Annotated in this window: 97 protein-coding genes, 4 tRNA genes and 2 pseudogenes; 45 read left to right on the top strand and 58 right to left on the bottom strand. The window is 50.7% G+C overall.

Features of this window, described 5'->3' with window-relative positions; genetic code table 11:
• Window positions 1-152 (top strand): transposase (locus tag ACJHW7_RS19260; protein WP_175086780.1); only part of this gene is annotated, 152 nt, incomplete at its 5' end.
• 36 nt (window positions 153-188) lie between these two features.
• Here ACJHW7_RS19260 and ACJHW7_RS19255 read toward each other — a convergent pair.
• A pseudogene (locus ACJHW7_RS19255) lies at window positions 189-503 on the bottom strand (TetR/AcrR family transcriptional regulator); the annotation flags it as partial.
• Between the two features lie 272 nt (window positions 504-775).
• Here ACJHW7_RS19255 and ACJHW7_RS19250 point away from each other — a divergent pair.
• Window positions 776-1,570 carry a DUF2686 family protein gene (locus ACJHW7_RS19250; protein ID WP_024227197.1) on the top strand — a complete coding sequence of 265 codons (795 nt, stop codon included), beginning with the start codon at window positions 776-778 and terminating at the stop codon, window positions 1,568-1,570.
• 70 nt (window positions 1,571-1,640) lie between these two features.
• Here ACJHW7_RS19250 and rplI read toward each other — a convergent pair whose 3' ends face one another.
• From rplI to rpsF, 4 genes are read right to left on the bottom strand one after another with little or no spacing between them, the layout of a single operon-like run.
• On the bottom strand, window positions 1,641-2,090 hold the full coding sequence (rplI, locus tag ACJHW7_RS19245) for a 50S ribosomal protein L9 (RefSeq protein WP_001196062.1): 450 nt from the start codon (window positions 2,088-2,090) through the stop codon (window positions 1,641-1,643).
• A 41-nt stretch (window positions 2,091-2,131) separates the two neighbouring features.
• Entirely contained in the window at window positions 2,132-2,359 is a 228-nt protein-coding gene (gene rpsR / locus ACJHW7_RS19240; RefSeq protein ID WP_000135199.1) for a 30S ribosomal protein S18, read from the bottom strand.
• A 4-nt stretch (window positions 2,360-2,363) separates the two neighbouring features.
• Window positions 2,364-2,678, bottom strand: a complete 315-nt coding sequence (priB, locus tag ACJHW7_RS19235) for a primosomal replication protein N (protein WP_001296681.1) — start codon at window positions 2,676-2,678, stop codon at window positions 2,364-2,366.
• 6 nt (window positions 2,679-2,684) lie between these two features.
• Window positions 2,685-3,080: a 30S ribosomal protein S6 gene (gene rpsF, locus ACJHW7_RS19230; protein ID WP_001216676.1), complete on the bottom strand. Its 396-nt coding sequence runs from the start codon at window positions 3,078-3,080 to the stop codon at window positions 2,685-2,687.
• Between the two features lie 326 nt (window positions 3,081-3,406).
• Here rpsF and yjfY point away from each other — a divergent pair, with 326 nt between their 5' ends.
• Window positions 3,407-3,682, top strand: coding sequence for a DUF1471 family protein YjfY (gene yjfY, locus ACJHW7_RS19225; protein ID WP_000492914.1), 276 nt, complete (start codon window positions 3,407-3,409; stop codon window positions 3,680-3,682).
• A gap of 128 nt (window positions 3,683-3,810) precedes the next feature.
• Here the strand turns inward: yjfY and ulaF are convergent, their stop codons facing one another.
• The 6 genes from ulaF to ulaA are packed head-to-tail and all read right to left on the bottom strand — an operon-like array spanning window position 3,811 to window position 8,217.
• A complete protein-coding gene (ulaF, locus tag ACJHW7_RS19220; RefSeq protein WP_001170847.1) occupies window positions 3,811-4,497 on the bottom strand; it encodes an L-ribulose-5-phosphate 4-epimerase UlaF in 687 nt (228 codons plus the stop codon).
• Window positions 4,497-5,351 carry an L-ribulose-5-phosphate 3-epimerase UlaE gene (gene ulaE / locus ACJHW7_RS19215; protein ID WP_000949511.1) on the bottom strand — a complete coding sequence of 285 codons (855 nt, stop codon included), beginning with the start codon at window positions 5,349-5,351 and terminating at the stop codon, window positions 4,497-4,499. Before ulaE ends, ulaF begins: the two co-directional genes overlap by 1 nt.
• A gap of 9 nt (window positions 5,352-5,360) precedes the next feature.
• On the bottom strand, window positions 5,361-6,011 hold the full coding sequence (ulaD, locus tag ACJHW7_RS19210) for a 3-keto-L-gulonate-6-phosphate decarboxylase UlaD (protein WP_000056760.1): 651 nt from the start codon (window positions 6,009-6,011) through the stop codon (window positions 5,361-5,363).
• A gap of 13 nt (window positions 6,012-6,024) precedes the next feature.
• Complete coding sequence (gene ulaC, locus ACJHW7_RS19205; RefSeq protein WP_000776510.1) at window positions 6,025-6,489, bottom strand: PTS ascorbate transporter subunit IIA; 465 nt, start codon at window positions 6,487-6,489, stop codon at window positions 6,025-6,027.
• A gap of 9 nt (window positions 6,490-6,498) precedes the next feature.
• Entirely contained in the window at window positions 6,499-6,804 is a 306-nt protein-coding gene (ulaB, locus tag ACJHW7_RS19200; RefSeq protein WP_021557467.1) for a PTS ascorbate transporter subunit IIB, read from the bottom strand.
• A 15-nt stretch (window positions 6,805-6,819) separates the two neighbouring features.
• The gene (ulaA, locus tag ACJHW7_RS19195) at window positions 6,820-8,217 is read right to left on the bottom strand and encodes a PTS ascorbate transporter subunit IIC (protein ID WP_001350568.1); all 1,398 of its coding nucleotides are present in this window, start codon (window positions 8,215-8,217) and stop codon (window positions 6,820-6,822) included.
• A 354-nt stretch (window positions 8,218-8,571) separates the two neighbouring features.
• On the opposite strand from ulaA, the gene ulaG reads away from it, so the two are divergent.
• Together ulaG and ulaR are read left to right on the top strand one after the other, a co-directional pair.
• On the top strand, window positions 8,572-9,636 hold the full coding sequence (ulaG, locus tag ACJHW7_RS19190) for an L-ascorbate 6-phosphate lactonase (RefSeq protein ID WP_001295191.1): 1,065 nt from the start codon (window positions 8,572-8,574) through the stop codon (window positions 9,634-9,636).
• A 107-nt stretch (window positions 9,637-9,743) separates the two neighbouring features.
• On the top strand, window positions 9,744-10,499 hold the full coding sequence (ulaR, locus tag ACJHW7_RS19185; RefSeq protein ID WP_000133631.1) for an HTH-type transcriptional regulator UlaR: 756 nt from the start codon (window positions 9,744-9,746) through the stop codon (window positions 10,497-10,499).
• Here the strand turns inward: ulaR and yjfP are convergent.
• Window positions 10,496-11,245, bottom strand: coding sequence for an esterase (yjfP, locus tag ACJHW7_RS19180; RefSeq protein ID WP_000569702.1), 750 nt, complete (start codon window positions 11,243-11,245; stop codon window positions 10,496-10,498). The genes ulaR and yjfP overlap by 4 nt on opposite strands.
• 181 nt (window positions 11,246-11,426) lie before the next feature.
• Between yjfP and bsmA the strand changes: the two genes are divergently transcribed.
• Window positions 11,427-11,756 (top strand): biofilm peroxide resistance protein BsmA, encoded by a 330-nt coding sequence (gene bsmA, locus ACJHW7_RS19175; RefSeq protein WP_000254636.1) that lies wholly within the window; start codon window positions 11,427-11,429, stop codon window positions 11,754-11,756.
• Window positions 11,757-11,904: 148 nt separating this feature from the next.
• A complete protein-coding gene (gene yjfN / locus ACJHW7_RS19170) occupies window positions 11,905-12,180 on the top strand; it encodes a DUF1471 family protease activator YjfN (protein ID WP_000811566.1) in 276 nt (91 codons plus the stop codon).
• A gap of 116 nt (window positions 12,181-12,296) precedes the next feature.
• Here yjfN and ACJHW7_RS19165 read toward each other — a convergent pair whose 3' ends face one another.
• The 21 genes from ACJHW7_RS19165 to nnr all read right to left on the bottom strand — a co-directional run bounded on the left by ACJHW7_RS19165 (window position 12,297) and on the right by nnr (window position 34,133).
• Window positions 12,297-13,922, bottom strand: coding sequence for an isovaleryl-CoA dehydrogenase (locus ACJHW7_RS19165; RefSeq protein WP_001491463.1), 1,626 nt, complete (start codon window positions 13,920-13,922; stop codon window positions 12,297-12,299).
• A gap of 83 nt (window positions 13,923-14,005) precedes the next feature.
• Window positions 14,006-15,169 carry a glutathionylspermidine synthase family protein gene (locus ACJHW7_RS19160; protein WP_000943966.1) on the bottom strand — a complete coding sequence of 388 codons (1,164 nt, stop codon included), beginning with the start codon at window positions 15,167-15,169 and terminating at the stop codon, window positions 14,006-14,008.
• Window positions 15,170-15,171: 2 nt separating this feature from the next.
• Window positions 15,172-15,810, bottom strand: a complete 639-nt coding sequence (locus ACJHW7_RS19155) for a DUF1190 domain-containing protein (RefSeq protein WP_021557466.1) — start codon at window positions 15,808-15,810, stop codon at window positions 15,172-15,174.
• Between the two features lie 9 nt (window positions 15,811-15,819).
• Window positions 15,820-16,218, bottom strand: a complete 399-nt coding sequence (locus tag ACJHW7_RS19150; protein ID WP_021557465.1) for a DUF350 domain-containing protein — start codon at window positions 16,216-16,218, stop codon at window positions 15,820-15,822.
• Between the two features lie 17 nt (window positions 16,219-16,235).
• A complete protein-coding gene (locus ACJHW7_RS19145) occupies window positions 16,236-16,895 on the bottom strand; it encodes a YjfK family protein (RefSeq protein WP_000012551.1) in 660 nt (219 codons plus the stop codon).
• A 50-nt stretch (window positions 16,896-16,945) separates the two neighbouring features.
• On the bottom strand, window positions 16,946-17,644 hold the full coding sequence (locus ACJHW7_RS19140; RefSeq protein WP_000511955.1) for a PspA/IM30 family protein: 699 nt from the start codon (window positions 17,642-17,644) through the stop codon (window positions 16,946-16,948).
• A gap of 18 nt (window positions 17,645-17,662) precedes the next feature.
• Window positions 17,663-18,064, bottom strand: a complete 402-nt coding sequence (locus ACJHW7_RS19135; RefSeq protein WP_021557464.1) for a YjfI family protein — start codon at window positions 18,062-18,064, stop codon at window positions 17,663-17,665.
• 126 nt (window positions 18,065-18,190) lie between these two features.
• On the bottom strand, window positions 18,191-18,922 hold the full coding sequence (gene rlmB / locus ACJHW7_RS19130) for a 23S rRNA (guanosine(2251)-2'-O)-methyltransferase RlmB (protein ID WP_001293282.1): 732 nt from the start codon (window positions 18,920-18,922) through the stop codon (window positions 18,191-18,193).
• A 180-nt stretch (window positions 18,923-19,102) separates the two neighbouring features.
• The gene (rnr, locus tag ACJHW7_RS19125; RefSeq protein ID WP_000076316.1) at window positions 19,103-21,544 is read right to left on the bottom strand and encodes a ribonuclease R; all 2,442 of its coding nucleotides are present in this window, start codon (window positions 21,542-21,544) and stop codon (window positions 19,103-19,105) included.
• Between the two features lie 38 nt (window positions 21,545-21,582).
• Window positions 21,583-22,008, bottom strand: a complete 426-nt coding sequence (nsrR, locus tag ACJHW7_RS19120) for a nitric oxide-sensing transcriptional repressor NsrR (protein ID WP_001177639.1) — start codon at window positions 22,006-22,008, stop codon at window positions 21,583-21,585.
• A gap of 204 nt (window positions 22,009-22,212) precedes the next feature.
• Complete coding sequence (gene purA / locus ACJHW7_RS19115) at window positions 22,213-23,511, bottom strand: adenylosuccinate synthase (RefSeq protein ID WP_021557463.1); 1,299 nt, start codon at window positions 23,509-23,511, stop codon at window positions 22,213-22,215.
• A 103-nt stretch (window positions 23,512-23,614) separates the two neighbouring features.
• Window positions 23,615-23,812, bottom strand: a complete 198-nt coding sequence (locus ACJHW7_RS19110; RefSeq protein WP_001089295.1) for a DUF2065 domain-containing protein — start codon at window positions 23,810-23,812, stop codon at window positions 23,615-23,617.
• 81 nt (window positions 23,813-23,893) lie between these two features.
• Complete coding sequence (hflC, locus tag ACJHW7_RS19105) at window positions 23,894-24,898, bottom strand: protease modulator HflC (protein ID WP_001232412.1); 1,005 nt, start codon at window positions 24,896-24,898, stop codon at window positions 23,894-23,896.
• Between the two features lie 2 nt (window positions 24,899-24,900).
• Window positions 24,901-26,160, bottom strand: a complete 1,260-nt coding sequence (hflK, locus tag ACJHW7_RS19100) for an FtsH protease activity modulator HflK (protein ID WP_000312488.1) — start codon at window positions 26,158-26,160, stop codon at window positions 24,901-24,903.
• Between the two features lie 85 nt (window positions 26,161-26,245).
• Window positions 26,246-27,526 carry a ribosome rescue GTPase HflX gene (hflX, locus tag ACJHW7_RS19095; RefSeq protein WP_000460360.1) on the bottom strand — a complete coding sequence of 427 codons (1,281 nt, stop codon included), beginning with the start codon at window positions 27,524-27,526 and terminating at the stop codon, window positions 26,246-26,248.
• A 76-nt stretch (window positions 27,527-27,602) separates the two neighbouring features.
• Window positions 27,603-27,911 (bottom strand): RNA chaperone Hfq, encoded by a 309-nt coding sequence (hfq, locus tag ACJHW7_RS19090; protein WP_001051883.1) that lies wholly within the window; start codon window positions 27,909-27,911, stop codon window positions 27,603-27,605.
• 85 nt (window positions 27,912-27,996) lie between these two features.
• On the bottom strand, window positions 27,997-28,947 hold the full coding sequence (gene miaA, locus ACJHW7_RS19085; protein ID WP_001280339.1) for a tRNA (adenosine(37)-N6)-dimethylallyltransferase MiaA: 951 nt from the start codon (window positions 28,945-28,947) through the stop codon (window positions 27,997-27,999).
• Window positions 28,940-30,787: a DNA mismatch repair endonuclease MutL gene (mutL, locus tag ACJHW7_RS19080; protein WP_021557462.1), complete on the bottom strand. Its 1,848-nt coding sequence runs from the start codon at window positions 30,785-30,787 to the stop codon at window positions 28,940-28,942. The genes miaA and mutL overlap by 8 nt, the downstream gene beginning before the upstream one ends.
• 9 nt (window positions 30,788-30,796) lie before the next feature.
• Entirely contained in the window at window positions 30,797-32,134 is a 1,338-nt protein-coding gene (amiB, locus tag ACJHW7_RS19075; RefSeq protein ID WP_040234442.1) for an N-acetylmuramoyl-L-alanine amidase AmiB, read from the bottom strand.
• An 18-nt stretch (window positions 32,135-32,152) separates the two neighbouring features.
• Complete coding sequence (tsaE, locus tag ACJHW7_RS19070) at window positions 32,153-32,614, bottom strand: tRNA (adenosine(37)-N6)-threonylcarbamoyltransferase complex ATPase subunit type 1 TsaE (RefSeq protein ID WP_000981977.1); 462 nt, start codon at window positions 32,612-32,614, stop codon at window positions 32,153-32,155.
• A complete protein-coding gene (gene nnr, locus ACJHW7_RS19065) occupies window positions 32,586-34,133 on the bottom strand; it encodes a bifunctional ADP-dependent NAD(P)H-hydrate dehydratase/NAD(P)H-hydrate epimerase (protein WP_072657507.1) in 1,548 nt (515 codons plus the stop codon). Before nnr ends, tsaE begins: the two co-directional genes overlap by 29 nt.
• On the opposite strand from nnr, the gene queG reads away from it, so the two are divergent.
• Entirely contained in the window at window positions 34,132-35,271 is a 1,140-nt protein-coding gene (queG, locus tag ACJHW7_RS19060) for a tRNA epoxyqueuosine(34) reductase QueG (protein ID WP_001294212.1), read from the top strand. The genes nnr and queG overlap by 2 nt on opposite strands.
• On the opposite strand, the gene ACJHW7_RS19055 is transcribed toward queG, so the two are convergent.
• From ACJHW7_RS19055 to orn, 5 genes are all read right to left on the bottom strand, one after another.
• Window positions 35,254-35,307, bottom strand: a complete 54-nt coding sequence (locus ACJHW7_RS19055) for a hypothetical protein (RefSeq protein WP_010723271.1) — start codon at window positions 35,305-35,307, stop codon at window positions 35,254-35,256. The two genes, queG and ACJHW7_RS19055, sit on opposite strands and share 18 nt — an antisense overlap.
• Before the next feature lie 233 nt (window positions 35,308-35,540).
• Window positions 35,541-35,616: transfer RNA gene (locus ACJHW7_RS19050), tRNA-Gly, on the bottom strand.
• Between the two features lie 35 nt (window positions 35,617-35,651).
• A tRNA-Gly gene (locus ACJHW7_RS19045) sits at window positions 35,652-35,727 on the bottom strand.
• 36 nt (window positions 35,728-35,763) lie between these two features.
• Window positions 35,764-35,839: transfer RNA gene (locus ACJHW7_RS19040), tRNA-Gly, on the bottom strand.
• Window positions 35,840-36,049: 210 nt separating this feature from the next.
• Window positions 36,050-36,595, bottom strand: coding sequence for an oligoribonuclease (orn, locus tag ACJHW7_RS19035; RefSeq protein ID WP_001295188.1), 546 nt, complete (start codon window positions 36,593-36,595; stop codon window positions 36,050-36,052).
• Window positions 36,596-36,689: 94 nt separating this feature from the next.
• Here orn and rsgA point away from each other — a divergent pair, with 94 nt between their 5' ends.
• The 3 genes from rsgA to mscM all read left to right on the top strand — a co-directional run bounded on the left by rsgA (window position 36,690) and on the right by mscM (window position 42,152).
• The gene (gene rsgA, locus ACJHW7_RS19030) at window positions 36,690-37,742 is read left to right on the top strand and encodes a small ribosomal subunit biogenesis GTPase RsgA (protein ID WP_000041965.1); all 1,053 of its coding nucleotides are present in this window, start codon (window positions 36,690-36,692) and stop codon (window positions 37,740-37,742) included.
• A 96-nt stretch (window positions 37,743-37,838) separates the two neighbouring features.
• The gene (asd, locus tag ACJHW7_RS19025; protein WP_000934920.1) at window positions 37,839-38,807 is read left to right on the top strand and encodes an archaetidylserine decarboxylase; all 969 of its coding nucleotides are present in this window, start codon (window positions 37,839-37,841) and stop codon (window positions 38,805-38,807) included.
• Between the two features lie 21 nt (window positions 38,808-38,828).
• A complete protein-coding gene (mscM, locus tag ACJHW7_RS19020) occupies window positions 38,829-42,152 on the top strand; it encodes a miniconductance mechanosensitive channel MscM (RefSeq protein ID WP_021557460.1) in 3,324 nt (1,107 codons plus the stop codon).
• A 150-nt stretch (window positions 42,153-42,302) separates the two neighbouring features.
• On the opposite strand, the gene yjeM is transcribed toward mscM, so the two are convergent.
• Complete coding sequence (gene yjeM / locus ACJHW7_RS19015) at window positions 42,303-43,805, bottom strand: glutamate/gamma-aminobutyrate family transporter YjeM (RefSeq protein ID WP_001300174.1); 1,503 nt, start codon at window positions 43,803-43,805, stop codon at window positions 42,303-42,305.
• A gap of 218 nt (window positions 43,806-44,023) precedes the next feature.
• The gene (gene epmA / locus ACJHW7_RS19010; RefSeq protein ID WP_000004771.1) at window positions 44,024-45,001 is read right to left on the bottom strand and encodes an elongation factor P--(R)-beta-lysine ligase; all 978 of its coding nucleotides are present in this window, start codon (window positions 44,999-45,001) and stop codon (window positions 44,024-44,026) included.
• Window positions 45,002-45,325: 324 nt separating this feature from the next.
• On the opposite strand from epmA, the gene frdA reads away from it, so the two are divergent.
• From frdA to blc, 6 genes are all read left to right on the top strand, one after another.
• Window positions 45,326-47,134, top strand: a complete 1,809-nt coding sequence (gene frdA / locus ACJHW7_RS19005) for a fumarate reductase (quinol) flavoprotein subunit (RefSeq protein WP_001192973.1) — start codon at window positions 45,326-45,328, stop codon at window positions 47,132-47,134.
• Window positions 47,127-47,861, top strand: coding sequence for a fumarate reductase iron-sulfur protein (gene frdB / locus ACJHW7_RS19000; RefSeq protein WP_000829498.1), 735 nt, complete (start codon window positions 47,127-47,129; stop codon window positions 47,859-47,861). Before frdA ends, frdB begins: the two co-directional genes overlap by 8 nt.
• Window positions 47,862-47,871: 10 nt before the next feature.
• Window positions 47,872-48,267: a fumarate reductase subunit FrdC gene (gene frdC, locus ACJHW7_RS18995; protein ID WP_000208757.1), complete on the top strand. Its 396-nt coding sequence runs from the start codon at window positions 47,872-47,874 to the stop codon at window positions 48,265-48,267.
• A gap of 10 nt (window positions 48,268-48,277) precedes the next feature.
• Window positions 48,278-48,637: a fumarate reductase subunit FrdD gene (frdD, locus tag ACJHW7_RS18990; RefSeq protein ID WP_000609663.1), complete on the top strand. Its 360-nt coding sequence runs from the start codon at window positions 48,278-48,280 to the stop codon at window positions 48,635-48,637.
• Between the two features lie 62 nt (window positions 48,638-48,699).
• On the top strand, window positions 48,700-49,833 hold the full coding sequence (locus tag ACJHW7_RS18985) for a BlaEC family class C beta-lactamase (protein WP_021557459.1): 1,134 nt from the start codon (window positions 48,700-48,702) through the stop codon (window positions 49,831-49,833).
• Window positions 49,834-49,921: 88 nt separating this feature from the next.
• Complete coding sequence (gene blc / locus ACJHW7_RS18980) at window positions 49,922-50,455, top strand: lipocalin Blc (protein WP_001238378.1); 534 nt, start codon at window positions 49,922-49,924, stop codon at window positions 50,453-50,455.
• Here blc and sugE read toward each other — a convergent pair.
• The 4 genes from sugE to efp form a co-directional block, all read right to left on the bottom strand.
• On the bottom strand, window positions 50,452-50,769 hold the full coding sequence (gene sugE, locus ACJHW7_RS18975) for a quaternary ammonium compound efflux SMR transporter SugE (RefSeq protein WP_000118482.1): 318 nt from the start codon (window positions 50,767-50,769) through the stop codon (window positions 50,452-50,454). The genes blc and sugE overlap by 4 nt on opposite strands.
• Before the next feature lie 175 nt (window positions 50,770-50,944).
• On the bottom strand, window positions 50,945-51,091 hold the full coding sequence (ecnB, locus tag ACJHW7_RS18970) for a lipoprotein toxin entericidin B (RefSeq protein WP_000239596.1): 147 nt from the start codon (window positions 51,089-51,091) through the stop codon (window positions 50,945-50,947).
• 110 nt (window positions 51,092-51,201) lie between these two features.
• Complete coding sequence (gene ecnA, locus ACJHW7_RS18965; protein WP_000977757.1) at window positions 51,202-51,327, bottom strand: lipoprotein antitoxin entericidin A; 126 nt, start codon at window positions 51,325-51,327, stop codon at window positions 51,202-51,204.
• A gap of 51 nt (window positions 51,328-51,378) precedes the next feature.
• Window positions 51,379-51,945, bottom strand: a complete 567-nt coding sequence (gene efp, locus ACJHW7_RS18960; RefSeq protein ID WP_000257278.1) for an elongation factor P — start codon at window positions 51,943-51,945, stop codon at window positions 51,379-51,381.
• A gap of 41 nt (window positions 51,946-51,986) precedes the next feature.
• Between efp and epmB the strand changes: the two genes are divergently transcribed.
• Window positions 51,987-53,015: an EF-P beta-lysylation protein EpmB gene (epmB, locus tag ACJHW7_RS18955; protein ID WP_021557458.1), complete on the top strand. Its 1,029-nt coding sequence runs from the start codon at window positions 51,987-51,989 to the stop codon at window positions 53,013-53,015.
• Window positions 53,016-53,409: 394 nt separating this feature from the next.
• On the top strand, window positions 53,410-54,279 hold the full coding sequence (locus ACJHW7_RS18950; protein WP_001008053.1) for a YjeJ family protein: 870 nt from the start codon (window positions 53,410-53,412) through the stop codon (window positions 54,277-54,279).
• 192 nt (window positions 54,280-54,471) lie between these two features.
• Here the strand turns inward: ACJHW7_RS18950 and ACJHW7_RS18945 are convergent, their stop codons facing one another.
• The 3 genes from ACJHW7_RS18945 to ACJHW7_RS18935 form a co-directional block, all read right to left on the bottom strand.
• Entirely contained in the window at window positions 54,472-54,825 is a 354-nt protein-coding gene (locus ACJHW7_RS18945) for a DUF4156 domain-containing protein (RefSeq protein WP_000558209.1), read from the bottom strand.
• A gap of 137 nt (window positions 54,826-54,962) precedes the next feature.
• A complete protein-coding gene (gene groL, locus ACJHW7_RS18940; protein ID WP_000729117.1) occupies window positions 54,963-56,609 on the bottom strand; it encodes a chaperonin GroEL in 1,647 nt (548 codons plus the stop codon).
• A gap of 43 nt (window positions 56,610-56,652) precedes the next feature.
• Window positions 56,653-56,946: a co-chaperone GroES gene (locus ACJHW7_RS18935; RefSeq protein ID WP_001026276.1), complete on the bottom strand. Its 294-nt coding sequence runs from the start codon at window positions 56,944-56,946 to the stop codon at window positions 56,653-56,655.
• Between the two features lie 275 nt (window positions 56,947-57,221).
• Between ACJHW7_RS18935 and yjeH the strand changes: the two genes are divergently transcribed.
• Window positions 57,222-58,478: an L-methionine/branched-chain amino acid transporter gene (gene yjeH, locus ACJHW7_RS18930; protein WP_000015852.1), complete on the top strand. Its 1,257-nt coding sequence runs from the start codon at window positions 57,222-57,224 to the stop codon at window positions 58,476-58,478.
• Window positions 58,479-58,493: 15 nt separating this feature from the next.
• Here yjeH and ACJHW7_RS18925 read toward each other — a convergent pair whose 3' ends face one another.
• Window positions 58,494-58,970, bottom strand: a complete 477-nt coding sequence (locus ACJHW7_RS18925) for an FxsA family protein (protein ID WP_001267448.1) — start codon at window positions 58,968-58,970, stop codon at window positions 58,494-58,496.
• 336 nt (window positions 58,971-59,306) lie between these two features.
• Here ACJHW7_RS18925 and aspA point away from each other — a divergent pair, with 336 nt between their 5' ends.
• The 12 genes and pseudogenes from aspA to lysS all read left to right on the top strand — a co-directional run bounded on the left by aspA (window position 59,307) and on the right by lysS (window position 74,435).
• The gene (aspA, locus tag ACJHW7_RS18920) at window positions 59,307-60,743 is read left to right on the top strand and encodes an aspartate ammonia-lyase (protein ID WP_000069437.1); all 1,437 of its coding nucleotides are present in this window, start codon (window positions 59,307-59,309) and stop codon (window positions 60,741-60,743) included.
• A gap of 117 nt (window positions 60,744-60,860) precedes the next feature.
• A complete protein-coding gene (dcuA, locus tag ACJHW7_RS18915) occupies window positions 60,861-62,162 on the top strand; it encodes an anaerobic C4-dicarboxylate transporter DcuA (RefSeq protein ID WP_000961959.1) in 1,302 nt (433 codons plus the stop codon).
• 115 nt (window positions 62,163-62,277) lie between these two features.
• Window positions 62,278-62,616: a divalent cation tolerance protein CutA gene (gene cutA, locus ACJHW7_RS18910; RefSeq protein ID WP_000883400.1), complete on the top strand. Its 339-nt coding sequence runs from the start codon at window positions 62,278-62,280 to the stop codon at window positions 62,614-62,616.
• The gene (gene dsbD / locus ACJHW7_RS18905; protein ID WP_021557457.1) at window positions 62,592-64,289 is read left to right on the top strand and encodes a protein-disulfide reductase DsbD; all 1,698 of its coding nucleotides are present in this window, start codon (window positions 62,592-62,594) and stop codon (window positions 64,287-64,289) included. The genes cutA and dsbD overlap by 25 nt, the downstream gene beginning before the upstream one ends.
• 36 nt (window positions 64,290-64,325) lie before the next feature.
• Complete coding sequence (locus ACJHW7_RS18900; protein WP_001188520.1) at window positions 64,326-64,901, top strand: transcriptional regulator; 576 nt, start codon at window positions 64,326-64,328, stop codon at window positions 64,899-64,901.
• Window positions 64,902-65,007: 106 nt separating this feature from the next.
• Window positions 65,008-65,083 (top strand) — tRNA-Phe (locus ACJHW7_RS18895).
• A 197-nt stretch (window positions 65,084-65,280) separates the two neighbouring features.
• Window positions 65,281-65,440, top strand: a pseudogene (locus ACJHW7_RS18890) (integrase); the annotation flags it as partial.
• 259 nt (window positions 65,441-65,699) lie between these two features.
• On the top strand, window positions 65,700-67,238 hold the full coding sequence (gene cadC, locus ACJHW7_RS18885; protein ID WP_001187177.1) for a lysine decarboxylation/transport transcriptional activator CadC: 1,539 nt from the start codon (window positions 65,700-65,702) through the stop codon (window positions 67,236-67,238).
• A gap of 365 nt (window positions 67,239-67,603) precedes the next feature.
• A complete protein-coding gene (cadB, locus tag ACJHW7_RS18880) occupies window positions 67,604-68,938 on the top strand; it encodes a cadaverine/lysine antiporter (RefSeq protein ID WP_000092909.1) in 1,335 nt (444 codons plus the stop codon).
• A gap of 79 nt (window positions 68,939-69,017) precedes the next feature.
• Window positions 69,018-71,165: a lysine decarboxylase CadA gene (gene cadA / locus ACJHW7_RS18875; RefSeq protein WP_001295383.1), complete on the top strand. Its 2,148-nt coding sequence runs from the start codon at window positions 69,018-69,020 to the stop codon at window positions 71,163-71,165.
• Between the two features lie 58 nt (window positions 71,166-71,223).
• A complete protein-coding gene (gene dtpC / locus ACJHW7_RS18870; protein ID WP_021557456.1) occupies window positions 71,224-72,681 on the top strand; it encodes a dipeptide/tripeptide permease DtpC in 1,458 nt (485 codons plus the stop codon).
• Window positions 72,682-72,917: 236 nt separating this feature from the next.
• Complete coding sequence (gene lysS, locus ACJHW7_RS18865) at window positions 72,918-74,435, top strand: lysine--tRNA ligase (RefSeq protein WP_001295074.1); 1,518 nt, start codon at window positions 72,918-72,920, stop codon at window positions 74,433-74,435.
• 118 nt (window positions 74,436-74,553) lie between these two features.
• Here the strand turns inward: lysS and ghoT are convergent, their stop codons facing one another.
• From ghoT to yjdI, 4 genes are all read right to left on the bottom strand, one after another.
• Window positions 74,554-74,727: a type V toxin-antitoxin system toxin GhoT gene (ghoT, locus tag ACJHW7_RS18860; RefSeq protein ID WP_001672275.1), complete on the bottom strand. Its 174-nt coding sequence runs from the start codon at window positions 74,725-74,727 to the stop codon at window positions 74,554-74,556.
• Between the two features lie 27 nt (window positions 74,728-74,754).
• Entirely contained in the window at window positions 74,755-75,051 is a 297-nt protein-coding gene (gene ghoS / locus ACJHW7_RS18855; protein WP_000398619.1) for a type V toxin-antitoxin system endoribonuclease antitoxin GhoS, read from the bottom strand.
• Between the two features lie 226 nt (window positions 75,052-75,277).
• A complete protein-coding gene (locus ACJHW7_RS18850; protein ID WP_000405647.1) occupies window positions 75,278-75,550 on the bottom strand; it encodes a GNAT family N-acetyltransferase in 273 nt (90 codons plus the stop codon).
• A gap of 11 nt (window positions 75,551-75,561) precedes the next feature.
• Complete coding sequence (gene yjdI / locus ACJHW7_RS18845; RefSeq protein WP_021557455.1) at window positions 75,562-75,792, bottom strand: 4Fe-4S mono-cluster protein YjdI; 231 nt, start codon at window positions 75,790-75,792, stop codon at window positions 75,562-75,564.
• A 180-nt stretch (window positions 75,793-75,972) separates the two neighbouring features.
• Between yjdI and ACJHW7_RS18840 the strand changes: the two genes are divergently transcribed.
• The 5 genes from ACJHW7_RS18840 (at window position 75,973) to ACJHW7_RS18820 (ending at window position 82,707) form a co-directional block, all read left to right on the top strand.
• A complete protein-coding gene (locus tag ACJHW7_RS18840) occupies window positions 75,973-77,604 on the top strand; it encodes a sensor histidine kinase (RefSeq protein ID WP_001216477.1) in 1,632 nt (543 codons plus the stop codon).
• Window positions 77,601-78,320 carry a two-component system response regulator DcuR gene (gene dcuR, locus ACJHW7_RS18835; RefSeq protein WP_000611288.1) on the top strand — a complete coding sequence of 240 codons (720 nt, stop codon included), beginning with the start codon at window positions 77,601-77,603 and terminating at the stop codon, window positions 78,318-78,320. The genes ACJHW7_RS18840 and dcuR overlap by 4 nt, the downstream gene beginning before the upstream one ends.
• 570 nt (window positions 78,321-78,890) lie before the next feature.
• Window positions 78,891-80,231, top strand: coding sequence for an anaerobic C4-dicarboxylate transporter DcuB (gene dcuB, locus ACJHW7_RS18830; RefSeq protein WP_000899522.1), 1,341 nt, complete (start codon window positions 78,891-78,893; stop codon window positions 80,229-80,231).
• Between the two features lie 77 nt (window positions 80,232-80,308).
• The gene (fumB, locus tag ACJHW7_RS18825; protein ID WP_000066681.1) at window positions 80,309-81,955 is read left to right on the top strand and encodes a class I fumarate hydratase; all 1,647 of its coding nucleotides are present in this window, start codon (window positions 80,309-80,311) and stop codon (window positions 81,953-81,955) included.
• Window positions 81,956-82,077: 122 nt separating this feature from the next.
• On the top strand, window positions 82,078-82,707 hold the full coding sequence (locus ACJHW7_RS18820; protein ID WP_000198733.1) for a DUF2238 domain-containing protein: 630 nt from the start codon (window positions 82,078-82,080) through the stop codon (window positions 82,705-82,707).
• Window positions 82,708-82,845: 138 nt separating this feature from the next.
• Here the strand turns inward: ACJHW7_RS18820 and melB are convergent, their stop codons facing one another.
• Window positions 82,846-84,267 carry a melibiose:sodium transporter MelB gene (gene melB, locus ACJHW7_RS18815; protein WP_000028114.1) on the bottom strand — a complete coding sequence of 474 codons (1,422 nt, stop codon included), beginning with the start codon at window positions 84,265-84,267 and terminating at the stop codon, window positions 82,846-82,848.
• Between the two features lie 102 nt (window positions 84,268-84,369).
• Complete coding sequence (melA, locus tag ACJHW7_RS18810; protein ID WP_000988016.1) at window positions 84,370-85,725, bottom strand: alpha-galactosidase; 1,356 nt, start codon at window positions 85,723-85,725, stop codon at window positions 84,370-84,372.
• Window positions 85,726-86,007: 282 nt separating this feature from the next.
• On the opposite strand from melA, the gene melR reads away from it, so the two are divergent.
• The 7 genes from melR (at window position 86,008) to pmrB (ending at window position 95,455) form a co-directional block, all read left to right on the top strand.
• On the top strand, window positions 86,008-86,916 hold the full coding sequence (melR, locus tag ACJHW7_RS18805; protein WP_001090758.1) for a transcriptional regulator MelR: 909 nt from the start codon (window positions 86,008-86,010) through the stop codon (window positions 86,914-86,916).
• Between the two features lie 198 nt (window positions 86,917-87,114).
• Window positions 87,115-89,382, top strand: coding sequence for an arginine decarboxylase (adiA, locus tag ACJHW7_RS18800; RefSeq protein ID WP_001307519.1), 2,268 nt, complete (start codon window positions 87,115-87,117; stop codon window positions 89,380-89,382).
• Between the two features lie 324 nt (window positions 89,383-89,706).
• The gene (adiY, locus tag ACJHW7_RS18795) at window positions 89,707-90,468 is read left to right on the top strand and encodes a DNA-binding transcriptional activator AdiY (protein WP_001217059.1); all 762 of its coding nucleotides are present in this window, start codon (window positions 89,707-89,709) and stop codon (window positions 90,466-90,468) included.
• 136 nt (window positions 90,469-90,604) lie between these two features.
• Window positions 90,605-91,942, top strand: coding sequence for an arginine/agmatine antiporter (gene adiC, locus ACJHW7_RS18790; RefSeq protein ID WP_000093154.1), 1,338 nt, complete (start codon window positions 90,605-90,607; stop codon window positions 91,940-91,942).
• 103 nt (window positions 91,943-92,045) lie between these two features.
• Entirely contained in the window at window positions 92,046-93,689 is a 1,644-nt protein-coding gene (gene eptA / locus ACJHW7_RS18785) for a phosphoethanolamine transferase EptA (protein WP_021557454.1), read from the top strand.
• The gene (gene basR / locus ACJHW7_RS18780; RefSeq protein WP_000697915.1) at window positions 93,686-94,354 is read left to right on the top strand and encodes a two-component system response regulator BasR; all 669 of its coding nucleotides are present in this window, start codon (window positions 93,686-93,688) and stop codon (window positions 94,352-94,354) included. The genes eptA and basR overlap by 4 nt, the downstream gene beginning before the upstream one ends.
• A complete protein-coding gene (gene pmrB / locus ACJHW7_RS18775; RefSeq protein ID WP_021557453.1) occupies window positions 94,355-95,455 on the top strand; it encodes a two-component system sensor histidine kinase PmrB in 1,101 nt (366 codons plus the stop codon).
• On the opposite strand, the gene pmrR is transcribed toward pmrB, so the two are convergent.
• From pmrR to crfC, 4 genes are all read right to left on the bottom strand, one after another.
• Window positions 95,431-95,520, bottom strand: a complete 90-nt coding sequence (pmrR, locus tag ACJHW7_RS18770; RefSeq protein ID WP_000797657.1) for an LpxT activity modulator PmrR — start codon at window positions 95,518-95,520, stop codon at window positions 95,431-95,433. The two genes, pmrB and pmrR, sit on opposite strands and share 25 nt — an antisense overlap.
• Before the next feature lie 114 nt (window positions 95,521-95,634).
• The gene (gene proP / locus ACJHW7_RS18765; RefSeq protein WP_001298520.1) at window positions 95,635-97,137 is read right to left on the bottom strand and encodes a glycine betaine/L-proline transporter ProP; all 1,503 of its coding nucleotides are present in this window, start codon (window positions 97,135-97,137) and stop codon (window positions 95,635-95,637) included.
• 263 nt (window positions 97,138-97,400) lie between these two features.
• On the bottom strand, window positions 97,401-98,279 hold the full coding sequence (locus ACJHW7_RS18760) for a YjcZ-like family protein (RefSeq protein ID WP_000169173.1): 879 nt from the start codon (window positions 98,277-98,279) through the stop codon (window positions 97,401-97,403).
• The gene (crfC, locus tag ACJHW7_RS18755) at window positions 98,276-100,504 is read right to left on the bottom strand and encodes a clamp-binding protein CrfC (RefSeq protein ID WP_021557452.1); all 2,229 of its coding nucleotides are present in this window, start codon (window positions 100,502-100,504) and stop codon (window positions 98,276-98,278) included. Before crfC ends, ACJHW7_RS18760 begins: the two co-directional genes overlap by 4 nt.
• A gap of 401 nt (window positions 100,505-100,905) precedes the next feature.
• Here crfC and ACJHW7_RS18750 point away from each other — a divergent pair, with 401 nt between their 5' ends.
• The gene (locus ACJHW7_RS18750) at window positions 100,906-101,241 is read left to right on the top strand and encodes a zinc ribbon domain-containing protein YjdM (RefSeq protein WP_001300891.1); all 336 of its coding nucleotides are present in this window, start codon (window positions 100,906-100,908) and stop codon (window positions 101,239-101,241) included.
• The last annotated feature ends 146 nt before the right edge of the window (window positions 101,242-101,387 follow it).

Below are 101,387 nucleotides of genomic sequence, written 5' to 3'. Positions count from 1 at the left end.
GTAGGTTACTGCGACGAGATCGACCAGATATTGCAGTCAGGTATTACTACAAAGGCGTTTTGTGGAGTCCTGGCTATTTTGCCAGTAGCTGCGGAGGTGCGCCAATATCCGCCATCCGTCAATACATTGAACAACAGCAAACACCTGGTTAGGTGGAAAACCGCGCCGTATATCCCCGCCCTGAAGGACGGGGTTTTACGGCGCACCGGATAAACCAGGCCAAGCGTATGCTGGTTGATCAAATAATATCCCCCAAGCGCAGCAATATTAATATTCACCTGAAATGGGTCGATATCTGGCTTAAAAATATTGTGTTTCTTCCCTTCATCCAATAAGGATTCCATTAACTGCAAGTGCGCATGGGTAATTTCTAAGAGACGCTGTGATTTTGCATAATGCACACCTTTACTTTGATTTTCACTATGCACAATTTTTAAAAACCAGGGATTAGCAATATAATAATCCCATGTAAAATCAATAATTTTCTCAATGGCTTTTTGTGGCTGGCTAACCTGCTGATTAACGAATACACCGATACCGACAGCGTAGAATAATTACATACCGCACAACAAGAATGTACGGTGTAAGGCGTGGAAGTCATTTTCTCCCCGGGTGCATCGTTATATCCATAATGAGCGATTTTTGATATTAATATCTTTCACCATCCGCTATTTTCACCACTTCAGAAAACAAACTTATTTTTATTAATATCAATTCTTTTTCTTTGAACATTCAACTGCGATATTTGTAAAAATATTAAACAGGCAACAATAAAATGACATTACCAACAACTATTTATTCATTCCCCGCATATTTACCTCGTTTTTCGTCCACCGACAAACCAGCAAAACTAAAATTTCATCAATACGCACGCGCTACATTACTGTCAAATCGTGGAAGAGATCATAATTGCGATGGCAGACGTACTGTTGAGATCCACAAACTAGATCTCTCTGACTGGCAAGCATTCAATAAGTTAGCAAAGAAGTGTAATGCTTACGATGGAGTAACAATGAATGGTGATAATTCTTTTGGATGGAACCATGAAGCTACATTAGATAATATTCACGCCCAGAAATACAATAAAGCTTACGCGGGTGCGAGGTTAACCGCAGAACTGAAATATTTATTGCAAGATGTCGAATCCTTCGAACCCAACAGTAAATACACAATACACGAAGTGGTTTTGGGACCTGGTTATGGTACTCCAGACTATACCGGCCAAACGATAGGATACGTTGTAACCCTTCCTGCCCAAATGCCTAATTGCTGGTCATCTGAACTACCAACAATCGATCTTTATATCGACCAACTTCGCACTGTTACAGGCGTTTCTAATGCCCTCGGATTCATCATTGCTGCATTGCTAAACGCGTATTCTGATTTACCCCATGATTTGAAAATTGGTCTGCGTTCCTTATCAGGTTCAGCCGCAATCTACTCGGGTTTGGGTTTCGAGCGAGTGCCGCAGGAGCGAGACATCAGTTGCGCTCGTATGTATCTAACGCCAGCAAACCATCCTGACTTATGGACACAAGAGAATGGTGAATGGATCTACTTGCGAAACTAATACCTGACGAAAAATAGAAAGCAAAACGCCGACCAATGGTCGGCGTTTTTACGTCTCGTTGAATAACGAATTATTCAGCTACTACGTTTACGATCACTTTCGCGAATACTTCGCTGTGAACCTGGAAGCTCACTTCGTGTTCGCCAGTGGTACGCAGAACGCCGTTCGGCAGACGAACTTCGCTCTTAGCCACTTCAACGCCAGCTGCAGTTACAGCGTCAGCGATGTCGCGAGTACCGATGGAACCGAACAGTTTACCTTCGTCGCCAGCTTTAGACGCGATGGTAACAGTTTCCAGTGCATTGATTTTCTCAGCGCGAGCATTAGCTGCTGCCAGAACTTCAGCCAGTTTAGCTTCCAGTTCAGCGCGACGTGCTTCGAAGAATTCAATGTTTTTCTTGGTAGCTGGAACAGCTTTACCCTGCGGTACCAGGAAGTTACGAGCATAGCCCGCTTTAACGTTTACCTGATCACCCAGGCTACCCAGGTTTGCTACTTTATCAAGCAGAATAACTTGCATTACCTTATCCTCTCAAAGTCGTATTAATGGACCGTGACCGATTACTGATGGCGATCAGTGTACGGCAGCAGGGACAGGTAGCGAGCGCGTTTGATAGCGCGAGCCAGCTGACGCTGGTATTTTGCACGGGTACCGGTGATACGGCTTGGGACAATCTTACCGCTTTCGGTGATGTAGTTTTTCAGCGTAGCGATATCTTTATAGTCGATCTCTTGAACGCCTTCCGCGGTGAAACGGCAGAACTTGCGACGACGGAAATAACGTGCCATATGGCTAGTCTCCAGAATCTATCAATTCAATCTGCTCGGCATGCAAAACCATTTTGCTCAGTCCGTTCTTTGCCTTGTGGCATGAAATGAACCCCTGAACGGTTATGCGACTGCCGACCGTTATACTGTGAGTAATGGCCTGGTTTTCGTGTCCGCTAACAATAACGGGCATTTGACACCATGCCTGCCGGTGAAAGCCGGCTTCCTCCTGCACAGAACGATGCTCAAGCACGAACTGGCAGTGAGGAATTCCTGATGGACTGACCTTTCGAAGGGGAGTCCTGCACACGGTGCCGGACAACACCAGACGGTTGGTCATCAGAAATTACTCTTCAGAATCCCCAGCTTCAGCATCATCAGCGGTTTCGTTTGCGAAATCATCGCGACGCTCACGGCGCTCGTCTTTCGCTTTAACCATCGGAGATGCTTCGGTAACAGCGTGCTTGGTACGCATAACCATGCTGCGGATAACGGCATCGTTGAAGCGGAAGGTAGTTTCCAGCTCATCGATCACTTCCTGCGGAGCTTCAACGTTCATCAGAACGTAGTGAGCTTTGTGCAGTTTGTTGATCGGGTAAGCCAGCTGACGGCGGCCCCAGTCTTCCAGACGGTGGATCTTGCCTTCTGCACCAGTGATGGCAGCAGTGTAGCGCTCGATCATGCCCGGAACCTGTTCGCTCTGGTCAGGATGGACCATAAAAACGATTTCGTAATGACGCATCGAATTGCTCCTTACGGATTATTCAGCCTCCTGTCTGGGTCAGCCGAATCCCGGGGAGGCAAGGAACGTGTTAAAGGTCGGCTGAAAAATGACGCGTTATAGTACTGACATACCCCGCTAAACTCAAGGCCAGCCGACAAATAAATCTCATCTTTCACCAAAGTGGACTAACACGCTGATTTGAAGTTCATCACACTTCATCATGGTGTTTTTTTGAACAACTGCATCAGAAATGGTCACCATCAACTTCTTTATCATTGATTAAAATTAAATCAGAAGATCATCACAGAGGAGAGCACACAAAGTCAGCCGTCGAGGAGGTATCTATGTTCAGTCGTGTTTTAGCCCTTCTGGCTGTGCTTTTGCTAAGTGCAAATACATGGGCAGCCATTGAAATTAATAACCACCAGGCCAGAAATATGGACGATGTGCAAAGCTTAGGCGTGATTTATATCAATCATAATTTCGCCACTGAAAGCGAAGCACGTCAGGCATTAAATGAAGAAACAGATGCGCAAGGCGCAACGTACTACCACGTAATTCTGATGCGGGAACCGGGGAGTAACGGCAATATGCACGCCAGCGCGGATATTTATCGCTAGCACCAGGTATAACCAACGAAACATTGCCATAGTTTGCTTTGCCCCCTTCGCAGGGGGCTTTTTTTGAAAAACGGCTGCGGAATTAGACCAGTTATCTCCCGAGGAAGGAAATTTCCGCAGCGCGTGTTCTACTTCTGCCCGTAATAAGCGTTAGGACCGTGTTTACGCATGAAGTGTTTATTCATCAGGAAGCTGTCGATGTGATTCAGTTGTGGGTTAATGCCGCGCGCAATCCACGCCATTTTCGCCACTTCTTCCATCACCACCGCGTTATGCACCGCATCGTGGGCATCTTTCCCCCAGGCGAACGGTCCGTGCTGATACACCACAATTCCCGGCGTATGCAGCGGCTCGGCGTTGCCCAGCGTTTCGATAATCACTTTGCCGGTGTTCAGTTCATACTCGCCCTGCACCTCTTCTTCGCTTAACCCGCGCGTACACGGAATGTCGCCAAAGAAGTAGTCAGCGTGCGTGGTGCCTAACGCCGGGATCGCCAGCCCCGCCTGCGCCCATGCGGTGGCATGAGTGGAGTGGGTATGGACAATGCCGCCAAGCGACGGGTAACGACGGTAGAGTTCGAGATGCGTCGCAGTGTCGGAAGATGGGCGATACTCCCCTTCCACCACCTTGCCGCTCATATCAACCACCACCATATCGGCCGCTTTCATGGTTTCGTAGGCAACGCCGCTGGGCTTGATCACCACCAGCCCGCGTTCGCGGTCGATAGCGCTGACGTTGCCCCAGGTAAAGGTCACCAGCCCGTAGCGCGGCAGCTCCATGTTGGCTTCAAATACCTGCTGTTTTAGCTTTTGCATTATGCCGCCTCCACCATGCCCGCTTTCGCCATGCGCGCTTTCACCCAATCACGCGCTTTCGCCACTTCTGCCGCCGGGTCTTCCGCCGTTTCGCTCCACATCTCAATCAGGTACGGCCCGCAATAGCCACTCTGTTTGAGCGTTTCGAAACAACGTTCGAAATCCACTACACCTTCGCCAAACGGCACGTTTTTGAAGACGCCCGGTTTGGTGTCTTTCACATGCACCGCGACGATATGCCCGATTCCGGCCTGCAACTCCATCTGCACGTCGTTATCCCACGCCGACAGGTTGCCGATATCCGGGTAGAGCTGGAACCACGGATTGTTGAGATAGTGCGCGTAGCCCAGCGCCTTGCTGATGGAGTTCATCAACGGATAATCCATGATCTCCATCGCCAGCGTCACCTGCGCGCGGCTTGCCATCTCAACGCTCTCTTTCAGGCCGTCACGGAAACGACGACGCGTTTCGTTATTGGCTTCCTGATAGTAAACGTCATAGCCCGCCAGCTGGATCACGCGAATACCGACATCCTGGGCGAACTGGATAGCTTTACGCATAATCTCCAGCCCCTGCGCCCGCACCGCGTCATCTTCACTGCCCAGCGGGAAACGACGATGAGCAGAAAGGCACATGGACGGCACGCGCACGCCGGTTTCAACAATCGCATTGACCAGCGCCAGACGCTGCTCGCGGCTCCAGTCGAGGCGCGACAGGCGCTCGTCCGTTTCATCTACCGACATCTCGACAAAATCGAAGCCCAACGTTTTTGCCAGTTGCAGGCGTTCCAGCCAGCACTCCCCGGCGGGGAGCGCTTTTTCATAGATGCCAAGCGGGATTTGTTTGGACAACATATCCGCTCCTTAGCCCCACAGTTCAGCGATGGAACGTTTGAACTGACGTGCGGCTTCCACCGGAGAAGCGGCATCACGGATACTACGGCCCGCGATAAAGACGTGAATCGGAATACCCTTGAACAGCGGCAGATCTTCCAGCGCCAGGCCTCCGGTGACGGTGACTTTGAAGCCCATATCGGAAAGACGTTTGATCGCGGTGATGTCCGCTTCGCCCCACGCCACGCCTGCGGCCTGCGCGTCACGGCTGCGGTGATAAACCACCTGCTGAATGCCTGCATCGCGCCACTGTTGCGCCTGTTCCCAGGTCCAGTAACCGGTCAGTTCGATCTGCACGTCGCCGTTAAACTCTTTTGCCACGTCCAGCGCGCCTTTGGCGGTGTTGATATCCGCACAGCAAATTACCGTCACCCAGTCAGCGTTGGCTTCGAAGCACATACGCGAAAGGATTTTGCCCGCATCGGCAATTTTGGCGTCTGCCAGTACGATTTTGTGCGGGTAAAGCGCTTTCAGATCGCGAACCGCACGCACGCCTTCGCCCACGCACAGAATGGTACCCACTTCGATAATGTCGACTTCTTCGGCAATCAGGCGAGTGGTTTCGTAGGCGCTATCCATAGTCTGGTTGTCCAGCGCGACTTGCAACATCGGTAATGACATGTTCAATTCCTTCTTAAGCTGCCGCGTTGGTGCGGTCAATGAGATCCAGTACTTCCTGCTCGGTACGGCAGGCGCGTAAACGGTCAAAATTCTCTTCATCTTCAAACAGGTTGACGATCTGCATGATGCCCACTTCCTGGTGAGTATTGGCATCGACCGCCGCCATGGTGATGAGGATATCCACCGGATCGTTGTCGTCGTGATTAAATTCCAGCGGCTTTTTCAGCGTTACCAGAGAGAAACCTGTTTTCTTAACACCCTCTTCCGGCCGCCCGTGCGGCATCGCCAGCCCCGGAGCGATAACGAAATAAGGGCCAAACTGTTCCACGCCATCCAGAATCGCCTGGTAGTAACGCGGCTCGACAACATCCGCCGCCACCAGCAGGTCAACGCCGATTTTTACTGCGTCCTGCCATGTCTCTGCTTCAGCCTGCAGGCGGATAGATTTATTCTCCGCCAGCGAATCACGTAGTTTCATGGCGTATCCTTACTTCACGTCCTGCGGGAAATGCTCTTTGATCACTTCCAGCAGTTTCGGGCCAAAGTCGGCAGGAGAGAGCATGTTGCGCACGCCAACCACATATTTGTTGCCGGTAACGGTGATTTCGCCCGCGATGTGCGTAGAAGCGATGATGATATCCGCGCCGCTCAACTCGCTTTTGTACTCGCCAACCGCGCAGCTGTTTACCGTGTGGTCAATGTTTGATTGGGTTAAATACTGGTCCACTTTCATTTTCATGATCATGGAACTGCCTTGTCCGTTGCCACACACAGCCAGAATACGTACGGTCATAATCAAAACTCCTTATTAAGCAGACTGTTCTGCCAGTTGTTTTTCTGCATCTTCTTCTGCGCGCAGTGCGCGGCCAGCGAAGAACATATAAGCCAGTGCAATTACAATGATGACGGCCATAAAGGCGATACCGATGGAGAAGAAGCCTTGCATCATCGGCGGTGCCAGAATCGACCAGTCCGCCATGCCCATCCAGGCACTCATACCGGTGAGTTTCACCGCCCAGACGCAACCAAAGATTTCGATCATTCCCATCACCAGACAAATCTTCAGCGCTGCACGCCAGCCGCCGAAGTGGTTAGCGAACACGCCGATGGTGGCGTTGGAGAAGAACATCGGGATAAAGCCTGGAATAATCAGAATGGAAGAGCCGCAGGCGACCAGGATGCCAACTGCAATCAGCTGACCGATGGTGCCCCACATAAAGCCCCAGACCACGGCGTTCGGCGCGAAGCTATAGATAGCCGCACAGTCAATCGCCAGAACCGCACCTGGGATCAGGCGCTGGGAGATACCGTTAAATGCTTCAGAGAGTTCCGCCACAAACATGCGCACGCCCTGAGTGATGATGAAGATCGCCACCGCGAAGGAGAAACCGGTTTGCAGGATGTAGACCGTCCAGTGCACTTTGCCCGCCATCGCCTGCACGGTGTCGATACCGAAGGAGAGCAGAATGGCGCCAAAGAAGATGGTCATCACAATCGCCGTGGAGACGATGTTGTCGTGGAAAATGTTCAGCCAGCCCGGCAATTTGAGGTCTTCAACGCTCTCCTCTTTTTTGCCGAGGAACGGTGCGACTTTATAGGCAATCCATGATGCAAACTGCTGCTGGTGACCGATGGAGAAACCACAGCCATCCGTCACTTCCTGAGTCGGCTTGTACATCATGTTGGAAGTGATGCCCCAGTAGAGCGAAACCAGAATCGCGGTACAGATAATGGTGGTCCACATGGAGTAGCCGAAGATAAACAGCGTAACGGCAATCAACCCGGCCTGCTGGAACATGATGTGGCCGGTCAACATGATTGTGCGAATGCCGGTAATGCGACGCAGCAGCACGTAACAGATGTTCAGCGCCAGCGCTAACAATACGGCGTAACCCACCCAGCTATAGGCATCGCCCATGCGGTCGATGGTTGCCATCATCGAAGCGTAAGTATCTGAAATTGCGCCGTTAATGCCGTAGACTTCGGACATTTTCGCCACCACCGGTTTGAAGGTGCTGGTGAGGATGCCGGACCCTGCCTGCAACAACATGAAACCAATTATGGTTTTAATCGTGCCTTTAATAATAACGCTGACACTTTTGCGCAGTAGGATGTAGCCCAGACAGGTCACAATACCCAGCAACAACGGGGCATTGGTCATGACCTGGTTAAAAAACACGGTAAAGATGTTGTAGAGGATCTCCATAACGATCTCCTGAAGAAGAGGTAACCGGGTATTCCTCACACCCGGAATGTTGTGCACTCACTCTAATTTTCAAAAGTAATCACAACAAGATTATTTATGATTAAATGTGACGCGACACACAAATAATTCCATAACGAAAATATGGGATTCACACAAAGAAACAATTAATCATTTGAATTCATTAAGTTAATTGAATTACACATTCCATTAAATCTTTCCATACTCCAAATTCACAACAAATCACCCGGCAAAAAGTCAAAAAATGGTCATTGCCTTCCTGAAAAAATAGTGTCAGGATTAATCAAAACCAATCATATGTTGATTCGAATTGAACTATCATGAAGGTAAATGGCGATGAGTAAAGTGAAAAGTATCACCCGTGAATCCTGGATCCTGAGCACTTTCCCGGAGTGGGGTAGCTGGTTGAATGAAGAAATTGAACAAGAGCAGGTAGCTCCTGGTACATTTGCGATGTGGTGGCTTGGCTGCACCGGGATCTGGCTGAAATCGGAAGGTGGCACCAACGTTTGCGTTGATTTCTGGTGCGGCACAGGCAAACAAAGTCACGGTAACCCGTTAATGAAACAGGGTCACCAGATGCAGCGTATGGCTGGCGTGAAAAAACTGCAGCCGAACCTGCGCACCACCCCGTTTGTTCTTGATCCATTTGCTATTCGCCAGATCGACGCCGTCCTGGCGACTCACGATCACAACGATCATATCGACGTTAACGTCGCTGCTGCCGTGATGCAGAACTGTGCTGATGACGTACCGTTTATCGGACCGAAAACCTGTGTGGATTTATGGATCGGCTGGGGCGTGCCGAAAGAACGTTGCATCGTGGTTAAACCGGGCGACGTGGTGAAAGTCAAAGACATTGAAATTCATGCGCTTGATGCTTTCGACCGTACTGCACTGATCACCCTGCCTGCCGATCAAAAAGCGGCTGGCGTACTGCCAGATGGCATGGACGATCGCGCGGTGAACTACCTGTTCAAAACGCCTGGCGGCTCCCTGTATCACAGCGGCGACTCCCACTACTCTAACTATTATGCGAAGCACGGTAACGAACATCAGATCGACGTGGCGTTAGGATCGTACGGCGAAAACCCGCGCGGTATCACCGACAAAATGACCAGCGCCGATATGCTGCGTATGGGCGAAGCGCTGAATGCGAAAGTAGTGATCCCGTTCCACCACGATATCTGGTCAAACTTCCAGGCCGATCCGCAAGAGATCCGCGTGCTGTGGGAGATGAAAAAAGATCGCCTGAAATATGGCTTTAAGCCGTTTATCTGGCAGGTGGGCGGCAAATTTACCTGGCCGCTGGATAAAGACAACTTCGAGTACCACTATCCGCGCGGTTTCGATGATTGCTTCACTATTGAACCGGATCTGCCGTTCAAGTCATTCCTGTAATCTGTCGTTTATACCGGATAGCGTGGAGAAGTTCGCGCTATCCGGCGTAGTATTTCCTGGCTATTTCAAATATCATCTAAAAAAATCAAATTTTATCGGAATAGCTCATGACTGAAGCACAAAGACATCAAATCCTCCTGGAAATGCTCGCACAATTGGGCTTTGTGACCGTTGAGAAAGTCGTTGAGCGTCTGGGAATTTCGCCTGCCACTGCGCGACGCGATATCAATAAACTTGACGAAAGCGGCAAACTGAAAAAAGTGCGCAATGGCGCAGAAGCTATTACCCAACAGCGCCCGCGCTGGACGCCGATGAATCTGCATCAGGCGCAGAATCACGATGAAAAAGTACGTATTGCTAAAGCGGCCTCGCAGCTGGTTAATCCGGGCGAAAGCGTAGTCATCAACTGCGGCTCCACCGCGTTTCTGCTTGGGCGGGAAATGTGTGGCAAGCCAGTGCAAATCATCACTAATTATCTACCGCTGGCAAATTACCTGATCGATCAAGAACATGACAGCGTGATCATTATGGGCGGACAGTACAACAAAAGTCAGTCCATCACTTTAAGCCCGCAGGGCAGCGAAAACAGTCTCTATGCCGGGCACTGGATGTTTACCAGCGGAAAAGGGCTGACCGCAGAAGGGTTGTATAAAACCGATATGCTGACAGCAATGGCAGAGCAGAAGATGCTGAGCGTGGTAGGGAAACTGGTGGTACTGGTTGATAGCAGTAAGATTGGCGAACGCGCGGGAATGCTTTTTAGCCGTGCCGATCAAATCGATATGCTTATCACCGGCAAAAATGCTAACCCGGAAATCCTGCAACAACTGGAAGCGCAAGGGGTCAGCATTCTGCGTGTTTAAAGATGCTGGCGGAAAAATGTCACGGCAGCATCTAACGCCTCAGGCGTAATGCGGTGACGCACGCCTGGCTGCCATGAACAGGTTAGCAGTTTATCCCGTCCCGTCTCGCTTAAGGCCTGCTGCAAACGTAGTGATTCATCGGCAGGCACAACGTCATCGTCGAGGCCATGCCACAGCAGTAGAGGTCTGTCCCCAAGTTGTTCCAGGTGGTTTGTCGCTTCCCACTCTGCCAGCGGCGCGACAATGTTATTGAATTCATTCTGCTGTGCTGCCGTTTCAGGTATCAGCGGTGGAAACAGTGAACGGGCGAGCGATGTAAAATAGCCCGATCCCATCATGCTGGCGGTACATTTCACCGTGGGGTGGCGAGCGGTAATTCCCAGTGCCGTCATCGCGCCCATCGACGCGCCACCGACTGCCAGACGGTCATCAAGCAGCCAGTTTTCTTCGGCTATTGCCGCACGTAAAGTAGTGAATTCCTGCATACTTTGTAGCAAGATTTGCCAGAATTGATTTAACCGCCGCGCTGCGTCGCCACTAAAACGACTACCGTGATCGGGCGCATCCGGCATGATCACCCGCAAACCAGCCTGCGCCAGCGCAACGGCAAAATAGCTATACACCAGACTGGACGAAGTAAAGCCGTGATAAAAAATCACGCACGGTAACGGGGTATCTTTTTGTCCGACAGGATAAGCATGAAGAACGGGAATATCTGCCAGCTCGCGTGATTCTATTTCAATCATCTGTCTCTCCTTTTTGTCTGGTATGACATGAAGAAATCCTTAGCACAAGTTTCTGCTGGCGGTATTAGTTCATAATGTTGAGATGTGGGTTACGCTTTCGTCACGTTTTCATTCGAAAATCGCGTACCAGGTAACAATTCGGGAACATTCCCCCAAAGTTAAATTAATAAGGCACTACACTATGGTTAGCAGGAAACGTAATAGCGTTATTTACCGGTTTGCCAGTTTATTATTGGTGTTGATGTTAAGTGCCTGTAGCGCACTGCAAGGTACGCCACAGCCAGCACCGCCAGTAACGGACCATCCGCAAGAGATTCGCCGCGACCAGACGCAAGGGTTACAGCGAATAGGTAGCGTAAGCACAATGGTTCGGGGTTCTCCGGATGACGCATTAGCAGAAATCAGAGCAAAAGCTGTCGCTGCAAAAGCTGATTATTACGTTGTCGTCATGGTGGACGAAACCATCGTGACAGGACAGTGGTATTCACAAGCCATTTTGTACCGTAAATAAATCAGACAACTTACATAGTCAGCTTTACATTGCTTTGCGTCCCTATGCGTTTACCTGTGCACAATAAATTACCGGCTGGAAGCCTGGGCGTTTATTACCGCGATGGAATGCCCTGCAACATGTGGGGAAACGAAAAATGGAGCTGACGATGAAACAATTACTTGCCTCACCCTCGCTGCAATTAGTGACTTATCCTGCGAGCGCCACGGCACAGTCTGCAGAATTCGCCAGTGCTGACTGCGTGACGGGCCTGAATGAAATAGGTCAGATCTCAGTTAGCAATATTTCAGGGGATCCGCAGGACGTGGAACGTATCGTGGCGTTAAAGGCCGATGAACAAGGTGCGTCATGGTACCGCATTATTACCATGTACGAAGACCAGCAGCCTGATAACTGGCGCGTACAGGCGATACTGTATGCATGAGTGTCATCTACAGCAAATGAACAATGCCGGATGCGGCGCGAGCGCCTTGTCCGGCCTACAATTTTCACATATTTCATTGAGTTAATCGAAACCAGCGTCGCATCAGTCGTATACGCTTACACACACACTCCCCCCGTCGCCCGCAGCAATAAATCATTCTGGATCTGCTCTGACAACCGTACGCCGCCGCGCGTATCTAACATCACCTGACACCACGCCTGCGCCATTGGCGGAGAGGCATATTTCAACATTTGCGCACCGCAGCCCAGCAGGAATAGCTGATGAGTAATCTCTCGCCCCAGTTCTTCAGCTGGCTTACGCAGCTGCTGCTGTAAACGACGAACCGCGCGATCAAAATAGCGATCCTGCCCTTTCACTTCCACAAATGCTTCCGACAATAAGTCGTATACGCCCGCTTGCTTATTGAGAACGCGCAGCACATCCAGGCACATAATATTGCCGGAACCTTCCCAAATACTGTTTACCGGCATCTCCCGGTAAAGCCGCGGCAGCTCGCTCTCCTCGCAATAACCAATGCCGCCCAGCACCTCCATCGCTTCGGCCACAAACGGCATACCTCGTTTGCAGATCACAAATTTTGCCGCAGGCGTAAATAAACGCGCCCACAGGGCTTCTTTGGCATCGGCTCGCCGGTCCCACGCTCGCGCAAGACGAAACAGCAACGCCGTTTGCCCTTCAAGCTGAAGTGCCATGCGACTTAAGACATGACGCATAAGGGGCTGTTGGATCAATGGATTACCAAAAACATGGCGTTGATGCGCATGATAAATCGCCAGCGAGAACGCACGGCGCATCATGGCATGGCTACCCAGGGCGCAATCAAAACGCGTCATCCCCCCCATTTTCAGGATCAGACGAATTCCTTCCCCTTCCTGCCCCAATAACCAGCCAATGGCATCCTGAAACTCCACTTCACAACTGGCGTTAGAGCGATTACCCAGCTTATCTTTCAGCCGCTCGAGGCGAATCGCGTTGCGTTGCCCGTCAGGCAAAAAGCGCGGCACAAAAAAGCAGGACAAACCGCCCGCGGTCTGCGCCAGCACCAGATGCGCATCGCTTTGCGGAACCGAGAAAAACCATTTATGCCCCACCAGCCGATAAGAGCCATCCTCCAGACGCTCTGCGCGGGTGGTGTTGCTCATGACATCGGAACCGCCCTGCTTTTCCGTCATTCCCATGCCAATCAACAAACCGCGTTTTTGCCCACCTGGCAATAAGTGAGAATCGTAGCGATCGCTCAACAGCGGCGTGGTCCAGTCCTGAAACGGCGTGGGTAACATCTGTAACAACAATGGCGTGGCGGCAAAGGTCATCGTTATTGGACATAACGACCCCGCCTCAACCTGTGCGTGCAACATAAAACGCGCCGCGCGCGCCACAAATGCGCCGGAGCGAGCGTCTTCTTCCCAGGCAAGATTGTGCACCCGATTGGTACATAGCGCCTGCATCAGCAGGTGCCAGGCGGGGTGAAAACGCACATCGTCCAGACGGCGTCCTTGCGCATCGTAGCGCAATAATTCAGGCGGATTCACATTCGCCAGCCGCCCCAGTTCAAGGGATTCAGCCGTTCCTAACTGCTGACCAATACTGGCTAGAAAATCGCTATCCCAGCCAGCACCTTCACGCGTTACCGCTTCGCAAAGCGCGCCATCAGACAGGTATAAGTTGCTGTTATTTAATGGTATAGGTTGATTAAAAACGGTGTGAGTTTGCCAGTGCACTGTGTCTCCCTCCATCAATGGCAGTCACCATTAGTATGGTCACTGCCATGGATTCATGACAGAAAGAGATTGCTAAAACATTCTTATCCAGCAATGTAATGCGGAACGAAACGTGAGGTGTCTTTGGTGATCAGTGTGTTATCTTCACGAATCCCCATTCCGCACGCTTCATCATCGACAATCCAGCTACCGATGAGTGTGTAGCTATCGCCAAACCGCGGCAGAGGTTGAAACGCCTGGTAGATCATCGGTTCATCGGCGTAATCACCATCAGCGTGGTCAACGACGTTATTCTGGCCGTCGAAAATGGTGACATTTCCGCCTTCGCGCGAGTAGATCGGTTTACGCACATAGCTTTCGCCAGCGGCAATCTGCGGTTTTTCACCCTCAAACCAGGATGCAAGAAGGTTAGGATGACCAGGGAAGAAGCGCCAAAGCAGCGGCATTAGCCCTTTATTACTCAAGATACTTTTCCATAACGGCTCCACCCATTGCTCGCGACGCTTGCGCAGCAGCGGACCGTTATCGTCACGCATCATCCACTCCAGCGGATACAGCTTAAATGCACGCTGGATGACATTATCATCAAGATCGGTCAGTACGCCGCCGACGCCCAAACCGAGATCTTCAATGTAGATAAACCGCGACTCCTGCCCTGCCTGCTGGGCGCAGTCCTGCAAGTACAGCACGGTAGTCCTGTCTTCATCGGTGTCCTGACAGCAGCAGAAATAAAACGGCTCCCGACTGTAAAGCTCACTAAAGCGCGAAATCAGGCGTTCCTGAATGGCATTGTACTGATCGGCATCACGCGGAATAATGCCGCTGCGCCGGGCATCCTCTAGCCACAACCACTGGAAATAAGCCGACTCATACAACGAGGTCGGCGTATCGGCGTTGTACTCCAGCAGCTTCACCGGCGCATTGCCACACCAGGCAAAATCCATCCGGCCATACAGCGAAGGATCGCGTGCGCGCCAGCTTTCAGCGATCACATCCCAGTACAACGGAGGGATCGCCAGTTGCGTCAGGATCTCTTCGTCTTTAACCGCGCGATCCACCACCTCAAGGCACATCTGATGCAGTTCCGCAGTCGGTTTTTCGATCTGCTCTTCAATCTGGCGCAGAGTAAAACGGTAAGCCCGACTCTCGTCCCAATAGATTTCATTGTCGATGATATGAAAGTCGAAACCGTTGTCAGCGGCGATTTGGTCCAGATCCCGTCGCACAGGAACGTTGTGTCTCAGCATGATTAGCCTCCCCAATGCCCACGGGCGCTGGAAGAACGACCATAGCCGCCGCGAGAAACGGTTGACGCTTTTTTGGTGGTAAAGCCGCCTGAAGAGTAAGACTCTTTTTTGCCAGAACCGGAGCGCCAGGAGTAATCACCAGAAGTGTTGCGCCAGACGGGGCGGGAAGCAAATGAGGATCCGCCGCTGTTATAAACAAACTGCTCATCGCGATCTTTACGAATAACCCGGCTTAACAAAAATCCAGAAACGACCGGGATCCAACTCTGTTCAACGTTGTCGTAGTAGCAATTTTCGTACTTAGACTGACAATTCTGCTGAGTCATATTCTTCGGAACATCGGCATAAAATGCTGCTTTGGCGTTATTCCAGCCACGCGCGCAAATGTCTGCATTATTACCGTCATCAATACAATCCTGCACTGTCGCGTAAAACGTTCCGTCGCCGTCGTTATCGACATCGCCACTATCGCCACAACCTTTCAATACAAAAAAAGCGGCACCGCCCATTAGCGCCAACGTTAAGTATTTTTGTGCGTAGCGATTGCGACGCGGTTCAAAAGGATTATTCGGTCTACCAATGCGACTGATCGCTCCGTGACCAATTTTACTGTTATTTCTTGATTTGCGTTTTCTGGCCATGATCGTCCATTACCATGTCATACAAGCTGCGTTAAAAATACCGCCAGCCAGCGCGGCGGTTCCCATAAACATTCCTGCTGCGGTATTGTGATTAATAATTTTTTCGCTTAATGCGGGCATATAAAGTCTGACACCAGCAAAAACGAGTAACTGAATCACCAGTGCAATCCCGCCCCAGGCGAAATAGTCTGGAATACTCACCGCATTGATTGCCGCACTGGATAAGGGGATCACGTAACCCAACAATGTACCGCTGAACGCCAGTGACGCTGCGGTATTATTGTTTTTGATTAATTGCCATTCATTGTGCGGTGTAATTTTGGAGTAGATAAACAGAAAAATAATCACCATCACCACGCCAATAAAAAAATAGGCACTAAAGGCAAGAAGTGAATCCAGTATATGCATTGTAAACGTCCTTGTAATTAACCAATAATATGAAGTGATGTCAGCGGGATATCGACACCCAACGCGCGCGAAAATAACCACTCTGGCTCGCCGAGATCGTTAAAAGATTCCTCACCATTTAGCAGCAAATATTCGTAAGTATCTTCGGTCACTTGCCGCTGGTAGCCCATGGTAAAATTATGGACTTCCCATTTAGCATGATTTTGATTTTCTACTTTTTCCAGCATGTAGACGGGTTCGATATTTCCCGGTTCTTCGCTGTTAAAAAATCTCTGCCAGCGTTTTTCCTGCCAGTTTAAGGTCATTGCCCCCATCGTTTTGGCGTTGATCGCCTCGCGCCAGTGACTCTCTTTACTGATACCGTAGCTCTCTTCATAGACAAAGAGCTTGATATCATCAATGTCATCAATATCTTCGCCGCCGGTGGTATTGATTTGCAGAAACTCATCGCCTGAAGTGTAGTAGCGGAAAATCTGACTACCGCCGCCCAGATCGATGTGGCTGACAGCGGCTACCGTAAATTCCTCACCCGGCAGCGCAATCAGCAATTCATCTTCCAGCAAACGAAACGCTAACGTGTCGAGCGTAAAGCCACTATTGAGATGAAGTCCCAGCGGACCGCGAGCGATAGCAGGCTTATTATCCTTGCCAAACAGACGCTGGAAAAAACCAGACATATTTTATCCTTAAAATAGTTGCCAGCCTTGTAGTGAGGCTGGCAACAAAATTACTCGCCCTGTTGGCGTTGCAGTCTTGCTAATACATCCTGGGCGCTACTTTTATTGCTACCGCCAATTCCGGCTTCCGCCAGCTTTTCGTCAAGGTCGCGACCGTCTGCGACTTTCTCCAACTGTGCGGCAGCATCCAGGCGAGCCTGACGTTCTGCCTGACGCGTTTGCAGGCGTTTTAAGGATTCTGCCGCTGTCGAAACGCTGGAAGATGCGCCAACGGTAGAGGTTGTTACAGCCTGTTGTGCACGCTGCATGGCTTCAGTGGCTTTAACGACTTCCATTTGCTGCTCAAACTGAGCGATACGCTGCGCTGTCGCTGTAACTGCTTTTTCCACGCCATCACGGGAGACTTCCAGATTCGACAACACTTGCTCTTCAGCGGTAATGAGATTCTCAAGGCGCGCGATTTCTTCAGCAACTTCGTTAATCAACGACGGATTAACGTTCTTGCTTAACGCTTCCAGCGCACGGGCTTCCAGACTGGCTTTGCGCTCACGTAAATCTTTCAGCTTATCGTGACTTAATTTCACCCGCGCCAGCAGATCGACGCGAGATTTTCCGGCTTTATCGAGTTCAGCTTTAGCGTCACGAATATGCTGTTCCAGCATGCGCACGCCCTGGGTTTCTTCAATGGACTCTTCCGCCTGGGAGATAAACGATTTCCCCAGCGTGAATAAACTTTTTAAAATTCCCATAAATACCCGTCCTTGTAATTAGTGTGAATATTCTTCTGTAATTTCAGCCAGATCCAATGCGTTATCTACCAGCGAGGCTATCTCAAGCAGGATATCTTCAAGAGAAGATTTAAGCGATAACGCCCCGAAAACAATGTAATACTCTTCCTGTTGCACGCTGGAGATTCCTACCGATGACAACGGCATCATCTTCTGATTTCTTAATAAGAAGGTATTAAATTCATCTGGATTGCTGATACTACTTACCGGACAAATAAAGGTTTCGATAATCATTTGGCGGGAAGTAAAAAGAATATTGATTTGCAAATCGCCATAATCATTCATTTTAATAATTAATGCGTTATCGCTATTTGTTACATCAATATTTTGTTCAGGTACAGTTTGCAGCGCCGTCGCCAGCGCCAACGGATTCCATGTCATATATTATTCCATATAGATTTAGTTTAAATATTAACAAAATGAATATTTGCAGTACGTAATTATCTTACCAGCTATAGACAAAAAAAAACCATCCAAATCTGGATGGCTTTTCATAATTCAGAGGAACTAGCTGCGCTGACGCACCGCTTCAAATAAGCAAATTCCGGTTGCAACCGAAACGTTCAGGGAAGAAACACTTCCTGCCATTGGGATGCTGATCAACTCATCGCAATGTTCACGGGTCAGGCGACGCATACCTTCACCTTCCGCGCCCATCACCAGCGCCAGGCGTCCGGTCATTTTGCTCTGATAGAGTGTATGATCCGCCTCGCCTGCCGTACCGACGATCCAGATATTCTCTTCCTGCAACATACGCATGGTGCGCGCAAGGTTAGTCACCCGAATCAGTGGAACGCTTTCTGCCGCGCCGCAGGCTACTTTTTTCGCCGTGGCGTTGAGCTGTGCGGAGCGATCTTTCGGCACAATCACCGCGTGAACGCCAGCGGCGTCCGCGCTACGCAGGCACGCGCCGAGGTTGTGCGGATCGGTTACACCGTCGAGGATCAGCAGGAACGGTTGATCGAGCGAAGCGATCAGATCCGGCAGATCGTTTTCCTGATACTGACGTCCTGGCTTCACGCGGGCGATAATGCCCTGATGCACGGCACCGTCGCTTTTCTCGTCGAGATATTGGCGGTTTGCCAACTGGATAACCACGCCCTGAGACTCAAGGGCGTGAATCAGCGGTAACAGACGTTTATCTTCACGGCCTTTTAAAATAAAGACTTCCTGAAAACGTTCAGGGGCGCGCTCCAGCAGGGCCTGCACTGCGTGGATGCCGTAAATCATTTCGCTCATTAATGTACTCGTTGTTTACGTTTTGCCTGATGCACTACGTTTATCCGGCCTACATGATCTCTGCAATATATTGAATTTGCGTGATTATGTAGGCCGGATAAGGCGTTCACGCCGCATCCGGCATGAACAAAGCGCATTTTGTCAGCAATCTAACCCTCTTCTGTTTGAAGAGGATATTGATCACTCTGCCACTTTTTTCTTCGCCGCACGCTTCGCTTTGGTCGCTGCGGCTATTTTCTGCGTTTTCGCCGATGGCTTTTTCGCTTTTCTCGCGTCTTTCTTCGCTGCTTTCGGCTTCGTTTTTTTCTCACCGCGGAAGGCGCTGTCTGGCTCAAAGTTTACCTTTTTACCGACCTGACGACGCTTGCCGCCTTTTTTGCCTGCATCGCCTTTTTTCGCTTTCTCACGCGCCGTTTTACCGACGTTGCGCGGTGCGCGTTCGCTGGAGATCAGGCTAAAGTCGATTTTGCGCTCGTCCATATTAACCGCTTCGACGCGAACTTCCACGCGATCGCCCAGGCGATAAGTCTGGCCGCTGGATTCACCCATCAGGCGTTGCCCTACCTGGTCAAAGCGATAGTAGTCATTGTCCAGCGAAGAGACATGGACCAGCCCATCAATGAACAAGTCGTCCAGACGGACGAAGAAGCCAAAGCCAGTGACGCTGGAAATTACGCCTTTAAAGACGTTACCTACCTGGTCGAGCATGAAGTCACACTTCAGCCAGTCAGCCACATCGCGCGTTGCTTCGTCGGCACGACGTTCCGCCATCGAACAGTGCTGACCCAGTTGCAGCATCTCTTCCATCGAATAATGGTAGCCACCGGTTTCAGTGGTGTTGCCCTGATGCCCCTGCTCTTTCGCCAACAGATACTTAATGGCGCGGTGCAGCGTCAGGTCAGGATAACGACGAATCGGCGAAGTAAAGTGCGCATAGGACTGCAATGCCAGGCCAAAGTGACCACGGTTTTCCGGATCGTAAATCGCCTGTTTCATCGAGCGCAGCAGCATGGTTTGCAGCATTTCTGCATCAGGACGGTCGGCAACCGACTCCAGCAGCTCCGCGTAGTCGCGCGGTTCCGGCTTGTTACCGCCCGGCAGTTCCAGCCCCAGCTCTGCCAGCACTGAACGGAAAGAGGTAATCGCTTCGGTGCTCGGCTTGTCGTGAATACGGAACAGTGCCGGTTCTTTCGCTTTCTCAACGAAACGCGCCGCCGAGATATTCGCCAGAATCATGCACTCTTCAATTAACTTGTGTGCGTCGTTACGCTGAGTCTGTTCGATACGTTCAATACGGCGTTCAGCGTTGAAAATGAACTTCGCTTCTTCGCTCTCAAATGAGATCCCGCCGCGTTCTTCACGGGCTTTATCCAGCACTTTATAGAGGTTATGCAACTCTTCGAGATGCTTAACCAGCGGGGCGTACTGCTCGCGCAGATCCTGATCGCCCTGCAGAATATGCCAGACTTTGGTGTAGGTCAGACGCGCGTGAGAGCTCATCACCGCTTCGTAGAATTTGTAGCCAGTCAGGCGGCCTTTCGACGAAACCGTCATCTCGCACACCATACACAGGCGGTCTACCTGCGGATTGAGCGAGCACAGACCGTTAGAGAGCACTTCCGGCAGCATCGGGATAACCTGCGAAGGGAAGTACACCGACGTGCCACGGTTACGCGCTTCTCTGTCCAGCGGCGTTGGCGGACGCACATAGTAGCTGACGTCGGCAATCGCGACCCATAAACGCCAGCCACCACCGCGTTTTTTCTCGCAGTAAACCGCATCGTCAAAGTCACGGGCGTCTTCGCCATCAATGGTAACCAGCGGTAAATCGCGCAGATCGACACGGCCCGCTTTTGCTTCTTCCGGCACTTCTTCTTTCAGCCCGGCAACCTGTTGCTCAACAGCCTGCGGCCAGATGTACGGAATTTCATGGGTACGCAGAGCGATATCAACCGCCATGCCGGTGCCCATATTGTCGCCCAGCACTTCGACGATTTTACCCACCGCTTTGGTACGGCGAGTCGGGCGTTGGGTCAGTTCGACTACGACCACAAAGCCCATCCGCGCGCCCATAATCTGATCGGGCGGGATTAAAATATCGAAGCTCAGACGGCTATCGTCAGGAACCACAAAGCCGACGCCCGCTTCGGTAAAGTAGCGACCAACAATCTGGCTGGTTTTTGGCACCAGTACGCGGACAATACGCGCTTCACGACGACCTTTACGGTCAGCGCCCAGCGGCTGCGCCAGCACCTGATCGCCATGAATGCAGGTTTTCATCTGCTCGCTGGAGAGATACAAATCATCTTTACGCCCTTCAACCCGCAGAAAGCCGTAGCCATCACGGTGGCCAATAACGGTACCTTTCACCAGGTCGAGGCGTTCCGGCAGCGCATAGCACTGACGACGAGTGAAGACCAGTTGACCATCGCGCTCCATCGCGCGCAGGCGGCGACGCAGGCCTTCAAGCTGCTCTTCGCCTTCAATGTGCAGTTCTACCGCCAGCTCATCACGGCTGGCCGGTTTTTCACGTTTGGTTAAATGTTCGAGGATAAATTCCCGACTAGGGATGGGATTCGCGTATTTTTCAGCTTCGCGTTCCTGGAAAGGATCTTGTGACATCTCGGTTCCTCCGTTGTCATCTCTGATGAAGATTTTCGTCACTCCACCAGCAATAATTTATAAAGCGGTTGATTCTCTTCAACCAAATCGGCAAGCGTGTAGTTATCCAGTTCCGTAAGAAAACTTTGCACGGCCTTAGAAAGCGCCTGTTTCAACCGACAGGCAGGTGTAATGTGGCAAAACTCACTGCTGCAATTCACCAGCGATAAGGGCTCCAGCTCGCGCACCACATCACCAATACGTATCGCACTCGCCGGTTTACCCAAGCGAATGCCGCCATTTTTTCCACGAACAGCAGTCACGTAGCCGGCACGACTAAGTTGATTGATTATTTTGACCATATGATTACGGGAGACGCCGTAGACGTCAGTCACTTCAGAAATACTGGTCATCCGCCCTTCTGGCAATGACGCCATGTAGATCAGCGCACGTAATCCGTAATCAGTGAAACTCGTTAACTGCACATCAACCTCAAAAGGGAAATCGGGAAAAAATACATTTATATTGATGATAAACCAGCCACAAGCTGTGTCGCTAATTTATTTCAGTTCGGGGAAGGAAAAAAGCGAGGATTTAACACTGTGTCGGATAGCGTAATGGCTTAACCGACACAGCAATGTATCACACTGTTAGCCCAGCAGGCAAAATATCTGCCAGGCGTACCAAAATTACGCGTCGAACGGGTCGCGCAGAATCATGGTTTCAGTACGATCCGGACCGGTAGAGATGATATCGATCGGCACACCGGTCAGCTCTTCAATACGTTTGATGTAGTTCAGCGCCGCCTGCGGCAGACCGCTACGTTCTTTCACGCCGAAGGTGGATTCAGACCAGCCCGGCATGGTTTCGTAAATCGGCTCTACACCTTTCCAGTCGTCAGCTGCCAGCGGAGTGGTAGTCACTTCGCGACCATCCGGCATACGGTAAGCCACACAGAGTTTCACCTCTTTCAGGCCATCCAGAACGTCCAGTTTAGTCAGGCAGAAGCCAGACAGGGAGTTCAGCTGTACCGCACGACGAACGGCAACGGTGTCCAGCCAGCCGGTACGACGACGACGACCCGTAGTTGCGCCGAATTCGTTACCCTGCTTGCAGAGGAACTCGCCAGTTTCATCAAACAGTTCAGTCGGGAACGGACCTGCACCCACACGAGTGGAGTAAGCTTTGAGGATACCCAGAACGTAATCAACATAACGCGGGCCCAGGCCGGAACCGGTCGCCACGCCACCAGCAGTGGTGTTGGAAGAAGTTACGTACGGATAAGTACCGTGGTCGATATCCAGCAGCGTACCCTGCGCACCTTCAAACATGACGAAATCGCCACGCTGACGCGCCTGGTCGAGCAGGTCAGAAACGTCAACCACCATAGAAGTCAGGATGTCGGCAACAGCCATCGTATCATCCAGAACTTTCTGGTAATCAACCGCTTCAGCTTTGTAGTAGTTAACCAACTGGAAGTTGTGATATTCCATCACTTCTTTCAGTTTTTCAGCGAAGGTTTCTTTGTCGAAAAGGTCGCCAACACGCAGACCGCGACGTGCCACTTTATCTTCATAAGCAGGCCCGATACCACGACCGGTGGTGCCGATCGCTTTCGCGCCACGCGCTTTCTCACGCGCGTTATCAAGCGCAACGTGATAATCAAGGATCAGCGGACATGCTTCAGACAGCAGCAGACGCTCACGAACGGGGATGCCACGGTCTTCCAGTTCTTTCATCTCTTTCATCAGCGCGGCCGGAGACAGCACAACACCGTTACCGATGATGCTGGTTACATTCTCGCGGAGAATACCTGATGGAATAAGATGGAGAACGGTTTTTTCACCGTTGATTACGAGAGTATGGCCTGCGTTGTGACCGCCCTGGTAGCGTACAACATATTTAGCCCGTTCAGTCAGAAGATCGACGATCTTACCTTTACCTTCGTCACCCCATTGGGTGCCCAGTACGACGACGTTGTTACCCATTTTTCAAAATCACCGTTTGCTTAAAAATGGATTCTACCATCGCTTTTTCAGAGTTACAGCACTTTTTGCACTCAAAAATGACCTCGATCAGTCTGTTTTTTGTTCAGCCAATCGTTTTCCTCAACATGTAGTAGACCACAACGCCCGCAACCACAAGTCCACCGCCAAAACGACGTAAAATATTATCGGGCAAATTGGTCATCGCAGAGATCATCTTCTTCCATGCCTTCGGGTAAAGCATCGGCCCTAAACCTTCCAGTACCAAAACCAGGGCAAGCGCCAGCCAGATTGTCGAATTCATTCATTATCCTTATAGAAAAAGAAAACCACCGACATCCCAGAGGATGCGGTGGCTTTATTGACCTGTACCGCAGTCGTTATATTAACGCGTTGCGGAAGTCGGCGTCTTCATGTAGCGGAAGAAATCGCTATCCGGGCTCATGACCATCACGTCCTGATTGCCAGAGAAGCTGTTCTCATAAGCACGCAGGCTACGGATGAATGCGTAGAAGTCCGGATCTTTACTGAATGCATCAGCAAACAGTTTGGCTGCTTCGGCATCGCCTTCACCACGCATGATACGGCCCTGACGCTCAGCTTCTGCCAGTGTTCTGGTCACTTCATAGTCGGCAGTCGCGCGCAGTTTTTCCGCTTCTTCCTGACCTTGTGAACGGTGACGACGCGCTACCGCTTCACGCTCGGCGCGCATACGGTTGTAGATCGCTTCAGACACTTCGGTCGGCAGGTTGATCTGCTTGATACGCACATCGACAACTTCAATACCCAGCGCCGCCATACTGTTCGGGTTGATGACCGGAACTTTGCCCTTCGTCTCAGCCGTTACGCGCTCTGCCGCTTCGGCAATGGCGTTATCTGCCGCCGGGGTAGTAACTTCATCTTCTGTACCCGCAGAACCGGAGTTCAGCGCGTCACGTACTTCGAGGGTCAGACGACCACGGGAATCAGTGACGATATCTTTCACGTCCAGGCGACCAATTTCAGAACGCAGACGGTCAGAGAACTTACGTTTCAACAGCACTTCCGCTTGCGAAATGTCGCCACCACCCGTTGCCAGGTAGTAACGGCTGAAATCGCTGATGCGCCATTTGATGTAAGAGTCGACGATCAGGTCTTTCTTCTCTTTGGTCACAAAGCGGTCGGCCTGGTTGTCCATGGTCTGAATACGTGCGTCGAGCATTTTCACCGTTTCAATGAACGGTATCTTGAAATGCAGACCCGGCTCATAAACCAGAGGTTTGTTGTCATCGTCACGCAGTACCTTACCAAAACGCAGCGTAATACCGCGCTCACCTTCTTTGACGACAAAGACAGACATGTAAAGCACTACCAGCACGATGATGATAATCGCGATAACTGACTTACGCATCGTTATTCCCCCTGACGCTGGTAGTCGTTACGCTGCGCGTTGGCGCGGCGTTGGTCCATAATATCGCCCTGACTGGTGGACGACGTGTTGCTTGCTCCACTGGTTGTGGAGGAAGAGGCTGGCGGCAGACGCAGCAGATTGCTGGCACCGTTATCGCTCTTCGCCGCAGGGGCGTTACCACCTTTCAGCATCTGGTCTAACGGCAGAACCATCAGGTTGCCACCTTTATCGTTAACCAGCACTTTGCGGGTGTTACCCAACACTTTTTCCATCGTCTCGATATACAGACGCTCGCGAGTAATTTCCGGCGCGGCTTTATATTCCGGCAGAAGTTTAGCAAAGCGCGCCACTTCACCCTGAGCTTCCAGGATGGTCTGGGCCTTGTACGCACGCGCCTCTTCGAGGATACGTTGCGCCTGACCGTTCGCACGCGGCTGAACTTCGTTGGTATACGCTTCTGCTTCACGAATGTATTGCTGTTCGTTTTCACGCGCGGCAATCGCATCGTCAAACGCCGCTTTTACTTCTTCCGGCGGACGAGCAGCCTGGAAGTTGACGTCCAGCAGCGTGATACCCATGTCATACGGGCGGATAGTCTCTTCCAGTTCGCGCTGAGTATCGCTACGAATCACGGTACGACCTTCCGTCAGAATGCGGTCCATGGTGTATTTACCGATAACTCCACGCAGGGCGCTGTCGGTAGCCTGACGCAGGCTGTCATCCGGGCTGGTCACGCTATACAGATATTTTTCCGGATTGGTGACGCGGTACTGCACGTTCATCTCAACGCGCACTACGTTCTCGTCCGACGTCAGCATCACACCAGAAGCGGCCAGTTCACGCACGGCTTCCACGTTCACCGGTTTGACTTCGTCGATAAACGTCGGTTTCCAGTTCAGACCCGGCTCAACCAGATGGCTGAATTTACCAAAGCGTGTTACCACGCCACGTTCGGCTTCTTTAATGGTATAGAAACCACTGGCCGCCCAGATAATGACAATCGCTGCCGCTGCGATGGTAACGACACGACCGCCAAGCTGCGGGCGCGGGCCTTGCGATGAACTGCCACCGCCAGATCCGGTGCCTTTACCGCCGCCCAGACCACCGAGCTTTTTACTCAGTTTGCGGAAGATATCATCTAAATCAGGTGGCCCTTGATCGCGACCGCCTTTGTTTCCATTTCCCTCAGAGTTGCCGCCAGGTTTGCTGCTTCCCCACGGGTCGCGGTCTTGTCCGTTATTACCGGGCTGATTCCACGCCATGTTTGTGCTCCATATTTGTTATGCGGTGATCCCTGTTGTCTTTCGACGCCAGAGGATATGACTCCACGCTTCAGACGCTACGCCGTTAGATCAGGTAATCGATCAACGCCGGTTCTTGTTTACAGAGGCGACGCCAGTCAACGATCGGCATACGAACTTGCAGACTTACGCTGCCGTCCTCCTCCATCCACTCTTTTTCTATTGCCTGAAGCTGATAAAAACGACTTCTCAGACGCCCTTCCTGCGGTGGCAGACGCAATGTATGCTGCGCCACCTCGCCGGAAAGCCGCTCCGTCAAAGCCTGAAAAAGCTGTGGTATCCCCGCTCCGGTCTGTGCGGAAAGCCAGACACGGATCGGTTTGTTCTCTTCGTCCCGATCAATACGCGGTTCGAAATCTTCCAGCATATCGATCTTGTTCATCACCAGCAGGGTTGGGATCTCGTGAGCGTCGATCTCTTCAAGAACCGTATTCACCGCTTCGATGTTTTCTTGTACACGCACATCCGCCGCATCAATGACGTGCAGCAGTAATGTGGCTTGCCGCGTCTCTTGTAACGTGGCTTTAAATGCTGCCACCAGATCGTGCGGCAGGTGGCGAATAAACCCTACGGTATCTGCAAGTACGGTTTCACCGACATCTGCAACGTCAATACGCCGCAACGTCGGGTCGAGGGTGGCAAACAACTGGTCTGCCGCGTAGACCCGCGCTTCGGTGATGCGATTGAAAAGGGTAGATTTACCGGCGTTGGTATATCCCACCAGCGAAACAGTAGGAACGTCGGCTTTGATACGCGATTGCCGCCCCTGCTCACGCTGCTTTTCAACTCTTTCCAGGCGCGACTGTATCTGCACGATGCGATTACGCAACAAACGACGGTCGGTTTCGAGCTGGGTTTCACCCGGACCACGCAAACCTATCCCGCCTTTCTGTCTTTCAAGGTGGGTCCAGCCACGCACCAGGCGCGTAGCCAGATGGCGCAGCTGCGCCAGCTCAACCTGCAACTTACCCTCATGGGTACGCGCACGTTGGGCGAAAATATCTAAAATAAGGCCGGTGCGGTCGATAACACGACACTCGCACAAACGCTCCAGGTTACGCTCTTGCGCCGGGCTCAGGGCATGGTCAAAAAGAACGACCGAAGCACCCGTCGCTTTGACAGCTTCCGCAATTTCAACTGCTTTACCTTCACCTACAAAATACTTTGGGTGCGGCGCTTTACGGCTACCGGTAATCACCTGCAATGCTTCGACACCGGCGGAAGAGACCAGAGATTCAAACTCCTGGAGGTCTTCCATATCTTTGTCTTGCGTAAAATAGATGTGTACCAGTACCGCCTGCTCACCAGCATCATAACGGTCAAACAAGCGTATAACCCTCTAAATAGATCAGCGGGGAACGCAGGATCGCTGGCTCCCCGTGTAAAAAAAACAGCCCGAAACCTTATTCGGTTTCTTCGCTGTCCTGTTGCGCGGAAGTATTCTGCGCGCTGCTACCATGATGGTAGTTACTGCTGGTACCGCCACCGGCATTGTTACTGTGATGAGAAACCGGGCGAGACGGGACAACAGTAGAAATCGCGTGCTTGTAAACCATCTGGCTGACCGTGTTTTTCAACAGGATCACGAACTGATCAAAAGACTCGATTTGCCCTTGCAGCTTAATACCATTCACCAAATAAATAGAAACTGGAACACGTTCCCGACGCAGTGCGTTCAGGAACGGATCTTGTAAAGATTGCCCCTTAGCCATTCTCTCTTTTCCTTATATGCTTATTTGTACTTTGAACCTTTCGATTCTGAAAAAATTGCGCACGATACGTCTCAATTGTACACATTCAGCCTGCGATAGCACCAACAACCTGTAATACTTCGTCACGCGCCTGTTCTGGTTTTTCACTATCAAGCCAGTGAACCCCTTCCCAACCACGCAGCCAGGTTATCTGCCGCTTCGCCAACTGTCTCGTGGCGCAAACACCTCGATAAACCATTTCATCGTATGAGATTTCGCCTTCAAGGTAAGACCACATCTGGCGATAACCCACGCAACGAATGGAAGGCAAGTCCGTATGCAAATCTCCTCGGGCAAAAAGCGCCCGGACTTCTGCTTCAAAACCTGAAGCCAACATCTGATGAAAACGCTGCTCAATGCGTTGATGGAGCAGTTCACGGCTCGCCGGGGCGATGGCGAACTGATGCACCTGATACGGTAGAGCGTCTCCTGACGTTTGCGTCAGTTCCGTTAAAGTTTTACCCGAAATGAAAAAAACTTCCAGTGCCCGGGAAAGCCTTTGTGGATCATTTGGATGAATCCTTGCTGCCGCAACCGGATCGATCTCCTGAAGTTGACGATGCAATGACTCCCAACCTTGCTCTGCCGCCTGTTGCTCAATTCTGGCCCGTACTTCCGGGTCTGCCGACGGTAGCGGCGACAACCCTTCCAGCAATGCCTTGAAATACAACATCGTACCGCCCACTAACAGTGGGATCCGCCCCGCCGCGGTGATATCGGCCATTTCCGCCAGCGCATCGCGGCGAAAATCAGCAGCCGAGTAAGCCTGCGACGGATCGCGAATATCCAGCAATCGGTGCGGCGCGGCGAGTAACTCTTCAGCGTTCGGCTTCGCCGTCCCGATATCCATCCCTTTGTAAATAAGGGCAGAATCAACGCTTATCAACTCTACTGGTAAAATTTTACGCAGCTCAATGGCTAACGCCGTTTTACCGGAGGCCGTCGGCCCCATCAAAAAAATCGCCTTAGGCAGGCTCGCCTTACTGATATCACTCATCTTTCAGGGCTTTTATCGCCGGATGTAAATCAACAGATTGTAACAGACCACCCGGCGGCGTTTTCACAAGTTGCGGACATAACCGTTCCACGTCCGCCAGCAGGGTTATGGCCTGTGCCATTGACCACTGCGCATGTTCGCTCATCAGATTTCGTGCAATCCACTGCGCAATATTGCCAGGTTCGAATACGGACTGCTTCGCCAGGTAGCCTATCAGTTCAGGAATCAAGATTTGTAAATTTTGTTGGCGTAAGGGTAAAGGCACGGCCCTGATGGTCACATGCTGTGCATCTGACTGGAAATCAATACCCAATTCCGCCAGGGCAGACTGCGCTTTTTCTAATGCCGATTTTTCTTCGCCAGAAACTTTTAGCCGCAACGGAATCAGCAACGGCTGGGCGCAAACGGGCGCTTCACCCGGCGTCAGTTGTACCTGACGCAGCCAACGTTCTGCCACTGGCAAGGCTAAAAGTGAAATGTTGCCGTCGCGCTCCAGCAACGCACAGTCGGAATGGACGATAGTCAGTACCCGACCAAAACTCTGACTGTTCGCCGCAAGTGCAGGTTCATGCGGTTCTGGCGCTTTTGGTTTTTGCATCGGCGCGGGCGTTTGCAAAAGCTGGCGATACACTTCACCTTGCTGTTTCTGGTAACCTGGTTGCGCATTCGGCCAGGGGGCAGCCGGACGACTGCCTGATGCTGGCGCAGGAGTGTAGCGCGGAGCTACTGGCTCACGAACTGCCGGTTCAGCAAAGTGATTGCGCCCCGCCGCCACGCGGTTTTCCGGGATGGCACGCGGTGTGGGTTGTGGTTCATCGTCCAGCGGTAGCGGCGTTTCCAGCTGCTGTTGTAGCACGCTCAGCACGCCCTGATAGATAAAGTCATGCACCAGGCGCGACTGATGGAAACGCACTTCGTGTTTGGCGGGGTGTACGTTGACGTCCACCTGATGCGGGTCGATCTCCAGATACAACACAAACGCCGGTTGTTGATCGGCCCCCAGTTTGTCTTCGCAGGCCTGGCGGATCGCGTGATTGATCAGGCGATCGCGCATCATGCGACCATTCACGTAGCAATACTGAATTTCCGCCAGTGCGGGCGTGGTGTGATTTGGATCGGCCACCCAGCCGCGCAGCGTGAGATCGCCGTGTTGCCATTCAATCGCCAGCGCTTGTTCGAGAAAAGCGGTGCCACAAATCGCGCCTAAGCGCCGTTCTTTTTGCCCGCCTTCCGGCACTGCGCGGTACTGGCGTACGATTTTGCCGTTATGCGACAGGTTGATCGTGACGTCGAAACGCGCCAGTGCGATGCGGCGGATGATTTCATCGATATGGTTAAATTCGGTTTTCTCGGTGCGCAGGAATTTGCGCCGCGCCGGGGTGTTGTAGAACAGGTCCAGTACCTCCAGCGTCGTTCCCACCGGATGCGCCGCCGGTTTAACCGTCACGTCCATATCGCGCCCTTCGGCATAGGCCTGCCAGGCTTCCTGCTGTTCTGCGGTGCGTGAAGTGAGCGTCAGGCGGGAAACCGAACTGATACTCGCCAGCGCCTCACCGCGAAAGCCCAGGCTGATAATGGCTTCGAGATCGTCCAGAGAGGCGATTTTACTGGTGGCATGACGCGCCAGCGCCAGCGCCAGCTCGTCTTTTTTGATACCGCAGCCGTTATCACGAATGCGGATAAGTTTCGCCCCACCGCGTTCGATATCAATATCGATACGCGTCGCACCTGCATCGAGGCTGTTTTCCACCAGTTCTTTGACTACCGACGCAGGTCGCTCGACCACCTCACCTGCGGCAATCTGGTTCGCCAGTTGTGGCGGTAAGACCTGAATTGGCATCAATCGTCCTTAGTTTGGCAGCGTACGATCTGGCGTCGTCACCGTACTGGCAGTTTGTGCCGTTGCACCCTGCGGCGCAGATTGCATCGGATGCGCAAGGAAATAATTGCGCAGACCTTTATAAATGGCTTCTGCCAGCTGTTGTTGGTAATCGTCGCTCGCCAGCAAACGTTCTTCGCTGTTGTTGCTGATAAAACCGGTTTCGACCAGTACTGATGGGATATCCGGCGAACGCAGAACGCCAAGGCTGGCGTGTTCTGGTCGACGTTTATGAATTTCGCCAATGCGTTGCAACTGACTGATCATACTGGTCGCTACATCATACCCTACCCGCTGGGAATGACCGAACTGTAAATCCAGCACAGCCTGGCTTAAATAGGGGTCAGACTGACTGTTCGCCAGCACATCGCCCGCTCCGCCCAGTAGCTCCGACTGTTTCTCGTGCTGCTCCAGCCAGCTGGCCATTTCGCTGTTGGCGCGACGGTTAGAGAGCACCCATACGGAAGCGCCAGTCGCACTGCGGTTCGGTGCGGCATCAGCGTGAATCGACACGAGGAAATTGGCGTTTTGCTTACGTGCCACATCGCTGCGCCCCATCACCGAGATAAAGTAATCCCCGTCACGGGTTAAAACGCCCTTAAACATCGGATCGTCATTGAGCAAAGTACGCAATTTACGCGCGATGGCGATGGTGACATTTTTCTCCCGCGTACCGCCGGGGCCGATAGCGCCAGGGTCCTGACCGCCGTGTCCGGCATCAATAGCGATGATAATTTTATCGCCAGTGTTAGCCGTCGCGCGCGCTGCCGGACGCGTTACCGTATTACTGCTGATAACACCCGTAGTGCGGTTACTTTCCGTTTTAAACGGATTGCGCGCCGGTTCGCTGACGCGCGGTGCGACAACCGTAGGCGTTTCAACGCGTTTCGCAACCACAGGCGGCGGAGGAGGCGGTGGCGGCGCATCGGCGTTAATCGTAAAGACGACAGTGTAATTGCTGCCATTCTGCCGCTTCACCGCTTCGGTTTTACCATTTTCGGTAAGATCGACCACCAGCCGTAGCGTTTGTGCATCTTTAGGCGTTCCGGAGCGAATCGTCTTCACCAGATTATTACCGCTGAACAACAACGGCAGTCCCTGAATCACGCCCGTTTGTTTGATATCGAGCGCCACGGTGCGTTTGCTTTGATGGCTAAACGCATAATCAGGATCGCCAATAAAACTCAACGTTATCCGCGCCTGTTGATTACCGTTAGAAACCTGAATATCAGAGAGCGTCGCGGCACCCACCTGCGCGCACAGCAGCAGCAACGTCGCTACCAACCAATTTCTGATGCGATACATCATCCCGCCACCTTTCAAAGGTTAACCGGCTAAACGCGCCAGCAACAATTCACCCGCAGAGGAAACCGCACTCACGCGCGCCTCACGGCCTTGTGCCTGATAATCAATGTGTATTTCGACATCCGGGTCAGGAAGAACACCTGTACCTTGTTGTGGCCACTCCACCAGGCAGATGGCATCGTTGGCAAAATAGTCGCGGATCCCCATAAACTCCAGCTCCTCGGGATCGGCAAGGCGGTACAAATCAAAGTGATAAACCATTAAGTTGTCGAGCGTATAGGGTTCGACCAGCGTATAGGTCGGGCTTTTGACATTACCCTGATGACCCAAAGCCTGCAAAAAGCCCCGGCTAAAGGTGGTTTTACCTGCGCCTAAATCGCCATACAGATAGATGACGGTTGCACCATCGCAGGCTTTGGCTACCCGCTCGCCCAGGTCTAAGGTTGCCTGCTCATCAGGGAGCGGAATTACTCGATTCATCATGGTTTTTTTCAGTCACTTCCGGGTTAACAATACGCTGTAGCGTGGAAAAGAGATCGGTTGCCAGCATCCCGCGCGTTCCAAAACGCGCCGCCAGTACGTCAGCTGCCGCACCGTGCGCGACACAGCCTGCACAGGCTGCATCATACGGCGACAGTTTTTGCCCAAGCAATGCGCCAATAATACCAGAGAGCACATCGCCCATGCCGCCGCTTGCCATGCCTGCATTTCCGGCATCAATAATGCCTAAAGCGTCAGGATGGGCGGCGACCACGGTTCCGGCACCTTTCAGCACCGCTACGCCGCCATAACGTTGTACCAGACGTTTGGCGCAATGTAAGCGGTCACTTTCAATTTCAGCGACGGAACAGCCTAACAACCGTGCGGCCTCGCCAGGATGCGGCGTGATCACGCGATTGTGACGCTTATCGGGATTGATTGCCAGCAGGTTCAATGCATCGGCATCCCACAACATCGGTTTGCGAAAATTCTCAACTTTTTGCAGGGCTTTTTTCCCCCACTCTTGCTGGCCCAGACCGGGACCAATCACCACCACATCGGCCCATTCCAGGCTTTCGGTAAGAGAGTCCATAGTCAGTTCATGCACCATCAATTCTGGTCGTGCAGTCAGCAGCGACGCAATGTTCTCACTGCGGGTCAGTACTCGGACTAAACCAGCACCAGCACGCAGCGCCGCTTCCCCCGTCATACGAATAGCCCCCGCCGTGCCGTGATCGCCACCGATAATCACCAGCCGCCCGTGATCGCCTTTATGCGAAGTCGGGCGACGCGGTTTCAGCCAGTGAGAAAGTTGTTCTGCCGAAAACCGCTGAATTTTCGTCTCCTGACCTGCCAGCCAGCTATCCAGCCCCAGTGAGTCAAAATGCAGTTGTCCGGTAACATCCCGCGCTTTTCCAGTGAGCAAGCCTGGTTTCAGCGCAATAAAAGTGATGGTGTGATCGGCGTTGATCACCGCACCTGGCGTAGCGCCGGTTTCAGCCAGCAGGCCGGAAGGGATATCAACCGCCACAATCGGCGCAGGATGGGAATTAGCGTGGTCGATTAACTGGCTAATGGATTCGCGGGGCGCTTGCTGCAAGCCGGTACCGAGCAGCGCATCAACAATCAGATCTACCGATTCGGGCCAGACAATATTCGAAGCATGGATCTCGCCACCCGCGTTTAACCATGCTTCGCGTGCCAGCGCGGCCCCTTCCGGCAACGGTTTGTCGCTATCCTGGGCCAACAACGTGACCTCAATGCCGACCGCTTTGGCCAGTCGCGCGACCACGTAGCCATCGCCGCCGTTATTACCATGACCGCACAGCACCAGCCAGTGGCGGGCGTCAGGATACGCCGAACGACACACCTGGAATGCGGCCTCGCCAGCGCGAAGCATCAGCTCATAGAGTGTGAGCCCCAGCACATCTGCCGCCTCGCGTTCTCCGCGGCGGATATCGTCGGCGTACCAGACGGTGTGTGGTATACTTACGGGGTTTTTCTTCATTGTATGGTCCGTCATGTCAGAGCCCCTCGATCTCAATCAGTTAGCGCAAAAAATTAAACAGTGGGGGCTGGAACTGGGCTTTCAGCAGGTAGGTATTACCGATACCGATCTCAGCGAGTCCGAGCCCAAACTGCAAGCATGGCTGGACAAACAATACCACGGCGAAATGGACTGGATGGCACGTCACGGTATGCTGCGCGCTCGCCCCCATGAGTTATTGCCCGGTACGCTGCGCGTGATCAGCGTGCGGATGAATTACCTTCCTGCTAACGCCGCATTTGCCAGCACGCTGAAAAACCCCAAACTCGGCTATGTTAGCCGTTATGCGCTGGGCCGTGACTATCACAAACTTCTGCGCAACCGACTCAAAAAGCTGGGCGAGATGATTCAGCAACATTGTGTTTCGCTGAATTTTAGACCGTTTGTCGATTCTGCGCCTATTCTCGAGCGCCCGTTAGCTGAAAAAGCTGGGCTCGGCTGGACAGGTAAGCACTCACTTATCCTCAATCGCGAGGCCGGTTCGTTCTTCTTTTTAGGCGAATTGCTGGTCGATATTCCGCTGCCCGTGGATCAACCAGTCGAGGAAGGATGCGGCAAATGCGTGGCCTGTATGACGATTTGCCCGACCGGTGCCATCGTCGAGCCATATACCGTCGATGCTCGCCGCTGTATCTCTTATCTCACCATCGAACTGGAAGGGGCGATCCCGGAAGAGTTGCGACCGTTAATGGGAAACCGTATTTACGGTTGCGATGACTGCCAGCTGATCTGCCCGTGGAATCGCTATTCACAACTCACTACAGAAGACGATTTCAGCCCGCGTAAGCCGCTACACGCACCGGAACTCATTGAGTTATTCGCCTGGAGCGAAGAGAAGTTTTTAAAAGTCACGGAAGGTTCGGCGATTCGCCGTATAGGTCACCTGCGCTGGCTGCGTAATATCGCCGTGGCATTAGGCAATGCGCCCTGGGATGAAACGATTCTGGCGGCGCTGGAGAGTCGCAAAGGTGAGCACCCACTTCTTGATGAGCACATAGCGTGGGCGATGGCGCAGCAAATCGAGAGGCGAAATGCGTGCATAGTCGAAGTGCAATTGCCGAAAAAACAGCGTCTGGTTCGGGTGATTGAAAAAGGGTTACCGCGTGACGCCTGATTCATCCACAGCTTGTGAATAAAAATAAAAACGCATTGCAATTCAAGACGAATAAAATCGTCAAGTGATCGACTCGACAAAACGGAATCTTAATTTTTAACTTACCTATCAATAGGTTAAAAAAATACTATTCACCGTGCGAAGTTTCTTTGAAATTAAGATTACAGCCTGAGGCTGTGGATAACTCTGTTTACAAGAGTTTGTCAGAGACAACAAAAACCAGCAATAACGCATCGCGTCGCTGTGGATATTTTATTGAGAGAAGAATTTGGAGCGGGAAACGAGACTCGAACTCGCGACCCCGACCTTGGCAAGGTCGTGCTCTACCAACTGAGCTATTCCCGCTTGGGTGGTCTGTGCCTTACAGCACTTTCAAATTTTGGAGCGGGAAACGAGACTCGAACTCGCGACCCCGACCTTGGCAAGGTCGTGCTCTACCAACTGAGCTATTCCCGCTTGGGTGGTCTGTGCTTTGCAGCACTTTTCAAATTTTGGAGCGGGAAACGAGACTCGAACTCGCGACCCCGACCTTGGCAAGGTCGTGCTCTACCAACTGAGCTATTCCCGCGTACTACTTAATTTTGCTTTCGTAATTTTCGCATTTCCGCGTCGTTACGGGAGGCGCATTATACGAGAAATCTTTCCCTCTGCAACCCCCCTAAAAAATTTTTTTTGAGTTTTTATCTCAAGTGCTGAAATTATCAGCAAGGCGTTCAATTTAGCGTCAAAATCACGCCGCCGCAAGTGGATTCCGACGCTTACGTGACCAGGAAAAATTTTACAGCTTGATAAAATGCTCGCGGTAGTAAGCCAGCTCCGCCACCGATTCACGGATATCATCCATCGCCTGATGCGTCCCCTGCTTGGTAAAACCATCCAGAATTTCCGGCTTCCAGCGGCGCGCCAGCTCTTTCAGGGTGCTGACATCGAGATAACGGTAGTGGAAGTAGGCTTCCAGCTCCGGCATGTATTTAAACAGGAAGCGACGATCCTGGCCGATGCTGTTACCGCAAATCGGCGATTTTCCCGCAGGCACCCACTGTTTTAAGAATTCGAGCGTTGCCAGTTCAGCTTCACGATCGCCCATCGTGCTCGCTTTCACGCGCTCTACCAGCCCGCTGGCGGTATGGGTGCGCACGTTCCAGTCATCCATCAGCGCCAGCTGTTCATCGGACTGGTGTACTGCAATGGTCGGCCCTTCTGCCAGAATATTCAGGTTGGCATCGGTCACCAGCGTGGCAATCTCAATAATGCGATCGCGCTCGGGATCCAGACCGGTCATCTCAAGATCGATCCAAATCAGGTTGTTTTCATTGGCACTCATGCTATTTTCCACCCATTCACAGTGACTATATTGATCCACAATTGCGTGTATCATAGATGTTTTGCCCATCAGGGGCGACCAGGAGTCTGTACGATTGAGTAAAAATAAACTCTCCAAAGGCCAGCAGCGCCGCGTGAACGCCAATCACCAGCGTCGTCTTAAAACGTCTAAGGAGAAGCCCGACTACGACGACAATCTGTTTGGCGAGCCTGATGAAGGTATCGTCATCAGCCGCTTTGGTATGCACGCTGATGTGGAATCCGCCGATGGCGACGTTCACCGCTGCAATATTCGCCGTACCATCCGTTCGCTGGTGACCGGCGACCGCGTAGTCTGGCGTCCGGGTAAACCGGCGGCGGAAGGCGTAAATGTCAAAGGGATCGTGGAAGCGGTGCATGAGCGCACCTCGGTGTTGACGCGTCCGGATTTCTACGACGGCGTGAAACCTATTGCCGCCAACATCGACCAGATTGTCATTGTCTCCGCCATTTTGCCGGAGCTGTCACTCAATATTATCGACCGTTACCTGGTGGCCTGCGAAACCTTGCAGATTGAGCCGATTATTGTGCTCAACAAGATAGACCTGCTGGACGACGAAGGCATGGCGTTCGTCAACGAACAGATGGATATCTACCGCAATATCGGTTATCGCGTATTGATGGTTTCCAGCCATACTCAGGATGGGCTAAAACCGCTGGAAGAGGCGTTGACCGGGCGCATCAGCATTTTTGCCGGGCAGTCTGGCGTCGGCAAATCCAGCCTGCTGAACGCGTTGCTGGGGCTGCAAAAAGAGATCCTGACCAACGATGTCTCTGACAACTCGGGGCTTGGTCAGCACACCACGACCGCCGCTCGGCTGTATCACTTCCCGCACGGCGGTGATGTGATTGATTCCCCTGGTGTGCGTGAGTTCGGCCTCTGGCACCTGGATCCGGAACAAATCACTCAGGGTTTTGTCGAATTCCATGACTACTTAGGTCTGTGTAAATATCGCGATTGCAAACACGATACCGATCCGGGCTGCGCTATCCGGGAAGCGGTTGAGGAAGGAAAAATCGCGGAAACCCGTTTCGAAAACTATCACCGTATTCTGGAAAGCATGGCGCAGGTAAAAACGCGTAAAAACTTTTCTGATACGGATGACTGACAATTAAGCTAACCGTCGTTAGAATCGTCCCCTTTTTTTCAGGATCCGGCATGTAGGCCGGATCAGGAACGACAAAACAATGGCCTGGAGGCTACCTTGTTAAATTCATTTAAACTTTCGCTACAGTACATTCTGCCGAAACTATGGCTTACTCGCCTGGCGGGTTGGGGCGCAAGCAAGCGGGCAGGATGGCTGACAAAACTGGTTATCGATCTGTTCGTTAAATACTACAAGGTCGACATGAAAGAGGCGCAAAAGCCGGACACCGCCAGCTACCGCACCTTTAACGAATTCTTTGTCCGTCCGCTGCGTGACGAAGTACGCCCAATCGATACCGATCCGAATGTCCTGGTTATGCCTGCCGATGGCGTTATCAGCCAGTTGGGTAAAATCGAAGAAGATAAAATCCTGCAAGCCAAAGGCCACAACTACAGCCTCGAAGCCCTGCTGGCAGGCAACTATCTGATGGCGGACCTGTTCCGCAACGGTACGTTTGTGACCACTTACCTCTCCCCGCGTGACTACCACCGCGTACACATGCCGTGCAACGGTATTCTGCGTGAGATGATCTACGTGCCGGGCGATCTCTTCTCCGTTAACCATCTCACGGCTCAGAACGTGCCGAATCTGTTTGCCCGTAACGAACGCGTGATCTGCCTGTTCGATACCGAATTTGGCCCAATGGCGCAGATTCTGGTCGGTGCGACGATTGTAGGCAGCATTGAGACTGTCTGGGCGGGCACCATTACGCCGCCGCGCGAAGGCATCATCAAGCGCTGGACCTGGCCTGCCGGGGAAAACGACGGTTCTGTGGCGCTGCTGAAAGGCCAGGAAATGGGTCGCTTTAAACTTGGCTCTACCGTTATCAACCTGTTTGCACCGGGTAAAGTGAATCTGGTTGAGCAACTGGAAAGCCTGTCTGTCACGAAAATTGGCCAGCCGCTGGCAGTATCTACCGAAACCTTTGTTACGCCAGACGCTGAACCAGCCCCACTTCCTGCTGAAGAGATCGAAGCAGAACACGACGCCAGCCCATTGGTTGACGATAAAAAAGACCAGGTCTAATCCATCAAAGGAAACGCTGACGTGCGCCTGATTATCACTTTTCTGATGGCCTGGTGCCTCAGTTGGGGGGCGTACGCCGCGACGGCCCCCGATAGCAAACAAATCACCCAGGAACTGGAGCAGGCAAAAGCGGCGAAACCCGCGCAGCCAGAAGTCATAGAGGCACTCCAGTCTGCCTTAAATGCGCTTGAGGAACGAAAAGGTTCCCTTGAGCGCATCAAGCAATATCAAGAAGTCATTGATAATTATCCGAAACTCTCCGCTACTCTGCGCGCACAATTAAACAACATGCGTGACGAGCCGCGCAGCGTGTCGCCGGGGATGTCTACCGACGCGCTGAATCAGGAAATTCTCCAGGTCAGCAGTCAGTTGCTGGATAAAAGCCGTCAGGCCCAGCAAGAGCAGGAGCGCGCCCGCGAGATTGCCGATTCGCTGAATCAACTGCCGCAACAGCAAACCGACGCCCGCCGTCAGTTAAACGAGATCGAGCGCCGCCTGGGAACGCTTACCGGCAATACTCCGCTCAATCAGGCACAAAATTTCGCGTTGCAGTCTGACTCCGCACGTCTTAAGACGCTCGTTGATGAACTGGAGCTGGCGCAGCTGTCTGCCAATAACCGCCAGGAATTAGCGCGCTTGCGCTCTGAGCTGGCTGAAAAAGAGAGCCAGCAACTGGATGCGTATTTGCAGGCCTTGCGTAATCAATTGAACAGCCAACGCCAGCTTGAGGCAGAGCGGGCGCTGGAAAGTACCGAATTACTAGCAGAAAACAGTGCCGATTTGCCGAAAGATATCGTCGCGCAATTCAAAATTAACCGCGAACTATCGGCGGCGCTGAATCAACAGGCGCAGCGGATGGATCTCGTTGCCTCGCAACAGCGTCAGGCTGCCAGCCAGACGTTACAGGTCCGGCAGGCGTTGAATACGCTGCGTGAACAGTCGCAATGGCTGGGATCGTCCAATCTGCTCGGTGAAGCGTTGCGGGCGCAGGTGGCACGGCTGCCGGAAATGCCGAAACCACAACAGCTTGATACCGAAATGGCGCAGTTGCGTGTGCAACGGTTACGTTATGAGGATCTGCTTAATAAACAGCCGCTGCTACGGCAAATTCATCAGGCCGACGGTCAGCCGCTGACTGCCGAGCAAAACCGTATTCTCGAAGCACAGCTACGCACTCAGCGTGAGTTGCTGAACTCATTGTTGCAGGGTGGCGACACACTACTGCTGGAACTGACCAAGCTGAAAGTCTCTAACGGGCAACTGGAGGATGCGCTGAAAGAGGTGAACGAAGCGACGCACCGCTATCTGTTCTGGACCTCTGACGTGCGCCCGATGACCATCGCCTGGCCGCTGGAAATCGCCCAGGATCTGCGTCGTCTCATTTCGCTGGACACCTTCAGTCAGTTGGGCAAAGCCAGTGTGATGATGCTGACCAGCAAAGAGACGATTTTGCCGCTGTTTGGCGCGTTGATTCTGGTCGGTTGCAGTATTTACTCGCGCCGCTATTTTACCCGTTTTCTCGAACGTTCGGCGGCGAAAGTCGGCAAAGTGACTCAGGATCACTTCTGGCTGACGTTGCGCACTCTTTTCTGGTCGATTCTCGTCGCGTCACCGCTGCCGGTGCTGTGGATGACGCTGGGTTACGGCTTGCGCGAGGCGTGGCCTTATCCGCTGGCGGTCGCGATTGGCGATGGCGTAACAGCCACCGTGCCGCTGCTGTGGGTAGTGATGATTTGCGCTACTTTTGCCCGCCCGAACGGCTTGTTTATCGCTCATTTTGGCTGGCCGCGCGAACGTGTTTCTCGTGGGATGCGCTACTACCTGATGAGCATCGGGCTTATTGTGCCACTGATTATGGCGCTGATGATGTTCGATAACCTCGACGACCGCGAATTTTCCGGTTCGCTGGGACGGCTTTGCTTTATCCTCATTTGCGGTGCGCTGGCGGTGGTCACCCTCAGCCTGAAAAAGGCCGGGATACCGCTGTATCTCAACAAAGAGGGCAGCGGCGACAACATTACCAACCATATGCTGTGGAACATGATGATTGGCGCGCCACTGGTTGCCATTCTGGCGTCGGCGGTGGGTTATCTGGCAACGGCGCAGGCACTGTTAGCGAGGCTTGAAACCTCGGTTGCCATCTGGTTCCTGCTACTGGTGGTTTATCACGTTATCCGCCGCTGGATGCTGATCCAGCGCCGCAGGCTGGCGTTTGACCGGGCGAAGCATCGCCGGGCAGAGATGTTAGCGCAACGCGCGCGTGGCGAAGAGGAAGCGCATCATCACAGTAGCCCGGAAGGGGCAATTGAAGTCGATGAAAGCGAAGTCGATCTCGATGCCATTAGTGCGCAATCCTTGCGGCTGGTGCGCTCAATTTTGATGTTGATCGCCCTGCTTTCGGTCATTGTGCTGTGGTCAGAAATCCATTCCGCTTTCGGCTTCCTCGAAAATATTTCGCTGTGGGATGTCACCTCCACGGTACAGGGCGTAGAAAGTCTGGAGCCAATTACCCTCGGTGCGGTGCTGATTGCCATTCTGGTGTTTATCATCACCACGCAACTGGTGCGCAACCTGCCCGCGCTGCTGGAACTGGCGATTTTGCAGCACCTGGATTTAACGCCGGGTACGGGTTACGCCATCACCACCATCACCAAATATCTGCTGATGCTGATTGGCGGGCTGGTCGGCTTCTCAATGATTGGTATTGAGTGGTCGAAATTGCAGTGGCTGGTTGCCGCGCTCGGTGTTGGTCTCGGTTTTGGTTTGCAGGAAATTTTCGCCAACTTTATCTCTGGCCTGATCATCCTGTTCGAAAAACCGATTCGCATTGGCGATACGGTAACGATCCGCGATCTTACTGGTAGCGTGACAAAAATTAACACCCGCGCCACCACCATCAGCGACTGGGACCGTAAAGAGATAATCGTGCCGAACAAGGCGTTTATTACCGAGCAGTTTATCAACTGGTCGCTCTCTGACTCGGTCACGCGCGTGGTGTTGACGATTCCGGCCCCTGCCGATGCCAACAGTGAAGAAGTGACGGAAATCCTGCTCACCGCAGCGCGTCGCTGCTCGCTGGTGATCGACAACCCGGCACCGGAAGTCTTCCTGGTGGATCTGCAACAGGGGATTCAGATTTTCGAGCTGCGTATTTACGCCGCTGAGATGGGTCACCGTATGCCGCTACGCCATGAGATCCACCAGCTGATTCTGGCTGGCTTCCATGCCCACGGTATCGATATGCCATTCCCGCCCTTCCAGATGCGTCTGGAAAGCCTCAACGGTAAACAAACGGGGAGAACGCTGACGTCTGCGGGCAAAGGTCGTCAGGCGGGAAGTTTGTAATGCATGAAGCTGCCAAATGATGTCAACGTGGCTCATTTAGCAGCTTAACATCATCTTCAGTTATCACCGGCCCTGGAGAGTATCATCCATACGCATTACTTCCTGACAACTCATCGCCGGAGAGACGATGAGTTGCAGGATTTCATATGATCAGTCGAGAGCTAACTCAGGTTTATTCGCCATGCGACTGCAATAGTTCTGGTAAATCGCCATCGCTAACAGCGAGAAGAAGACAGGGCCGCCAATCATCCACAATGTGCTGTCCCAGTCTCCGGCTTCAACCACAGGCTGAATAATGGTGAAGACGTTCGCAAATGTCACCACCAGAACGACAACCACCGTCGCAATCATTGCCGACATACGCGTTTTGAAAATCACAAATGGTCTGTCGAGATCCTGACGTGCTTTAAAGAATGGGAAAGCCAGCGCGAGGAACAGGTAAGGAAGCGTCATAGACACGTTCGCCATCAGCGTCAGCTTGTTAAAGAACGCCGATGCGGTACCGCCACCAAACGAAACCAGCAGGATGAAGACAGTAACCAACCCGCACTGCATCCACATGGCGATAGACGGCATCCCCATCGCATTCAGGCGCGTCATCGGTTCCGGCCACAACGCTTTCGGCGTCCCCTGGATGATGGCTTTCAGCGGTGAATAGCAAAGCGTAAAGAACGCACCGGTATAAGCGAGGAACATCGAAAGTCCGGTAATACGCGCAAACCATACGCCCAGCGACAATGACGCTTCAGGTGACAAATGCAGTGCGTTACCCAGCGTCACCCCGAGGCTCTTCATCAGCACATAGGTAATATTGCCAAGGTTAACGGAACCATTACTTAATACCTGCTGCCAGTTTGTGCTGACGCCCCATAAAAATATTGCCAGCGAATAACCGATTGAAATAACAATAGCGGCAAAAACAATACCTTTGGCAAAGTTCTTTTCTGGATTTTCCGTTTTATCGACCAGACCACCAACCGCTTCAATTCCGCCATAGGCAAAAATAGCAAATACCACAAACGATAGCATTGCCAGACCGGACTGATAACCCGGGTTCGGTGATGCAAGGAAATTAATATCCTGCGCGAAATGCCCACCATTTAATAACAAAATAGTAATGCTTACTAACAGCAATACTAAATTCAGACACATTACTGCAATACCGCCCACCGCAGTAATGCGGGCAATTTTATTAATCCCCTTAGAAGCAACGACGGTGACCAGAATCATCCATGCCACTGCCAGCAGACCAACCACCTGCGTAGGCTCCAGTCCGGCAATACGCCAGTGCTGGGTCATGTCGCTACCATAGAGGAATGTTGAGAACGGTACCCAAACTTTCGCGGAGGTACTCACCATCCAGATGATATAAGAGGAAAACCACATAAACGTACCAATGAAGGCAAAACGTGGTCCGACACTATTATTCATCCAGGAATAGATACCACCTTCTTCTTTGCGATAAGCAGCTCCCATTTCAGCCATCATTAAGGCGAATGGAATAAAGAATAACAATGCAGAAAATATATAAAAGGGAATCGCACTATAACCCATTAAGTAATAAGCCGATGGGCTATTGGCAAATCCAAATACGGAAGTAAAGATCATCAATATGAGTCCTATCAGACTCATCTTTTTTATCGTGTGAGGCATGAAACCATCCTTCATTTCAGCGCGTGTATAAAACGCGCCCACTGAACTGCACTGCCCAACATTGAGCGGGCAGCGTAAAAACCAATACAGAATTGATACCTGGATGATATCAAATATCCAGTCTTAAATTGTGGCCTTTAACAGAAAAATGAAAACATATGCTACAGAATGGCGCTTATCACGCCATTCTTCGCTGTTAATTCAGTAATTTTTCAGAATTATGCCCGGTCAACGCTAAAGGCGATGACTTCAGCCAGTGTCTCCGCACCCAGCGCCAACATCACCAGACGATCAACGCCTAATGCCACGCCGGAACAGTCAGGCATACCGACTTTCAAGGCTTCAATCAGATTCTGGTCAATGGGGTGCTGCGGCAAACCGCGCGCCGCGCGCTTACGGTTATCTTGTTCAAAGCGTTGTTGCTGCTCACGGGCATCCGTCAATTCATGGAAACCATTCGCCAGCTCAATACCTTTATAATAAACCTCAAAGCGTTCAGCGACCCGATGATCTTCGGTACTGATTTGCGCCAGTGATGCCTGGCTGGCTGGAAAGTGGTACACAAAGGTCGGTTTTTCTTTACCAATATTTGGCTCTACGCCAAAGGTAAACAGCAATTGTAGCAACGTGTCGCGGTCTTCTTCGGTATCAGCAACGTTGCTCAAATCCAGTTTCGCTGCGACTTCCCGCAGTTGCGTTTTGTCGGCAGAGAGCGGGTCAATTTCCAGATAACGCAAGAAAGCTTGTTGATAAGAAAGGCTTTCTGCTGCCGGGCAGTCCAGTACCTGTTGTAAGAGGTCGTCCACCTCGTTCATCAACCGGTACATATCATAGTGCGGTCGATACCACTCAAGCATAGTGAACTCAGGGTTGTGATAACGCCCCATCTCTTCATTACGGAAGCTGCGGCACAGCTGGAATACCGGCCCACAACCAGCAACCAGCAGGCGTTTCATATGGTATTCCGGGCTGGTCATTAACCAGAGATTCATCCCCTGCGAATGCCCGGGGCCAACGAAACGTGTCTCAAACGGGACCAAATGAATATCGGTTACCGTCGCCTGGCTCATACAAGGCGTCTCCACCTCCAGCACTCCACGATCGGCAAAGAAACGACGGATCTCCGCCATAATCGCCGCGCGTTTTAATAAGTTAGGAATGGATGCGCTCGGCTGCCAGGATGCCGTTTCGCTCATAGTTAAATCTCCAGTTTTTGACAAGGGCACGAAGTCTACTCGCAACGCGACGGCGAGACAAATTTTACGCAGGAATCAAACAACGGTGGGCAGTGACTAAAAAAAGCACGATCTGATGGTTTAGTAATTAAATTAATCATCTTCAGTGATAATTTAGCCCTCTTGCGCACTAAAAAAATCGATCTCGTCAAATTTCAGACTTATCCATCAGACTATACTGTTGTACCTATAAAGGAGCAGTGGAATAGCGTTCGCAGACCGTAACTTTCAGGCACTTACCCTGAAGTACGGGGCTGTGGGATAAAAACAATCTGGAGGAATGTCGTGCAAACCTTTCAAGCCGATCTTGCCATTGTAGGCGCCGGTGGCGCGGGATTACGTGCTGCAATTGCTGCCGCGCAGGCAAATCCAAATGCAAAAATCGCACTAATCTCAAAAGTATACCCGATGCGTAGCCATACCGTTGCTGCAGAAGGGGGCTCCGCCGCTGTCGCGCAGGATCATGACAGCTTCGAATATCACTTTCACGATACAGTAGCGGGTGGCGACTGGTTGTGTGAGCAGGATGTCGTGGATTATTTCGTCCACCACTGCCCAACCGAAATGACCCAACTGGAACTGTGGGGGTGCCCATGGAGCCGTCGCCCGGATGGTAGCGTCAACGTACGTCGCTTCGGCGGCATGAAAATCGAGCGTACCTGGTTCGCCGCCGATAAGACCGGCTTCCATATGCTGCACACGCTGTTCCAGACCTCTCTGCAATTCCCGCAGATCCAGCGTTTTGACGAACATTTCGTGCTGGATATTCTGGTTGATGATGGTCATGTTCGCGGCCTGGTAGCAATGAACATGATGGAAGGCACGCTGGTGCAGATCCGTGCTAACGCGGTCGTTATGGCTACTGGCGGTGCGGGTCGCGTTTATCGTTACAACACCAACGGCGGCATCGTTACCGGTGACGGTATGGGTATGGCGCTAAGCCACGGCGTTCCGCTGCGTGACATGGAATTCGTTCAGTATCACCCAACCGGTCTGCCAGGTTCCGGTATCCTGATGACCGAAGGTTGCCGTGGCGAAGGCGGTATTCTGGTCAACAAAAATGGCTACCGTTATCTGCAAGATTACGGCATGGGCCCGGAAACTCCGCTGGGCGAGCCGAAAAACAAATATATGGAACTGGGTCCACGCGACAAAGTCTCTCAGGCCTTCTGGCACGAATGGCGTAAAGGCAACACCATCTCCACGCCGCGTGGCGATGTGGTTTATCTCGACCTGCGTCACCTCGGCGAGAAAAAACTGCATGAACGTCTGCCGTTCATCTGCGAACTGGCGAAAGCGTACGTTGGCGTCGATCCGGTTAAAGAACCGATTCCGGTACGTCCGACCGCACACTACACCATGGGCGGTATCGAAACCGATCAGAACTGTGAAACCCGCATTAAAGGTCTGTTCGCCGTGGGTGAATGTTCCTCTGTTGGGCTGCACGGTGCAAACCGTCTGGGCTCCAACTCCCTGGCGGAACTGGTGGTCTTCGGCCGTCTGGCCGGTGAACAAGCGACAGAGCGTGCAGCAACTGCCGGTAATGGCAACGAAGCGGCAATTGAAGCGCAGGCAGCTGGCGTTGAACAACGTCTGAAAGATCTGGTTAACCAGGATGGCGGCGAAAACTGGGCGAAGATCCGCGACGAAATGGGCCTGGCTATGGAAGAAGGTTGCGGTATCTACCGTACGCCGGAACTGATGCAGAAAACCATCGACAAGCTGGCTGAGCTGCAGGAACGCTTCAAGCGCGTGCGCATCACCGACACCTCCAGCGTGTTCAACACCGACCTGCTCTACACCATTGAACTGGGCCACGGTCTGAACGTTGCTGAATGTATGGCGCACTCCGCAATGGCACGTAAAGAGTCCCGCGGCGCACACCAGCGTCTGGACGAAGGTTGCACCGAGCGTGACGACGTCAACTTCCTCAAACACACCCTCGCCTTCCGCGATGCTGATGGCACGACTCGCCTGGAGTACAGCGACGTGAAGATTACTACGCTACCGCCAGCTAAACGCGTTTACGGTGGCGAAGCGGATGCAGCCGATAAGGCGGAAGCAGCCAATAAGAAGGAGAAGGCGAATGGCTGAGATGAAAAACCTGAAAATTGAGGTGGTGCGCTATAACCCGGAAGTCGATACCGCACCGCATAGCGCATTCTATGAAGTGCCTTATGACGCAACTACCTCATTACTGGATGCGCTGGGCTACATCAAAGACAACCTGGCACCGGACCTGAGCTACCGCTGGTCCTGCCGTATGGCGATTTGTGGTTCCTGCGGCATGATGGTTAACAACGTGCCAAAACTGGCATGTAAAACCTTCCTGCGTGATTACACCGACGGTATGAAGGTTGAAGCGTTAGCTAACTTCCCGATTGAACGCGATCTGGTGGTCGATATGACCCACTTCATCGAAAGTCTGGAAGCGATCAAACCGTACATCATCGGCAACTCCCGCACCGCGGATCAGGGTACTAACATCCAGACCCCGGCGCAGATGGCGAAGTATCACCAGTTCTCCGGTTGCATCAACTGTGGTCTGTGCTACGCCGCGTGCCCGCAGTTTGGCCTGAACCCAGAGTTCATCGGTCCGGCTGCCATTACGCTGGCGCATCGTTATAACGAAGATAGCCGCGACCACGGTAAGAAGGAGCGTATGGCGCAGTTGAACAGCCAGAACGGCGTATGGAGCTGTACTTTCGTGGGCTACTGCTCCGAAGTCTGCCCGAAACACGTCGATCCGGCTGCGGCCATTCAGCAGGGCAAAGTAGAAAGTTCGAAAGACTTTCTTATCGCGACCCTGAAACCACGCTAAGGAGTGCAACATGACGACTAAACGTAAACCGTATGTACGGCCAATGACGTCCACCTGGTGGAAAAAATTGCCGTTTTATCGCTTTTACATGCTGCGCGAAGGCACGGCGGTTCCGGCTGTGTGGTTCAGCATTGAACTGATTTTCGGGCTGTTTGCCCTGAAAAATGGCCCGGAAGCCTGGGCGGGATTCGTCGACTTTTTACAAAACCCGGTTATTGTGATCATTAACCTGATCACTCTGGCGGCAGCTCTGCTGCACACCAAAACCTGGTTTGAACTGGCACCGAAAGCGGCCAATATCATTGTAAAAGACGAAAAAATGGGACCAGAGCCAATTATCAAAAGTCTCTGGGCGGTAACTGTAGTTGCCACCATCGTAATCCTGTTTGTTGCCCTGTACTGGTAAGGAGCCTGAGATGATTAATCCAAATCCAAAGCGTTCTGACGAACCGGTATTCTGGGGCCTCTTCGGGGCCGGTGGTATGTGGAGCGCAATTATTGCGCCGGTGATGATCCTGCTGGTTGGTATTCTGCTGCCGCTGGGGCTGTTTCCGGGTGATGCACTGAGCTACGAGCGCGTTCTGGCGTTCGCGCAGAGCTTCATTGGTCGCGTATTCCTGTTCCTGATGATCGTTCTGCCGCTGTGGTGTGGTTTACACCGTATGCACCACGCGATGCACGATCTGAAAATCCACGTACCTGCGGGCAAATGGGTTTTCTACGGTCTGGCTGCTATCCTGACAGTTGTCACGCTGATTGGTGTCGTTACAATCTAACGCATCGCCAATGTAAATCCGGCCCGCCTATGGCGGGCCGTTTTGTATGGAAACCAGACCCTATGTTCAAAACGACGCTCTGCGCCTTATTAATTACCGCCTCTTGCTCCACATTTGCTGCCCCTCAACAAATCAACGATATTGTGCATCGCACAATTACCCCGCTTATAGAGCAACAAAAGATCCCGGGTATGGCGGTGGCGGTAATTTATCAGGGTAAACCTTATTACTTTACCTGGGGCTATGCGGACATCGCCAAAAAGCAGCCCGTCACACAGCAAACGTTGTTTGAGTTAGGTTCGGTCAGCAAAACATTTACGGGCGTGCTTGGTGGCGACGCTATTGCTCGAGGGGAAATCAAGTTAAGCGATCCCGCAACAAAATACTGGCCTGAACTTACCGCTAAACAGTGGAACGGGATCACGCTATTACATCTCGCAACCTACACCGCTGGCGGCCTGCCATTGCAGGTGCCGGATGAGGTGAAATCCTCAAGCGACTTGCTGCGCTTCTATCAAAACTGGCAGCCTGCATGGGCGCCAGGAACACAACGTCTGTATGCCAACTCCAGTATCGGTTTGTTCGGCGCACTGGCTGTGAAGCCGTCTGGTTTGAGTTTTGAGCAGGCGATGCAAACTCGTGTCTTCCAGCCACTCAAACTCAACCATACGTGGATTAATGTACCGCCCGCAGAAGAAAAGAATTACGCCTGGGGATATCGCGAAGGTAAGGCAGTGCATGTTTCGCCAGGGGCGTTAGATGCTGAAACTTATGGTGTGAAGTCGACCATTGAAGATATGGCCTGCTGGGTACGAAGCAATATGAATCCCCGTGATATCAACGACAAAACACTTCAGCAAGGGATACAACTGGCACAATCTCGCTACTGGCAAACCGGCGATATGTATCAGGGCCTGGGCTGGGAAATGCTGGACTGGCCGGTAAATCCTGACAGCATCATTAACGGCAGTGACAATAAAATTGCACTGGCAGCACGCCCCGTAAAAGCGATTACGCCTCCAACTCCTGCAGTACGCGCATCATGGGTACATAAAACGGGGGCGACCGGCGGATTTGGTAGCTATGTCGCGTTTATTCCAGAAAAAGAGCTGGGTATCGTGATGCTGGCTAACAAAAACTATCCCAATCCAGCGAGAGTCGCCGCCGCCTGGCAGATTCTCAACGCTCTGCAGTAAAATTTCATCGGGTCCGAATTTTCGGACCTTTTCTCCGCTTTTCCTTGCTGTCATCTACACTTAGAAAAAAACCAGTAAGGAAACATTTATGCGCCTGCTCCCTCTCGTTGCCGCAGCGACAGCTGCATTTCTGGTCGTTGCCTGCAGTTCTCCTACGCCGCCGCGTGGCGTGACCGTAGTGAATAATTTCGACGCCAAACGTTATCTCGGTACCTGGTATGAGATTGCCCGTTTTGATCACCGCTTTGAGCGTGGACTGGAAAAAGTCACCGCAACATACAGCCTGCGTGATGACGGCGGCCTGAATGTCATTAATAAAGGCTATAACCCTGACAGAGGAATGTGGCAGCAGAGTGAAGGGAAAGCGTACTTTACCGGCGCACCAACTCGCGCTGCGCTGAAAGTGTCATTCTTTGGTCCTTTCTATGGCGGTTATAACGTTATTGCACTCGATCGGGAATACCGCCATGCGCTGGTTTGCGGCCCGGACCGCGACTACCTGTGGATACTCTCCCGCACGCCAACCATTTCTGACGAAGTGAAACAGGAGATGCTGGCAGTCGCGACCCGGGAAGGGTTTGATGTCAGTAAATTTATTTGGGTACAGCAGCCCGGCAGTTAGTGAGTGCTGAGTTTCAGACCAATAATCCCCAATACGATTAACGCCAGACTCGCCAGGCGCATCGGGTTAGCGGACTCACCGAGCAGCACAATGCCGGTGATGGCCGCGCCGACTGCGCCAATACCCGTCCACACGGCATAAGCCGTCCCTACTGGTAACGATTTCATCGCCCAGGCAAGTAGCGCCATACTGACAATCATCGCCGTCACGGTAATAACACTCGGCGTCAAACGACTAAAGCCGTGGGTATATTTCAGGCCAACGGCCCATACCACTTCCAGCAGACCAGCAATAACTAAGATAATCCAGGACATATCAGGCTCCGGAGAATTGGGGCCGTCCCCGGTGAAAAGACGCGTTTGCAGGTCGTCCTGCAAAGCTGATGGTTGAACGGATATTTTGCCAGGTGGCAGGGGAATTTCAACTATTACCTTTGTGACTATCGCAGAGAAAACAAACGGCACGACACAGCTGTCGTACCGTTATTGCTTATTGCTGCGCTTTCGTTGCTGCACCAGAAATCGCGTTACCGCCATCAGAAATGTCTTCACCAACGCCACGCGTGGTGTTGCAGGCAGTTAATACTGTTGAAAGCACCAGAACAGAAAAGATCGCTGCAATTGTCTTCTTCACCATAACGTCTTCCTTTTAGGTAATGTTATTTATGTTTGCCTATAGCAAATTAATAATAGACAACATCGCCAAAAATGATGGAAATCTGATGATTTTTCGGAAGAGAAGAAAAATTAGCTGGCAGCGCGGGAGATGGAGTTGCCGAGATGTTTGATGTCTTCGCCGAAACCGCGAGCGGTGTTACAGCCCGTGAGCAGCGTGCTGGCAAGCAAAACAAGAACGATAAGGCGTTTCATCATCTCTGACCTGAATAAGTGATGGTGCAGCCTGCAGGCCGCACCACAACCGCATTACTTCACGCGAGAGACGTATTCACCAGAGCGGGTATCCACTTTGATGACTTCGCCGATTTGTACGAACAGCGGAACTTTAACCACAGCGCCAGTAGACAGGGTAGCCGGTTTGCCGCCAGTACCTGCGGTATCACCTTTCAGGCCCGGATCGGTATCAACGATTTCCAGTTCAACGAAGTTCGGCGGAGTAACGGAGATCGGCTGACCATTCCACAGAGTTACGATACACTCTGCCTGATCCAGCAGCCATTTCGCGTTGTCGCCAATTGCTTTTGCGTCAGCAGACAGCTGCTCGAAAGTTTCGTTGTTCATGAAGTGCCAGAACTCACCGTCGTTGTACAGGTAAGTCAGGTTCATATCGACAACATCAGCGCCTTCAGCGGAATCAGTAGATTTGAAGGTTTTTTCTACGCGAGTACCGGTCAGCAGACGACGCAGTTTAACGCGAGCAAATGCCTGGCCTTTACCCGGTTTTACGAATTCACTCGCTTCAACCGCGTAAGGTTCGCCGTCTAACATGATTTTAAGACCAGCACGAAAATCGTTGCTATAGTACGTTGCCATAAGGCCCTCTGAAATTTGTTAATTGGTAGCTAAGCCACAAAATGGCGCATATTGTAACCCTAAATACCCCATCCAGAGAAGATTGGTTAACGCAACTTGCCGATGTTGTGACCGATCCTGATGAACTTCTGCGTCTTTTGAATATAGACGCGGACGAAAAACTGTTGGCCGGACGCAGCGCCAAAAAGCTGTTTGCCCTGCGTGTGCCCCGCTCATTTATCGATCGCATGGAGAAAGGCAATCCGGACGATCCGCTTTTGCGTCAGGTAATTACCTCGCAAGATGAGTTTGCCATCGCGCCCGGATTCTCCACCGACCCGCTGGAAGAACAGCACAGCGTAGTGCCTGGTTTGTTGCATAAATACCACAACCGGGCGCTTTTGCTGGTCAAAGGCGGCTGCGCGGTAAATTGCCGTTATTGCTTCCGTCGCCACTTCCCTTATGCAGAAAATCAGGGCAACAAGCGTAACTGGCAAACTGCACTTGAGTATGTTGCTGCGCATCCGGAACTGGACGAGATGATTTTCTCCGGCGGCGATCCGCTGATGGCGAAAGATCACGAGCTGGACTGGTTGCTCACACAACTGGAAGCCATCCCGCATATCAAACGTCTGCGGATTCACAGTCGTCTGCCGATTGTGATCCCGGCACGCATCACAGATGCGCTGGTTGAACGCTTTTCACATTCTACGCTGCAAATCTTGCTGGTGAATCACATCAACCATGCCAATGAGATAGATGAAACATTCCGTCAGGCGATGGCTAAGTTGCGCCGGGTAGGCGTTACTTTGCTGAACCAGAGCGTTCTGTTACGTGATGTGAACGATAACGCACAAACGCTGGCAAACCTGAGTAATGCGTTGTTCGATGCCGGCGTGATGCCGTATTACCTGCATGTGCTCGATAAAGTACAGGGTGCGGCGCATTTTATGGTGAGTGATGACGAAGCACGGCAGATTATGCGTGAGTTGCTGACACTGGTGTCGGGATATCTGGTGCCGAAACTGGCGCGAGAAATTGGCGGCGAACCCAGCAAAACGCCGCTGGATCTCCAGCTACGCCAGCAGTAACTGATTAAACAGGGAAGTCAAACATTAAAATTGCCTGATGCGCTACGCTTATCAGGCCTACATCGTGCATTGAAATTGAATGGATTTGCAATGAACTGTAGGCCGGATAAGGCGTTTACGCCGCATCCGGCAAGAGCAACAAACGCAAGTACAGCAACCTGTCATTAAACAGGGAAGTTTAATCTTTGCCCGTTGCATAACCTTTAATTATTCATATGCATTGCTGTTGTTACTCTTTATATAACTAACACCAATAATTAACCTTTCTTTTCTGTTTATATAGAGTGAGTACGGCTATTTATGTTATTTTAACAACTATTACTACCAAGCCCATTTATCTGGCTTATAAATTAAAATTAATTATTTAATTGAGAAATGGTTAGGGAGAACCTACATGGCCATAAGCATCAAGGGTGTTAATACCGGTGTTATTCGCAAGAGTAATAATTTCATTGCACTGGCGCTGAAAATTAAAGAACCTCGCAATAAAGAATCGTTGTTCTTTATGTCTGTCATGGAACTGCGCGACCTGCTGATTGCGCTGGAAAGTCGTCTGCATCAAAAGCATAAACTGGATGCTGCTGCACGCCTTCAGTATGAGCAAGCTCGCGATAAAGTCATTAAGAAAATGGCAGAAAATATCCCAGAAATTCTGGTTGATGAGCTTAAAAATGCCGATATTAATCGTCGGGTTAACACGCTGGAACTTACCGATAATCAAGGCGAAAATCTTACCTTCGTATTAACGCTACATGACGGTAGCAAATGTGAGTTAGTCGTCAATGAGTTGCAGATTGAAATGCTGGCGCGAGCAATCATTCATGCAATTAATAATGCGGAAATGCGTGAACTGGCATTACGTATTACCTCACTGTTAGATTTCCTGCCGTTATACGACGTTGACTGCCAGCAAAATGGCAATCTGGAATATGACACCTATTCCCAACCGGAATGGAAACATAACTTGTTCGACCATTATCTGGCGGTGCTTTACCGCTTTAAAGATGAAAGTGGCAAAGAACAATTTAGCGGCGCAGTGGTGAAAACGCGTGAAGCAACGCCGGGTAAAGAAATAGAGGCGATCACTCGCCGAATGCTTGATTTCAGCCCACGACTGAAAAAACTCGCGGGTGTGCCATGTCAGGTCTATGTTCGCACCGTAGCAGCAAATAACGCCCAACCGCTAACCCAGGATCAATGCTTACGCGCGCTGCATCACTTACGTGTTCAATCCACCAGCAAAACTGCACCACAGGCGAAATAATCTCATCTTTGCTAATGCGAGGCTGGAGCCATCCAGCCTGAAATGACTGATAACGTGATCGTTGGTCATGCCGGATGCGGCGTAAACGCCTTATCCGGCCTACAAATTCTCAAGCATTCAATCAGTTGCAATGCATTATGTAGGCCTGATAAGCGAAGCGCATCTGGCAATTATACGTTTGTCACCATCACATCAGTTCGGGCACTTATATACCTGGCCGATAATCTGGCTATCCGTCGGGACAAAACTGGACAACATTCCCTGCGACGGGCTACTGATGCCATAAATCACGTTACCGCCCATTGCAGCCGCCTGGTTGCGCAGATCGTTTGCTGCGCCGCGCATAGAACCGCCCTCTTCTCCGTGTTGCCCGGAAAGCCAGTTGCTTTGCTTACCTGTCGCAGTACCAATCAGCTGGCACTCTGCGCCTGGCTGCTCGTCCACAATGCGTACACTCTGACCGGCAGCACTCAATTCGTTGCTGGAGCTACAACCCGCCATCAGTAGCGCGGCACCGACAATCCCTGCTAAGTATTTTACGTGCATGTTATTCCCCATAATCAATGAGCTGGACGTCACTCGCGTCGTCCGTGTCTGAATCTTATACTAGAAAGATGACCAAAAGAAAAACCCCCAGACATTTCTGCCCGGGGGTTTGTTTATTTCTGCGAGGTGCAGGGCAATTACATCATGCCGCCCATGCCACCCATGCCGCCCATACCGCCAGCAGCGCCTAAGTCAGCTGCATCGTTTTTCGGCAGGTCGGTAACCATGCACTCGGTGGTGATCATCAGGCCAGCCACAGAAGCCGCGTACTGCAGAGCAGAACGGGTTACTTTGGTTGGATCTAGGATACCCATGTCGATCATGTTGCCGTATTCTTCGGTTGCTGCGTTGTAACCGTAGTTGCCGTCGCCGCCTTTAACGGTGTTAGCAACAACAGACGGTTCTTCGCCGCAGTTCAGGACGATCTGACGCAGCGGAGCTTCCATTGCACGCAGTGCAACTTTGATACCCACGTTCTGGTCTTCGTTCTGACCACGCAGGTCAGCCAGTTTAGACGCTACGCGGATCAGCGCAACACCACCACCAGCAACCACGCCTTCTTCTACCGCAGCACGGGTCGCGTGCAGGGCGTCTTCAACGCGTGCTTTTTTCTCTTTCATTTCAACTTCGGTAGCAGCACCTACTTTGATAACTGCAACGCCGCCTGCCAGTTTCGCTACGCGCTCCTGCAGTTTTTCACGGTCGTAGTCAGAAGTTGCTTCTTCAATCTGCTGACGGATCTGAGCAACACGGCCCTGGATTGCAGCTTCTTCACCCACGCCATCGATGATAGTGGTGGTGTCTTTGTTGATCACAACACGTTTAGCCTGACCCAGGTCTTCCAGGGTTGCTTTTTCCAGCTCCATACCGATCTCTTCAGAGATTACGGTACCGCCAGTCAGGGTTGCGATATCCTGCAGCATAGCTTTACGACGATCGCCGAAGCCCGGAGCTTTAACTGCAGCAACTTTCACGATGCCACGCATGGTGTTAACAACCAGAGTTGCCAGCGCTTCGCCTTCTACATCTTCAGCGATGATCAGCAGCGGTTTGCCTGCTTTGGCAACGGCTTCCAGAACCGGCAGCATTTCGCGGATGTTGGAGATTTTCTTGTCAGCCAGCAGGATGAACGGGCTTTCCAGTTCTACTGCGCCAGTTTCCGGCTTGTTGATGAAGTAAGGAGACAGGTAGCCACGGTCGAACTGCATACCTTCAACCACGTCCAGTTCGTCCTGCAGACCGGTACCGTCTTCAACGGTGATAACGCCTTCTTTACCGACTTTGTCCATCGCTTCAGCGATCAGTTTACCTACGGTTTCGTCGGAGTTAGCGGAGATAGTACCAACCTGAGCAATCGCTTTAGAGTCAGAGCACGGTACGGACAGCGCTTTCAGTTCTTCAACTGCAGCGGTAACAGCTTTGTCGATACCACGTTTCAGGTCCATCGGGTTCATGCCCGCAGCAACAGCTTTCAGACCTTCAGTGATGATAGCCTGAGCCAGTACGGTTGCAGTGGTGGTACCGTCGCCTGCAGCGTCGTTCGCTTTAGAGGCAACTTCTTTCACCATCTGCGCACCCATGTTTTCGAACTTGTCTTCCAGTTCGATTTCACGAGCAACGGAAACACCATCTTTGGTGATGGTCGGTGCACCGAAAGATTTATCCAGAACTACGTTACGGCCTTTCGGACCGAGGGTAACTTTCACTGCATCTGCCAGTACGTTTACGCCGCGCAGCATTTTCACACGAGCGTCGTTACCGAATTTTACGTCTTTAGCTGCCATTATCTTTATTCCTTAAATTCGTATGTTCAGTGTCGTGCGAGGATTACGCTTCAACAATTGCCAGAATGTCGCTTTCGGACATGATCAACACTTCTTCATTGTCGATCTTCTCGGATTTCACACCGTAGCCATCGTTGAAAATAACGATGTCGCCAACTTTCACATCCAGCGGCTTCACTTCGCCATTTTCAAGGATACGGCCATTGCCGACAGCCAGCACTTCGCCGCGGGTGGATTTAGCCGCTGCAGAGCCGGTCAGAACGATGCCGCCAGCAGATTTAGTTTCAACTTCTTTACGCTTGACGATCACGCGATCATGCAATGGACGAATATTCATTGATAACTCTCCTTTGAGAAAGTCCGTATCTGTTATGGGTGACGCCGGAGCTTACGTGGTTTCCCGGCTGGTGACCAGAGAAATGGGGATGAGGCTTCGCCCCTTCAAGGGGGAAAAAGAAAAAAAATTCTGATCAGCACAAAATCGGGTGAAAACCCTGATTCACCTCACATTTCATCGCAATTTCTTCATCGCCGTCATAAGCGAATCTGATTGTGCTACCATCGAAGATCTACGCAGTTGCCCAAAATTTGGGCGCAATCGGACATCAACCCATGAGTGGACTCAAACAAGAACTGGGGCTGGCCCAGGGCATTGGCCTGCTATCGACGTCATTATTAGGCACTGGCGTGTTTGCCGTTCCTGCGTTAGCTGCACTGGTAGCGGGCAATAACAGCCTGTGGGCGTGGCCCGTTTTGATTATCTTAGTGTTCCCGATTGCGATTGTGTTTGCGATTCTGGGTCGCCACTATCCCAGCGCAGGCGGCGTCGCGCACTTCGTCGGTATGGCGTTTGGTTCGCGGCTTGAGCGAGTCACCGGCTGGCTGTTTTTATCGGTCATTCCCGTGGGTTTGCCTGCCGCGCTACAAATTGCTGCCGGATTCGGCCAGGCAATGTTTGGCTGGCATAGCTGGCAACTGTTGTTGGCAGAACTCGGTACGCTGGCGTTGGTGTGGTATATCGGTACTCGCGGTGCCAGTTCCAGTGCAAATCTACAAACCGTTATTGCCGGACTTATCGTCGCACTGATTGTCGCTATCTGGTGGGCGGGCGATATCAAACCTGCGAGTATCCCCTTCCCCGCGCCAGGAAATATCGAACTTACCGGGTTATTTGCTGCGTTATCAGTGATGTTCTGGTGTTTTGTCGGTCTGGAAGCATTTGCCCATCTTGCCTCGGAATTTAAAAATCCAGAACGTGATTTTCCTCGTGCTTTGATGATTGGTCTGCTGCTGGCAGGATTAGTCTACTGGGGCTGTACGGTAGTCGTCTTACACTTCGACGCCTATGGTGAACAAATGGCCGCGGCAGCATCGCTTCCAAAAATTGTAGTACAACTGTTCGGTGTAGGAGCGTTATGGATTGCCTGCGTAATTGGCTATCTGGCCTGCTTTGCCAGTCTCAACATTTATATACAGAGCTTCGCCCGCCTGGTCTGGTCGCAGGCGCAACATAATCCTGACCACTACCTGGCACGCCTCTCTTCTCGCCATATCCCGAATAATGCCCTCAATGCGGTGCTCGGCTGCTGCGTGGTGAGCACGTTGGTGATTCATGCTTTAGAGATCAATCTGGACGCTCTTATTATTTATGCCAATGGCATCTTTATTATGATTTATCTGTTATGCATGCTGGCAGGCTGTAAATTATTGCAAGGACGTTATCGACTACTGGCGGTGGTTGGCGGGCTGTTATGCGTTCTGTTACTGGCAATGGTCGGCTGGAAAAGTCTCTATGCGCTGATCATGCTGGCGGGGTTATGGCTGTTTCTGCCAAAACGAAAAACGCCGGAAAATGGCATAACCACATAATCCGGCGTTTCGACATTAATCCTGGCGATCGTCTTTATGATCAAGGCGGTCGCGCTCATCATCCTTTCGCTGGTACTCACCATCAAAAGTATTACCGCCACCGGTCCCGGCGCTAAAACCGCCGCCTGGCATGCGAGAAAAGCGCAAATGTGGCATCAACTTCACTGTCAGATGCTTTTGCACCGGCGGCAATAAAAGCAGAAGACCGAGGAAGTCGGTGAAAAAGCCCGGTAATAAAAGCAGCAAACCGGCAATGATCAGCGAAACACTTTTAATCATCTCCGCCGCTGGGTTTTCACCCGCCGCCATTTTTTGCTGCATCAGCACGAAATTCTTAAAGCCCTGGTTACGTACCAGTGACATACCGATAACTGACGTGAATATAACCAGCACGAGGGTCAACAATACCCCCAATACATGGGCAACCTGAATAAAGATTGAAATCTCAATATAGACATAAAGGAAAATGGCAATAAAAGGTAACCAGCGCAAAGGTTTCTCCTGTAATAGCAGCCGGTTAAACCCGGCTACCTGAATGGGTTGCGAATCGCGTTCAGCTTATATTGTGGTCATTAGCAAAATTTCAAGATGTTTGCGCAACTATTTTTGGTAGTAATCCCAAAGCGGTGATCTATTTCACAAATTAATAATTAAGGGGTAAAAACCGACACTTAAAGTGATCCAGATTACGGTAGAAATCCTCAAGCAGCATATGATCTCGGGTATTCGGTCGATGCAGGGGATAATCGTCGGTCGAAAAACATTCGAAACCACATATATTCTGTGTGTTTAAAGCAAATCATTGGCAGCTTGAAAAAGAAGGTTCACATGTCAAACAACATTCGTATCGAAGAAGATCTGTTGGGTACCAGGGAAGTTCCAGCTGATGCCTACTATGGTGTTCACACTCTGAGAGCGATTGAAAACTTCTATATCAGCAACAACAAAATCAGTGATATTCCTGAATTTGTTCGCGGTATGGTAATGGTTAAAAAAGCCGCAGCTATGGCAAACAAAGAGCTGCAAACCATTCCTAAAAGTGTAGCGAATGCCATCATTGCCGCATGTGATGAAGTCCTGAACAACGGAAAATGCATGGATCAGTTCCCGGTAGACGTCTACCAGGGCGGCGCAGGTACTTCCGTAAACATGAACACCAACGAAGTGCTGGCCAATATCGGTCTGGAACTGATGGGTCACCAGAAAGGTGAATATCAGTACCTGAACCCGAACGACCATGTTAACAAATGTCAGTCCACTAACGACGCCTACCCGACCGGTTTCCGTATCGCAGTTTACTCTTCCCTGATTAAGCTGGTAGATGCGATTAACCAACTGCGTGAAGGCTTTGAACGTAAAGCTGTCGAATTCCAGGACATCCTGAAAATGGGTCGTACCCAGCTGCAGGACGCAGTACCGATGACCCTCGGTCAGGAATTCCGCGCTTTCAGCATCCTGCTGAAAGAAGAAGTGAAAAACATCCAACGTACCGCTGAACTGCTGCTGGAAGTTAACCTTGGCGCAACAGCAATCGGTACTGGTCTGAACACGCCGAAAGAGTACTCTCCGCTGGCAGTGAAAAAACTGGCTGAAGTTACTGGCTTCCCATGCGTACCGGCTGAAGACCTGATCGAAGCGACCTCTGACTGCGGCGCTTATGTTATGGTTCACGGCGCGCTGAAACGCCTGGCTGTGAAGATGTCCAAAATCTGTAACGACCTGCGCTTGCTCTCTTCTGGTCCACGTGCCGGCCTGAACGAGATCAACCTGCCGGAACTGCAGGCGGGCTCTTCCATCATGCCAGCTAAAGTAAACCCGGTTGTTCCGGAAGTGGTTAACCAGGTATGCTTCAAAGTCATCGGTAACGACACCACTGTTACCATGGCAGCAGAAGCAGGTCAGCTGCAGTTGAACGTTATGGAGCCGGTCATTGGCCAGGCCATGTTCGAATCCGTTCACATTCTGACCAACGCTTGCTACAACCTGCTGGAAAAATGCATTAACGGCATCACTGCTAACAAAGAAGTGTGCGAAGGTTACGTTTACAACTCTATCGGTATCGTTACTTACCTGAACCCGTTCATCGGTCACCACAACGGTGACATCGTGGGTAAAATCTGTGCCGAAACCGGTAAGAGTGTACGTGAAGTCGTTCTGGAACGCGGTCTGTTGACTGAAGCGGAACTTGACGATATTTTCTCCGTACAGAATCTGATGCACCCGGCTTACAAAGCAAAACGCTATACTGATGAAAGCGAACAGTAATCGTACAGGGTAGTACAAATAAAAAAGGCACGTCAGATGACGTGCCTTTTTTCTTGTGAGCAGTAACTTAAAAATAACAATCTAATATCAACTTGTTAAAAAACAAGGAAGGCTAATATGCTAGTTGTAGAACTCATCATAGTTTTGCTGGCGATCTTCTTGGGCGCCAGATTGGGGGGAATAGGTATTGGTTTTGCAGGCGGATTGGGGGTGCTGGTTCTTGCCGCTATTGGCGTTAAACCCGGTAACATCCCATTCGATGTCATTTCCATTATCATGGCGGTTATCGCCGCTATTTCTGCCATGCAGGTTGCTGGCGGTCTGGACTATCTGGTTCATCAGACAGAAAAGCTGCTGCGCCGTAACCCGAAATACATCACGATCCTCGCACCGATCGTGACCTATTTCCTGACTATCTTTGCTGGTACTGGCAACATCTCTCTGGCGACACTGCCAGTTATCGCTGAAGTTGCGAAGGAACAAGGCGTTAAACCTTGCCGTCCGCTGTCTACTGCAGTGGTATCCGCGCAGATTGCGATCACCGCATCGCCAATCTCAGCGGCAGTGGTTTACATGTCTTCCGTGATGGAAGGTCATGGCATCAGCTACCTCCATCTGCTCTCCGTGGTCATCCCGTCCACCCTGCTGGCGGTTCTGGTGATGTCCTTCCTGGTCACTATGCTGTTCAACTCCAAACTCTCTGACGATCCGATTTATCGCAAGCGTCTGGAAGAGGGCCTGGTTGAACTGCGCGGTGAAAAGCAGATTGAAATCAAATCCGGTGCAAAAACGTCCGTCTGGCTGTTCCTGCTGGGCGTAGTTGGCGTGGTTATCTATGCAATCATCAACAGCCCAAGCATGGGTCTGGTTGAAAAACCGCTGATGAACACCACCAACGCAATCCTGATCATCATGCTCAGCGTTGCAACTCTGACCACCGTTATCTGTAAAGTCGATACCGACAACATCCTCAACTCCAGCACCTTCAAAGCAGGTATGAGCGCCTGTATTTGTATCCTGGGTGTTGCGTGGCTGGGCGATACTTTCGTTTCCAACAACATCGACTGGATCAAAGATACCGCTGGTGAAGTGATTCAGGGTCATCCGTGGCTGCTGGCCGTCATCTTCTTCTTTGCTTCTGCTCTGCTGTACTCTCAGGCTGCAACCGCAAAAGCACTGATGCCGATGGCTCTGGCACTGAACGTTTCTCCGCTGACCGCTGTTGCTTCTTTCGCTGCGGTGTCTGGTCTGTTCATTCTGCCGACCTACCCGACGCTGGTTGCTGCGGTACAGATGGATGACACGGGTACTACCCGTATCGGTAAATTCGTCTTCAACCATCCGTTCTTCATCCCGGGTACTCTGGGTGTTGCCCTGGCCGTTTGCTTCGGCTTCGTGCTGGGTAGCTTCATGCTGTAATGACCAATCGCGGGGCGTTCACGCCCCGCTTTCTTTCCCGCCGACTAACATCCTTCCCCCGTCCGTTGTATAGTGACCTCTCTCTTGCGGTTCCATCTGTTCTTGCGAGGTGTTTATGCTTGATGAAAAAAGTTCGAATACCGCGTCTGTCGTGGTGCTATGTACGGCACCAGATGAAGCGACAGCCCAGGATTTAGCCGCCAAAGTGCTGGCGGAAAAACTGGCGGCCTGCGCGACCTTGATCCCCGGCGCTACCTCTCTCTATTACTGGGAAGGTAAGCTGGAGCAAGAATACGAAGTGCAGATGATTTTAAAAACTACCGTATCTCACCAGCAGGCACTGCTGGAATGCCTGAAGTCTCATCATCCATATCAAACCCCGGAACTTCTGGTTTTACCTGTTACACACGGAGACACAGATTACCTCTCATGGCTCAACGCATCTTTACGCTGATCCTGCTACTTTGCAGCACTTCCGTTTTTGCCGGATTATTCGACGCGCCGGGACGTTCACAATTTGTCCCCGCGGATCAAGCCTTTGCTTTTGATTTTCAGCAAAACCAACATGACCTTAATCTGACCTGGCAGATCAAAGACGGTTACTACCTCTACCGTAAACAGATCCGCATTACGCCGGAACACGCGAAAATTGCCGACGTGCAGCTGCCGCAAGGCGTCTGGCATGAAGATGAGTTTTACGGCAAAAGCGAGATTTACCGCGATCGGCTGACGCTTCCCGTAACCATAAACCAGGCGAGTGCGGGAGCGACGTTAACTGTCACCTACCAGGGCTGTGCTGATGCCGGTTTCTGTTATCCGCCAGAAACCAAAACCGTTCCGTTAAGCGAAGTGGTCGCCAACAACGCAGCGTCACAGCCTGTGTCTGTTTCGCAGCAAGAGCAGCACACCGCGCAATTGCCCTTTTCCGCGCTCTGGGCGTTGTTGATCGGTATTGGTATCGCCTTTACGCCATGCGTGCTGCCAATGTACCCACTGATTTCTGGCATCGTGCTGGGCGGTAAACAGCGGCTCTCCACTGCCAGAGCATTGTTGCTGACCTTTATTTATGTGCAGGGGATGGCGCTGACCTACACGGCGCTGGGTCTGGTGGTTGCCGCCGCAGGGTTACAGTTCCAGGCGGCGCTACAGCACCCATACGTGCTCATTGGCCTCGCCATCGTCTTTACCTTGCTGGCGATGTCAATGTTTGGCTTGTTTACTCTACAACTCCCCTCCTCGCTGCAAACGCGCCTCACGCTGATGAGCAATCGCCAACAGGGCGGCTCACCCGGCGGAGTGTTTATTATGGGGGCGATTGCCGGACTGATCTGTTCACCATGCACCACCGCACCGCTTAGCGCGATTCTGCTGTATATCGCCCAAAGCGGGAACATGTGGCTGGGCGGCGGCACGCTTTATCTCTATGCGTTGGGCATGGGCCTGCCGCTGATGCTAATTACCGTCTTTGGTAACCGCTTGCTGCCGAAAAGCGGCCCGTGGATGGAACAAGTCAAAACCGCGTTTGGTTTTGTGATCCTCGCACTGCCGGTCTTCCTGCTGGAGCGAGTGATTGGTGATATATGGGGATTACGCTTGTGGTCGGCGCTGGGTGTCGCATTCTTTGGCTGGGCCTTTATCACCAGCCTACAGGCCAAACGCGGCTGGATGCGCGTGGTGCAAATAATCCTGCTGGCAGCGGCATTGGTTAGCGTGCGCCCACTTCAGGATTGGGCATTTGGTGCGACGCATACCGCGCAAACTCAGACGCATCTCAACTTTACACAAATCAAAACGGTAGATGAGTTAAATCAGGCGCTCGTTGAAGCCAAAGGCAAACCGGTGATGTTAGATCTTTATGCCGACTGGTGCGTCGCCTGTAAAGAGTTTGAGAAATACACCTTCAGCGACCCGCAGGTGCAAAAAGCGTTAGCAGACACGGTCTTACTTCAGGCCAACGTCACGGCCAACGACGCACAAGATGTGGCGCTGTTAAAGCATCTTAATGTCCTTGGCCTACCGACAATTCTCTTTTTTGACGGACAAGGCCAGGAGCATCCACAAGCACGCGTCACGGGCTTTATGGATGCTGAAACCTTCAGCGCACATTTGCGCGATCGCCAACCGTGAACGACACTTGCAGTGGGAAAGACGGAGGAAAATAGCGTGCAACGTGAAGATGTACTGGGAGAAGCCCTGAAATTATTAGAATTACAAGGGATTGCCAACACCACGCTGGAGATGGTTGCTGAACGTGTGGATTATCCACTGGACGAGCTGCGCCGCTTCTGGCCAGACAAAGAGGCAATCCTCTACGATGCGCTGCGTTATCTTAGCCAACAGATAGATGTCTGGCGTCGTCAGCTGATGCTGGACGAAACGCAAACCGCCGAACAAAAGCTGCTGGCACGTTATCAGGCGTTATCGGAGTGCGTTAAAAACAACCGCTATCCGGGCTGTCTATTTATCGCTGCCTGTACGTTTTATCCCGATCCTGGCCACCCTATTCATCAACTGGCCGATCAGCAAAAAAGCGCAGCCTACGATTTCACCCACGAACTGTTAACCACGCTGGAAGTTGACGATCCGGCGATGGTAGCAAAGCAGATGGAACTGGTGCTGGAAGGCTGTTTAAGCCGAATGCTAGTGAATCGTAGCCAGGCGGATGTCGACACTGCACATCGGCTGGCGGAAGATATCCTGCGCTTCGCCCGCTGCCGCCAGGGTGGCGCATTGACCTGACAGAAACACAGAAAAGAAGCGATTTGCCGCAATCTTAAGCAGTTGAATCGCTTTTACTGAAATTAGGTTGACGAGATGTGCAGATTACGGTTTAATGCGCCCCGTTGCCCGGATAGCTCAGTCGGTAGAGCAGGGGATTGAAAATCCCCGTGTCCTTGGTTCGATTCCGAGTCCGGGCACCAAATTCATATAAACGGACCTCCACGGAGGTCCGTTTTTCGTTTCAGGACGCCACGATTTAAGCGTTCTGCCGCCAAATCAATTCTACCGAACTCAACCAGATTCTCCCCACATCACCAGCAATTTGCGGGCATATCCCAATTCGGGAAAATTTGTTCCTGAGCGATAGCACTAACTGACGTGAAATGTCGTGCGACCCCGTGATGCTGTTGAACGTCAAATGACGTCATCAGGAGCGTAACGCATCCATAAAGCACAACACCGGTCTGAACGGCGACTGATGAGATTTTCTGAATGAGAACAAAGAGAAATGTATCAGTCCGCTTGCTCATGCAAAGACTAACAATCCATTAAAATAGTAAGCGCTCCGGACAATTTTCCATGGATTATTTTCTGAACATTTTTCTTTGGCAAAGATGATGAATTTTGATGGTAAGGAATATTACTTCTGGTTCTCAGTAAAATCCTTTCGTAATACCATGTAATCAAGAAGTTTATGGCTGGTAAAAATAACGTCTTGCATTCACCAATAATATGTAAATAAACCCATCTATAGATGGTAAAAATAGGTTGTGGCAATTATCATTGCATCATTCCCTTTTCGAATGAGTTTCTATTATGCAACAACCTGTAGTTCGCGTTGGCGAATGGCTTGTTACTCCGTCCATAAACCAAATTAGCCGCAATGGGCGTCAACTTACCCTTGAGCCGAGATTAATCGACCTTCTGGTTTTCTTTGCTCAACACAGTGGCGAAGTACTTAGCAGGGATGAACTTATCGATAATGTCTGGAAGAGAAGTATTGTCACCAATCACGTTGTGACGCAGAGTATCTCAGAACTACGTAAGTCATTAAAAGATAATGATGAAGATAGTCCTGTCTATATCGCTACTGTACCAAAGCGCGGCTATAAATTAATGGTGCCGGTTATCTGGTACAGCGAAGAAGAGGGAGAGGAAATAATGCTATCTTCGCCTCCCCCTATACCAGAGGCGGTTCCTGCCACAGATTCTCCCTCCCACAGTCTTAACATTCAAAACACCGCAACGCCACCTGAACAATCCCCAGTTAAAAGCAAACGATTCACTACCTTTTGGGTATGGTTTTTTTTCCTGTTGTCCTTAGGTATCTGTGTAGCACTGGTAGCGTTTTCAAGTCTTGATACACGTCTTCCGATGAGCAAATCGCGTATTTTGCTCAATCCACGCGATATTGACATTAATATGGTAAATAAAAGTTGTAACAGCTGGAGTTCCCCGTATCAGCTCTCTTACGCGATAGGCGTGGGTGATTTGGTGGCGACATCACTTAACACCTTCTCCACCTTTATGGTGCATGACAAAATCAACTACAACATTGATGAACCGAGCAGTTCCGGTAAAACATTATCTATTGCGTTTGTTAATCAGCGCCAATACCGTGCTCAACAATGCTTTATGTCGATAAAATTGGTAGACAATGCAGATGGTTCAACCATGCTGGATAAACGTTATGTCATCACTAACGGTAATCAGCTGGCGATTCAAAATGATTTACTGGAGAGTTTATCAAAAGCGTTAAACCAACCGTGGCCACAACGAATGCAGGAGACGCTCCAGCAAATTTTGCCTCATCGTGGTGCGTTATTAACTAATTTTTATCAGGCACATGATTATTTACTGCATGGCGATGATAAATCATTGAACCGTGCCAGTGAATTATTAGGTGAGATTGTTCAATCATCCCCAGAATTTACCTACGCGAGAGCAGAAAAAGCATTAGTTGATATCGTGCGCCATTCTCAACATCCTTTAGATGAAAAACAATTAGCAGCACTGAACACAGAAATAGATAACATTGTTACACTACCGGAATTGAATAACCTGTCCATTATATATCAAATAAAAGCGGTCAGTGCTCTGGTAAAAGGTAAAACAGATGAGTCTTACCAGGCGATAAATACTGGTATTGATCTTGAAATGTCCTGGCTAAATTATGTATTGCTTGGCAAGGTTTATGAAATGAAGGGGATGAACCGGGAAGCGGCTGATGCATATCTCACCGCCTTTAATTTACGCCCAGGGGCAAACACCCTTTACTGGATTGAAAATGGTATATTCCAGACTTCTGTTCCTTATGTTGTACCTTATCTCGACAAATTTCTCGCTTCAGAATAAGTAACCCCCGGGTTGATTCATGCTCGGGAATATTTGTTGTTGAGTTTTTGTATGTTCCTGTTGGTATAATATGTTGCGGCAATTTATTTGCCGCATAATTTTTATTACATAAATTTAACCAGAAGACGTCACGCAATCTATTGTAAACATTGAATGTTTATCTTTTCATGATATCAACTTGCGATCCTGATGTGTTAATAAAAAACCTCAAGTTCTCACTTACAGAAACTTTTGTGTTATTTCACCTAATCTTTAGGATTAATCCTTTTTTCGTGAGTAATCTTAGCGCCAGTTTGGTCTGGTCAGGAAATAGTTATACATCATGACCCGGACTCCAAATTCAAAAATGAAATTAGGAGAAGAGCATGAGTTCTGCCAAGAAGATCGGGCTATTTGCCTGTACCGGTGTTGTTGCCGGTAATATGATGGGGAGCGGTATTGCATTATTACCTGCGAACCTAGCAAGTATCGGTGGTATTGCTATCTGGGGTTGGATTATCTCTATTATTGGTGCAATGTCGCTGGCGTATGTATATGCCCGACTGGCAACAAAAAACCCGCAACAAGGTGGCCCAATTGCTTATGCCGGAGAAATTTCTCCTGCATTTGGTTTTCAGACAGGTGTTCTTTATTACCATGCTAACTGGATTGGTAACCTGGCGATTGGTATTACCGCTGTATCTTATCTTTCCACCTTCTTCCCAGTATTAAATGATCCTGTTCCGGCGGGTATCGCCTGTATTGCTATCGTCTGGGTATTTACCTTTGTAAATATGCTCGGCGGTACCTGGGTAAGCCGTTTAACCACTATTGGTCTGGTGCTGGTTCTTATTCCTGTGGTGATGACTGCTATTGTTGGCTGGCATTGGTTTGATGCGGCAACTTATGCAGCTAACTGGAATACTGCGGATACCACTGATGGTCATGCGATCATTAAAAGTATTCTGCTCTGCCTGTGGGCCTTCGTGGGTGTTGAATCCGCAGCTGTAAGTACTGGTATGGTTAAAAACCCGAAACGTACCGTTCCGCTGGCAACCATGCTGGGTACTGGTTTAGCAGGTATTGTTTACATCGCTGCGACTCAGGTGCTTTCCGGTATGTATCCGTCTTCTGTAATGGCGGCTTCCGGTGCTCCGTTTGCAATCAGTGCTTCAACTATCCTCGGTAACTGGGCTGCGCCGCTGGTTTCTGCATTCACCGCCTTTGCGTGCCTGACTTCTCTGGGCTCCTGGATGATGTTGGTAGGCCAGGCAGGTGTACGTGCCGCTAACGACGGTAACTTCCCGAAAGTTTATGGTGAAGTCGACAGCAACGGTATTCCGAAAAAAGGTCTGCTGCTGGCTGCAGTGAAAATGACTGCCCTGATGATCCTCATCACTCTGATGAACTCTGCCGGTGGTAAAGCATCTGACCTGTTCGGTGAACTGACCGGTATCGCAGTACTGCTGACTATGCTGCCGTACTTCTACTCTTGCGTTGACCTGATTCGTTTTGAAGGCGTTAACATCCGCAACTTTGTCAGCCTGATCTGCTCTGTACTGGGTTGCGTGTTCTGCTTCATCGCGCTGATGGGCGCAAGCTCCTTCGAGCTGGCAGGTACCTTCATCGTCAGCCTGATTATCCTGATGTTCTACGCTCGCAAAATGCACGAGCGCCAGAGCCACTCAATGGATAACCACACCGCGTCTAACGCACATTAATTAAAAGTATTTTCCGAGGCTCCTCCTTTCATTTTGTCCCATGTGTTGGGAGGGGCCTTTTTTACCTGGAGATATGACTATGAACGTTATTGCAATATTGAATCACATGGGGGTTTATTTTAAAGAAGAACCCATCCGTGAACTTCATCGCGCGCTTGAACGTCTGAACTTCCAGATTGTTTACCCGAACGACCGTGACGACTTATTAAAACTGATCGAAAACAATGCGCGTCTGTGCGGCGTTATTTTTGACTGGGATAAATATAATCTCGAGCTGTGCGAAGAAATTAGCAAAATGAACGAGAACCTGCCGTTGTACGCGTTCGCTAATACGTATTCCACTCTCGATGTAAGCCTGAATGACCTGCGTTTACAGATTAGCTTCTTTGAATATGCGCTGGGTGCTGCTGAAGATATTGCTAACAAGATCAAGCAGACCACTGACGAATATATCAACACTATTCTGCCTCCGCTGACTAAAGCACTGTTTAAATATGTTCGTGAAGGTAAATATACTTTCTGTACTCCTGGTCACATGGGCGGTACTGCATTCCAGAAAAGCCCGGTAGGTAGCCTGTTCTATGATTTCTTTGGTCCGAATACCATGAAATCTGATATTTCCATTTCAGTATCTGAACTGGGTTCTCTGCTGGATCACAGTGGTCCACACAAAGAAGCAGAACAGTATATCGCTCGCGTCTTTAACGCAGACCGCAGCTACATGGTGACCAACGGTACTTCCACTGCGAACAAAATTGTTGGTATGTACTCTGCTCCGGCAGGCAGCACCATTCTGATTGACCGTAACTGCCACAAATCGCTGACCCACCTGATGATGATGAGCGATGTTACGCCAATCTATTTCCGCCCGACCCGTAACGCTTACGGTATTCTTGGTGGTATCCCACAGAGTGAATTCCAGCACGCTACCATTGCTAAGCGCGTGAAGGAAACACCAAACGCAACCTGGCCGGTACATGCTGTAATTACTAACTCTACCTATGATGGTCTGCTGTACAACACCGACTTCATCAAGAAAACACTGGATGTGAAATCCATCCACTTTGACTCCGCGTGGGTGCCTTACACCAACTTCTCACCGATTTACGAAGGTAAATGCGGTATGAGCGGTGGCCGTGTAGAAGGGAAAGTGATTTACGAAACCCAGTCCACTCACAAACTGCTGGCGGCGTTCTCTCAGGCTTCCATGATCCACGTAAAAGGTGACGTAAACGAAGAAACCTTTAACGAAGCCTACATGATGCACACCACCACTTCTCCGCACTACGGTATCGTGGCGTCCACTGAAACCGCTGCGGCGATGATGAAAGGCAATGCAGGTAAGCGTCTGATCAACGGTTCCATTGAACGTGCGATCAAATTCCGTAAAGAGATCAAACGTCTGAGAACGGAATCTGATGGCTGGTTCTTTGATGTATGGCAACCGGATCATATCGATACGACTGAATGCTGGCCGCTGCGTTCTGACAGCACCTGGCACGGCTTCAAAAACATCGATAACGAGCACATGTATCTTGACCCGATCAAAGTCACCCTGCTGACTCCGGGGATGGAAAAAGACGGCACCATGAGCGACTTTGGTATTCCGGCCAGCATCGTGGCGAAATACCTCGACGAACATGGCATCGTTGTTGAGAAAACCGGTCCGTATAACCTGCTGTTCCTGTTCAGCATCGGTATCGATAAGACCAAAGCACTGAGCCTGCTGCGTGCTCTGACTGACTTCAAACGTGCGTTCGACCTGAACCTGCGTGTGAAAAACATGCTGCCGTCTCTGTATCGTGAAGATCCTGAATTCTATGAAAACATGCGTATTCAGGAACTGGCTCAGAATATCCACAAACTGATTGTTCACCACAATCTGCCGGATCTGATGTATCGCGCATTTGAAGTGCTGCCGACGATGGTAATGACTCCGTATGCTGCATTCCAGAAAGAGCTGCACGGTATGACCGAAGAAGTTTACCTCGACGAAATGGTAGGTCGTATTAACGCCAATATGATCCTTCCGTATCCGCCGGGAGTTCCTCTGGTAATGCCGGGTGAAATGATCACCGAAGAAAGCCGTCCGGTTCTGGAGTTCCTGCAGATGCTGTGTGAAATCGGCGCTCACTATCCGGGCTTTGAAACCGATATTCACGGTGCATACCGTCAGGCTGATGGCCGCTATACCGTTAAGGTATTGAAAGAAGAAAGCAAAAAATAATTAGCTCGTACAAGGGAAGTGGCTTGCCACTTCCCTTTTTTGCTCATAAGGAGAACACATGAAAACACCCTCACAGCCGCGCGCGATATACTATATCGTGGCGATCCAAATCTGGGAGTACTTCAGTTTTTACGGCATGCGTGCCTTGCTCATTCTCTATCTCACCCATCAGCTTGGTTTTGATGATAACCATGCCATCAGCCTGTTCAGCGCATATGCTTCTCTGGTTTACGTTACCCCTATTCTCGGCGGCTGGCTTGCCGACCGCCTGCTCGGCAACCGCACTGCAGTGATTGCCGGCGCGCTGTTAATGACTCTTGGCCATGTGGTGCTGGGTATTGATACAAATTCAACCTTTAGCCTGTATCTGGCGCTGGCAATCATTATTTGTGGCTACGGTTTATTCAAATCAAACATCAGCTGTTTGCTTGGCGAGCTCTACGACGAGAACGATCATCGACGTGATGGCGGTTTTTCGCTGCTGTATGCTGCGGGCAATATCGGTTCTATCGCCGCCCCAATCGCCTGCGGCCTGGCTGCTCAGTGGTATGGATGGCATGTTGGCTTTGCCCTTGCGGGTGGCGGCATGTTTATCGGTTTGTTGATTTTCTTAAGCGGGCATCGTCATTTCCAGTCCACGCGTAGTATGGATAAAAAAGCGCTCACTAGCGTCAAATTTGCCTTACCGGTATGGAGCTGGTTAGTGGTGATGCTCTGTTTAGCCCCAGTATTTTTTACCCTGCTGCTGGAGAACGACTGGTCCGGATATTTGCTGGCGATCGTTTGCCTCATTGCCGCACAAATCATTGCCCGCATGATGATCAAATTCCCCGAACACCGCCGTGCTCTTTGGCAAATTGTATTGTTGATGTTTGTCGGGACATTGTTCTGGGTACTGGCACAACAGGGCGGCAGTACCATCAGCTTGTTTATCGATCGCTTTGTGAATCGTCAGGCATTCAATATTGAAGTACCTACAGCACTATTCCAGTCGGTGAATGCAATTGCGGTGATGCTCGCTGGGGTTGTACTGGCCTGGCTGGCGTCGCCAGAAAGCCGCGGCAACTCAACATTGCGCGTCTGGCTGAAGTTTGCCTTTGGCTTACTGCTGATGGCTTGTGGCTTTATGTTGTTGGCATTTGATGCCCGACATGCAGCGGCTGACGGTCAAGCGTCAATGGGCGTGATGATATCCGGGTTGGCGCTAATGGGCTTTGCCGAACTCTTTATTGACCCGGTGGCGATTGCGCAAATCACGCGTCTGAAAATGTCTGGCGTATTAACCGGGATTTATATGCTGGCAACAGGCGCGGTCGCCAACTGGCTGGCAGGCGTCGTGGCACAGCAGACGACAGAGTCGCAAATTAGCGGTATGGCAATTGCAGCTTACCAGCGATTCTTTTCTCAGATGGGAGAGTGGACGTTGGCTTGTGTCGCGATCATCGTCGTATTGGCCTTTGCTACCCGTTTCCTGTTTAGCACGCCGACGAATATGGTACAGGAGAGCAACGATTAACTGTCGTAAAAACAATTGGTTATGAATAAATTAACTTTCAGTTTATCACACTAGTAAATCGAGATTAATAAGTCATTTAAACCATTTTGATGGTTATTTATTAGTGATATCAACTTGAGGTAAGCGTTAGTTTCGATAAGATAAACTGAGTTATTAATAGTCGAGGCAGATAATACAGTGTACCGATCTGTCTCTTTATCTACGCTAAATTGAAAGCTGGATTTAGAGGAACCAAAATGTCTGAACAAGAAACACGGGGAGCCAATGAGGCTATTGATTTTAACGATGAACTGAGAAATCGCCGCGAAAAACTGGCGGCACTACGTCAGCAAGGTGTGGCGTTTCCCAATGATTTTCGCCGCGACCATACCTCTGACCAGTTGCACGAAGAGTTTGATGCGAAGGATAACCAGGAACTGGAATCCTTAAACATTGAAGTCTCGGTTGCTGGCCGAATGATGACCCGTCGTATCATGGGGAAAGCCTCCTTTGTAACGTTGCAGGATGTCGGTGGCCGTATTCAACTGTACGTCGCACGAGATAGCCTGCCAGAAGGTGTTTATAACGATCAGTTTAAAAAATGGGATCTGGGTGACATTATCGGTGCCCGCGGTACGCTGTTTAAGACGCAAACGGGTGAGCTTTCCATTCACTGTACTGAGCTGCGCCTGCTGACTAAAGCACTACGTCCTTTACCAGATAAATTCCATGGTCTGCAGGATCAGGAAGTTCGTTATCGTCAACGTTATCTGGACCTCATCGCTAACGATAAATCCCGTCAAACGTTTGTTGTCCGTTCAAAAATTCTGGCCGCTATCCGTCAGTTCATGGTCGCGCGCGGCTTTATGGAAGTAGAAACCCCGATGATGCAGGTAATTCCAGGTGGGGCATCTGCTCGCCCATTTATTACCCATCATAATGCTCTGGATTTAGATATGTATCTGCGTATCGCGCCGGAGCTGTATCTGAAACGTCTGGTTGTAGGCGGTTTTGAACGGGTATTCGAAATCAACCGTAACTTCCGTAATGAAGGTATTTCTGTTCGCCATAATCCTGAGTTCACAATGATGGAACTCTACATGGCGTATGCGGATTACCACGATTTGATTGAACTGACAGAGTCCCTGTTCCGCACCCTGGCACAAGAGGTTCTGGGTACCACTAAAGTCACTTATGGCGAGCATGTGTTTGATTTCGGCAAACCGTTTGAAAAACTCACCATGCGCGAAGCAATCAAAAAATATCGTCCAGAAACCGATATGGCCGACCTGGATAATTTTGATGCTGCTAAAGCATTAGCTGAATCTATCGGAATTACGGTAGAGAAAAGCTGGGGGCTGGGACGTATTGTCACGGAGATCTTTGATGAAGTGGCAGAAGCACATCTGATTCAGCCAACCTTTATTACGGAATATCCGGCAGAAGTGTCACCGCTGGCACGCCGTAATGATGTTAACCCGGAAATCACCGACCGTTTTGAATTCTTCATCGGTGGTCGTGAAATCGGTAATGGTTTTAGCGAATTAAACGACGCAGAAGATCAGGCTGAACGTTTCCAGGAACAGGTTAACGCTAAAGCTGCAGGTGACGACGAAGCCATGTTCTATGACGAAGATTACGTGACTGCGCTGGAATATGGTCTGCCGCCAACCGCTGGTCTGGGTATTGGTATCGACCGAATGATTATGCTGTTTACAAACAGTCATACTATTCGTGACGTTATTCTCTTCCCGGCGATGCGCCCACAGAAATAAATTTCACTTTAATGAACGAAGCAGTCAGGCGACTGCTTCGTTCATCGTTCCGCAAATCCAGTTTTGAGGAGAGACGCTTCGTTTCACGATAACCAGCGGGTCCACTCAACTACAGCTCCTAAAAGAGAGAAAAAAGTAATGCCACAGGCAGACTCATTGGCCAGGTTATTCCGACCAGGAATGCACTAAGTAAACGAATATGTGTTTTCTCATGTGAGATAAACCAGATAATGATAAAGGATATGTTCACACCAATCACATAAAAAATTAATATTTTAGAGAATAGTGCCATTTTTTATGTTCTTCTTATCCTTCCTGGCTACTTGTAAAACTGACGGAAATAGTCATCAACTGTCATAATGTTCAGGTCAAAGTCAATATCCGGTAAGTCTAAGCATTTAAGCCTGATTAAATCTTCGATTTCACTTGCGGCTAACGATGTCGTTATTGCGAAGGAGTTTTCATTCAATTGTCGTGGTATCCCATATTCATCAGCCACGATAGAGGAGAAATTCATATCATACATCAATGATCTTAACCTTAAGAACACTGAGGAATAAGATGATGGATAATCAAAAGAAACAACATAAGTATTGAACTTGTTTTTACCTTCCATAATATGACTCCTATCAATATTGAACACTCTGGGGACGCAAAACTTATTAACCCCGATTGATGATTCTCATATAGGAGATATTCTTTTTTTTGCTCAGTAAAGGGGATGACTTGGGACAAAAAAACGCGCTCTCTGCCCATTCTTTGTGCATCCCCCTACCCTTCAGATGCTCTCCTGCATCACACCGCAGAGAGCATGAAAAATATCGTGAATCTGTACTCTCCCATCAACTGCGAATATCATCATACTCCCGCGTTTTATCAAATTCGTGTTTCGCAAATGGACATAATGGGATAATTTTTCGTTTTTCCCGACGCATTTTTTCCACGACTTTCGCAACCAGCTGTTTACCAATCCCTTGCCCTTTCAGGCTTTCATCGACATCGGTATGTTCGATAATCGCTAAATTCTCTCCGGTCGGCACAAAGACAATTTCAGCGATTTGCTTGCCCTGTTCATCATTAATGTAAAATTTATTGTGGCCTTCGCGTATTTCCATTTTACCCTCGCTTATTTATGACGGTATTTCAGCGCGCCGCTCGGGCACGTATCAATCACTTTAACCACAGTGGCAACGTCGACTTCATCCGGCATGATCCACGGCTTACGTTTGAGGTTAAATAACCTGCCGTTACCACGTACGCAATTGCCAGAATGCTGACATATTGCAGTATTGAAATAGACATCGATCTTTTCGCCGGTATAACAGCGATAACCCCCGTCAAGTAGCGCCTGATCCATGACCTTCCCTCTCTCATCAGTATGGTTTTCACTATAAGCATAGCCCTGGAATCTTCATACAGCACTGGCAGTTTCCGTTGCCAGAGTCTCTTCCCCTATATAGCCAATCATTCTTACTCCCTTTGAATTACCCGCCTCATCAGAGATAATGCTTAAGAAATTTGTCACACAAGGAAGCTGATGAGACATTCATTGCCCTACCGCATGTTACGCAAACGTCCGATGAAATTGAGTACCACAGTGATCTTAATGGTCAGCGCGGTACTGTTCTCGGTGCTATTGGTGGTGCATCTGATTTACTTCTCGCAAATCAGTGATATGACGCGAGACGGGCTAGCCAACAAGGCACTGGCAGTGGCGCGTACTCTCGCCGACTCGCCGGAAATCCGTCAGGGCTTGCAGAAAAAACCGCAGGAGAGCGGAATCCAGGCCATCGCGGAAGCCGTGCGCAAACGCAACGATCTGCTGTTTATTGTCGTTACCGATATGCAAAGTCTTCGCTACTCGCATCCTGAAGCCCAGCGTATTGGTCAGCCATTTAAAGGTGATGACATCCTTAAAGCGCTGAATGGCGAAGAAAATGTCGCTATCAATCGCGGTTTTCTGGCGCAGGCTTTACGCGTATTTACCCCCATCTACGATGAAAATCATAAACAAATTGGCGTGGTGGCGATCGGCCTTGAGTTAAGCCGCGTGACCCAACAGATCAATGACAGTCGCTGGAGCATTATCTGGTCGGTATTATTTGGCATGCTGGTCGGACTGATTGGCACCTGCATTCTGGTTAAGGTACTGAAAAAAATCCTTTTCGGCCTGGAACCCTACGAAATCTCCACGCTGTTTGAGCAACGCCAGGCCATGTTGCAGTCTATCAAAGAAGGCGTCGTTGCCGTGGACGATCGCGGCGAGGTCACGCTGATCAACGATGCCGCACAAGAATTGCTGAATTACCGTAAGTCGCAGGACGATGAGAAACTGTCGACGCTCAGCCACTCGTGGTCACAGGTGGTAGATGTCTCGGAAGTGTTACGCGACGGTACCCCGCGCCGCGACGAAGAGATTACGATTAAAGATCGGCTATTACTGATCAACACCGTTCCGGTGCGCAGTAATGGCGTTATCATCGGTGCCATTTCAACCTTCAGGGACAAAACTGAAGTACGTAAACTGATGCAGCGACTCGATGGTCTGGTCAACTATGCTGACGCACTTCGTGAACGATCCCACGAATTTATGAATAAATTGCATGTGATTCTCGGATTATTGCATCTGAAGAGTTATAAGCAGTTGGAAGATTACATTCTCAAAACAGCCAATAACTATCAGGAAGAGATTGGCTCTCTGCTGGGTAAGATCAAATCTCCGGTTATCGCTGGTTTTTTAATCAGCAAGATTAACCGCGCGACCGATTTAGGCCATACGCTGATTTTAAACAGTGAAAGCCAGCTGCCAGACAGCGGCAGTGAGGACCAGGTCGCGACGCTGATTACCACATTGGGAAATCTGATAGAAAACGCGCTGGAAGCATTAGGACCGGAACCCGGTGGCGAAATTAGCGTAACATTGCACTACCGTCACGGCTGGCTGCACTGCGAAGTTAACGATGATGGACCGGGGATCGCACCCGACAAAATCGATCACATTTTTGACAAAGGTGTCTCGACAAAAGGAAGCGAGCGAGGCGTCGGTTTAGCACTTGTCAAACAACAGGTAGAAAATCTCGGCGGCAGCATCGCCGTGGAATCGGAACCCGGGATTTTCACACAATTTTTTGTCCAGATACCCTGGGACGGGGAGAGGTCGAACAGATGATCAATGTATTAATTATCGATGACGACGCAATGGTCGCGGAGCTGAATCGCCGATACGTAGCACAAATCCCAGGCTTTCAATGCTGTGGAACAGCCTCGACGCTGGAGAAAGCCAAAGAGATTATCTTCAATAGCGATACGCCTATCGACCTGATATTGCTCGATATCTATATGCAAAAAGAGAACGGGCTCGATTTACTGCCTGTCCTGCATAACGCGCGTTGCAAAAGTGATGTGATTGTCATCTCCTCCGCAGCCGATGCGGCAACCATTAAAGATTCGCTGCATTACGGTGTCGTGGATTACCTGATCAAACCCTTCCAGGCTTCCCGCTTTGAAGAGGCGCTCACCGGCTGGCGGCAAAAGAAAATGGCGCTGGAAAAACATCAGTATTATGACCAGGCCGAGCTTGATCAGCTAATCCACGGCAGCAGCTCCAACGAACAGGATCCTCGTCGCTTGCCAAAAGGCTTAACGCCGCAGACGTTACGCACGCTGTGCCAGTGGATTGACGCGCATCAGGACTATGAGTTTTCAACCGACGAGCTGGCTAACGAGGTTAACATCTCGCGTGTTTCCTGCCGTAAATACCTCATCTGGCTGGTCAACTGCCACATCTTGTTCACCAGTATCCATTATGGCGTCACGGGGCGTCCGGTTTACCGTTACCGTATTCAGGCAGAACACTACTCACTGCTGAAACAATATTGCCAATAACGGATCGCTGGTTATCTGTAAGTAATAATTATTACCGTAATGCAAAATACCCCTGGCACAAGTTACATCCTTCATCAGTAAAACTTGTGCCAGATCAAATATAATTATCCCTCCATCATCGCTAAAAATTAATATCTCTTCAGGTGAACGGTGTTTTTAATTTCAAAACGCTAACAAAAGTTAATTAACTATTATGTCACCCGCATTATGTGTATTTTTACCCACAAATGGGTAGATCAGATTAATCTTTAAACCTAATGATATCTGCCCTGAGAACAAAAAATAGACCGATAAATATCAATAAGATAACAGCAAACAAAACATTAACATCTGCGCAGTACAAACTATAAACCCATCGCCAGAGAGTTTTTCTCTCTGAAAAAGCCGCTTATCACAGTGCATAAATTTGCCGCTGCTTTAATCAGCCAATATTTACTGTGAGGTATTTGCTAAAGCCGGTAACGACCAAACGGATATTTAGTCAGGCTCTGAAAACAGTTCATACAAAACAGAACGTGACTGTGATCTATTCAGCAAAAATTTAAATAGGATTATCGCGAGGGTTCACACATGTTATTTACTATCCAACTTATCATAATACTGATATGTCTGTTTTATGGTGCCAGAAAGGGTGGTATCGCGCTGGGTTTATTAGGCGGTATCGGTCTGGTCATTCTGGTCTTCGTCTTCCACCTTCAGCCAGGTAAACCACCGGTTGATGTCATGCTGGTTATCATTGCGGTGGTGGCGGCATCGGCGACCTTGCAAGCTTCGGGCGGTCTTGATGTCATGCTGCAAATTGCCGAGAAGCTGCTGCGCCGCAACCCGAAATATGTCTCAATTGTCGCGCCGTTTGTGACCTGTACACTGACCATTCTTTGCGGTACGGGTCATGTGGTTTACACCATTCTGCCGATCATCTACGACGTCGCCATTAAGAACAACATCCGTCCGGAACGTCCGATGGCGGCAAGTTCTATCGGTGCACAGATGGGGATTATCGCCAGTCCGGTGTCGGTTGCGGTCGTGTCTCTGGTTGCGATGCTGGGTAATGTCACCTTTGATGGTCGCCATCTTGAGTTCCTCGATCTGCTGGCAATCACCATTCCATCGACGTTAATCGGTATCCTGGCGATCGGTATCTTCAGCTGGTTCCGCGGTAAAGATCTGGATAAAGACGAAGAGTTCCAGAAATTCATCTCCGTACCGGAAAACCGTGAGTATGTTTACGGTGATACCGCGACGCTGCTCGATAAAAAACTGCCGAAAAGCAACTGGCTGGCAATGTGGATTTTCCTCGGGGCAATCGCTGTAGTCGCCCTTCTTGGTGCTGATTCGGACCTGCGTCCATCCTTCGGCGGCAAACCGCTGTCGATGGTACTGGTTATTCAGATGTTTATGCTGCTGACCGGGGCGCTGATTATTATCCTGACCAAAACCAATCCCGCGTCTATCTCAAAAAACGAAGTCTTCCGTTCCGGTATGATCGCCATCGTGGCGGTGTACGGTATCGCATGGATGGCAGAAACCATGTTCGGTGCGCATATGTCTGAAATTCAGGGCGTACTGGGTGAAATGGTGAAAGAGTATCCGTGGGCGTATGCCATTGTTCTGCTGCTGGTTTCCAAGTTTGTAAACTCTCAGGCTGCGGCGCTGGCGGCGATTGTTCCGGTCGCGCTGGCGATCGGCGTTGATCCGGCATACATCGTGGCTTCAGCACCGGCTTGCTACGGTTATTACATCCTGCCGACTTATCCGAGCGATCTGGCAGCGATTCAGTTTGACCGTTCCGGCACCACCCACATCGGTCGCTTCGTCATCAACCACAGCTTTATTCTGCCGGGGTTGATTGGTGTGAGCGTATCGTGCGTCTTCGGCTGGATCTTCGCCGCGATGTACGGGTTCTTATAAATGCACTTTGCGTGCCGCCCGTGACTACGCGGCACGCCATTTTCGAATAACAAATACAGAGTTACAGGCTGGAAGCTATGTCAAACAAACCCTTTATCTACCAGGCACCTTTCCCGATGGGGAAAGACAATACCGAATACTATCTACTCACTTCCGATTACGTTAGCGTTGCCGACTTCGACGGCGAAACCATCCTGAAAGTGGAACCAGAAGCCCTGACCCTGCTGGCGCAGCAAGCCTTTCACGACGCTTCTTTTATGCTCCGCCCGGCACACCAGAAACAGGTTGCGGCTATTCTTCACGATCCAGAAGCCAGCGAAAACGACAAGTACGTGGCGCTGCAATTCTTAAGAAACTCCGAAATCGCCGCCAAAGGCGTGCTGCCGACCTGCCAGGATACCGGCACCGCGATCATCGTCGGTAAAAAAGGCCAGCGCGTGTGGACCGGTGGCGGTGATGAAGAAGCGCTGTCGAAAGGCGTCTATAACACCTATATCGAAGATAACCTGCGCTACTCGCAAAACGCGGCGCTGGACATGTACAAAGAGGTCAACACCGGCACTAACCTGCCTGCGCAAATCGACCTGTACGCGGTAGATGGCGATGAGTACAAATTCCTTTGCGTTGCGAAAGGCGGCGGCTCTGCCAACAAAACGTATCTCTACCAGGAAACCAAAGCCCTGCTGACTCCCGGCAAACTGAAAAACTTCCTCGTCGAGAAAATGCGTACCCTCGGTACTGCAGCCTGCCCGCCGTACCATATCGCGTTTGTGATTGGCGGTACGTCTGCGGAAACCAACCTGAAAACCGTCAAGTTAGCAAGCGCTCACTATTACGATGAACTGCCGACGGAAGGGAACGAACATGGTCAGGCGTTCCGCGATGTCCAGCTGGAACAGGAACTGCTGGAAGAGGCCCAGAAACTCGGTCTTGGCGCGCAGTTTGGCGGTAAATACTTCGCGCACGACATTCGCGTTATCCGTCTGCCACGTCACGGCGCATCCTGCCCGGTCGGCATGGGCGTCTCCTGCTCCGCTGACCGTAACATTAAAGCGAAAATCAACCGCGAAGGTATCTGGATCGAAAAACTGGAACACAACCCAGGCCAGTACATTCCACAAGAACTGCGCCAGGCCGGTGAAGGCGAAGCGGTGAAAGTTGACCTTAACCGCCCGATGAAAGAGATCCTCGCCCAGCTTTCGCAATATCCGGTTTCCACTCGTTTGTCGCTCACCGGCACCATTATCGTGGGCCGAGATATTGCACACGCCAAGCTGAAAGAGCTGATTGACGCCGGTAAAGAACTTCCGCAGTACATCAAAGATCACCCGATCTACTACGCGGGTCCGGCGAAAACCCCTGCCGGTTATCCATCAGGTTCACTTGGCCCAACCACCGCAGGTCGTATGGACTCCTATGTGGATCTGCTGCAATCCCACGGCGGCAGCATGATCATGCTAGCGAAAGGTAACCGCAGTCAGCAGGTTACCGACGCGTGTCATAAACACGGCGGCTTCTACCTCGGTAGCATCGGCGGTCCGGCGGCGGTACTGGCGCAGCAGAGCATCAAGCATCTGGAATGCGTCGCTTATCCGGAGCTGGGTATGGAAGCTATCTGGAAAATCGAAGTAGAAGATTTCCCGGCGTTTATCCTGGTCGATGACAAAGGTAACGACTTCTTCCAGCAGATCGTCAACAAACAGTGCGCGAACTGCACTAAGTAACCTCTTCGGCCCAGCGCCTGGCAGCATGCTGCCAGGTGATCCCCCTGGGCCACCTCTTTTGCGATTGTAATTTCACGCTTGCTGGTGAATAGTCAGTATTTTCCCTGACTTGCGAACTCACCATGACCCGCACACTCAAGCCGTTAATTCTTAACACCGGCGCACTGGCGCTAACGTTAATCCTGATTTATACCGGCATTTCGGCCCATGACAAACTCACCTGGCTGATGGAAGTGACACCGGTGATTATTGTCGTGCCGCTACTGCTTGCCACCGCTAAACGTTATCCGTTAACGCCGCTGCTCTATACGCTCATTTTCTTTCACGCCATCATCCTGATGGTCGGCGGGCAATACACCTACGCGAAAGTCCCCATCGGTTTTGAGGTGCAGGAATGGCTGGGGTTGAGCCGTAATCCGTATGACAAGCTGGGGCATTTTTTCCAGGGGCTGGTGCCTGCACTGGTGGCACGAGAAATTCTCGTGCGCGGGATGTACGTGCGCGGACGTAAAATGGTGGCGTTCCTGGTCTGCTGCGTGGCGCTGGCGATAAGCGCGATGTATGAATTAATCGAGTGGTGGGCGGCGCTGGCAATGGGCCAGGGAGCGGATGATTTTCTCGGCACCCAGGGCGACCAGTGGGACACGCAATCCGATATGTTCTGCGCGCTGCTTGGCGCATTAACGACGGTGATATTCCTCGCTCGCTTTCATTGCCGCCAGCTACGGCGCTTTGGCTTGATAACCGGATAACAACGTGCGCTTTGTTGATGCCGGATGCGGCGTGAATTCCTTATCCGGTCTACAAAATTTGCAAATCCAAAGCATTACATTAAGACGTGGCCTGATAAACATATCGCATCAGGCCATTTTCGTTAGCTATTGTCCACGTCAGGCTTTCACATCACTCACTGCACCGACCGGAATATCAGCATGAACAGGCTCGGGCGGTACTTTGCGATATTTATCCAGCAGATGAATCTGGATCCTGCGCAGCGTGTCGCCATTGAGGCGATAGAAACGGAAGTAGAGAATCAGCGTTACCATGAAAAACAGAGTTGGTAGAGCAATCATAATAAACTGCATACCTAATAGGGCTTGCGTAGACTGTTCAACATTCGGTACATAGCCAATCATCCCTAACACAACCGCAATGAAAAAAGCCGCAAAGGCTGAACCGCCCTTCACCACCATAGTCTGCACGGAGTAAGCGATACTTTCACAGCGTACGTGCAGTTTATATTCACCGTAATCAACGGTATCTGCCACCATGATGACCTGTAATACCCAGAAAAGCGCCGTTCCCACATTCAGCAAAATACCCGCAATCACAATGAGGACGACGTTGTGATAGCTCATTAATGCCATTAACAGGAGAACACCACAGCTTAACACCGGAAGAATAGATGCTCCGGCCCATAAAATGCGTCGGGATAATGATTTAACTAAGCGTGGGAAGAATACTAACGTCACCAGGTTAGCAGCTCCCGCATACGACAGATAATAGGGGAACAAATCCGCATCACCAATAACATATGAGAAATAATAGATAGCAAATCCGGTAATAATGTTGCTGGCTACATTATAAGCAAGAGCCATACCCAAGAGGCATGAAAGCTGATCGTTTTTATAAATTAGCGCAACGATGGCTTTAAGTGTCAGATGGCTTCCTTCAGCAGACGGTTGATTGTCTGACGAAAAGACTTCATGCACATTGCGCAAAGTGATGATGGTTGAAACAATAAAAAAGGCGATTAGTACCAGAGTGAACATCTGAAAGCCAAATCCCCGATCGCCACCGCCGACATAATTAACAAATGGTAGCGTCACACCTGCCGTAACAAAGCCTGCCAGACTGGCAAAAAAACGCGGATAAGGAACCAGTTGTTCGCGCTCACGTTTATCGAGCGTGATGGTTGGAACCAGCGACCAGAAGGGAATATCCATAATGGTGTAAGTCATGCCCCAGAGGATGTAGGTCACGCAAACAAAGACAATCTGAGTAGTACCTTCAAACAGATGCGCACTAAAGAGGAGAAATAAGATTACAGAGTTTGCCAACGTACCGATCAGGATCCAGGGTTTGAACTTACCCCATCGCGATCGCGTAGCATTTACAATCCATCCCATAATCGGATCGTTAATAGCATCCCAGATCCTCGCCACCAGAAACAAAGTACCGACCAAACCCACAGACAGCCCAACGACATCGGTGTAGTAATACATGAGGTACATATACACAATGCCGATCGCAAAATCCTTCCCGAACGCTCCAAATCCATAACTGAGTTTTGTAGTCATTGAAATGCTCATAGGGTATCGGGTCGCTGTTACCAACGCCCGCCTTCTGTTATTGGTATCGTCAGAGGTGTGCGCCGGAATAATTCCCCCGGCGCAGTAGCGTTTAGTCGCGTTTTAACGGTGCAACCAGCCTGGCAGCCAGTCGCCGTGGGCGGCAATCAGGTCGTCAACAAGAGCATATATTTCGTCAATGCCCAGCACGGCGGCAGTATGCGGGTCCATCATCGCGGCGTGGTAAACACGGTCGCGATTTTCCGTAAGAATAGCTTCGGTCAGCAGCGTCTGTACGTTGATGTTGGTTTGCATCAGGGCGGCCAGATGCGAAGGTAGCGTACCGACTTTGGTTGGCTGAATGCCATTAGCATCAACCAGACAGGCTACTTCCACGCAACATCCTTGTGGCAGGTTATCAATCAAACCATCGTTACGGACGTTGCCGTAAATCACACTCGGCTCGCCAGTCCAGATAGCGTTCATGATTGTGCTGGCATATTCCCGTGACGGTTTAATATCAATCCGGGAGGCGTTTTTATACTCCTCCAGCTCTTTATGCCAGTTCGCCAGCTGCTCGACGCAGCGTTTCGGGTACTCATCCAGCGGTACTTTATAACGCTCAATCAAATCCTCACGACCTGGCTTAATAAACCACGGCGTATATTCGGCAAAATGTTCTGACGATTCCGTGACGAAGTAGCCCAGCTTTTTGAACATTTCGTAGCGCACAATATTCTGGCAGCGAGTATTACCATGAATATTCGGCTTCGGTGCCTGCCCTGCTTCATAAGCCGCCAGCAGTTCCGGGTAGAGATTCACATAACTGCCGTCGGCGGTTTTGCGCTCCAGCTCCAGGTAAAACGCCATATGGTTGATACCTGCGCAACGGTAACGCAGCGTAGCTGGGTCGATATTGAGGTCACGCGCCAGCTCTTCCGCCGTTCCCTGCACCGAATGGCACAGCCCGACCTGTTTGATATGCGGATAGCGGGCATACATCGCCCAGGTATTCATCGCCATTGGGTTAACATAGTTGAGCATGGTGGCATCGGGGCAGACTTCCGTCATGTCCTCGCAAATTTGCCACAGATGCGGAATGGTACGTAGCGCGCGCATAATACCGCCCGGCCCCAACGTATCGGCAATGGTTTGTTCCAGACCATGCCGCTTACAGACCTCGAAATCAGTCACCGTGCAAGGTTCATAACCGCCAATCTGAAATGCCACCACGACAAAATCGGCATCCTCTAAGGCTTCTTTCTGTTGGGTGTGGCAGGTGATTTTGCCGCTGGCCCCTGCTGAATCCATCAGCTTACGCACCACAATATGCGACTCTTCCAGGCGGGTGGGATCAATGTCCATCAGGGCAATATGCGCCGTTTTCAGCGCCTCGCGATGGAACACATCACCAAGAATATTTTTAACGAAAATCGTCGAACCAGCGCCGATAAATGTAATTTTGGGTGCAGTCATCATGCAGATCTCCTGGCTTGCTTGAATAACTTCATCATGGCAGGCGAATCTGCAGAAAACCTCCGGCTTCCAGGTTGAGCATTCCCATAAACTCAGATCCTGCGTGAAGCAGCAGTAAATCTGAGTTTATGGTAATAAGTTACCTGAAAAGCAGAGTTTTCGGCCTCATGATGCTCGGACGCTCCCCTCGCCTCTCTGGGAAGAGGGTGAAAACCGTGCTCCCACTCGCAGTCATCCTCCCTCACTCCTGCCATAATTCTGATATTCCAGGAAAGAGAGCCATCCATGAATACAGATACGTTTATGTGCAGCAGCGACGAAAAACAGACCCGCAGCCCGCTGTCGCTGTATTCGGAATACCAGCGGATGGAGATTGAGTTTCGCGCACCGCATATCATGCCCACCAGCCACTGGCATGGTCAGGTCGAAGTGAATGTGCCTTTCGATGGCGATGTGGAATACCTGATCAACAATGAAAAAGTGAATATCAATCAGGGTCATATCACGCTGTTCTGGGCCTGTACACCGCACCAACTAACAGATACCGGAACCTGTCAGAGCATGGCGATTTTTAATCTGCCGATGCATCTGTTTCTCTCCTGGCCGCTGGATAAAGACCTGATTAACCACGTCACTCACGGCATGGTGATCAAATCACTGGCCACACAGCAACTTAGCCCGTTTGAAGTGCGCCGCTGGCAGCAGGAATTAAACAGTCCGAACGAGCAAATTCGCCAGCTCGCCATTGATGAAATTGGCCTGATGCTCAAGCGATTTAGCCTCTCTGGCTGGGAACCGATTCTGGTCAATAAAACCTCGCGCACACACAAAAACAGCGTCTCGCGCCATGCGCAATTTTATGTTAGCCAGATGCTGGGCTTTATTGCCGAAAACTATGATCAGGCGCTGACCATCAACGATGTGGCTGAGCACGTCAAACTTAACGCCAACTATGCAATGGGGATATTCCAGCGGGTCATGCAATTGACGATGAAACAGTACATTACCGCGATGCGCATCAACCACGTTCGCGCGTTACTGAGCGATACCGATAAAAGTATTCTCGATATTGCCCTGACGGCAGGCTTTCGTTCAAGTAGTCGTTTTTACAGCACGTTCGGCAAATATGTCGGCATGTCGCCGCAACAATACCGCAAACTTAGCCAACAGCGCCGCCAGACGTTTCCCGGCTAAAGACGATATCAGTATCAGCCAAAAAAATAGTTTAGCCGTCGATAATAAGCAGTGAAAATAATTTAAAATAATCACATAACGTATTGTTTATAAAACTAAATATTTCAAAAATGTTTGTTTTTCACGCGCTTTACAGCCCGAAAAGGCCGGAAGATACTTGCCCGCAACGAAGATTCCTTCATAACCGGGTAAGCAATGATGAAAGTATTAATTGTTGAAAGCGAGTTTCTCCATCAAGACACCTGGGTCGGTAACGCCGTTGAGCGTCTGGCAGATGCTTTAAGCCAGCAAAATGTTACCGTGATTAAATCCACCTCCTTTGATGATGGTTTTGCCATTCTCTCTTCAAACGAAGCCATTGACTGCCTGATGTTCAGCTATCAAATGGAACATCCGGACGAACATCAAAACGTCAGACAATTGATCGGTAAGCTTCATGAGCGCCAACAAAACGTGCCGGTCTTCCTGTTGGGCGATCGGGAAAAAGCCCTCGCCGCAATGGACCGGGATCTGCTGGAGCTTGTCGATGAATTCGCCTGGATTCTGGAAGATACCGCCGACTTTATCGCCGGACGCGCCGTTGCCGCGATGACCCGCTACCGCCAGCAGCTGTTGCCGCCACTGTTCAGCGCGCTGATGAAATATAGTGACATCCATGAATATTCCTGGGCAGCGCCAGGCCACCAGGGCGGCGTTGGTTTTACCAAAACACCCGCCGGACGTTTCTACCATGACTACTATGGTGAAAATCTGTTTCGCACCGACATGGGCATCGAACGAACTTCCCTCGGTTCTTTGCTTGACCATACTGGCGCATTTGGCGAAAGCGAAAAATATGCCGCACGCGTATTTGGTGCCGATCGCTCCTGGTCGGTAGTCGTCGGTACTTCCGGCTCTAACCGCACCATCATGCAGGCTTGCATGACCGATAACGATGTCGTGGTCGTTGACCGTAATTGCCATAAATCCATCGAACAAGGCTTGATGCTGACAGGCGCGAAACCAGTCTACATGGTGCCAAGCCGCAACCGCTACGGCATTATCGGGCCAATCTATCCGCAGGAAATGCAACCTGAAACCTTGCAGAAGAAAATCAGTGAAAGCCCGCTGACTAAAGACAAAGCTGGGCAAAAACCGTCTTACTGCGTGGTGACCAACTGCACCTATGACGGCGTGTGTTATAACGCTAAAGAAGCGCAGGATCTGCTGGAAAAAACCTCCGATCGTCTGCACTTTGACGAAGCCTGGTACGGCTATGCACGTTTCAACCCGATCTATGCCGATCACTATGCCATGCGCGGCGAACCTGGCGATCACAACGGTCCTACCGTTTTCGCCACCCACTCCACCCACAAACTGCTGAATGCGCTGTCACAGGCTTCTTATATTCATGTACGTGAAGGTCGTGGGGCGATTAACTTCTCCCGCTTCAACCAGGCCTACATGATGCATGCCACCACCTCCCCGCTGTATGCCATCTGCGCATCCAACGACGTGGCGGTGTCGATGATGGACGGCAACAGCGGCCTGTCACTGACACAAGAAGTGATTGACGAAGCGGTTGATTTTCGTCAGGCGATGGCGCGGCTGTATAAAGAGTTCACCGCTGACGGTAGCTGGTTCTTCAAACCGTGGAACAAAGAAGTCGTCACCGACCCACAAACCGGCAAAACCTATGACTTTGCTGACGCACCAACCAAACTGCTGACCACCGTTCAGGACTGCTGGGTAATGCATCCGGGCGAAAGCTGGCACGGCTTCAAAGATATTCCGGATAACTGGAGTATGCTCGACCCAATTAAAGTCAGCATCCTTGCTCCGGGAATGGGTGAAGATGGTGAACTGGAAGAAACCGGTGTTCCGGCGGCGCTGGTCACTGCCTGGCTTGGTCGCCACGGCATTGTGCCTACCCGCACCACTGACTTCCAAATTATGTTCCTGTTCTCTATGGGCGTAACCCGTGGGAAATGGGGGACTCTGGTTAACACCCTTTGCTCCTTCAAACGCCACTATGACGCCAACACACCGCTGGCGCAGGTGATGCCGGAACTTGTTGAACAATATCCTGACACTTACGCGAACATGGGGATTCACGATCTGGGTGACACCATGTTTGCCTGGCTGAAAGAAAACAACCCTGGCGCACGGTTGAACGAAGCCTATTCCGGCCTGCCGATGGCGGAAATCACCCCGCGTGAAGCGTACAACGCGATTGTCGACAACAATGTCGAACTGGTATCCATTGAAAATCTGCCAGGACGCATCGCGGCAAACTCAGTTATCCCGTATCCGCCAGGAATCCCGATGCTGCTGTCTGGTGAAAACTTCGGCGATAAAAACAGTCCGCAAGTAAGTTATTTACGCTCGCTGCAATCCTGGGACCACCATTTCCCTGGATTTGAACACGAAACTGAAGGGACTGAAATTATTGACGGTATTTACCACGTTATGTGCGTGAAAGCGTAACCACTATTCCGCTGAAGGCGTAATTGTTTAAATAACATTACGCCGCCTGGCCTTAGGCCTTTTGAGTATGGCAACGTTTTCATAAAAATTGCTGCAAACAAAAATGTCATACTTTTTGCGCGGCCCCACCCCGCGCTTTTTTTTGCCTGTTATTTATCCTGTAAAAAAATATGTACATGAAAAATTACTATAAAAATTTGTAATATTAGTAAAACTCGTTATTTTTATGCATGTTTATATTCATCATACAATTATATAACCATTTCCCGGTATCGCTTTGCTTTAGCGAGAACTGGTCTTTTATTTGCACTCAGGAGTACATGTATGAGGATTTGCAGCGACCAACCTTGTATTGTTTTATTGACTGAAAAAGATGTCTGGATAAGGGTGAATGGGAAAGAACCTATTAGCCTTAAAGCTAACCATATGGCGTTATTAAATTGTGAAAATAATATTATCGACGTCTCCTCTCTTAACAACACTTTGGTTGCTCATATTAGTCACGACATCATCAAAGATTACCTCCGGTTTCTGAATAAAGATCTCTCGCAAATACCAGTATGGCAACGTAGCGCTACGCCCATACTCACCCTGCCATGCCTGACGCCAGACGTCTTTCGCGTTGCCGCGCAACACAGCATGATGCCCGCAGAAACTGAGTCAGAAAAGGAACGAACACGCGCATTATTATTCACGGTGCTATCCCGTTTTCTCGACAGTAAAAAATTCCTTTCATTAATGATGTATATGTTACGTAATTGTGTAAGTGACAGCGTTTATCAAATTATTGAAAGCGATATTCACAAAGACTGGAATCTTAGTATGGTAGCCAGTTGTTTATGTCTTAGCCCAAGTCTGTTAAAGAAAAAGTTGAAAAGCGAAAACACCAGTTATAGCCAAATAATCACCACCTGCCGCATGCGTTATGCCGTAAATGAATTAATGATGGACGGTAAAAATATCTCTCAGGTATCACAGTCCTGCGGCTACAACAGTACGTCGTACTTTATTTCTGTCTTTAAAGACTTCTACGGTATGACGCCGCTGCATTATGTTAGTCAGCACAGAGAACGCACTGTCGCCTGATTTTTAACCTTAACGAAGAGCTATATTAATAACGGCATCAGCGATAACCCGGTCGATAATAATTCAACTATCGAATGCAGGCGTATGATATGACGTAATTTATTGTCACGAAGCTCGCCTTCGCAGGAGTTTAATTATGTCTTCGGATGCTGATGCTCACAAAGTGGGCTTAATCCCCGTCACCCTGATGGTGTCGGGGAATATTATGGGGTCAGGTGTTTTTCTGTTACCTGCAAACCTGGCCTCCACCGGCGGGATTGCCATTTATGGATGGTTGGTGACGATTATCGGTGCGCTGGGGCTCTCGATGGTATACGCCAAAATGTCGTTCCTCGACCCAAGTCCTGGTGGTTCTTACGCTTACGCCCGCCGCTGCTTTGGCCCGTTTCTCGGTTATCAAACCAACGTCCTCTACTGGCTGGCCTGCTGGATCGGCAATATCGCCATGGTGGTCATTGGCGTAGGATATTTAAGTTACTTCTTCCCGATTCTGAAAGATCCATTGGTATTAACCATCACCTGCGTCGTGGTGCTGTGGATCTTCGTCCTGCTGAACATTGTCGGTCCGAAAATGATCACCCGTGTGCAGGCCGTTGCCACCGTGCTGGCGCTGATCCCCATCGTCGGGATTGCCGTATTTGGCTGGTTCTGGTTCCGTGGTGAAACCTATATGGCGGCATGGAACGTCAGCGGCCTGGGCACTTTCGGTGCAATTCAAAGTACCCTTAACGTTACGCTGTGGTCGTTCATCGGTGTGGAAAGTGCCTCCGTTGCCGCAGGTGTGGTGAAAAACCCGAAACGCAATGTCCCTATCGCCACCATCGGTGGGGTATTGATTGCCGCCGTTTGCTATGTGCTCTCCACCACCGCGATTATGGGGATGATCCCTAATGCCGCACTGCGCGTTTCTGCCTCGCCATTCGGTGATGCCGCACGGATGGCGTTGGGTGACACCGCCGGGGCCATTGTTTCCTTCTGCGCAGCTGCGGGTTGCTTAGGTTCACTGGGCGGCTGGACATTGCTGGCGGGTCAAACGGCGAAAGCCGCTGCCGATGACGGACTGTTCCCACCGATTTTTGCCCGTGTAAATAAAGCGGGTACGCCAGTGGCGGGGCTGATTATCGTCGGTATTTTGATGACCATCTTCCAGCTCAGCAGCATTTCACCAAACGCGACCAAAGAATTCGGTCTGGTTTCTTCCGTCTCGGTCATCTTTACACTGGTGCCATATCTTTACACCTGTGCGGCATTACTGCTGCTCGGACACGGTCACTTTGGTAAAGCACGCCCGGCATATCTGGCAGTTACTACCATTGCCTTCCTCTACTGCATCTGGGCCGTGGTGGGGTCCGGGGCGAAAGAGGTTATGTGGTCATTTGTCACCCTGATGGTCATCACCGCCATGTATGCGCTGAATTACAACCGGCTGCATAAAAACCCGTATCCCTTAGATGCACCAATAAGCAAAGATTAATTCCCCTTAATCCAGCAAAGATAAAAGCCAACCTTAAGAACTTAAGGTTGGCTTAATTTTGCTTTGCGAGCATATGCGCACTTTGTTCGATGGAAACACCGTGATGTTGAAGTGCCTACTAAAAAGACCCTCTTTGAATTTACTCGCCTGGCTATTGTTAGCCGCTTTTTATATCTCTATCTGCCTGAATATTGCCTTTTTTAAACAGGTGTTGCAGGCGCTGCCGCTGGACTCGCTGCATAACGTACTGGTTTTCTTGTCGATGCCGGTCGTCGCCTTCAGCGTGATTAATATTGTCCTGACACTAAGCTCTTTCTTATGGCTTAATCGACCGCTGGCCTGCCTGTTTATTCTGGTTGGCGCGGCTGCACAATATTTCATAATGACTTACGGCATCGTCATCGACCGCTCGATGATTGCCAATATTATTGATACCACTCCGGCAGAAAGCTATGCGCTGATGACACCGCAAATGTTATTAACGCTGGGATTCAGCGGCGTGCTTGCTGCGCTGATTGCCTGCTGGATTAAAATCAAACCTGCCACCTCGCGTCTGCGCAGTGTTCTTTTCCGTGGAGCCAATATTCTGGTTTCTGTACTGCTGATTTTGCTGGTCGCCGCACTATTTTATAAAGACTACGCCTCGTTGTTCCGCAACAACAAAGAGCTGGTGAAGTCCTTAAGCCCCTCTAACAGCATTGTTGCCAGCTGGTCATGGTACTCCCATCAGCGACTGGCAAATCTGCCGCTGGTGCGAATTGGTGAAGACGCGCACCGCAACCCGTTAATGCAGAACGAAAAACGTAAAAATTTGACCATCCTGATTGTCGGCGAAACCTCGCGGGCGGAGAACTTCTCCCTCAACGGCTACCCGCGTGAAACTAACCCGCGGTTGGCGAAAGATAACGTGGTCTATTTCCCTAATACCGCATCTTGCGGCACGGCAACGGCAGTTTCAGTACCGTGCATGTTCTCGGATATGCCGCGTGAGCATTACAAAGAAGAGCTGGCACAGCACCAGGAAGGCGTGCTGGATATCATTCAGCGAGCGGGCATCAACGTGCTGTGGAATGACAACGATGGTGGCTGTAAAGGTGCCTGCGACCGCGTGCCTCACCAGAACGTCACCGCGCTGAATCTGCCTGGTCAGTGCATCAACGGCGAATGCTATGACGAAGTGCTGTTCCACGGGCTGGAAGAGTACATCAATAACCTGCAGGGTGATGGCGTGATTGTCTTACACACCATCGGCAGCCACGGTCCGACCTATTACAACCGCTATCCGCCGCAGTTCAGGAAATTTACCCCAACCTGCGACACCAATGAGATCCAGACCTGTACCAAAGAGCAACTGGTGAACACTTACGACAACACGCTGGTTTACGTCGACTATATTGTTGATAAAGCGATTAATCTGCTGAAAGAACATCAGGATAAATTTACCACCAGCCTGGTTTATCTTTCTGACCACGGTGAATCGTTAGGTGAAAATGGCATCTATCTGCACGGTCTGCCTTATGCCATCGCCCCGGATAGCCAAAAACAGGTGCCGATGCTGCTGTGGCTGTCGGAGGATTATCAAAAACGGTATCAGGTTGACCAGAACTGCCTGCAAAAACAGGCGCAAACGCAACACTATTCACAAGACAATTTATTCTCCACGCTATTGGGATTAACTGGCGTTGAGACGAAGTATTACCAGGCTGCGGATGATATTCTGCAAACTTGCAGGAGAGTGAGTGAATGAAAATTCTGATTGTTGAAGACGATACGCTGTTATTGCAGGGACTGATTCTGGCGGCGCAAACCGAAGGCTACGCGTGCGATGGCGTGACAACCGCGCGGATGGCGGAACAAAGCCTTGAGGCCGGTCATTACAGCCTGGTGGTACTGGATTTAGGGTTACCCGACGAAGATGGACTGCATTTTCTCGCCCGTATCCGGCAGAAAAAATATACCCTGCCGGTACTGATCCTCACCGCTCGCGATACGCTGACCGACAAAATCGCCGGGCTGGATGTCGGTGCCGACGACTATCTGGTGAAGCCTTTTGCGCTGGAAGAGTTACATGCCCGTATCCGCGCCCTGCTACGACGCCATAATAATCAGGGCGAAAGTGAGCTGATTGTTGGCAATCTGACGCTGAACATGGGTCGCCGTCAGGTATGGATGGGCGGTGAAGAGTTGATTCTGACGCCCAAAGAATATGCTCTGCTGTCACGGTTAATGCTCAAAGCAGGCAGTCCGGTGCATCGGGAAATTCTCTACAACGACATCTATAACTGGGACAATGAACCCTCGACCAACACCCTGGAAGTGCATATCCACAATCTGCGCGACAAAGTGGGCAAAGCCCGTATCCGCACCGTGCGCGGCTTTGGCTATATGCTTGTCGCTAATGAGGAAAACTAATTGAATCTGATGCGTTTTCTGCGCCGACCAATATCGCTGCGCCAACGGCTGATATTGACCATCGGGGCCATTTTGTTGGTGTTTGAGCTGATCAGCGTCTTCTGGCTATGGCATGAAAGTACCGAGCAGATTCAGCTGTTTGAGCAGGCGCTACGCGACAATCGCAACAACGATCGCCACATCATGCGTGAGATCCGCGAGGCGGTCGCCAGCCTGATTGTCCCCGGCGTCTTTATGGTCAGCCTGACGCTATTTATCTGCTATCAGGCGGTACGCCGCATCACCCGCCCGCTGGCGGAGCTGCAAAAAGAGCTGGAAGCGCGCACCGCCGACAACTTAACGCCCATTGCCATTCACAGCGCCACCCTCGAAATCGAAGCGGTGGTTTCGGCGTTAAACGATCTGGTCAGTCGCCTGACCAGCACGCTGGATAACGAAAGGTTGTTTACCGCTGACGTCGCGCACGAACTGCGAACGCCACTGGCGGGGGTACGTTTGCATCTGGAACTGCTGGCGAAAACGCATCACATTGATGTAGCACCGTTAGTGGCACGGCTTGATCAGATGATGGAGAGCGTCTCCCAGCTGCTGCAACTGGCGCGTGCCGGACAGTCATTTTCTTCCGGTAATTATCAACATGTAAAACTGCTGGAAGATGTCATTCTCCCCTCGTATGACGAACTCAGTACCATGCTCGACCAGCGACAGCAAACCCTGCTATTGCCAGAGAGCACCGCCGACATCACCGTTCAGGGTGATGCAACCCTGCTGCGGATGTTATTGCGAAACCTGGTAGAAAACGCCCATCGTTACAGCCCGCAAGGCAGCAACATTATGATTAAGCTGCAAGAAGATGGCGGAGCGGTCATGGCAGTTGAAGATGAAGGACCAGGTATTGATGAGAGTAAATGCGGGGAGTTGAGTAAAGCGTTTGTACGTATGGACAGCCGTTATGGCGGGATTGGTCTGGGGTTAAGTATTGTCAGCCGCATTACACAGTTGCATCACGGGCAGTTTTTCCTGCAAAACCGGCAAGAGACTTCTGGCACGCGCGCCTGGATACGGCTGAAGAAAGATCAGTACGTGGCAAACCAGATATAAAGAAAGCTGCTGACCACCAGCACGCTGAACACGGTAGTTAAACTTTCATAAACACGGTTTTTCATTGCACTCTCCTCCGTTAACCTGGAGGAGAGTATGCGCGGCAGAGATTAAGTGAACCTTAAGAGTTCAATTGTTGGTCTGATAAGACAGCGTCACATCAGGCCATCCGTTTCAGCTTATTCATCAATTCGCGGATGTTGCTGCACCAGGCGGGTACGTTTCGCCTGCAAATCGGCAATCTCGTGGTCAATATCATCGATTTTCTGCTCGATATTATCGTAATGCTCGACGAGAATTTCCTTCGCTTCCTGTATATCTGACGCCGCCGGTGTTGCACCTTTCAACGGACGATTTGCCGTCTCTTTCATGGTTACGCCGGTGATTAAACCAACCACCGCCACTACCATCAGGTAATAGGCTGGCATCATCAGATTCTGCGAGCTTTCGACCAGCCAGGCCGCCAGTGTTGGCGTCAGACCGGCAACCAACACCGAAATATTAAATGCCGCCGCCAGCGCGCTGTAACGGATATGCGTCGGGAACATCGCTGGCAAGGTAGAAGCCATAACGCCCGTAAAGCAGTTAAGGATCACCGCCAGCATCAGTAACCCGGCAAAAATCAGGCCGATGACGTTACTGTTAATCAGAATAAACGCCGGGATCGCCAACACAAACAGTGCAACACTACCAAGTAGCACAAACGGACGACGGCCAAAACGGTCACTCAGCAAGCCCATCACCGGCTGGACAAACAGCATACCGATCATAATGGCGATAATAATCAGCACCCCGTGGTCTTCGGAGTAATGCAGGTTATGCGACAAATAACTCGGCATATAGGTCAGCAACATGTAGTAAGTCACGTTGGTGGCAATTACCAGACCAATACATGTCAACAGGCTGCGCCAGTATTTAGTGGCAATCTCTTTAAACGAGACTTTCGGGCCATCCTGCAAACCTTCGCGGTCGCCCTGTTCCAGTTTATCAACATGCTGCTGGAACGCCGGAGTTTCTTCCAGCGCATGGCGCAGGTAAAGCCCGATAATCCCTAACGGCAGAGCAATAAAGAACGGAATACGCCAGCCCCAGTCGAGGAAGTTCGCTTCGCCGACAATGGTCGAAATTAACACCACCACGCCCGCACCCAGCACAAACCCGGCAATAGAACCGAAGTCCAGCCAGCTGCCCATAAAGCCACGTTTACGGTCAGGGGAGTATTCCGCAACAAATATCGACGCCCCGGTATATTCACCGCCGACCGAGAAACCTTGTGCCATCTTACAGATCAACAGCAGAATCGGTGCCCAAATACCAATCGTGTCGTAGGACGGTATTAAGCCAATACAGAACGTACTGATCGACATAATCACAATAGTGATAGCGAGGATCTTCTGGCGACCATATTTATCGCCCAACATACCAAAGAAGAGTCCGCCAAGCGGTCGAATCAGAAAGGGAACGGAGAAAGTGGCAAGTGCAGCAACCATCTGCACGCTGGGGTCAGCCCCCGGGAAAAAAACTTTACCTAATGCGTAAGCAACAAAACCATAAACACCAAAATCAAACCATTCCATTGCATTACCCAGTGATGCTGCGGTAATGGCTTTACGCAGTTTACCGTCATCAATAATGGTGACATCACGAAGGGTAATCGGTTTTACTTTTTTCCTTTTCAGCATAGCTTTCCTCGCAGAGTTGGCCCATTTCCGCAAACGCCAGAAAAATCAGCGCGACGGCCGCAAAAGGGGAGCGGGAATTGCAGGATGCAATCTCTGTAACAAGCGTAGCGGGTTTGCTTACACCCTCCGGTTAAGGAATGTACAATCAAACCAGTTGACGCCTGAATTGGGCAGTTAATGACCTTTTTACCCTACCAGCGTTTAAATTTGTGATCAACTTCACACATGAATTTCGTTTAGGACTCATTGATGTAACTGATTATTTACACCAAATTTACAGAGAAGATTTCCTCGAGCATTGCCCCCGCCAGACGCTGCGCTGAACAGAGTCGTGGCATCCCCAGCGCGACAGTTTGCCAGCGTTGGGTCACTGACCAGCAAACGGGTTGTTTATCTGCCGTGGTCCACTTTCCCAGCCAACTTAAAAAATCAGCATGATCCCCGCCCGTCGGAACGGTCGAAGAGGCAAACCACTGATGGTAATAGTGACGCGTGGTCGGGGCCGCATTGATACTCTCTGCCAGATGTTGTGTCGCTTTCACGCGCAAATCACCCAGCAACAACGCCACCGCTTGCGGGCTTCCCAGACGACAGGCATCGCCAAATGCCCCCCAACGCAACTCTTCGAGAACGATAAAACAGCGCCCAGGCAACGACCAGGCGTTATACGCCCCAGCACGCCAGCGGGTAAAAATTTGCTCGCTCTGTTCACCCGCCTGCACCAGTAGGCCTCGTTGCGTTAACGCCTTTTCCTTCCAGCGACAACGGGCTGAAAACCACTCATACAAGGCGGCAATTTGCTGGGGGAGCTCCGGGAAAGCAGAGTGCTGGCGGTGATCCATTTTTTGCAGCAGCGCCAGATGCTGCGCGATCTGCGTCAGTGCCAGATGACCGGGATCCAGCATCGACGCCAGTTTTTCCACCAATGTCAAACGCAGGCTAAGCGGCGCATTTAACATTCCGCCGTTCGTCCATGTCTGAAGCTGCACGCGCGCAAGAAGTTCCTGCATCAGTCGTTCACGAAACTGCTGCTGATGGGCTTGTGGAAGGCGGGCATCATCGCCCTGCGCCAGATCCACTAAAAAGCGGGGATAAACCGACTCCAGCACGCGACCGGGGCCGTCAAGTAACGTCTTGGTCAATATCGTTCTGCCGTGAAAAGTGTTTGAATATCATCGCGTAACAGCTGGGCGTCGGTGTAAATCCAGCCGTGAGTCATCACAGTCTGCTGCAATTGCTGCTGCATCAGCCTGACCACCGATTCATTTTGTTGACGCAGAGCCAGACTTTCGCGTAAACGCGTCTGTAATTCCGTCAAACATGAAGCGAACTCAGCGAAAAAAGTATTCATGCCTGCCGTAACAGATTCATCGACCTGCTCTGCCAGAACTTTAGCCATTTGTTGGCAATAGAGATCGACTTCTGCACTTAATGCTCGTTGCAACACACTGTAATCAACCGTTTCTGTCGGGGATTTCTCATTCCCCCGTCCCCAGTCGGGCTGATTCAACCAGCGCGAAAAAGTCTCACGCACAACGCCTAAACGCGTGCTCTGCTCGTCCGTTGCTTCCTGGCGCGAAATGACTTCACTGAACAGCTGGCGAGTGTTGAAGTGGGGAACTACGCCGTGAAAAACAGGAAAATGAAACCCAGGACGAAACCCTGACTCGCTCAATTCCATTTTGACTTGTTGTTCAATGGGGCGAATAACATCGGTTAACACCCGGCAAAGAGTGGATTCAAGCTCGGCAAAACGCAGCGTAAAGTCGCGACTGATGGTGTTCTGCGCCGTCTGTAACAGTGTCTCACAGCGGGTACGAATCTCGCTTAACGGCTCCGAATCATCCTGAAACAAGGCGGCTAACTGCGCCTTCAGCGCATCTTGCTGTTGACGCAGAAAGTGGTTGGCGGAGGTCAGGGCCAGCTCGATTTCATGTTTAATCTCGCCGCTCACCTGCGCCTGATTGAGTTGCAATAGCTGCAAACTTTCTTCGATCTGGTGGATATTTTGCCGCAATTGTTCACAAGCGACGTTTAACCCGTGCGCACGAAAATCCAGGTATTCCCGCGCCTGCTGCGCGTAATTCAACAGTTTATGCGCGGCAGATCGCAGAGCATACAACGAGGCGTTAGCGTAAGCGGCATGAAGCAACATCTGAATTGGCTGGGCGAACAGCGAATCTTCCCACAGCTGATCGGCAGCATGACGAATATGTTCGAGGTCCGCCAGATCGGCATGACGCCAGCGCCTGCCGAGCGCGGCATGGGCAAAATCTTCTACCCAGCGTTGTTGCTCTGGCGCTGGTAACTTACCGTTGTTGGCTAACTCATGGCGCGCCCGATTCGCCAGGTAGCCCCACATCGACGACACCGGAAATATCTGCTGTGGCGTAATACAGCCTTTCATCAGCGTCCCGGAAATCAGTGCCCGCACCTGGTCGGCGTCGTCACTGTTACGATCCTGTTGATCGAACTTATTGACCAGCACATACAGCGGCACCGATTGCCCCACCGCCAAAATCGCCTCACGGACCTCTTCATCGGAGATCGATTTCAGTTGCGTATAATCCAGCACCGCCAGTACCGCCGAGGCGCGTGCCAGCTGCTGGTTAAGCATTTTTTGCAGATGCGGTTGCCCGGCTTCATTTGGCCCGGGGGTATCCAGTAACGTCAACTGACCGGGATAACTCTCCAGCCCCGCCAGATGGACAAACTCCACTTCAATCACGGGAATATGCTCAATGGCGGCGTAAGCAGAAAAAGGAAAATCGACGTCCAGCGCCTTCGCCAGTCGCACCAAATCATTCAAACTTTTCAGACAATGAAAAATAGGCTGGGCACCCAGATAATATTTTTCGAAAGCGACGCCATTTTCGATCCGCTGCATAAGCGCACGCATATCTTTATCTATTTCCAGCACATCGGTCAGATGCTTAATATCGCAATCACGCAGGCGTTGTTGTAATTGTTGAATTAAACAATCGATTGGCGCGACATGTGAAAAATGCAGTACCGGTTCTTTTTGCCCGGGTGTATGGCGAATAAGCGTCGGCAGGGCAGTCATTGGGCGATTGCGATTAGGCAGAACCTCCGTACCAACAATGGCATTAATGGTGGTTGATTTCCCTGCTTTCATAGTACCGACAATCGCCAGCACCATTTCCAGTTGGGAAATTTTACGCAACTCATTATTCAGCATCGCGTGACGCTCGGCGATATTAGGCTGACTCCAGGGTAAAGCCAGTTGTGGCGCATCGTCTCCGGGTACAGAGAGAGGCATTTTTTCCAGTAACTGCAACTGTTGGCGAGAAAGCTGTAACAGGCGTTCAGCCTCCTGACTTAACTCATACAGGGTCTGTGTGTACATAGAAAATTCTTCCTTAAAGCAAATTTTATTACTTTTATTTAGCCAGATTGTTTTTGAGTTCTGTTTTCGGCTTTTATAATTACTGCAAGAAATAATTTTATATTTAGAGCGTTGTTTTTTATTAGAATAAATAACATCTTCCGATACGTTTAAAACGTCAGAAAGATAAAAATATCATGTGAATTAAAAAAAGAACAAGTAGAGCATTAACCTTATCTTAAATAATAAATGGAGGCAAAAAGATTATTTTCTTTTTGCGTTTCCTTTCAAATGAAAACGATCGTCGTCTAAAATCAGCAGTACCCCCGACAAACTCAGGGATTTTGTGTATAATTGCGGCCTTTTTCGGCAATCTGCCGTTTTTTGGCGCTTTTGCCCTGCTGACTTTTGAGGAAATCCACATGTCATTACCACACTGCCCAAAATGCAACTCCGAATACACTTACGAAGATAACGGCATGTACATCTGCCCGGAATGTGCCTACGAATGGAACGACGCAGAACCTGCACAGGAAAGCGACGAGCTGATCGTTAAAGATGCTAACGGCAATCTGCTGGCTGACGGCGACAGCGTTACCATCATTAAAGATCTGAAGGTGAAAGGTAGCTCTTCGATGCTGAAAATTGGCACCAAAGTGAAAAACATCCGCCTGGTTGAAGGCGACCATAACATCGATTGCAAAATCGACGGTTTTGGTCCGATGAAACTGAAATCTGAGTTTGTGAAAAAGAACTGATTGTATTGTGATCGGTAAGCCGGATAAGGCGCTCGCGCCGCATCCGGCAACGGTGCCGACTGCCTGATGCGACGCTTGCGCGTCTTATCAGGCCTACAAATTCCCGCACCCTCCGTAGGCCGGATAAGGCGTTTACGCCGCATCCG

This window comes from Escherichia sp. WS1152 (genome assembly GCF_046487665.1).
In the GTDB taxonomy this organism is placed as follows: Bacteria; Pseudomonadota; Gammaproteobacteria; order Enterobacterales; family Enterobacteriaceae; genus Escherichia; species Escherichia coli.
This window is presented reverse-complemented; position numbering and strand designations above follow the sequence as displayed.

What these genes read in the sequence shown, in the direction of transcription:
- ACJHW7_RS19250 (WP_024227197.1), top strand. Translation starts at nt 776, where the DNA reads ATGACATTACCAACAACTATTTATTCATTCCCCGCATATTTACCTCGT.
- rplI (WP_001196062.1), bottom strand. Translation starts at nt 2,090, where the DNA reads ATGCAAGTTATTCTGCTTGATAAAGTAGCAAACCTGGGTAGCCTGGGT.
- rpsR (WP_000135199.1), bottom strand. Translation starts at nt 2,359, where the DNA reads ATGGCACGTTATTTCCGTCGTCGCAAGTTCTGCCGTTTCACCGCGGAA.
- priB (WP_001296681.1), bottom strand. Translation starts at nt 2,678, where the DNA reads ATGACCAACCGTCTGGTGTTGTCCGGCACCGTGTGCAGGACTCCCCTT.
- rpsF (WP_001216676.1), bottom strand. Translation starts at nt 3,080, where the DNA reads ATGCGTCATTACGAAATCGTTTTTATGGTCCATCCTGACCAGAGCGAA.
- yjfY (WP_000492914.1), top strand. Translation starts at nt 3,407, where the DNA reads ATGTTCAGTCGTGTTTTAGCCCTTCTGGCTGTGCTTTTGCTAAGTGCA.
- ulaF (WP_001170847.1), bottom strand. Translation starts at nt 4,497, where the DNA reads ATGCAAAAGCTAAAACAGCAGGTATTTGAAGCCAACATGGAGCTGCCG.
- ulaE (WP_000949511.1), bottom strand. Translation starts at nt 5,351, where the DNA reads ATGTTGTCCAAACAAATCCCGCTTGGCATCTATGAAAAAGCGCTCCCC.
- ulaD (WP_000056760.1), bottom strand. Translation starts at nt 6,011, where the DNA reads ATGTCATTACCGATGTTGCAAGTCGCGCTGGACAACCAGACTATGGAT.
- ulaC (WP_000776510.1), bottom strand. Translation starts at nt 6,489, where the DNA reads ATGAAACTACGTGATTCGCTGGCGGAGAATAAATCTATCCGCCTGCAG.
- ulaB (WP_021557467.1), bottom strand. Translation starts at nt 6,804, where the DNA reads ATGACCGTACGTATTCTGGCTGTGTGTGGCAACGGACAAGGCAGTTCC.
- ulaA (WP_001350568.1), bottom strand. Translation starts at nt 8,217, where the DNA reads ATGGAGATCCTCTACAACATCTTTACCGTGTTTTTTAACCAGGTCATG.
- ulaG (WP_001295191.1), top strand. Translation starts at nt 8,572, where the DNA reads ATGAGTAAAGTGAAAAGTATCACCCGTGAATCCTGGATCCTGAGCACT.
- ulaR (WP_000133631.1), top strand. Translation starts at nt 9,744, where the DNA reads ATGACTGAAGCACAAAGACATCAAATCCTCCTGGAAATGCTCGCACAA.
- yjfP (WP_000569702.1), bottom strand. Translation starts at nt 11,245, where the DNA reads ATGATTGAAATAGAATCACGCGAGCTGGCAGATATTCCCGTTCTTCAT.
- bsmA (WP_000254636.1), top strand. Translation starts at nt 11,427, where the DNA reads ATGGTTAGCAGGAAACGTAATAGCGTTATTTACCGGTTTGCCAGTTTA.
- yjfN (WP_000811566.1), top strand. Translation starts at nt 11,905, where the DNA reads ATGAAACAATTACTTGCCTCACCCTCGCTGCAATTAGTGACTTATCCT.
- ACJHW7_RS19160 (WP_000943966.1), bottom strand. Translation starts at nt 15,169, where the DNA reads ATGCTGAGACACAACGTTCCTGTGCGACGGGATCTGGACCAAATCGCC.
- ACJHW7_RS19155 (WP_021557466.1), bottom strand. Translation starts at nt 15,810, where the DNA reads ATGGCCAGAAAACGCAAATCAAGAAATAACAGTAAAATTGGTCACGGA.
- ACJHW7_RS19150 (WP_021557465.1), bottom strand. Translation starts at nt 16,218, where the DNA reads ATGCATATACTGGATTCACTTCTTGCCTTTAGTGCCTATTTTTTTATT.
- ACJHW7_RS19145 (WP_000012551.1), bottom strand. Translation starts at nt 16,895, where the DNA reads ATGTCTGGTTTTTTCCAGCGTCTGTTTGGCAAGGATAATAAGCCTGCT.
- ACJHW7_RS19140 (WP_000511955.1), bottom strand. Translation starts at nt 17,644, where the DNA reads ATGGGAATTTTAAAAAGTTTATTCACGCTGGGGAAATCGTTTATCTCC.
- ACJHW7_RS19135 (WP_021557464.1), bottom strand. Translation starts at nt 18,064, where the DNA reads ATGACATGGAATCCGTTGGCGCTGGCGACGGCGCTGCAAACTGTACCT.
- rlmB (WP_001293282.1), bottom strand. Translation starts at nt 18,922, where the DNA reads ATGAGCGAAATGATTTACGGCATCCACGCAGTGCAGGCCCTGCTGGAG.
- rnr (WP_000076316.1), bottom strand. Translation starts at nt 21,544, where the DNA reads ATGTCACAAGATCCTTTCCAGGAACGCGAAGCTGAAAAATACGCGAAT.
- purA (WP_021557463.1), bottom strand. Translation starts at nt 23,511, where the DNA reads ATGGGTAACAACGTCGTCGTACTGGGCACCCAATGGGGTGACGAAGGT.
- ACJHW7_RS19110 (WP_001089295.1), bottom strand. Translation starts at nt 23,812, where the DNA reads ATGAATTCGACAATCTGGCTGGCGCTTGCCCTGGTTTTGGTACTGGAA.
- hflC (WP_001232412.1), bottom strand. Translation starts at nt 24,898, where the DNA reads ATGCGTAAGTCAGTTATCGCGATTATCATCATCGTGCTGGTAGTGCTT.
- hflK (WP_000312488.1), bottom strand. Translation starts at nt 26,160, where the DNA reads ATGGCGTGGAATCAGCCCGGTAATAACGGACAAGACCGCGACCCGTGG.
- hfq (WP_001051883.1), bottom strand. Translation starts at nt 27,911, where the DNA reads ATGGCTAAGGGGCAATCTTTACAAGATCCGTTCCTGAACGCACTGCGT.
- miaA (WP_001280339.1), bottom strand. Translation starts at nt 28,947, where the DNA reads ATGAGTGATATCAGTAAGGCGAGCCTGCCTAAGGCGATTTTTTTGATG.
- mutL (WP_021557462.1), bottom strand. Translation starts at nt 30,787, where the DNA reads ATGCCAATTCAGGTCTTACCGCCACAACTGGCGAACCAGATTGCCGCA.
- amiB (WP_040234442.1), bottom strand. Translation starts at nt 32,134, where the DNA reads ATGATGTATCGCATCAGAAATTGGTTGGTAGCGACGTTGCTGCTGCTG.
- tsaE (WP_000981977.1), bottom strand. Translation starts at nt 32,614, where the DNA reads ATGATGAATCGAGTAATTCCGCTCCCTGATGAGCAGGCAACCTTAGAC.
- queG (WP_001294212.1), top strand. Translation starts at nt 34,132, where the DNA reads ATGTCAGAGCCCCTCGATCTCAATCAGTTAGCGCAAAAAATTAAACAG.
- nnr (WP_072657507.1), bottom strand. Translation starts at nt 34,133, where the DNA reads ATGACGGACCATACAATGAAGAAAAACCCCGTAAGTATACCACACACC.
- orn (WP_001295188.1), bottom strand. Translation starts at nt 36,595, where the DNA reads ATGAGTGCCAATGAAAACAACCTGATTTGGATCGATCTTGAGATGACC.
- yjeM (WP_001300174.1), bottom strand. Translation starts at nt 43,805, where the DNA reads ATGCCTCACACGATAAAAAAGATGAGTCTGATAGGACTCATATTGATG.
- epmA (WP_000004771.1), bottom strand. Translation starts at nt 45,001, where the DNA reads ATGAGCGAAACGGCATCCTGGCAGCCGAGCGCATCCATTCCTAACTTA.
- frdB (WP_000829498.1), top strand. Translation starts at nt 47,127, where the DNA reads ATGGCTGAGATGAAAAACCTGAAAATTGAGGTGGTGCGCTATAACCCG.
- frdC (WP_000208757.1), top strand. Translation starts at nt 47,872, where the DNA reads ATGACGACTAAACGTAAACCGTATGTACGGCCAATGACGTCCACCTGG.
- frdD (WP_000609663.1), top strand. Translation starts at nt 48,278, where the DNA reads ATGATTAATCCAAATCCAAAGCGTTCTGACGAACCGGTATTCTGGGGC.
- ACJHW7_RS18985 (WP_021557459.1), top strand. Translation starts at nt 48,700, where the DNA reads ATGTTCAAAACGACGCTCTGCGCCTTATTAATTACCGCCTCTTGCTCC.
- blc (WP_001238378.1), top strand. Translation starts at nt 49,922, where the DNA reads ATGCGCCTGCTCCCTCTCGTTGCCGCAGCGACAGCTGCATTTCTGGTC.
- sugE (WP_000118482.1), bottom strand. Translation starts at nt 50,769, where the DNA reads ATGTCCTGGATTATCTTAGTTATTGCTGGTCTGCTGGAAGTGGTATGG.
- ecnB (WP_000239596.1), bottom strand. Translation starts at nt 51,091, where the DNA reads ATGGTGAAGAAGACAATTGCAGCGATCTTTTCTGTTCTGGTGCTTTCA.
- ecnA (WP_000977757.1), bottom strand. Translation starts at nt 51,327, where the DNA reads ATGATGAAACGCCTTATCGTTCTTGTTTTGCTTGCCAGCACGCTGCTC.
- efp (WP_000257278.1), bottom strand. Translation starts at nt 51,945, where the DNA reads ATGGCAACGTACTATAGCAACGATTTTCGTGCTGGTCTTAAAATCATG.
- epmB (WP_021557458.1), top strand. Translation starts at nt 51,987, where the DNA reads ATGGCGCATATTGTAACCCTAAATACCCCATCCAGAGAAGATTGGTTA.
- ACJHW7_RS18950 (WP_001008053.1), top strand. Translation starts at nt 53,410, where the DNA reads ATGGCCATAAGCATCAAGGGTGTTAATACCGGTGTTATTCGCAAGAGT.
- ACJHW7_RS18945 (WP_000558209.1), bottom strand. Translation starts at nt 54,825, where the DNA reads ATGCACGTAAAATACTTAGCAGGGATTGTCGGTGCCGCGCTACTGATG.
- groL (WP_000729117.1), bottom strand. Translation starts at nt 56,609, where the DNA reads ATGGCAGCTAAAGACGTAAAATTCGGTAACGACGCTCGTGTGAAAATG.
- ACJHW7_RS18935 (WP_001026276.1), bottom strand. Translation starts at nt 56,946, where the DNA reads ATGAATATTCGTCCATTGCATGATCGCGTGATCGTCAAGCGTAAAGAA.
- yjeH (WP_000015852.1), top strand. Translation starts at nt 57,222, where the DNA reads ATGAGTGGACTCAAACAAGAACTGGGGCTGGCCCAGGGCATTGGCCTG.
- aspA (WP_000069437.1), top strand. Translation starts at nt 59,307, where the DNA reads ATGTCAAACAACATTCGTATCGAAGAAGATCTGTTGGGTACCAGGGAA.
- dcuA (WP_000961959.1), top strand. Translation starts at nt 60,861, where the DNA reads ATGCTAGTTGTAGAACTCATCATAGTTTTGCTGGCGATCTTCTTGGGC.
- cutA (WP_000883400.1), top strand. Translation starts at nt 62,278, where the DNA reads ATGCTTGATGAAAAAAGTTCGAATACCGCGTCTGTCGTGGTGCTATGT.
- dsbD (WP_021557457.1), top strand. Translation starts at nt 62,592, where the DNA reads ATGGCTCAACGCATCTTTACGCTGATCCTGCTACTTTGCAGCACTTCC.
- cadC (WP_001187177.1), top strand. Translation starts at nt 65,700, where the DNA reads ATGCAACAACCTGTAGTTCGCGTTGGCGAATGGCTTGTTACTCCGTCC.
- cadB (WP_000092909.1), top strand. Translation starts at nt 67,604, where the DNA reads ATGAGTTCTGCCAAGAAGATCGGGCTATTTGCCTGTACCGGTGTTGTT.
- cadA (WP_001295383.1), top strand. Translation starts at nt 69,018, where the DNA reads ATGAACGTTATTGCAATATTGAATCACATGGGGGTTTATTTTAAAGAA.
- dtpC (WP_021557456.1), top strand. Translation starts at nt 71,224, where the DNA reads ATGAAAACACCCTCACAGCCGCGCGCGATATACTATATCGTGGCGATC.
- lysS (WP_001295074.1), top strand. Translation starts at nt 72,918, where the DNA reads ATGTCTGAACAAGAAACACGGGGAGCCAATGAGGCTATTGATTTTAAC.
- ghoT (WP_001672275.1), bottom strand. Translation starts at nt 74,727, where the DNA reads ATGGCACTATTCTCTAAAATATTAATTTTTTATGTGATTGGTGTGAAC.
- ghoS (WP_000398619.1), bottom strand. Translation starts at nt 75,051, where the DNA reads ATGGAAGGTAAAAACAAGTTCAATACTTATGTTGTTTCTTTTGATTAT.
- ACJHW7_RS18850 (WP_000405647.1), bottom strand. Translation starts at nt 75,550, where the DNA reads ATGGAAATACGCGAAGGCCACAATAAATTTTACATTAATGATGAACAG.
- yjdI (WP_021557455.1), bottom strand. Translation starts at nt 75,792, where the DNA reads ATGGATCAGGCGCTACTTGACGGGGGTTATCGCTGTTATACCGGCGAA.
- ACJHW7_RS18840 (WP_001216477.1), top strand. Translation starts at nt 75,973, where the DNA reads ATGAGACATTCATTGCCCTACCGCATGTTACGCAAACGTCCGATGAAA.
- dcuR (WP_000611288.1), top strand. Translation starts at nt 77,601, where the DNA reads ATGATCAATGTATTAATTATCGATGACGACGCAATGGTCGCGGAGCTG.
- dcuB (WP_000899522.1), top strand. Translation starts at nt 78,891, where the DNA reads ATGTTATTTACTATCCAACTTATCATAATACTGATATGTCTGTTTTAT.
- fumB (WP_000066681.1), top strand. Translation starts at nt 80,309, where the DNA reads ATGTCAAACAAACCCTTTATCTACCAGGCACCTTTCCCGATGGGGAAA.
- ACJHW7_RS18820 (WP_000198733.1), top strand. Translation starts at nt 82,078, where the DNA reads ATGACCCGCACACTCAAGCCGTTAATTCTTAACACCGGCGCACTGGCG.
- melB (WP_000028114.1), bottom strand. Translation starts at nt 84,267, where the DNA reads ATGAGCATTTCAATGACTACAAAACTCAGTTATGGATTTGGAGCGTTC.
- melA (WP_000988016.1), bottom strand. Translation starts at nt 85,725, where the DNA reads ATGATGACTGCACCCAAAATTACATTTATCGGCGCTGGTTCGACGATT.
- melR (WP_001090758.1), top strand. Translation starts at nt 86,008, where the DNA reads ATGAATACAGATACGTTTATGTGCAGCAGCGACGAAAAACAGACCCGC.
- adiA (WP_001307519.1), top strand. Translation starts at nt 87,115, where the DNA reads ATGAAAGTATTAATTGTTGAAAGCGAGTTTCTCCATCAAGACACCTGG.
- adiY (WP_001217059.1), top strand. Translation starts at nt 89,707, where the DNA reads ATGAGGATTTGCAGCGACCAACCTTGTATTGTTTTATTGACTGAAAAA.
- adiC (WP_000093154.1), top strand. Translation starts at nt 90,605, where the DNA reads ATGTCTTCGGATGCTGATGCTCACAAAGTGGGCTTAATCCCCGTCACC.
- eptA (WP_021557454.1), top strand. Translation starts at nt 92,046, where the DNA reads ATGTTGAAGTGCCTACTAAAAAGACCCTCTTTGAATTTACTCGCCTGG.
- basR (WP_000697915.1), top strand. Translation starts at nt 93,686, where the DNA reads ATGAAAATTCTGATTGTTGAAGACGATACGCTGTTATTGCAGGGACTG.
- pmrR (WP_000797657.1), bottom strand. Translation starts at nt 95,520, where the DNA reads ATGAAAAACCGTGTTTATGAAAGTTTAACTACCGTGTTCAGCGTGCTG.
- proP (WP_001298520.1), bottom strand. Translation starts at nt 97,137, where the DNA reads ATGCTGAAAAGGAAAAAAGTAAAACCGATTACCCTTCGTGATGTCACC.
- crfC (WP_021557452.1), bottom strand. Translation starts at nt 100,504, where the DNA reads ATGTACACACAGACCCTGTATGAGTTAAGTCAGGAGGCTGAACGCCTG.
- ACJHW7_RS18750 (WP_001300891.1), top strand. Translation starts at nt 100,906, where the DNA reads ATGTCATTACCACACTGCCCAAAATGCAACTCCGAATACACTTACGAA.